We start from the raw sequence: 92,085 nt of genomic DNA on the forward strand, positions 1-92,085 counted from the left end.
CACGAGGTAAACACCCGATCCCATCCCGAACTCGGCCGTTAAGACCCGTAGCGCTGATGGTACTGCGTCTCAAGACGTGGGAGAGTAAGTCACCGCCAAACCTGACAAAAACTGCGAAATGCTCTCAACGCAATCTCAAAACCATATCCCGATCCCCCAAAACGCATCGGGAGACCCCGACGACCGATAAAACATCGGCGTCACCAACGCGGGGTGGAGCAGCCCGGTAGCTCGTCAGGCTCATAACCTGAAGGTCGTAGGTTCAAATCCTACCCCCGCAACCAAAATCTACATAGATATTGACGAATGATCGCAGCGGTAAGAGGTGGTTCGGGGGCTCTGAACAGGTATCGGGCGTTTCTTAAGTGGTTTTCCGCCTCGGTTATGTGTAAGCGTTGCATATGACCCCCTCAATACACCCTGCACAGCAGATATCCTCTGTGCAAATATGCCCGAAAACAAAGGGCACTATCCTTGGAACAGCACCCACAATCTTTCGAGGCTTTCGGCTTTACCATCGAAGTTCACGCCGGCGGTCGGCGGGTCTGGCCGCCAAGCTTCAAGCGCTACATCGCCAGAAAGATGGACAGCGGCGAGTTGACAGTCGCTCAGATTATGGAGGCCTGTAAAGCCTCCAAGTCACTCGTCTACAAGTGGCGGGCCGATGTGAAAGATTCAAAAAATGTCCGCTCCGTGGCCGTCCGCCAAGAGAAGATGTTTTCCGAAGTTCTCATCAAAGAAGCCGCATCCGGAAGTGGTAACGCCGAATGGGATGGTCGCATCCATCTAATTGGGCGCGGAAGCTCTCTGACGCTGCCGATAACATACCCCGTAGAGGATCTGGTCAAGATTATCCTAGCGCTGGAGGGTCACGCATGATCTCGCCGGCCGGCAACTTCAGGATCTATCTGGCTTCGCGTCCTGTGGATTTTCGCAAGGGTATGGACGGGCTTGCAGCGATCGTGCAGTCCGAATTCGATCTTGATCCTTTCTCCGGCGCAATCTTCATCTTTAGAGCCAAACGCACCGATCGGCTCAAGATTGTAGTCTGGGATGGAACCGGCCTCATCCTCGTCTACAAGCGCATAGAAGGCGCGGGATTTGTCTGGCCAAAGATCAGCGATAGCACCATCTCCCTAACGCGTTCACAATTCGAAGCTTTGTTCGAAGGGTTGGACTGGACGAAAGTGCGGAGCCGGATGCAGCGGAAGCCATCTGCCGCCTGAAGTGGCCGTGCATGCTCAGTGTGGCGAACGACCAGTTTTGCCCCTTTCAACGCATTCTGCATGTTGTTCCAGCGGTAGCTTTCAGGTCCCGTTTGCTGCCCCGGGCTCACTCGGCAGCGTCGCGCGGTCGAGGCGTCATTTCCGTTGCAACCAGAGCGGTAAAAGCCCTTGCCAATTCACTGCCATCGTCGGCCATGCGAATATGGGTGAGTGGTAGCTCCGGGAGATTGTAATGCGCAGGCGCTTCGACCAGATTTCGATCCGCCAACGACAGCGGTAGCGCAGCAATGGCGAGATCGGCCCGAATAGCGGCAACCTGACCCATCGACGTGTCGCTGGAATAAGCAACCCTGTAGGTTCGGTTGGCTGTTTGTAATGCTTTCAGGGCCGCATCACGCCACGCGCATCCGATCTCTGCCACCGCGAGGGGAAGCAACTCTTGCTCAACCGCACGCCCACCATCCAGAATAAGCCATTTCAGCGGCTCTGAAAAAAGGTCGCGCGCAGGGATTGCCGATGGGCCGACATCGTTGAACAGGGCCAGACTGAAGGAACCATCCGTGATGCCCTTCTGTACCGCATCGCTTGTCCCCAGCCGGACATCGACCTGAATGTTCGGGTGAACCTCTGCCAAACGCCGTAAAAAACCCGGCACAAGGGACACGCCAAGGTCATGTGGCGCGGCCAGAGAGAGGCGACCCGCCAATGGCGACTTTCGAAAGATTGCGAGGGTTTCGTCGTTTAGGCCTAGAAGACGGCGAGCCTGTCCCAGCAACGTCTCGCCTTGACTCGTCAGCGCGACATTGCGCGCATCCCGGTCCAGCAACCGAGCGCCCAAAAGCTCTTCCAGCTTCGCGATCTGGAGGCTAACAGCCGAAGGTGACTTATGCACCCGCGCCGCCGCGCGCCGAAACGACCCGGTTTCACAGATCGCAACAAAGCTGCGCAGAGCCTCCAGATTGAGGGTCCGGTTGGTCAGATCCGTCCAGTCAACAATATCGCATGTTTCGTTTTTCTGCACCATAGGATGAAGTTATATCGATTTCTTCAACGCTATCCAATGTCTATTCTCCAACTAGTATGGAGAGGGAGACAGCATGTCGATCAGTTCGCGAAATATTCTGCCGGGCCTTGGTTGGGCCATCGTTGCGATCGTTGTTTGGTCGGGATCTCTGGTGATGCTGCGGCTCGGCGTCACCACAAGCCTGAACGCCTATGATCTGACAATGTTGCGGTTTGGGGTAGCGGGCGTGCTTCTCGCTCCTGTCGCCTTACGGCGCGGCGGAGCGGGAACCGACCGATTGGGTTTGATTGGCCTTGGCGCAATTATCTGCGCGTTCGGGGCACCCTACGTGTTGCTGATCGCTTTCGCCATGAAAACTGCCCCCGCTGCGGCTGCAGGCGCCCTTAATCCGGGTGTCATGGCGATTGCGTCTGTCTTGCTAGGCCGGTTGATTCTTGGCGACCGGGTTGGTGTTGTACGCTTTCTCGGGTTGGCCTTGACGGCAGTGGGAATTGTTCTGTTCGCTTGGGCCGGTGGCGTGATCACGACCTGCCACCTGATCCTGATCGGCACAGGCGTCATGTGGGCCAGCTATGCGCTGATCGTCCGCCGCGCCGCCATCCCGGCACTGAATGCGACGGCAATCGTTGCGGTAGGGTCGGCGATTTTCTATCTGCCTGTCTATCTTATAGTTTTGCCAAAACAGATACTCGCAGCACCATTTACGGACATTTTATTGCAAGCCGGATTTCAGGGCGTGCTTGTCAGTGTCGCCGCCATCTATGCTTTCAACCGTTCCGCGGAACTCTTGGGGCCAGTGGCGGGGGCGACTCTTCCGGCCCTCATTCCGGTGGTGGCACTCGGTCTCGGCGTCTTGGTTCTTGGAGAAACAGCGGGTGCGGGCGAATTTGCGTCGGCAATTCTAGTTAGTGTGGGTCTGGCGCTGATACTCGTCGGAAAGCCAGTGGCGCATTGGGTATTAAGCCATATTCCAAGCGGCCTGATTGGAAACTGGACGTTTCCAGGCCGAAGAGGCAGCCGTTGACACCTGTGCAACGAATGTCCGCTCAACTAACCTTCGAACATTGTTCAGCATGGCGGTCAACTCAGTGTTTGTCAGGCAATCTTTTTGGCAGTGTCCTCGCATTGGTCCGAGGACGCGCTATTTAGTCGCGTGAAGTTTTGCAGCGCTGGTGTAAAGGTAATTGTTAAGTCTTCGGTCGCAGAAGAAGCGAAAGCACCATGGCCCCAATAAATAGCAACCCAAAACCGAATAATGCGGCGGCGGCGTAGAACCAGTAGGCGGACGTGCGAGCGATTGTGCTTCCGGCACTTACAGGCTCTTCATATCCTATAGCAGGATCGAGCAGACCTATCTGCTGCTGCACGTTCAACATTTGATCATATGCTGCAAAGGATGCAATCAAACATATGATGCCCAAGATCGCCAAAATGACAGAGGGCGAAACTCGCGGATAACGCGGCGGCCGGGCACTGCGCGGCGTTCGGTCCAGGCTATCCAAGGCAGCATCGATCAATTCATCGCGACTGCCAGCCTTGTGGCGAGAAAACATAGTGGAGCCGATCAAATCGCCACTACGCTCAGGCTTACTTTGAGGTAAGGTCATAGCTCTCCAACATACTATCAACTAAAAAATGCTCAGCCGCTCGCCTTTCACCAAAGCGAACACTCTGCAAGATGTGCGCGGTGTAAATCTGGGAGACAAGTCGCCATCTTTCTTCGACAGAAAGAACAATTCGGCGCTCTTCCGCTCGCCGCTCCAGAGCAATCCCGATATTTCTTATCTCGGCCAAAATATCGGCCTTGTGACGCATGCCGACGTCAGATTCGTCGCCATACATCATCCAGATGGGATCAACTGCATACTGCTCAAGCAGGGTCGCCAAAACTGAGATGGGGATGTCGCGATCACCACGGACATAATTCTGCAGGCTTGTCCGGCTAATGCCCAAAATTTCGCAGAATTTTCCTTGTGACACGCCCTCCATCCGTCGGACGCGCTCAAGCCGATGTCCAATTGTATCGCTAATCTCGTGTTCGGCTGACGTTCTATTCACATTATAGCTCTTTACAGATGAACACAAACGTGCTCATTTTTTTACCAATGATAATCGAATCAGTGAAATCAGGGTATACTCTCGCAGAATGGAACAGAATCCAACTCAGTTTTGCTTGGAAACGCCGCAGCAACTTGCTGACAGGGTTCAGGTACCTGTTGCAAGCATCAGGCAGCTTATTCGCAGCGGACGGTTGGATCATATTTATCTCTCCCCTGGTCGCAGGAACCCCAAAATACCGCGAGGTGCTTGGGAAAGGTACCTAGAAAGATTCATGATTCGGGCCGCAAGTACACCGCTGGACCAAACGCATAATGTCGAAAATTCATCGAAGGAGGACAGCCATGACATAGACCGCAATTCGTAACGTCATGGTCTGAAAAGGCTGAGGCCCTCGGGACTGGCATCCCAAAGGCCTCGGAAAATCTCTCGGTAGAGGATTTCCTTATTCATCCCACGACAACGCCAAGAAGTCAACGAAAACGCGCACGGGTGACCGTGCGCGACCACTAGGCCTATGTCACTGGCCCATAGGGATGAAAATCATGGAGTATATACAGAAGGCCTGCGCTCAGCTCGCAGGGTATTGGGACTGCGAGATTTCGCGGATCGCGTCGGAAATTTCCAGCGCGGACATTCGCCGCGAGGCGGAACACCGGAAAACCCTTGTAACTATGGAAGCCTCACTCTCGAACCTCAGCGTCAAACTGAAGGTTGAAGTTGCGCACAGACGACGTATGGAGGCACAGAACCGAAAACTCCGCGATATGCTTTTCGGTCCATCGAGCGAGAAAACTGACAAGGACGGCAGAAGGCCGGACGAGCCCAATAGCGGCGCTGAGATCCCAAAGCCAGACAAGCCCAGGCCAAAAGCCGGAGGTGCTGCAGCGGCGCCACCAGAGGCTCCCAAAAAGCGCGGTATGCTGGGCCGCCAGAAGGTAGAAATTCCTCCACATATACCTCGTGAAGTTCGCGTTTTTGAACCGGAAAAAGGAGTCGGTTGCGGCTGCGGCTTCGAACCGCGTAAGGTCGGCGAGCAAATCATCGAACGGCTTACCTACGAACCCGCCAAAGTCTACGTAGTTGAAGAACACTACCCAAAATACGCGTGCCGTTGTTGCGGTAAGTTTGTGCAGGCAAGAGTGCTCAAACAGGCCTTCGACTATACTCGTTTCGATGACTCGCTGATTGCCGGACTTCTGGTCGGGAAGTTCGCAGATTTTATACCAAACTATCGGCAAGAAGAGATCTCCAAACGTTCCGGGATCAAGTTGCCAAGATCAACCATGAGTCGTCTGACGACGCAGGCTGTCGATGCCCTGCTTCCCGTGTTCTACGCTCTGGAGGCTGATCTCAAGTCTTCATCGAAGCTGTTGATGGATGAAACAGTCATGCCGCAGTTACTGCCGGGAAATGGGCGAACTAAAACCTGCTTTGCATGGGCGCTTTGCCGCGATGATCGCCGCTGGCTTGGTAACGCGCCGCCCGGCGTTGTATTTAATTTCAGGCAGTCTCGCGGTGGTGAACATGCCGAAGATATCCTGCGTGGATATCGCGGTATCCTTCAAGTTGACGGCTATGCCGGATATAATCGGCTGGCAAAGTTGGATCGCGAAGGTGTCCCTCTGACCCTCGCATATTGCTGGGCCCACGTTCGCCGCAAATTCCTTGATGTCCACAAGGCGACAAAGTCAGAAAAAGCTCAGGAGATTATTGATCTGATCAATCAGATGTATGAGATTGAGAGGCGGTTAAAGGGCCAGCCTGCAGATTTGCGCTTGACTGTTCGCCGGGCAGAGACAGCGCCCAAAATCATGCAAATCAGACATCTACTTGAAGGCTTATCTGGGCAGATCGCGATGAAATCGACGCTGGGGGAGGCGATTATGTACACGCTGAAGCTTTTCGACGGCCTCACAGTGTTCCTTACCGATGGCCGCGTCGAGATCGACAGTAATCCCGTCGAGAACACCATCCGGCCTATCGCGATGTTGAGAAAGAATGCGCTCTTTGCCGGGTCTCCGGTCGGCGGTCGCAACTGGGCGGTTATGGCAAGTCTTATGGCGACCTGCCGAATGAATGGTGTCGAACCCTATGCCTACCTGAACTGGGTCTTCGATCAGATGGCCAACGGCTTGCCGCGGTCGCAGTACAATAAGCTGCTACCGTGGAACTGTCCGAAGGGTCGGCACGGGATCGAATAGCGCTTCATATCAGTTAGAATGCCTTCAGCCCGCCTAGCACGCGCCGGGCGGGGTCGCCGGGCGGTTGATTTCAGCAACTCGACTGACGCAACCCGGCCGCGGATGCATCGTCGGGCCCAAAATATTCGACAGAAGCTTTAGTGCTATAATCGTGTGCCATGCGATACCGATCATAAATCTCTACCGGCCTGTCGGTTAGTGCTTGCTATTTTTCTTGTTGTTAGCGACAAGAAAATATGGTGCTGACAACGATTCAGTTTACGCAGGAGCAGGCGCGCGATATCACACAGGTGTCGCCGGGCTGTTTGCGCGCTTGGCGTAAGGCTGTGCGATATTTGGCTGACAAGCCAGGTAAAGCGGCGCGCTTCACCTTCGCGGACTTAGTGGGACTTGCTATCACTGGTGAGCTCACCAACGCCTTTGGAGTACGGATCAGCGACATTGGAAGCAGCGTAGATAAGTTGTTTCGCGAGCTCGCCGAGGCGCGACCGGCCCATCTGGAAGGCCTTGTCGCGTTGATTGGCCCTGCATCGGCGCACCTCCTGACTATCGGCGATTTTCCGACGCGGCGGATAAAGGAGCCCACGCTAGTGGTGCCTTGCGATCCCATCATAAACCAGATCAGTGCGCGTATGATGCCCGCGACGCCTGCTTTGGGACAGAGTGCACTTCCTTTCCCCCCGCAGATAATCAAGGCCGGAAAATGAGCGAAAAGAATCTCAGGTGTCCGGCATCATCTGCGCAGGGGTCCCAGCAGCAGCTGGTCAGCGCCTCCTACAGTCGTTTGCCTCCAACCATAGTGGTGGGCTTACAATGACTGGGTTCGTCAATATCGATTTTGTCAAAGAACTTCGGCGATTTGGTGCGGACGACGCGGCCTTACACCTCCTTGACCATGACGAGCCTGCGCTCCTTCCTTATGCGACCTTGTTGTCAGCTCGGAATGGCGAGGACGAGGATTTAAAGGCGGTAGGTGGTGTCTATGAGTGGCAAGGTGCGCCGCTTGTCTTTCTAGTTGCAGCCGACCAATTGGGCGAGGGCGACACCAGACTGCAGCGCATCCGGCGCGTTCTCGCGATGCGCGGTGATGCGCCCTATCTCGGCGTCGTTGGGCACGGGCGCCTCGATATCTATCATATCGGCCTCGACGGTAGGCGCCCTGCAGAGGTACGCGTTGATATCGGGGTGCCGGCAGGCCAGGAAATCGCAACGATGGCGCATCTGGCAAATGCCCGGCCTGGCGTGTCGGCGGGCAATCGACAGTGGATTTCACAGGTAGTTCTGAAGCTGCTCGGCGGATCGATAGACACCCTAAAGACAACCTGCGGCGTCGATGATGACGATGCGATATCGCTGGTCGGGCGTGCTCTCTTCACGCGCTTTCTTGGCGATCGTAACCTGCTGGGATCGTTTTGTACCGACAGTAGCGCAGTAGGGGAACTGTTCGACGATGCCGCAAGAGCGGCTAGAACGTCAAAATGGCTCGACGAAACCTTCAACGGCGATTTTTTACCGACTTCTCATGGAATATGGGATCGCCTGCCTCAAGACGCTTTCAAGACGCTGGGAGACATCCTGAGGCGTGCGCCCGGGGGCCAGTTGGCTTTAGGCTGGGAAGAACGCTGGGATAATCTCGATTTTGCCCATATTCCGGTCGGGGTGCTAAGTCAGGCCTATGAGCACTATCTTCACAAACACGCACCGGGTCGGCAGCGACGGGAAGGCGGTTTCTACACACCGCGACCGATCGCGGACCTAATGGTTCGTGGAGGACTTAATGCGGTGGCACGTAAAACGCCAGTTCACACAGCCCGCATTCTCGATCCCGCTGCGGGCGCCGGCGTATGCCTGATTACTGGGTTCCGTCAGCTGGTGGCAGAGAGCTGGCGTGCGTCAGGTCGCCGTCCCGGCACACGCGAACTGCGCCGCATCCTTTACGACCAGATTACAGGCTTCGACATCAACGAGGCTGCGCTTCGATTCGCGGCACTCGGTCTCTATCTTATGTCGATCGAACTCGACGCGCACCCTGAACCTGTCGGGAAGCTCAAGTTTGAGAATCTCCGTGGGCGTGTACTCCTTAAGATGAGCGGAGACGGGCAAGAGAGCTCGCTGGGAAGTCTTGGGCCTGCCGTTGGTGCTGAACATATCGGTCGATATGATCTCGTCGTCGGCAATCCGCCTTGGGCAACGAATACCCACCTCCCTGAATGGGGGAAAGTGCGGGCGCTCATCCATCGTATTGCCGCCGAGCGTCTTTCGGCGGATTATCCGCCGCCACCGATCCCAAATGAGGCTCTTGATCTGCCTTTTGTGTGGCGTGCAATGGAATGGGCGAAGCCACTTGGCCAGATCGCTTTCGCGCTTCATGCCCGGCTTCTGTTCCAGCAGAGCGATGGCATGCCATCAGCGCGACGGGCATTGTTTTCCGCAATTAACGTCGCAGGTGTGGTCAATGGCGTGGAACTTCGCCAGACGCGGGTATGGCCGGAGATCTCAGCGCCATTTTGCATTCTTTACGCCAGCAATCAGGTGCCTCCACAAGGTGCTGGCTGCCGTCTCGTCAGCCCGCGAATGGAAGGTGCGCTCAATCAAGCAGGCGCCATGCGGATCGATGCAACCAATGCTGAACTAATCACTACGCAAGAGATCGTCGAAACACCTGAAATTTTCAAGTTGCTCTTCAAGGGAACGCGAGCAGATATACAGGTTTACGAACGTTTGAAGGCTCACGTTCCCGAGCGCCTCGGCGAATATTGGCGTGACATTTTCGGGGTCGAATCGGGCAAGGCGCGCTTTACCGGCAACGGTTATCAGAGACTCGGTAAAAGCAGCCGCATCAGAAAACATGGTGATGGCTTGCCTGGCGTTCCAGCCGACTATCTGCAGGGTCGCCGGGAAGTCACCCTTGCAGAGATGCACAATATATTAGTCGATGAGAAAACACTTCCCTACTTCAATGAAGCTCGGATTCATGATCGACGACCCGCGACGCAATTCGATGGTCCGCTCGTCGTAGTGGGGGAATCGCCCCCCACATCTTTCGGACGTATCAGAACTGCCGTCGTACAAGGCGGGGCGGTTTTCAGTAAGAGTTTGAATGGTTACAGCACACCGACGCAAACGGATGGTTTGCTAGTACGGTACTTGAGCCTCGTCATCAGCAGTAAGATCGCACTGTGGCAGGTATTGATCACCAGCGGCAAGTTTGGATTCGAGCGCGAAACAGTCGAAAAGGCAACAATCGACCGCCTCTTTATCCCGACCTTAGAATCGCTATCTGATCATGACCGGAGAGAGGTATTGCGCCTCTTCCAACTGGTCCAAAATGGAGCGCGAGATGCGTGGGAGGAAGTTGACAGCTGGTGCGCCAGAATTTTCCATTTGCGCGAGCGTGACTTGCAAGTTGTGACAGATACGCTGCAGTTCAATCTGCCATTTGCTGAAAATCGTCGGCTGGCACAGTCTCGGGTGAAAGACGACGCAGTGCACCAGTTTTGCAAAGTATTGGGCAGCGAATTGTCCCTGTGGGGACAAAGGCTGGGCCGAAGCATAGAAGTACTTCCGGCGGCTAAACTCGACACTTCGCCGTGGCGAGGTGTTCGTATCAGCTCAAACGCGGCGCATACGAAACGGCAAGTGGTACCACATATGGATTGGACCAAATTTCTGCCTCTCGCAGACCATTTCGCAGCGACTGAAGTCATATTTAACGAAGGGGATGGCTGTCTTTGGTTGGGGCGACTCGACCAAGCACGCTACTGGTCAGAAACTCAGGCCAAACTTGTCGCACAATACGTGGCCTGGGAACATATGGATGTGTTGAAGGGGCGGGCAAGCGCGTGACATCCGGTTCTTCAGTGCCACGCCTCGAACAGATTGATGAACTGACGCGCGGCATCAAATTGCCTTTGGCCGCATTGCATGAAGAACATTTGTCATTAATCGCGGAAGTTGTTGCGCAGGCTTGGGATGATCTTTCTCGCACACAACTTGGCACGTTGGCAGTGGGTTCCGAAGCAGAAATCAACGCGCTGCTGGAAGCGCGCCTGAGTCACCTGATCGATGAGAATCCCTTATGGGAGCAGCTAGTGCGCTCTGTGGTTCGCGGCAAGGAGACGATTAGTTTTAATGGGGCGAAGCTCGAAAATCGGCCTGACCTTTCTATTTTCTTGTCGGGTCGATCTCCGGCGTTTCCTTTGGCTGTGGAATGCAAGCTCATTGATGCATCAAATGGTAAATCTGGAACACTCTACTGCAAGAACGGCCTATGCCGCTTTTTGGCCGGTGAATACGCTTGGACAGGTCGTGACGCCTTTATGCTCGCCTATGTTCGCGACCAATCAACGTTTGAGTCTTGCTTGTTACCGATTCTCGCTGCCGGTCGGACGACAAACCCAGACCCTTTTGCGGTGAGAGACTGGCCGGTGGCGAGGCGCCATAAAGAATTGGACCTAACGACGACCAAGCACGATCGCGCTTTTCGCTATCTGAACAGAGCAACGCCAGCTGATGAGCCCGGACCCATCGCAATCTGGCATCTTTGGCTTGTAACGCCCGTTGATCGCCATATGCGCGATCTTGGCGCGTAGCGCCAAGATAGGTCCCTACATTCCCGAAAGGAATACTGGTTTTCCGGGTTCAGATGCAACGCTTACGGTTATGTGGCTGCCGTTTTCGGTGTTGGCTGGTTGAAGTAGGCCTGATCTGAGGTTCGCCCGTCAAGCGACGAAGGTGGGCGCCGAGTGTTGTAAAAGTTGAGATATCGGTCAATCCCGGGGCGGGCGGCGGGGACGCTGGCATAGCCGTGCAGGTAAATCTCTTCGTATTTGACGGTTCGCCAGAAGCGTTCGACGAAGACATTGTCGCGCCAGGCGCCCTTGCCGTCCATGCTGATCCTGATGCCGCTGGTGTCCAGCACCTTGATGAACTCGGTCGAGGTGAACGGGCTGCCCTGATCTGTATTGAATATCTCGGGCGCACCATAGCGGGCCAGAGCCTCGTCGACAGCCTCGATGCAGAACTCCGCTTCCAGCGTGTGATCGACACGCGCCAGGCCAGAACGCGACGGGAGAACCAGTCGACCACGACCGCGAGGTAAATGAAGCCCCGCGCCATAGGGGCGTAAGTGATGCCCATCGCCCAGACCTGATTAGGTCGGGTGATGGGCAGATTGCGCAGCAGATAGGGGGAGATCTTGCGCCCCAGCGCTGTCTTTGAGGTGTTGGGCTTGCGATAGCATCGCCTCGATGCTCATCCGCTTCATCAGCGTGGCGACGTGCAGCCGCCCGACCGTGAAGCCTTCCTGAACCAGCAGGCCGCGCAGCATCCGGCTGCCGGCGAAGGGGACCTCAATGTGCAGCCGGTCGATCCGATGCATCAGCTGCAGATCGGCATCCGGCACCGGACGCGGTTTGTAATAGACCGCGCCTCGACTGATCCCCAGCACATTGGCCTGGCGGCTGACGCTGAGTTTCGCAGCAGGGGCGATCATTTTCTTGCGCTCGGCAACAGATCGGCCTTGCCGAGCGCGACCGATAAAAAATCGTTCTCTAGCGTCAGTTCGCCGATCTTCGCATGCAGGGTCTTCACGTCAACCGCAGGCTCCGGATCGGCTTTCGGGCCTTTGCCGCAAACCCCGTCGCGCCCTCCAAAAGCTGGTCACGCCATTGCCTGATCTGGTTCGGGCGGACGTCGAAATCCTGCGACAGCGCGATCAGGGTCTTTCCCTTGATCGCGGCCATCGCCACTTTTGCCTTGAATGACAGGCTGTGATTCCGGCGCGGACGTCTTGCCATGGTCTTCTCCTCGCTCGCGGCATCATGCCTCCATTACGCGAAAAATCCACTTATCCGAACTGTTCAGATCCCCCAAACCACCTCTGTAGCCGCTGACCTTCCTGGCTGAAGGCGTGGATCAAACCCTGCGCGGCAGGATCTCGTCTGACAGCTCATCTCGGATAATCTGCGCCACTGCGGCGATGACGGGCTCTGGTTCGGTGGGACGCTTGGCCAGATATAGGTCTGAATGCAGTTCGTTGGGGTGAATGTCTATTTTGCGGAACGCAACATTCGGCAGGGCAATCGCGCTGCTTGAGCGCGGCACCAGCGCAGCGCCTATTCCCTCATTTACCAGACCCAACACAGTGTGTTGCTGCGCAACGGTGTAAAGCTCACGGGGTACGATACCACGCGCTTTGAGGCACCCGTTAATAACTTCGGCGAGAAATCCGCCGCGCGCCGACGAGTAGCCGATGAAGTCGTGATTATGCAGATTTTCGACCCTTATGTGATCGTGAGAAAGCAGTGGGTCTCCCTTGTGTATTGCCAATACAAAGGGTTCGGACCAAATTTTTTCCATGGGGAGCTGGTTGCTCTCTCGCGGCAGACGGATAATCCCGAGATCAAGCCCACCGGAGCCCAAGGCCTCGATGGCCTCGAAGGTCATCACTTCGCTAAGGATAATCGTAACGTCGGGAAGTTCTGCGCGAATGCGGCGTGTAATGCGCGGAATGACCTCGATGGATGCAGAAGGGACGAACCCGATATCAACCGAACCCGCTGCTCCCAGCGCCGCTTGCCGTGCTGTCAAAACCGCACTTTCCGTACGGGTCAGGATGTCTGAAGCATCTTGCAAAAGCCGCTTTCCCGCCGCCGTTAATCTGACCGAGCGGTTGGTGCGATCAAAGAGCGGTGTTCCCAGCTTGTGTTCCAACAGCGCGATATGCCGGGACAACGGTGGCTGAGTCATATTGAGCCGCTTCGCCGCACGACGAAAATTCAACTCTTCTGCGACGGCAACAAAGTAACGCAATTGGTTGAGTTCGATCATGTGGCTGCTCATAGGAAAGGAATAAGTCTGAACGCCGGGGGTAGCAAGCATGTGCTGTTAGGCGCTAGCAAGAGCGTAGGGCTGCTCTTTGCAGCAGAAATGTTATATCCGAATGTGAAATGGCCCCAAATGAGGTGGAAAATGTTTGACGCGCGCGCTCTGACCGGCATGACCATTATGGGCGCGGTTGCGATCAGCGCTGCCGTTGATGCAACGATCGTACGGCTTCTCGCAGGTGATGTGCATCCTTTCATGATGGCTTTTACGCGTGTCACCTTTGGTGTCGTTGGTATTTTGCCGCTGATTATAAGCCGTCCGAGCGTTCTGCGGAGTCAGGCAAGGTTTGCGCATATCCTTCGGGCGGCGCTGAAGCTGGGCTCTCTGGTTGCACTTTTCGCTGCGCTTCAATCTGCGCCGATTGCGACGGTCACAGCCATTACCTTCGCCGCGCCGCTTTTCGTTACGCTTGGTGCGTGGCTCTTTCTTTCAGAGCGGCCGGGAAAAATACGTATTGCCGGGCTCTTCACGGGCTTTGCCGGCATTTTGGTCATACTCGCGCCAGCTATGGGCCTTGGAACTGGGCAGGCCTTTATGCTCGCGCTTCTGTCAGCATTCCTGACCAGTGCGATCCAGTTGATGCTTAAGACAATGGGGCGCGTTGATAGCGCGGATACGCTTGTTGTCTGGAACCTCATCATTTCCATCCCGCTGGCGCTGATCCCGGCTTTGTTATTCTGGTCGACGCCAACGCTCGCGCAATGGGCGCTGTTGGCTTTTCAGGGAATCTTGGGGGCCTATACACAGTTTGGCGTTACGCGGGCACTTCAGCTTGCCGATGCGTCGCTTGTCGCGCCGATTGATTTTCTCAAATTGCCTTTCGTGACGATAGCGGGCTGGGTCTTCTTTTCGCAAATTCCGCGAATCGAAAGCTGGATCGGTGCGGCGCTGATCTTGCTTTCGATCCTGTTTTTGGCGGCAAGTTCCCGCCTGAGAGGCGCTTCCGAGGGCGCATCGCTCTCCGACAAAGGCTTATGATACCGCGCTGCGGGTGAATGATACTCATATTGTATCATAGTGCATTAATCTTGGATAGACTCGCAGGACCTAATGCGTAACATTGTTAACGATCTAAAAAGAATGTCGCAACAAATGGCACAGATCACCTGACTTCCCCGCGGCAGCGGCGATCGCGGACACGAATTTACTTCGCCGCAATTTATGGGAGGAATTACAATGCGCTACATGAAATCCGCTTTCAGCGGGGTGGCAGCCCTTTGTCTGTCGACGCCGCTGATGGCCGCCGATACCGACGTGACCATCGTTCTAAACGAAGAGCTGGAGAATATCGAGCCCTGTATGGCGGCCCAATCCAATATTGGCCGCGTTATCCTGCAGAATATTTCCGAAACGGTCACCGAACTGAATGTCGATAATGGCGAGGTGATGCCGCGTCTCGCGACCAGCTGGGAAGATCAAGGCGACGGTGTATGGCGCTTTAATCTGCGTGAGGATGTGCAGTTCTCGGATGGATCGGATTTCACCGCCGAGGATGTAAAACACTCCATTGAGCGCACATTGTCCCCGGAACTGACCTGTGAAACTGGTGCGAAATATTTCGGCGGCATGACGATCACCCCGACCGTGGTGGACGATCATACGATTGATATCGCATCCGATCCTGCACAGCCCATTCTGCCGCTTTTGATGTCGACCATGACGGTTGTGCCTTCCGAGACTCCCGTTGAGTTCACGCGAGAGCCAATTGGGACGGGGCCATACATGCTGTCGAGCTGGGAGCCCGGTCAATCTATCGTTCTGGACCGCAATGACGGCTATTGGGGTGAGCAGCCCTCCGTGACCAAAGCCACCTATGTCTTTCGCGCAGACGATGCTGTGCGCGCCGCTATGGTCGAGACTGGCGAAGCCGATATTGCGCCGCTGATCAGTCAAACCAACGCAACCAATCCCGATACGGATTTCTCTTACCCGAACTCTGAAACGACCTATCTGCGGTTGGACCATGCTGTCGCTCCCCTTGATGATGTGCGCGTTCGCCGCGCGCTCAATCTTGCGGTCGATCGCGAGGCGTTTCTGGGAACGCTCGTTCCGGAAACGGCTGAACTGGCCACCCATATCACCGTGCCGACGACGCTTGGCGCTGGCGAAGAGCTTGAGGTTCCACCTTACGACCCTGATCAGGCGCGCGCTCTGATTGAAGAGGCAAAAGCCGACGGCGTACCGGTGGACACCGAGATCATGATGATTGGCCGCCGCGGGAACTTCCCGAATGTGACGGAGGTGATGGAAGTTCTTCAGCAGATGTTTAATGATGTGGGGCTGAATACGGACCTTCAGATGGTCGATGTTGCGGAATGGGTGAAATACTACTCCAAGCCCTTCGCATCCGGATCCGAGCCTTCAATTGTCGGCGCAATGCACGACAATAACCGCGGCGATCCTGTCTTCTCGATGTATTTCAAATATGCTTGCGACGGACTTCAGTCGGGCACATGCGATGAAACGCTGGAGCAGCAAATCGCGGATGCAACGGCGACAGCGGGTGAAGGTCGCGCGGAAGCCTGGCAGACCGCATTCCAGCGCGCTCATGAGATCAGCGCTGATGTGATGCTGTTCCACATGGTCGGCTACAGCCGCGTCTCGCCGCGCATCGACTTCAAGCCGACGATTGCGACCAATTCCGAACTGCAATTGTCGCAGATCAAGTTCAACGACTGATCCTTTACAGGGGGCGCCGATAGGTTGGCGCCCCTTCAAACTCTGGCTTCCAATGGAGTGGAACAATGCAGAAGTTTCTTGCGAAACGCGCTGTGTCCAGCGCCATCTCCCTGATCTTACTTATTATCGCGGTGTTCTTTCTCTCTCGGCTCACGGGTGATCCCACAGATCTTTACCTTCCGCTTGATGCCAGCCAGGAAGCGCGCGACCAATTCCGGCAAATTCACGGGCTCGATGATCCTCTGATTATTCAGTTTGGCCGCTATGTGCAAGATCTTGTCCGGCTCGATTTTGGGGACTCTATCCGCCGCGCCGAGCCTGCCCTGCCTCTTGTTCTCGAAGCCTTTACCTGGACGCTGCGTCTCGCTCTCATCACCATGTCGCTGGTGACCGTTTCGGCCATTACGATCGGATCGCTCGCGGCTTTTCGCGTTGGCGGCATTTTCGACCGGATTGCGACGTTCTTCTCCCTGCTCGGAGCCTCTGCGCCGGATTTCTGGATCGCGATCGTGGCGATTGTAGTCTTTGCCGTCGGTCTCGGTTGGGTGCCCACGTCAGGAACCGGGGGCTTCGAATACTGGATCTTGCCGATCGCTGTCCTCTTCATTCGTCCCTTCGGCCTCATTCTTCAGGTCGTCCGTGGCTCTATGATCAACGCGCTCGGCTCTGCTTATGTGAAGACAGCAAGGGCCAAGGGCGTGTCGCCCCGAAAGGCCATTTTCGTTCACGCTCTTCGCAACGGAATGCTACCGGTCATCACCGTGATTGGCGATCAGGCGGCGGCACTGCTCAACGGCGCGGTGGTGATCGAGACAATCTTCGGCTTTCCTGGAATTGGAAAGCTGATGATTGACTCGATCCTGAATCGCGACTTCACCGTAGTGCTGGCAGCCATCATGGTCACGGCGCTGGCGATCTTCATCATGAATATTCTAATCGACATCGCCTACGCGATCCTCGATCCGCGCATCCGTTACTGAGGAGAGCGTCATGTCAGATATAAACACTCCCACCAACGAAGCCAAGCCAGAACCCGGAAAGTTCCGCACCATGCTGGGACTTCTGCTGGCTGACAAGACCGCAACCATTGCTGCGCTCTTTCTTCTGGTGATTATCCTCTTCGCCATCCTGGGGCCGCTGCTTCTCGAAGAGGTTGCGACCCGGCAAAATCTGCGCGGGCGGAATGCACCGCCGTTTCAGACCGATCTGGGCTTTCTGATGTTCCTCGGGGGCGATCAGCTCGGCCGCCCGCTTCTGGCGCGGATTATTGTGGCGGCTGGTAACACGATGGCTGTCGCCACCGGGGCGGTGATTGCCTCGATGCTGATCGGCTCTGCCCTTGGCCTTATGGCGGGCTATTCGCGGGGCCGGATCGGCGACCTGATCCCCCGTCTTGCGGATGTGATCATGTCTTTCCCGTCACTGCTTCTGGCCGTGATCGTGCTTTATATGCTTGAGCCATCCGTCGGGAATATTGTGATTGTACTCGCGATTACGCGGATCCCCGTCTATCTGCGCACGACGCGCGCCGAAGTTCTCGAAGTGCGCGAGCGCATGTTCGTGCAGGCGGCAACTGTGATGGGTGCCTCACATAAACGGATCATTTTCCGGCATATCCTGCCTGTGATTCTTCCGACGCTGCTGACCATCGCCACCCTCGATTTTGCCTTTGTCATGCTGGCGGAAAGCTCGCTCTCATTCCTCGGTATCGGCATTCAGCCCCCCGAAATCACATGGGGCCTGATGGTCTCGCAAGGCCGCCCATATCTAACGACCGCCTGGTGGCTGTCCTTCTGGCCGGGTCTTGCAATCATCCTGACCACAATGTCGCTCAACCTGCTCTCGAACTGGATGAGGATCGCACTTGATCCGACACAGCGCTGGCGCCTTGAAATCGGAGGAAAGAAAAATGGCTGAACCCCTTCTTGAAGTTCGCGACCTCTCCGTCACCTTTCAGACGGTCCGCGGTCCGGTCCATGCGGTCCAGAACATAAGCTGGCAGGTCAATCGTGGTGAAGTGCTTGCCATTCTGGGCGAATCCGGTTCCGGAAAATCCGTGTCCGCCTCCGCAGTGATGGATTTGATTGACTGCCCGCCGGGCGAAATCACCAGTGGCGAGATTTTCTATGAAGGCCGCGACCTTCTGAAAATGTCGCACAGCGCGCGCCGCGCCATTAACGGCAAGAAGATCGCGATGATCTTTCAGGACCCGCTATCGCACCTCAACCCGGTATACACCGTTGGCTGGCAGATTGAGGAAACCATGGTCATTCATGGCATTTCCTCTAAGGAGGCCAAGGCGGAGACGCTGAGCCTTCTGGCAAAGGTCGGCATTCCGGACCCCGAAATTGCCGCGAAGAAATACCCGCACCAGTTCTCTGGCGGCCAGCGCCAGCGCCTGATGATCGCAATGGCCCTCGCTCTGAAACCGGACGTGCTGATCGCGGATGAACCGACGACGGCTCTCGACGTGACGGTTCAGGCCCAAATTCTGGAGCTTCTTGAGGAGCTGCAAAAAGAGACTGGCATGGCGCTTTTGATCATCACGCATGATCTTGGTGTCGTCGCGGAGATTGCCCATCGTGTGGTGGTCATGAATCGCGGTGTGATTGTGGAGCAGGGAACTGCTCGCGAGATTTACGCCAATCCGCAGCATGAATACACCAAGCGTCTGATTGCCTGTGCGCCAGGTCAAGGTGATATCCATGAGCAGCCCCTCGATACCGAGCCACTGCTTCAGGTGCGCGATGCGCGTAAGCTCTACGGCGCGTTTGAGGCCTTGAGCGGTGTCAGTTTCGATCTGCGTGAAGGGGAAACCCTCGCGATTGTGGGTGAAAGCGGCTCAGGTAAATCGACAACCGCGCGTATCCTTCTTCGGCTTGAAGAGGCGTCCGGTGGCACTGCGTTTTATCGAGGGCAGGATCTTTTCTCGCTCTCGCCCCAAGAGATGTTCAAGCTGCGCCGCGATATACAGATGGTGTTCCAGGATCCAACGCAAAGTCTCAATCCGCGGATGACGGTCTATGAGCTGATTTCCGAGGCATGGGCCATTCACCGGGAGATTCTGCCCAAGTCCCGTTGGAAAGAGCGCGTCAATGAACTGTTGGAAGAGGTTGGTCTTAGCCCGGAACACGCGCATCGCTATCCCCATCAATTCTCAGGCGGGCAGCGTCAGCGGATCGCCATTGCCCGCGCGCTTGCACTGGAGCCGCGTGTCATCGTTTGTGATGAAGCGGTTTCTGCTCTTGATGTTCAGGTGCAGGGGCAAGTCATCGCGCTCCTGGATCGCCTGAAGGCCGAGTTTGGCCTTAGCTACATATTTATCGCCCATGACCTGCCGGTCGTGCGCGATTTCGCCGACCGTGTGATCGTCATGAAGGGCGGCCGCATCGTCGAGCAAGGGCCGGTGCGGCAGATATTCGACGCACCTCAAGAACCTTACACGCAGAATTTGCTGGCCGCCTCGCTTGATCCGGATCCGGAGATTCAGGCCCGTCGCCGCGCGGAACGTCTGGCCGAGGAGACCGTTTAATGACCAAGCCCGATATCATGATGCTCTACCCTCAGCGCCCGGTTGCCATGGCCGAACTTGAGAAATCCTACAGGGTTCATCGTTGGGATGAGTCCGATGACAAAGCCACTTTTCTCGCCGAGCACGGCCCCAAATGCCGTGCGATTGTCTCAAACGGGCATGCGCCGGTGAACCGGAATATTCTCAATGCGATGCCCAATTTGGAGATCGTGGCCTGTTCATCGGCGGGTTTTGAAACCTTCGATCTTGCTGCATTGGCGCAGCGCGGTGTTGCGCTGACCAATACCTCGCAGGCGCTCTGTGATGATGTGGCTGATACCGCCATTATGTTGATGCTGGCCGCGCGCCGGTCACTGGTGAGGGCGGACAATTACATCCGCTCGGGCGAGTGGGCGAAGAAGGGTCCGTTTCCGCTACAGCGCAGCCTGAAAGGACGCAAACTCGGCGTTGTCGGGATGGGCACGATTGGGCAGGCGATAGCGACACGGGGCGAAGCGATGGGCCTTGAGATCAGCTATTGGAACCGCCGGGAAAAGGATGTGCGTTGGCGCTTTGTTCCCGATCTGCTAGATCTTGCGCGTGAAAGCGATAATCTGATCGTCATCGTGGCGGGCGGCGAGGGCACACGCAATCTGATCTCGGAAGAGGTGATGTCCGCACTCGGCCCGGACGGGCTGCTGGTCAATGTCGCACGGGGCTCTGTCGTAGATGAGGGCGCGCTCATTGAGACGCTGTCTTCTGGTCGCTTGGGCCATGCCGCGCTGGATGTGTACGCCAACGAGCCGAACCCGGATCCCAGATTAACGGCGCTCCCTAACACAACGCTGTTCCCTCATCACGCCTCGGGCACCATCGAGACCCGCGATGCTATGGCGATGCTTGTCGTTGAGAATTTGGCGGCGTTCTACAATGGCGAGCCGCTGATCACTCCCGTTGATCTCTCGGTCTACATTCCCAAGCCGGTCGAGGCCTGAGATGCTAAGATATTTTCTCTGGTCATATACGGTCACAGCGGCGGGCCTCGTCGGTGCCTTCGCTCTGGGCTGGAATTATTCTGGAACGCTTGAGGGAGGTCTGAGCTTTCTGCTCGTCGGAACGGTTCTTGCGGTTCTTGAAATTTCGCTCAGCTTCGACAATGCCATCGTCAATGCCAACAAGCTCAATCAGATGACGCCGATTTGGCGTCGACGCTTTCTGACATGGGGTATTCTCATTGCTGTCTTCGGGATGAGGATCGTTTTCCCGCTCCTGATTGTCGTTGTCGCCGCCGGTATCGGCCCGATCGAAGCCATTCGTCTCGCCGCGACAGACCCTGATCGCTATGCTGAAATCGTCGGCTCTGCACATCTTTCCATCGCGGCCTTTGGCGGCGCGTTCCTGATGATGGTTGCGCTAAGTTATTTCATCAATGAGGGCAAAGATGTTCATTGGATCGCCACCATCGAGCGCCAATTGCAAAAGTTCGGTTCTGTGCGCGGCACTGAGATTGCGTTGGTTCTGGCGGTCATCATCGGCTTTTCATCGGCGCTCGATACCGCTGATCGCGCGACCTTTCTTTATGCGGCGGTCTTCGGTCTCGTCACCTTCATGGCTGTTGACCTCCTGGGACATGTACTCGACCGTTCAGATGCCGCCGAAACAGTCGCTAAAGGAGGCCTGGGAGCCTTTCTTTATCTTGAAGTCCTCGATGCCTCATTCAGCTTTGACGGCGTGATCGGTGCTTTCGCGCTGACCCAGAACCTGTTCCTGATCGCGATCGGTCTCGGGATCGGGGCGATGTATGTGCGCTCAATGACCATCATGCTCGTCGAAAAAGGCGCGCTGACCCAGTTCCGCTATCTCGAAAACGGCGCATTCTGGTCGATCTTCGTGCTCTCGGTGATCATGTTCGCGCAGGCACTATTCCACATCCCGGAGGCCATTACGGGTCTTCTGGGCGCAGGGTTCATCGGCTTGGCACTCCTGTCATCACTTCGCCACAACCGGATCGTGGATAGTCGCGACTAAAGAGTAGGCGGCAGGGCGCAGAACGACTCTACGCCCATGTCCTCAACAAAAACACCATGCCGGAGGAGGCACATTTGACCAACGCTCAGCTTCATCATGACGAGATCACAGGGATCCGTCTCAGCCATCTTCTTGTGCCGATTGCCAAGCCTGTATCCGATGCAAAAGTGGCAACGGGGCTTCAGTCGCCGCTGGGTGCAGTGGATCTTCTGCTGGTCGAAATCGCGTCCAACGGAGGTCATGTCGGCTTCGGCTTTTCCTACACGTTGCGGGCGGGCGGCACGGCACTGATGGCGCTGGCGCGTGAAATTGCGCCCTTGCTCGAAGGGCAGGATCCAAACCGGATTTCCTGGCTCTGGAGCCTTCTGGCCTGGCGCACGAACTCGCTGGGTGAAGGCGGCGCCGCGGCCCAATGCATCGCGGCTTTTGATGCGGCCTTATGGGATATGAAGGCTAAACGGGCCAACCTCCCCTTGGCTCATCTTCTTGGTGCGCGCCGAGAAGCGGTTCCTGTCTACAATACGTCCGGTCAATATCTTCAGGCCACGATCCCGGAGATGCGCGAGGGCGCTGAAGCGGCGATTGAAAGCGGTATCGGCGGGATCAAGATGAAGGTCGGCCAGCCGGATGCTGCCGAAGATATGCGCCGCATCGCCGCGTTGCGTGACATCACCGAAGGACGTGCCGCCCTGATGATTGATGCCAATCAACAATGGTCGCGTTCCGCTGCGGGCAGCTTTTGCCGCGCTGTCGACGATTTCGGGCTTACCTTCATAGAAGAGCCGCTTGCGGCGCGAGATCATGAGGGCCATGGCGCATTGGCCGCGAAGCTGGTTACGCCGGTCGCAACAGGCGAGATGCTGACTTCCGTTGCCGAGCATCGTGCGCTCATTAGTGCAGGCGGTGCCGGGTTTTGCCAGGTCGATGCGCCGCGCATTGGTGGCATCACACCCTTCCTGAAAGTCATGGCGATGGCGGAGGAAGCCCGTATCGGCCTCGCACCGCATTTCGTTATGGAGCAGCATATCCAACTCGCGGCCGCGTTCGATGGCCCCGTCTGGGTCGAGCATTTCGACTGGTTCGAGCCACTCTTCGAAGAGCGTCTGGAAATCCGCGACGGCCAGATGTGGCTCCCGCGCAGGCCCGGTTTTGGTCTCACGCTTTCGGATGCCGCACGCCGCATGGCGCAGGATGACGTCACACTGGGGCGAATGCCTGACGCGTAAGCCCTACCAAATATAAAGAAAGGAACTCCCAATGATTGATAACAAGGATCTTCAGGAACGCATCCGCGAGGGCTTGCTCTCCTTTCCCGTAACGCCGTTCGATGAGAACGATGCGTTCGCGCCCGCGCCGTTTTCCGAGCATTTGGAATGGCTTTCGGAATTCCCCGTTGCGGGGCTTATCGTTGCGGGCGGCACGGGTGAGCTCTTCTCCCTTACACCATCGGAAGTTTTCGAGGTGGTGCGCGTTGCCAAAGCTGCTCAGCCCGGCCAGCCCATTATTGCGGGATGCGGCTATGGCACAAAACTTGCCTGCGAGATGGCCCAGGGTATCGAAGCTGCGGGGGGAGACGGGATTCTGCTCCTGCCGCATTATCTGACCGAAGCTCCGCAAGATGGTATCGCCGCCCGTATTCGTGCCGTCTGCAAATCGACCAAGATGAGTGTGATCGTTTATAATCGCGGCCAGGCTCGCGTGACAGCGGACACGCTTGCGCAACTGGCGGAGGAGTGCCCCAATCTGATCGGCTTCAAGGATGGCACAGGCGACATCGACACCGTGCGCCGCGTCACGCTGCGCATGGGCGACCGGCTGAGCTATATCGGCGGCATGCCCACGCATGAGCTGTTCGCGCAGGCCTATCGCGGCGCGGGGATGCCGACCTATTCCTCGGCGGTGTTCAACTTCGTGCCGAACATCGCGCTCGAATTTCATGGGGCTTTTGTCTCGGGTGATGATGCGACATGCGAGCGTCTCCTACAGGAGTTTTACTACCCCTTCGCGAAGATCCGCGATCGGAAAACCGGCTATGCTGTGTCGGCGATCAAGGCCGGGGTACGATTGCGCGGGATAAAGGCCGGCTCCGTCCGTGCGCCCTTAACCGATCTGACGGAAGAGGAAATGAACATGATGAAAGCTTTGGTCGAGGGGCGATCATAATGCCCAAGGTTGCATTGCTTGAGTTTTTCGACCCTGAAATTCGGGAAAAACTTCAGGATCTGGCTGGGCATGATCTGGAGTTGATCTTTTGCGAGAGCAATGACGACGCGGATCGCGCGAATGCGCTCCGCGATGCCGAATATGCTTTGGTGCGATCTATCCCCATGCCCGCCGCTTTGCTGGATGCGGCACCGAAACTGAAGATGATACATCAATGGGGCACCGGGACAGATGGTATTCCCATAAAGGAAGCCATCGCGCGCGGGCTGACCATTGCGCGCTCGCCCGGCGTCAATGCGCCAACGGTGGCGGATTTAACCGTGGCGCTGATGCTGGCATGTCTGCGGCGCGTGGTTGTTGGCGACGCTCGGATCCGCGAAGGGAAATGGGCCGAGCCAGACCTTTACGAGATCGGGCGCGATCTTGCGGGCGCACGTGTCGGGCTGGTGGGTTATGGCGCAATTGCGCGCGAGGTGGAGAAGCGCCTGCGCGGTTTTGACTGCGAGGTGCTCCATTCGCGCGCCTCTGGCGGTCCCAATTCAACGCCCTTTGAAGAGATGATCGGGCAGGTGGATATCCTGTCGCTTCATGCGCCCGCGACGCCTACAACGCGGCATCTGATCAATAAAGACACGCTAGGGCGCATGCCGCGCGGTTCGGTTCTCATCAACACCGCAAGGGGTGAGTTGGTGGATGAAGTGGCACTTGTTGATGCGCTGAAAAGCGGCCATCTCGCATCTGCCGGGCTTGATGCGTATTCAGTGGAGCCGTTGCCGGATTCTTCGCTCCTCAGAGATGCCCCGAATACGGTTCTCTCAGCGCATTCGGGCGGGCGCACCCGGCAAAATTTCGATCGGCTCGTGCGGCATTGGGCAGGCAATATTCGCGCGCATAACGAGGGGAACACAATCGCTGAGGAATGTCTGGTGAGTATTTGAGCGGGCTAAGGGGCCGCGCGTCTTACCTTCACTTTTTACCGAGAAAAGGTTTTCAAAAGAAACCAATTTCCATAGCTGCGCAAGAAGCTAGCAAGTTTATAAATACTTGATTTCGGTGGTGTCAGGCCCCCGCAACCAAAGCCGAAAAATGACAACTGAGGGGGCGTGAAAATGGGCCATTAACCCCTATTGTCGTCCCCTCTCCGCGTAGTGTAATCGTTTTGGGTATGCGTATTTTGACGGATCAACGCATTCGGATCCGAACCCGATACGCCCCAAGCGATTGCTACAGAACGGAAAGCCTCACATGGACAGCACAGCACAATTCGGTCTCATCGGTCTTGGAACAATGGGCGCGGCGTTGGCGCTTAATATTGCTGAGAAGGGCTACCCGATTGCCGTGTTTAACCGCACGGCGTCGGTGACGGATGATTTCGTGGGCGAGGCGGGCGATCTGGCGGAGCGGCTGGTGCCGACCAAATCGCTGGAGGAGCTTGTTGCGGCCATCACGCCGCCGCGGGCGATTATCCTCATGGTGCCGGCGGGCGAGATCGTGGATCAGCAGATCGCGGCGCTCAAACCCTTGCTCGAAGAGGGCGATCTCATAATCGACGCGGGCAATGCGAATTATGCCGATACCGAGCGGCGGAACGCCGACGCGGATCACGAGGCCTATGATTTCATGGGGATCGGTGTCTCGGGCGGTGAAGAGGGCGCGCGGCATGGGCCGTCGATCATGGTTGGTGGCGACGCGGCGCAGTGGGATCGCGTCGGCGAAATGCTTCAGGCGATTTCGGCTAAATATGATGGCGAGCCCTGTGCGGAACTGATGGGGCCGGGCGGAGCCGGACATTTCGTGAAGATGGTCCACAACGGGATCGAATATGCCGATATGCAAATGATCGCAGAGACTTACGGTCTCATGCGCGATGGTATGGGCTTTGAGGTGGATCGCATTGCGGAGACCTTTGAGCGCTGGAACAAGGGCGCGCTCGCCTCCTATCTTATCGAGATTTCCGGCAAGGTCGCGCGGGCCGAGGACCCGATCGCGGGTGGGCCGATGTTGAACGCTATTCTCGATGCGGCGGGTCAGAAAGGCACCGGGCGCTGGACGGCGATCGAGGCGCAGAAACTTGCGGTCGCGATCCCGGTGATAGAGGCGGCGGTGGTTGCGCGGAACCTCTCGGCGCAGGTCGATGGGCGTAAAAAAGCTGCGGATGTGTTTGGCGCGGTGCCGGGGACACTCAAGGACGCGATTGACCCCGAGACGCTGGAAACCGCTCTGATTGCTGGGAAAATTCTCTGCTACGCGCAGGGTTTCGACATGCTGGCCAAGGCGTCGAAAGAGTTTGACTGGAAGCTGCCCATGCCCGTGATTGCGCAAATCTGGCGTGCGGGCTGTATCATTCGCTCCGAAATGCTGAACGATATGGCGAACGCGCTGGAGGCCAATCCGGGCGAGAGCCTGATTTTTGCCGAGCCCTTCACGCAGATGCTGAAGGATGGCGAGGCCGCGCTGCGCAAGACGGTGATCGCGGCGACGGAGGCGGGGATCGCGGTCCCGGCGCTCGCCTCGGGGCTGTCGTGGTTCGACATGATGCGCACGCCGCGCGGCACGGCGAATATGATCCAGGCGCAGCGGGATTTCTTCGGCGCGCATGGATTTGTCCGGCTTGACGGGAAGGACGCGCCGCACGGCCCTTGGGGCGACGATTAACCTTTCTCCGCTGATCCAGACCAAGACCGCGCCGGTGACGAGCTGGCGCGGTTTTTTCATGCGCTATGTCATAAGCGGGCCGCGACACGCTTGACCGATTAACCTTTAAAGTTCTATTTTTGTTCTCATGAAGAGAACCCTCCAGCAAAAGCTCGCGATTCTCGCCGATGCCGCGAAATATGATGCGTCTTGTGCGTCCTCCGGCACGACGCGGCGCGACAGCCGGAAAGGCGGGATCGGGAGCGCGGGCGGCTCTGGGATCTGTCACGCCTACACGCCGGACGGGCGCTGCGTAAGCCTGCTCAAGATCCTGATGACCAATTTCTGCATCTTCGATTGCGCCTACTGTATTAACCGTGTTTCGAGCCAGGTGGAACGCGCGCGTTTCACGCCGGAAGAGGTGGTGGACCTCACGCTCAGCTTCTATCGCCGCAACTATATTGAGGGGCTGTTTCTCTCCTCCGGCATCATCCGGAGCCCCGATGACACCATGGCGGATATGGTGCGGATCGCGCGGATGCTGCGGCTGGATCACGGCTTCAAGGGCTATATCCACCTCAAGACGATCCCCGAGGCGAGCAAGGAATTGATAGACGAGGCAGGGCTTTACGCCGACCGGCTCTCGATCAATATCGAGCTGCCGAGGGACGACAGTATCCGCCAGCTTGCGCCACAGAAAAAGCCGGAAACGATCCGCGCGGCGATGGCGGATGTGCGCCTCGCGCGGGAGGCGAGCCGGGAGAAAACCTATCGCGGCAAACGTCCGGCGCGGTTCTCTCCCGCCGGGCAATCGACGCAGATGATCGTCGGCGCAGATCAGGCGAATGACGGGCATATATTAACCACGGCGTCGCGGCTCTATACGGGCTATCAGCTCAAGCGCGTTTACTATTCCGCCTTCAGCCCGATCCCGGACAGCTCGACCGCGCTGCCGCTCATCAAACCGCCGCTGATGCGCGAGCATCGGCTTTATCAGGCGGATTGGTTGATGCGGTTTTACGGCTTCGATGCGGGGGAAATCACCGGGGTCACGCCGTCGGGCAATCTCGATCTGGAGATTGATCCGAAACTCGCCTGGGCGCTCGCCAATCGCGCGCTCTTCCCGGTGGATGTCAACCGCGCGGACCGGCAGATGCTGCTCCGCGTGCCGGGGTTTGGGACGAAAACGGTGAGCCGGATTATCGCGGCGCGGCGGTCGGGAACCGTGCGCTATCAAGATCTTATCCGCATCGGCGCGCTGGTGAAAAAGGCGCAGCCCTTCATTTCGCTGCCCGACTGGTCGCCCGCGGCGCTCACTGACAGCGCGGGTCTGCGTGCCCGTTTTGCGCCGCCGCCGGAACAGCTTTCGCTGCTATGATTTACCACGCGGCGCTCCCGCAACTTGGCGCGGCTGCGGCGTGGCGGGGCATGGCGCGCAACCTTGCGAGCCACCGCATTGCGGCGGAGGACATCGCTTGGCGGCGCCATGATGAGCCGGCGGGGCTCTTGGCCGAAGACCCGCCGCCGCGAACGCCGGGGCCCTATGAGGTGTCGGCCAGCAAGCCGTTGATCCGGCTTCTGGAAACGGCCATTTGCCATACCGCACCGGAAGCGCCGGGCCTCTGCTATCAGGCGCTTCTGCGCCATCAGAGCGAGCCGCGCGCCATCGCCAATCCGGCGGACCCGCTCACGCACCACTTGGAGGCGCTGGCGAAATCCATTCGGCGCGACATTCACAAAATGCACGCTTTTGTCCGCTTTCGCGAGATGCCGACAGAGGGGCCGCGCCTGCGTTTTGCGGCGTGGTTTGAGCCGCAGCATTTCATCACGGAACGGGGCACGCCGTTTTTCGCGCGGCGTTTTGGCGACATGGATTGGCTGATCGCGACCCCTGAAGCGACGGCGATTTTCGAAGGGGGCAAGCTGCGTTTCGCGCCGCCGCCCGAAACGCGGCCCGATCTGCCGGAGGATGCGAGCGAGGCGCTGTGGGGCACCTATTTTCAGAACATTTTCAACCCGGCGCGGATCAAGATTTCCGCGATGACATCGGAGATGCCTCGGAAATATTGGAAGAATTTGCCGGAGACGCGGCTCATCCCGCAGATGCTGTCCGATGCGGAAGGGCGGGTTGCTGCGATGCGCGCGGCGATGCCGAAAGATGTCTCACCTGTGGCGCAGCGGATCCTCGACCGCAACGCGCCCGCGCCGTTGCCCGAGATGCCGGAGACGCTGGACGAGGCGCGCAGCGCGGCGATGGCCTGCACCCGCTGCGGCCTTTGTGAAGCGGCGACCCAAACGGTTTGGGGCGAGGGCGATCCCGACGCGCGGCTCATGATCGTAGGCGAGCAGCCGGGCGATCACGAGGACCTCAAAGGTCGCCCTTTTGTTGGTCCGGCGGGCGATGTTCTGCGAACAGAGATGGCGGCGGCGGGTATCGGCCGGGTGTGGCTCACCAATGCGGTGAAACATTTCAAATTCACGCCGCGCGGGAAGCGGCGGCTCCATCAGCGCCCGGACCGGAACGAGATCGAACATTGCCGCTGGTGGCTCGATCTAGAGCGACGGTTTATCCAGCCAGATCTGACGGTTGCGTTTGGCGCGTCCGCCGCTTTCGCGCTGACCGGGCGCAGCGCCGCCATGCGGGACCGGCGCGGGACCATCGAGAAAGCCCGTGATGGCGGGGCGGTGCTGCTGAGTTGGCATCCGAGCTATATTTTGCGGCTGGAGGGGGCAGCGGCAGCAGACGCCCGCGCGGAATTGCGCGAGGATCTCAAGCAAGCTGTCGCTGCGCTTGGTTAACCAGTTAAATCTGCCGCATCGCCGCTTGCGCGACCAGCGGGCCCGTCGCCACGCCGCCGGGCGCACCGCCAGCGGGCTCATCCGTGATCGCCAGCGTCGCATTGACCATCATCGGCTGCAATTCCTCGTTAATCGGCATCGCCGCCTGCCCGCCATGGGGCATCACGCCGAGCGAGATCGGGGCCTGATCGCCCTGGATCAGCCACAACTCGAAATCGCGGCCTTCGGCGGGCGGCGTCCCGGCCATGGAGACGCGCATCTCGCCATTCTCCTCATTGTAAAGCGCGGTCAGGCGGACGCTTTCATCCTCGGAGACCATATCCGACACCCACATATCGCGGGTTTCCGGGGTCTCGGTGACCGGGCCGTTAAAGAGCATGAACGCCAGCGCAAGTGTCGCGAAACTCGTGGCGAGCGCCAGCCACATCCAGCGGCCCGCGACGGCGCGCTGCGGCTGCGCGGGTTCAAAGAGCCGGCGCTCGATCCCGCTCCACACGGCGGGGCGCGGCGCAATCGGCGTCACCTCGTCGGCCAGCGGATCGAAATGCGACTCCCAGCGGGCGACTTCGCGGGCCAATTGCGGCTCTCGCAAAATCCGCAGATGGAACGCGTCGCGCTCCTCGCGGGGCAGGGTGCCGAGGACATATTCGCCAGCCGTGGCGATGTCTTTGGGATCAAGCGGCGCGTCGGTCATCGTGTCAGACACTCCCGCAGTTTGAGCAAGCTGCGGCGCAGCCAGCTTCGCATGGTGTTGAGCGGCACCGAGAAGCGTTCCGCCAGCTCGATATAGCTCTCCCCTTCCACATAAGCGAGGCGCACCGCATCGGCGCGGCTCTGGTCAAGCTCTTCGAGACATTGATCAATCCGCCGCCCTTCTGAGCGTAGAACGGCGCTTTCCTCCGGGGTCAGCCCGCCATCGGGCAGCACCTCAGCCACATCAAGATCCCCGCCACCGGGCTTGCGCGCGCGCAGCCGGTCGATGGCGTGATTGCGCGCCACCGTGTTCAGCCAAGCCTGCGGGCTCGCCGTGTCGGGCAAGTAACGGTCGGCACTGTGCCAGATCTTGATAAAGACTTCCTGCAACGCATCCTCTGCTTCTGCTTTGTCCTTTAAGATACGCAGGCAGATGGCGAAAAGTTTCGGCGCGGCCTGCTGGTACAGCTCTTCGAACGCCCTTCGGTCACGGAGCGCGACACGCCCGAGAAGGTCGGTCATCTGCATGGCGGATGGCGGCATGACGCGGGCTCCCGTTGCTTCGCGTTAACCATGCCGCAGCGTTGTTTGGTGTGCAAGCCGCTGGCGGGTCTTGTGTTTGGCCACGTTAAATATTCACGAAAACGTGAGGCATGCAACTACACAGGTTTTGGTTTCGTTTTTCTTATTATCAAAGGGTTAGAGGGCTGTGGCGCGATGAATAAATTGATAGGAGCCTGTGATCCGCGCCGACAGGATGTGGCGACGCGTGATCTGTGGTCTTCGCTGGTATTGTGTGGCGATAGCCTCCATCATCAAAAATATTAACCAAGGGCAGGGGTACTGATTGGAACAGGGCGGCAAAAAGAAGATCGCGATCATCGGCAGCGGCATTTCGGGGCTGGGGGCGGCATGGCTGCTCGATCCGCATCATGATGTCACGATCTTTGAGGCGGATCCGCGTGCCGGCGGCCACGCGCGGACGGTCCGGGCCGAAGGCGTTGATGTCGATACCGGATTTATCGTCTGCAACCGCCGGACCTATCCGCTTTTCATCCCCATGCTCGAACATCTCGGCGTCCCGTTGGAGCCGAGCGATATGTCTTTCTCCGCCAGTTTCGGCGGCGGGCGATATGAATACGGCACCTTCTCGACCCGCGCGATGTTCGCCCAGCCGATGTGCCTGATCGACAAAGGTCATTGGCGGCTTATTCGCGACATCATGCGGTTCTTCCGCCACGCGCCCGCGCATCACGCGTATGAGGGCAGCATCGGCGATCTCATCACCTCGCTGCGGCTTGGCACGGAGTTTCGCGACCGGTTCCTGCTGCCGATCTCGGGCGCGATCTGGTCCACCCCGACGGCGGATATGATGCGCTTCCCTGCGGGGGCCTTTGTGCGGTTCTTTGACAATCACGGGTTGCTGTCGGTCAACGGCCAGCCGCAATGGCTGACGGTGAGCGGCGGGTCGAAAACCTATGTGGATGCCATTCTGGCGCGGCTTTCCGGGGATATGCTTCTGAACTGCCCCGTCCATGAAGTGCGGCGCGAGGCGGCGGGCGTTCAGGTCACCAGCCCGCGCGGCACGGAGCGTTTCGACGAAGTGATTTTCGCGACCCACGCTCCGCAGGCGCTCGGTATGCTCGCAAGCCCGGACAGCGACGAGCAGGCGATCCTTGGCGCGATGCGCACGCAGCCGAACCGGATGGTGCTCCATTCCGACCCGCGCCTGATGCCGCGTCGCCGCTCCGCCTGGGCGAGTTGGAATTACGTGACCAAGGGCGAGATGCCCGCGACAGATCGCCCGATCAGCCTGTCTTATTGGATGAACCGCCTGCAAAATTTGCAAACGCCGCGGCCGCTGATCGTGACGCTGAACCCGGAGATCGAGCCGAAGCGGATCCATGACGAGGCGAGTTTCGCGCATCCGCAATTCGACGCGGCTGCGATTGCGGCTCAGGCGCGGCTCCATGAGATCCAGGGGCGCGGCGGGGTGCATTATGCGGGGGCTTGGACCCGTTACGGGTTTCACGAGGACGGGCTCCTCTCGGCGCTGCGCGTCGCGCAGTCCATGGGCGTCGCGTGGCCGCTCGGGCCGGACCCGTGGGCGCTGCCCGAACAGGCGGCGGCATGACGACGGACCTCTGGGACGGCGCCTTGATCGACGCCGCCATCTGGCACGCCCGCGCGGGCGATGTGGCACGGGAATTCCGCTACGGGGCGCTGTACGTCGCGCTGCCAATCGCGGCGCTGGAGGCGGGCCGCTTGCCGATCTGCCCTGACCAGCGCGGCCTCTGGCGCCTGCGCCGCCGCGACTACGGCCAGCGCGATGGCAGCCCACTCGACACCTTCATCAACACCGAACTCGCCAAAGCGGACCTTGCGCATTGCGACACCACGCTCGTGACCATGCCGCGCGGCGTCCTCCACGGCTTCAACCCCGTCAGCTTCTGGCTCGCCCGCGATGATGAGGGTCCGCGCGCCGTGCTGGCCGAAGTCTCCAACACCTTCGGGGAGTCCCATCTCTATCTCTGCCGCCACCCGGACAACCGCGTGATTGACCGCACCGACCGGCTGACCGGCGAGAAGCTGTTCCACGTCTCGCCCTTCCTGCCACGCGAGGGCCGCTATGTGTTCCGCTTCGATGCCGGGCCGGGGCGCTTCGGCGCGTGGGTGGACTGGTATGGGGAAGGCGACACCCTCAAGCTGCAAACCTCAATGACCGGCAAGGCGCGGGCGCTCACCCCGGCCAGCCTGCGCCGCGCCGCGCTCCGCCGTCCGCTGCAACCCTTGCGCGTGACCGGTCTTATCCATTGGCAGGCCGCGAAACTTTTCTCTCGCGGCGTCAAATACCGCACGAAGCCACCGCAGCTGGGTACGACCAGCTCCGAAGCCACGCAATCAGGGAGACCGCATGTTTGAGCAGAGCATCCGTTCGAAATTTCTTCGCACGCTGGAGGGGGTGCGCTTTGGCGCTTTGCATCTGACAACGCCCGAAGGCGCGGCCTATGATTTCGCGGGGCGCGAGCCGGGGCCGTCGGCGGTGCTGCATATCCATGACTGGCGCATGGTCCCGGCGCTCGCCGCCAAGGGGGACATTGGCTTTACCGAGGCTTACCGCGATGGCTGGTGCGATACGCCGGACCTTACCGCGCTGCTCACCTTCGGGCTTATGAATGAGGACACGCTCGACAGCTATATTTACGGCAAACCCCTGCAAGCCTTCGCGATCCGCCTGCTCTATCTGCTCAACCGCAACACCAAGGCGGGGTCCCGGCGCAATATCTCGGCGCATTACGACCTTGGCAACGCGTTCTACCGGCTGTGGCTCGATGAGACGATGACCTATTCCTCGGCGCTCTTCGACGGGGCGGAGGATCTCGCCACGGCGCAGCGGCAGAAATATGATCGGATTTTGGACGGGCTGGAGAGCCAGTCCGGGCGGCTTTTGGAAATCGGTTGTGGCTGGGGCGGGTTTGCCGAGCGCGCGCTGGAGCGCGGCGATTTCGCGCCCAAGGGGCTGACGCTCTCGACTGAGCAAGCCGCCTTCGCCCGCAATCGTCTGGGGCCGGGCGCGGAGATCGCCCTTCAGGATTACCGTGACGAGAAAGGCCGTTACGATCACATCGTCTCCATCGAAATGTTCGAGGCGGTGGGCGAGAATTTCTGGCCGGTCTATTTCGGCAAACTTTCCGAAGTGCTGTCCAAACAGGGGCGCGCGATGATCCAGACCATCACCGTCGCCGACCGCTATTTCGACCGTTACCGCAAGGGCGGGGACATGATCCGCAGCTTCATTTTCCCCGGCGGGATGCTCCCGTCACCCGCGCGGTTTCAGGAAGAAGCGGCAAAGGCGGGGCTGCGGGTCGAGGACGCGTTCGGCTTCGGCGCAGATTACGCCCGCACGCTGACCGCATGGCTCGACCGCTTCGACGAACGCCGCGCCGAAGTGTTGGAGATGGGGTTTGACGAGGCGTTCATCCGCGTCTGGCGCTTCTATCTCGCGGCCTGCGCGGCGGCCTTCACCGTCGAGCGCACCGATGTCGTGCAATACCGCCTCGCCCATGCCTGAGACGGCGCTCTCCCGGCGCGACCTCGCCGCCTATGGCGTGCTCGGCTTGCCGCTGGCCTTTGGCGGGCTGCCGCTCTACATCCACGCGCCGGATTTCTTTGCCGCCGAACGGGGCGTGCCGCTGGCCGCGCTCGGGATGGCGCTCTTTTGGCTGCGTCTGCTCGATGCGGTGCTCGACCCCATTGCCGGCTGGGCGGGCGACCGCTGGGCAAGCGCGCGGATGCGGCTGATGGGCTTCGGCGCGGTCCTGCTCGGCCTCGGCGTCATTGCGCTTTTCGCGCCGCCCGCGCTGCCGCTGCTCCTGTGGTTCACTCTCGCCATGGCGCTCGCAAGCCTCGGGCACAGCCTGATTTCCGTCAATCTTATGACCATTGGCGGTCTTTGGCGGCGCGACAAAGGGGAGAAAGCGCGGATCAGCGCCATGCGCGAAGGCTTCGGGCTGGCGGGGCTGATCCTCGCTGTCGTCCTTCCGTCGGCGCTTGCGCCCGTCATGGGCCGCGAAGCTGCGCTGCTGACCCTCGCCGCTCTGCTGACCGTGCTGCTGATCGTCACCCTCCCGATCTTCCGCCGCTGGCTGGCCGAAGCGCGGCTCGAAGTCACCGCCCCGCCGGATGCCTCCCCCAACTGGCGCGCCCTCATGCCCTTCTACGCCGTCGCGGCGCTGGTCCTGCTCTCCGCGGCCTTCCCGGCGGCGTTGATCCTCATGCTCGTACGCGATCTTCTGGGCGCGGAAGACCTCGCCGGGATCTTCCTGCTCGCCTATTTCGCCGCCGCGCTCCCTGGAGCCGGCCTCTCGGGAAAACTCGCCGGGCGCTACGGCGCGGTGCCGGTCTGGGGCGGCGCGCTGGTCCTCTCCATCCTCGGCTTCGCCTTCGCGCTGACCCTCGGGCCGGGCGACCTATTCGCCTTCGGCATCATCTGCGTCGCCACCGGCTTTTGCTTCGGCGCGGACCTCGTGCTGCCGCCCGCCATCCTTTCGGATCGGATCGAGGCGACCGCCACCGAAGCCGCCGCCACCCGCGCCTATGCCGCCCTCGGCTTTCTCACCAAAGCCGCGCTGGCGCTGGCGGGCGCGATTGCCTTGCCGCTGTTGCAATTTGCCGGGTTCACCCCCGCGGAGGCCAACGACGCGGACGCGCTCCGGGCGCTCTTGCTGCTCTATGCCGGACTGCCCCTTATCCTGCGCGGTCTTGCGGTGATAAGCCTCGTCATCTTCCACAAAAGGAGTGCCTTATGAGTGAGCGAATTTGGATCGTCGGCGCGTCTGACGGGATCGGCGCGGAGCTCGCCCGCGCCTGGGCCGCGAAGGGTGCGAAACTGGTACTGTCGGCCCGCTCCGAGGACAAGCTGACCGCGCTGGCCGAAGAGATCGGCGGCGCGGAAGTCGTGCCATGCGATGTGGCGGACCTTGCCAGTCTCAAGGCGGCGGGCGAGACGATCAAGGCGGGCGGGCCGCTCGACCGCGCCATCACCCTCGCGGCGCTCTACGATCCGGGCAAAATCATGGAGATCGACCCCGAAAAGGCCGCGCAGATCGGGATGGTCAACCTCACCGGCGCGTTCAACTTTGCCCGCGTCGCGGCGGAGTGCCTGAAAGAGGGCGGGCAACTGGCGCTGACCGGTTCCGTCGCGGGCTATATCGGCCTGCCGCAAGGGCAGTTCTATTCAGCGACCAAAGCGGGCGTGATCAATTTCGCCGAGTCGCTCCGGGTGGAGCTTGCGCCGAAAATCGACGTGCGCCTCATCAGCCCCGGCTTTGTGGACACCCGCCTGACGGAGAAAAACGAATTCGACATGCCTGCGCTGATGCAGCCTGAAGATGCGGCGGCGGCGATTGTCAAAGGGCTCGACAAGGGCGGGTTCGAGGTCCATTTCCCGCTCCGCCTGACCCTCGCGCTGAAACTGCTGCGCGCGCTGCCCTATCCGCTGGCGCTGCGCCTCACGAAAAGGCTTGTTACATGACCCGTTTTCTGCCGCATCTCGTCCTCCTCTTCGCGGTGCTTTTCGCCCTCTCGCCGCTCGCGAGCGACAGTTTCAACGGCTACACGGCCGACCAGTTTCCGGTGGCGAATGACCGCTGGCCGGTGCAGCCCGCGGGCTGGGCCTTCTCGATTTGGGGCGTGATCTATCTCTGGCTGATCGCCGGGAGCGCGTGGGGCCTCGTGAAAGCACGCGACGATGCGGATTGGCAGGCCATGCGCGGCCCGCTCGCCATCAGCCTCTTCATCGGCATCTTCTGGCTCGCGGCCGCGAATGCCTCGCCCTTCCTCGCCACCATCATGATTATCGCCATGGCGGTCACGGCAATCATGGCGTTTTTGCGCGCTGGGGCGGGGGACCGCGTCTGGCAGGTCGCGCCGGTCGGGCTCTATGCGGGCTGGCTCACCGCCGCGACGGGCGTGTCGATTGCCATCATCTTCAGCGGCTACGGCCTCTTGCCCCCACAAGCCGCCGCATGGCTGCTCATCCTCGCGGTGCTGGCCGCCTCGCTTTGGGTTCAGACGCGCAGGCCCACCGGGATCACCTATCCCATTGCCGTTGGCTGGGCGCTCGTCGGCGTCGTCGCGGCGAATTGGGGGACCGCGACCGCCAGCGTGGCCATCCTCGCCGCGCTTGGCGTGGTGGCACTTGCCGTCAACGGGTTGCGGTTGCGGCGATGACCCGGCGTCTGGTCCTCATCCTCGGCGATCAACTCTCGCGCAATCTCTCGTCGCTCAAAGGTGGGGAGAAGGCGAAAGACGTGATCCTCATGGCCGAGGTCGCCGCCGAAGCGGATTATGCGGACCACCACAAGCAAAAGCTGGCGCTGGTTTTCGCCGCGATGCGCCATTTCGCTGAAGAGTTGCGCGAAGCGGGTTGGACGGTGGATTACCGCACGCTCGACGAGGAGGTGCCGGACCTCGCGACCGCCGCCGCCGAGGCGATCAAGGCCCACGAGCCGGAAATGCTGATCGTCACCGAGCCGGGTGAATATCGGCTTTGGGACGAGATGCAGGACTGGGAGGCGCGGCTGGGCATCCCGGTTCTCCTCCGCGAAGATGAGCGGTTCCTCTGCTCCCATCAGGACTTCGCCAACTGGGCCGAGGGCCGTAAGTCCCTATTGATGGAGCATTTTTACCGGGAGATGCGCAAGCGGACCGGGCTTCTCATGGATGGCGACAAGCCCGAGGGCGAGAAGTGGAATTACGACGCCGAGAACCGCAAGCCCGCCAAGGATGATCTCTTTCTGCCTGCGCCGCCTAAGGGCGCAGACGATGAGATCACCGCCGCCGTGCTGGACATGGTTGAGGCCCGTTTCCCGGACCATTACGGCAAGCTGCGCCCGTTTCACTGGCAGGTCACGCGGGAGGGCGCGGAGGCGGCGCGGGACCGGTTCCTCAAGGACGCCTTGCCGGATTTCGGGCGCTATCAGGATGCGATGCTGACGGGCAAGCCGTGGATGTATCACTCTGTTTTATCGGCCTATATCAACCTCGGCCTTCTTGATCCGCTGGATCTGTGCGAGCGAGCGGAGGCGGAGTATCGCGCGGGGCGGGCGCCCTTAAATGCAGTTGAGGGGTTCATCCGCCAGATCATCGGCTGGCGCGAATATGTGCGTGGGATTTACTGGCTGAAAATGCCGGATTACGCGGAGGTCAATGAACTCGGCGCGGATCGCCCCTTGCCGGATTTCTACTGGACCGGCGAGACGGAGATGCATTGCCTGTCGCAAGCCATCGGCCAGACCATCGAGACGGCCTATGCTCACCACATCCAGCGCCTGATGATCACCGGCACCTACGCGCTCTTGATCGGGGCGGACCCGCAGGCGCTGCATCGCTGGTATCTGGGCGTTTATGCGGATGCGTATGAGTGGGTGGAATTGCCCAATACCATCGGCATGTCGCAACACGCGGATGGCGGCTTGCTGGCGACCAAGCCCTATGCGGCGAGTGCGAGTTACGTCGACCGCATGTCCGACTATTGCGGCGATTGTGTCTATGATCCGAAGGCGAAAACGGGTGAGGGGGCCTGCCCGTGGAACGCGCTTTACTGGGATTTCATCGCCCGCCATCAGGACCGGTTCGAGAACAATCATCGGATGCGGATGATGGTCGCGAGTTGGCGGAAGAAAGACGAAGCGGATCAGAAGGCGCTCCGCACGGCGGCGGCGGCGCATATGGACGGGCTGACCCCTTATTCCGGCTGATCCTTGCCGCGGGAGCGGTTCCGGCGGCAGCGTTCGGAGCAGTATTTCACCGCGTCCCAATCCTTCGCGAATTTGCGCCGCCACGCGAAGGGCCGCCCGCAGGTGGCGCAGATTTTGCTTGGCAGATCGCCCTTGCGGCGCATTTTCACCATTCGACGCGCTTGCCCTTCCAGTCCCAAAAGCTGCCAGTGTCCTCGGGGGTGAGCTTGTCGATCACGCCAAGCAGCGCCTCGGCGGATTTCTCGGGCGTGATGGTCGGGTAATTCGCGGCATATTTCGCCGTGAGCGGCGTCTCCACCGTTCCGGGATGGAGCGCGACCACAATCGCCTCCTTGTTCTGCCGGGCGATCTCAATGGAGGCAGTGCGCAGGATCTGGTTCTGCGCGGCCTTGGCGGCGCGATAGCTGATCCAGCCGCCAAGCCCGTTATCGCCAATCGAGCCGACGCGGGCCGATAGCGAGGCAAACACCGCCTTGCGATCTTCGCGCAGCAGCGGACTGAAGGCGCGGAGCAGCAGCGCGACGCCAATCGCGTTGAGCGCGAATTGCTGGGCCATCGCCTCCGCCTCAATCGCGCGGATGGTTTTCTCCGGTTCATGCCCGTCGATGACAAGCGCGCCGGTAGCGTTGAAAATCAGATCGAAACGGGCATCGCCGAGAGCCTCTGCCGCTTTGTTCACGCTCGCCTGATCGGTGAGGTCCAGCCCATCGTTGCGCGATAGGCGCGTGACCGCGACGCCCCGTTCCTCAAGCAACGCCGCCACCGCCGACCCGATCCCGCCGGTCGCCCCGACGACAAGGGCGGTCAGGTCAGCCATTTCGTCACCATAACCCCGGCCCAAGCCGAAAAGCCCGTCAGGAACCCGCCCCAAATCGTGTCCGTCGCGACCTGCTGCAAGGACCAGTCGCGCAGGGTGGCGTAGTTGGTGAACTCGTAAGTGCCGTAACACATCAGCCCGATCAGCGCGCCATTGACGAGCGCGGCGCTGGCGCTGTCCTTGGCGAGCGCGGGCAGGGAGGCGAAGTAAAGCACGCCGACGATATAGGCCGCGTAGAAGAGCGCGGCCGGGCCCATGCGGAACGGGTCCGCCAGAAGATCGCCCACATGACGCTCAAAGACCGGGCGGATGAGTTTCGAGATGCCGACCACGTCGATGGCCAGAAAGATAATCAGCGTGGACAGATAGAGGACCAGAATCTGCATGTTTCTCTCCTTGGGTTCGCGTCTTGGTAACGGGGGGTGCCGGGATAAAGTTGCAGGCGGCAGTCGAAGTTATGAACGCAAGCCTAGGCGCAAAGGGGCGGGCGGAACAAGTGGCGCGGCGGGGCACTGGGCGTGCGAACCTTCGCCTTAAATTGCGCACGTCTCGCCGCGCGCCTCTGTTCATTCGCCAATGAATGGTTATCTCTGGCGGCAACGAGCAAAGGATAGATCTGATGCATTACAGTATGCTTGACCTCGCGCCGATCCTTGAGGGCGCGGAGATTGCGACCTCGCTGCGCAATTCGATTGATCTGGCCAAAACCGCCGAGGCGGCGGGCTATCACCGCTTCTGGCTGGCGGAACATCACAGCATCCCGAGCGTGGCGAGCGCCGCGACCTCGGTGCTGATCGGGCAGGTCGCCGCCGCAACCTCGCGCATCCGCGTGGGCGCGGGCGGGATCATGCTGCCGAACCACGCGCCGCTGGTGATTGCGGAGCAGTTCGGCACGCTCGCCTCGCTCTTCCCGAACCGGATCGACCTTGGCCTTGGCCGGGCGCCGGGCGGGGATATGGCCGTGATGCGCGCGCTGCGGCGTAAGTTTGACGGGCCGGACAGCTATCCCGAAGATGTGGTGGAGTTGATGCATTATCTCGGCCCGCACCGCCCTGATGCCGCTGTGCGTGCGTTGCCGGGGGAGGGGACGGAGGTGCCGATCTGGGTGCTTGGCTCGTCTCTTTACGGCGCGCAGATGGCCGCGCATTTCGGGCTGCCTTATGCGTTTGCCTCCCACTTCGCACCGGGCGCGCTGGAGGAGGCGATCCGCGTCTATCGCAGCAACTATCGGCCCTCGCCGCAGAACGAAAAGCCGCATCTCATGCTCGCGGCCAATGTGTTTGCGGCAGAGACGGATGCGGAGGCGGAGCGCCTCAGCACCTCGATGCAACTGGCCTTCGCGCGGTTGCGGTCCGGCAATCCGGGGCCGCTGCAACCGCCGGTGGAGGATGTGGCGGAGTACATCCCGGCCCCGGTGCGCGCGGGCGTCGCGGAGGCCATGCGCGTCTCGGCGATTGGCGGGCCGGAGCGGCTGCGCAGCCAGCTTTCGGAGCTGATCGCGACCTATCAGCCGGATGAGATCATTCTGACAAGCCAGATCTACGATCACGAGGCGCGCAAAACCTCGATCACCATGGCCGCAGAGGCGATGCGCGAGATCGCTTGACGGCAAGGCAGCGCCCCGTTCACACGGGGGCGCGGCCTCCCCATCCCACCGGATTAGCGGCAATCAGCCGCATTGCGCCGCTGGCGCATTCTCTTTCCCAACTTGCTGATTTATAGGGAGCCAAATCGCATTGGAAATGGTAACAATGCGTCTCAATTCAGCGGGTTTAAAGAGATATGGCGACGCTACTGCATTACTACGCCCATCCGGGGGATCGGTTTTCAAAAGCCAACCGGGCGCTGCAATCGGCCTCCGCGCGCGTGCAGGGCATCACGCGGGTTGATCTTTATGGAGAGTATCCGCGCGGCGAGATCAATCTTGACGCAGAGCAAGAGCGCCTGCGCGATCACGACGTCATTCTGCTGCAATTTCCGCTGTTCTGGTATGCCGCGCCCGCGCTGATGAAAGACTGGTTCGACCGGGTGTGGGAGCATGGGTTTGCTTATGGTGACGGCGGGGACGCGCTGCGTGGCAAGTGGCTGATGCTGGCTGTCACGGCGGGCGAGCCAGCGGAGGGCTACAGCGCCGAAGGCGTCCAGCGCCACAGTCTGCGGACGTTCCTCACGCCTTACGAGCAAACCGCACGGGTCGCCCAAATGCGTTTCGCCGCGCCTTACGTCTTCCACGACGCGCTGACCGGCACGCCGCATCCCCATGCGGAGGGCTTTGCGCGCCTGCTGACCGCCATCCGCGACGACCGTTATGATTTCGCGCGCGCCGAAGCCGCCGAGATCATCACCCATGACAGCCTGCCCATCACAGAGGAGACCACAGCATGAGCACCGATTTTATGCTTCTCGCGGTGATTTTTCTGGGGGCGGGTGTGCTCTCGGTCCCGATTGCCTCGCGTCTCGGTCTCGGCTCGGTCCTTGGCTATCTGCTCGCCGGGGTGGCGATCAGCCCGCTTCTCGCCGCGCTCAATGTGGATGTGGAGGCGATCCAGCATTTCGCCGAATTTGGCGTCGTGATGATGCTGTTTCTCGTCGGGCTGGAGCTGGAGCCGAAAATGCTCTGGGAGATGCGCGCACGGCTTCTGGGCCTTGGCGGGCTTCAGGTCGCCGGAACCGCGCTCGCGGTGATGGGCATCGCGATGCTGCTCGGCCAACCCTGGACCATTGCGCTCGCGATCGGTCTTGTGCTGTCGCTCTCCTCCACCGCGATCGTGCTTCAGACGCTGAATGAAAAGGGACTGATGCATTCCGATGGCGGGCAGTCGAGCTTTTCGGTGCTGCTCTTTCAGGATATCGCCGTCATCCCGATGCTGGCGCTGATCCCGCTGCTGGCCATGCCGGAACTCGCCGAAGTAGCCACGCAAGCGGCGGATCATGCGGGCGAAGAGGGCGGCTATGGCGACAGCCTCAGCCTCGTGGACGGTCTGGCAGGCTGGCAAGCGGCGCTCGTCACCATCGCCGCCATTGGCGCGGTGGTCGGGGGCGGTATTTACCTCACCCGCCCGGTCTTCCGTTTCATCGCCATGGCCGAGCTGCGCGAGCTCTTCGTTGCAACCGCGCTGCTTTTCGTGGTCGGCATTGCTCTGCTGATGACCCTTGTGGGCCTGTCGCCCGCGCTTGGCACCTTCATCGCGGGCGTGGTTCTGGCCAACAGCGAATATCGCCACGAGCTTGAGAGCGATATCAACCCGTTCCGTGGGCTGCTTCTGGGCCTCTTTTTCATCACCATCGGCGCGGCGATCAATTTCGACCTGCTGTTCGACAATCTCGGAGTGATCCTCGGCATGACCTTCGGCCTCGTTTTGCTCAAGGCCGCGATCCTTCTGGTGCTGGCGTCGATCTTCAAACTGCGCGGCGCGGATCGCTGGCTCTTCGGCCTCAGCCTCGCGCAGGCGGGGGAATTCGGCTTCGTGCTGCTGTCCTTTACCGTCGCCAATTACGTGCTGCCGCAGGAGATTGCCGACCGGCTTCTGCTGGTCGTCGCCCTCACCATGATGCTGACGCCGCTGCTGTTCATCCTCTATGAACGCGTAATCCTGCCGCGGTTCACCCAAAGCGAGGACCGCGAGGCGGACGAGATCCATGAGCAGGGTCAGGTCATCATCGCGGGCATCGGGCGTTTCGGCGGTGTGGTGAACCGGATGATGCTATCGGCGGGCTATGAGACCACGGTTCTCGACCACTCCGCCGCGCAGCTCGACGTGCTGCGCTCCTACAATATCCGCGCCTTTTACGGCGATGCGACGCGGCCCGACCTGCTGGTCGCTGCCGGGATTGCCGATGCGAAGATCCTCGTTGTTGCGATTGACGACAAGGAAGCGATCACGGAGATGGTGCGCTACGCCACGGCGAATTTCCCGAACTTGCATGTGATCGCCCGCGCGCGGGACCGGCACCATGTCTATGACCTCTGGCATGCGGGCTGCCGCGACATTATTCGTGAGAGTTTCGACAGCGCGGTGCGCACCGGTCGTTCGGCCTATGAAGCGCTTGGGATGCACCCGTTCGAGGCCGAGCAAATGGCGCAAGCCTATGTGAAGGACGACAAGGCGATCTTGCGCGAGATGGCCGACCTTTATGATCCCACCATCCCGCATAGCGAAAACCATAGCTATCGCGCGCGGATACTGGAGCTGAATGCCGAGCGGGAAGAGAACCTGCGCCAACGCGGCTTTGGCATGATGTTCCACCCGGATCGTGAATGGGCGCGCCCGCCTGCGGGCAAGGACAAGCCCGAAGAGGCTTAGAACTTAATCCTCGTCCGCTGCGCTGTGGCGGGCGAGGAAATCTGCGATCAGATCGGCAGCCCGGTCGCGGGCCGCGATGTCATAGGTCAGCGTGGAAAAGAGCGCGCGGTCCTGTTGGTCGAACCCGTGGCCGACTTCGGGGATCACCACGGTTTCGATGTCAGCGCCAAGCGCCGTGAGCCGGTCCGCGAGGGCGAGACAAGCGGGCGTGCTGATGATCTCGTCATTCTCGGCAAGGATCATGAGGAGGGGCGGCGCGCCGCTCCAGTCGCCCTCATCCGCGCCGTTCAGCAGCCCGCAATAAGGGTAAAGCAGCACCGCCGCGTCGATCCGCGCGAGCATCGTCGCGGGCGCGGCGGGCCAGTCATCGAGACCCGGCGGCACTTCGTCTCGCATAAGTTGGCCAAGAAATTCCAGCACCGTCCAGCCCCCATGCGACGCGCCGAGGAGTTGCATGTCCTCACGTTCCGTCAGCGCCATGGCGACGGCGAGATCCCCCGCACGCTCCGCGCCCGGCAAGACCTGGCCGACACAGGCAAGCCGCCACGCTTCCAGCTGGTCGAGCCCGCGCGGTGTGTGGCTGTCGAGGATCAGCGCCGCGCCGCCGGTCGCGGTCAACTGACCGGCCCAGTAGGCCATATTGTCGCGCACCCCGTCACAGCCCGAGAGCAGGATGCTATTCACGCCGCCGACGCCGCCCTCGGGCACAACGCGCCAGAACGGTGCGAGCCGCACCTCGCGCTCAGCCGCACTGTCGATCCATGTCGGCACCGCGGCCGCATGGCGCGCGGTGTTGAGCGCGAAAATCACGCACAGCGCGGCAAGGATCATCAGCGCCCAGAAGAGCGATTTTGGAAAACGGCGTTTCATCCGGCCCTAGCTAGGGCGAAACGCGCTGCAAAGCCATGGGTTTTGCGGTCGCATCGCTCGCGATCTTGCCCGCGCCGCGCTTTTCCCGCTGACAGCGCCCGCGCCGATCTTTAGACAGCGGGCCATGGATTACGATGCGATCATCTTAGGTGCAGGCGGCGCGGGCCTCTTGGCAGCGGCCACGGCGGGACAAGCCGGCGCGCGAGTCTTGGTGATCGACCACGCCGCGAAGGCAGGCAAGAAGATCCTGATCTCCGGCGGCGGGCGCTGCAATTTCACCAATATGCACACCGAACCCGGCTGCTATCTCTCCGAAAACCCGCATTTCGCCAAATCCGCGCTCAGCCGCTACACGCAATGGGATTTCCTCGCGCTGGTCGAAAAGTACGGGATTGCGTGGCACGAGAAAACCCTCGGCCAGCTCTTTTGCGACGGCTCCGCTCGGCAGATCGTCGCGATGCTGCTCTACGAATGCGCCAAGGGCGGCGTGGAGGTTCGGCTCTCCACCCAGATCGGCGAGATCGCGCATCGCGATGGCTGGTTTCACGCGGCAGGCGTGCGTGCCCGCCAATTGGTGATCGCCACAGGCGGGCCATCCATCCCGAAAATGGGCGCGACCGGCGTGGCCTATGACATCGCCCGCCAGTTCGGTTTGGAAGTGGTGCCGCCGCGTCCGGCGCTCGTCCCGCTGACACTCGGCGATCAGGATCAGGCCTTTCGCGAGATTTCCGGCGTGTCCTGCCCCGTCACCGCGCGGGTCGAGGCCGCCAGTTTCGCGGAGGCCGCGCTCTTCACGCATCGCGGGCTGTCCGGTCCCGCGATCCTGCAAGTGTCCTCCTACTGGTCGCCCGGCGAGGCGGTGAAGCTGGACCTTCTGCCAAACGCCGCCGACGCCCTCCGCACCGCCCGCAAAACCATGCCGCGCGCGAGCCTGAAAACCGCGCTCGCCGAACACCTGCCCAAACGCCTCGCGGACCTCCTCGCCGCGCGGATCGCCCTCTCAACCGAGCTCGGCAACGCCCCCGACACCGAACTCGACCGCGCCGCCGAAACACTGCGCGCGCTGACCTTCCACCCAACCGGCACCGAAGGCTACGCCAAGGCCGAAGTCACCGCGGGCGGCATTTCCACGGCAGAGCTCTCCTCCCGCACCATGGTGTCCAAAACGGTCCCAGGGCTCTACGCCATCGGCGAAGCGGTGGACGTGACCGGCTGGCTCGGCGGCTACAATTTCCAATGGGCCTGGGCGTCTGGGGTGGCTGCGGGGCAGGCGGTTGCAGAGGGGCGGTGAGGCGGTTGTGCGCCACCGAGAAAAGGTAATTCTTTCACAACCGCTTATATGCGTTACGTCGCATATGCGTAGATTTTTTTATTCAAATGTTATGAAGTCCACAGTCTCCAGCCCGCGTTTTTTTTAATATGGGCGCAAGCCGCAAGACGTTTCTGCGGTGTTCCAAACCCATATTTACTGGAGATTTAAAGTGTTACCTTCCAATGCAATTCGTTTGGCGCTGCCGATCGCTCTGATCGGTCTCGCGCAATCCATGCCTTCGTTCGCGCAGGATAGCCCATTTGCGGGCGGTGCGCGGACCGAGACCGCCTCGCGCGCGTTGCAATTCGGCGATCCGAGTTATAGCGCGAGTGATGTGGTCCTCGGAGCGGACGAGGTGTCCGCCGCCGCTTCCGAAGGAGATGATGGCGATTCTGGGCTGGCGCAGGATCTGAGTCGCGCGCTTTCTGACCAGCTACCAGAGGGCGTCTCGCTTATCGCTGGCGAGGCGGATCTGAAAGCGCTGTCCTTGGGGCAGCGCGAGGCCTCTGTCTCGCCGATCCAATCCGAAGAGATGGACACCGAACAGGCCGCCGAAATGGGCGAGACCATGGATCGTGCGCAAGCCGAGAACCTTGGCGCGGAAGCGCAGCCAAGCCCGCAGACCAAGCTGGTCGTGCACTTCCCGGTGGCGATGGAAAATATCCCCGTGTCGAAATACGCGGATGTCACGGCCTTCGTCGGTCAGGATGGTCGCGTGGATGTGGTTCGTCAGCGTAACTTGCCAAATTCGCTCGACGCTGCGACCGCGTCCGTTGCGCCGGATGCAGCCGTGGAGGCCGCGATCAGCGATGCCGGGGGCTGGGCCGCCGAGGCGGAGACCGACGGCCCGACGCTTGAAGTCTGGGTCAGCCCGGAAGGCGAGGGCCGTCTGAGCTATCGAATCGAATTCACCGATAACGGTGAGGAGCCACAGGCGCGCCGCTACTGGGTCGCGGCGAATGGCGATGCGGAGGTGATTTATTGGGAAAGCATGATCCATCACCAGCATGGTGGACACGCGCGCGGGACCGTTTGGGATGGGCCCGGCGTGGCAAGTGGTGACACCAATGTCGAGCCGCTCGGCGCGATGACCGTCAGCCGCGCCTTGATTGGCCGTGGAAATACGACAACGACGGATCAGAACGGCTTCTACGCCTTCACGACCGGGTCGGGCCGAACCACGGTGAAAAGCTCACTTTCGGGGCCACATTCCGAGATTGAGACCATGGCTGGCACGCTCCTGTCGCGCGATGCGACGGGCGATACGAGCGTTGATCTCGACATGAACTTCAATGCCGGGGCGATTGAGGATCTGGCTCAGACGACCGCGTTCTTCTGGACCAACCGCGCCTATGATCTGGCGAAAGAGATTCTTGATCCCGGCGATCTGCCGAAATTGCCGACCATCGTGAACCGTCCGGGCCAGTGCAACGCCTTCTGGAATGGCAGTTCGATCAATTTCTACCGCGCGGGTGGCAATTGTCCGAACATGGCCTACGACAGCGTCGTGCTGCATGAGTATGGCCACGGGGTGGACGCGCGCAAAGGCGGGATCATCAATGGCGGCTATTCGGAAGGGTTCGGCGATGCGATGTCGATCATCGGGACACGTAAATCCTGTGTCGGCGCAGATTTCTATGGTCCCGGAACCTGTCTTCGGGACGCCAAGGATCTGATCATGTGGCCGTTTAGCCCGGGCGAGGGTGTGCACACGCAAGGGCGCCGCTATGCGGGCTTTGTGTGGGAACTGACGCAGCAGCTCAAAAACACCTATGCCGAGGACACAGCCTTTGAACTCAGCGCGCAGCTCGTCATGGGCGCGGCCAATGCCAACCCTTCGGATATTCCCGACGCGGTGCGCTTGAGCTTCATCATCGACGATGATGATGGCGATCTGACGAACGGCACGCCGCATTTCAAACAGCTCGCCGCCGCCGCGGATTCGCGCAACCTGCCGCGTCCTGCCGACCCCATCGTGGGTAGCGGCAAGATGGGCTTCGCCTGGGCGCATGATCCGACGAGTGCCAGCTACACGCCATCTGTCACCTATGCACATAACTCCTCGGGCGGCGCGATTACCGCAACCCGTTCGGGGCCGGGGAGCTACAGCATCATATTCCGAGGCTTGGGCGGCAATGGCCGGGCCGGGGGCAATGTGCAGGTCACAGGTTACGGCTCATCGCGAAATGACTGCAAGGTCTCAAGCTGGAGCTCCTACGGCGCGGATTTCAGCGCTGCGGTGCGCTGTATCTCGCCAAGCGGCGCGCTGGTGGATGATCGCTACACGATCCTCGTTACCTGGCCCTGATCGCGGTGATTGACCCGAAACTCTCACCTGGATCCCGGCAAACATGCCGGGGTCCAGCTCCGATATAAAGGACGCAGATCATGTTCTATTCCCCATTTTTTCAAACCTTTACCGCCGCCACTCTGTTTTGGGCGGGCATGGCAAGTGCCCAAGACGGTGCGCTTTGGATTGTGACGGATGACGATGCCGCGCAATCTTTTGTCTCCTCGCTCGTGGGCGATGGTGAGCCGTCAGCGGAGGCAGGTTTTGCCGTCACTGAAACCGTCAATGGCCTGAGCATCGCGCGGCTTGATCCGTCGCTTGAGAGCCCGTTTCACACACTGATCCACGACGAATTCAACCGCTGTGGCGGATATACGGTGCATGAGTCGCTGGAGGCCGCGCGCGCTGAAGCTGAGAATCCATTTTACGACGCCGAGTATTTGGGCCGTAGCAATGTGGTTAACCCGGTCATCGACCAAGGTCCCGCAGTCTCCGCGGCGCTGGCGGAAATCGACCCGGCGGCCATCGTTTCGACCATTCAGATGCTCGAAGCGAAAGGCACACGCCATTATCTCTCCGCGACGGGTGAACAGGCGGCGGAGGATGTCCGGGCGCTCTGGGCGTCGCTTGGGGCGGGGCGCTCTGATGTCAGTGTTGCGCGCTACCCGCATCCGGGCTGGCCGCAAGATTCTGTCATTGCGACCATTCGCGGCAACGAGGCGCACGACGAGATCGTCGTGATCGGCGGGCATCTCGACTCGATCAACCCATCCAATCTGAGTGATGCGCCCGGCGCGGATGACGACGCCTCTGGCGTCGCGGTTGTCACCGAAGTGCTGCGCGCGCTGATCGAGTCAGACTTTAAACCGCGCCGGACTCTGCAGTTTATGGCTTACGCGGCAGAAGAAGTCGGGTTACGCGGCTCGCGCGCCATCGCCGAAGCCTATGCGAATGACCCGCGAAAAGAGGTGATCGCGGCGTTGCAGATGGACATGACCGGCTATCAGGGCTCCAGCGAGGATCTCTATTTCATCACTGACTATGTATCGGCCGATCTCACGGATTTTCTGAAAGCGCTGGTCCAGACCTATAATGGCCCCGGCCCGCATGAAATTACCTATGGCGAGACCTCCTGCGGCTATGCCTGCTCCGATCACGCGGCATGGACGGGTGAGGGTATTCCCGCGGCGTTTCCTTTTGAAGCGTTGTTTAACGATTTCAACCCGGCGATCCATTCCAGCAACGACACGCTCACCCAAATAGACGGTACCGGCGCGAAGCAGGCGAAATTCGCGAAGCTTGGCGTCGAATTTATGATCGAGGTCGCAAAATCCGCCGGAACCGCATTGCCTGAGGTCGGGCGGCGCATGGGCTTTGCTTGGGCCGATCAGCCGAGTTCAGCGCTCTACACGCCGAGCGCCACCTATGCCTACAACGGCGCAGGCGGTGCGATCACCGCAAGCCGCAGCGGGCCGGGCGTCTATACAATGCATTTCGCCGGGCTTGGCGGCAACGGCGTCGCAGGCGCGCATATTCAGGTGAGTGGATATGGCGCCTCGCGCGATGATTGCAAAATCGCCGGATGGTCATCCAATGGAAGCGATTTGGTTGCCAGCGTGCGCTGTGTTTCCCCCAGCGGCATACCCGTTGATGCGCGCTACAGCATCTACGCGACATGGCCCTGAAACCTCCGCCCTCACACAGCATTTTGAGTGAGGGCGCGGGCATCGCCATGCTAAGCTTGCATCAAACAATTATGGAACGAGAACAATGCTGCGTATTTACGCTTTTCTGGCCGGAGTTGTGTTGGGAGGTGCTGCCATGACGTGTGAGATGACGCTAAAGGCACCTTTGACGGTCACAACCGCTCAAGAGGGCTTCGCAGGAGTCACTGGCACGATTTATAAAGTGCAGCCCGACGGGCAGTATGAGGTCGCCGACTTTGTCGGTGAGCAGGAGGATCCACCGCGCGCGCAGGGCCAGCTTTCCGAAGAGGACATGCAGCGACTGGCGGAGGTGCTTGATGCTGATTTGGCGACTGGCACCGAAGAGGCACCGCCCATCAACCAGAGCTTCATTGTAGTTGATTACGGGTCGCAAAGCTGGACAGTATCGCTCGCGCCCGGTGCTGCGGTGGAGGAGTGCGACGATGAAAGCGAAGCGGGTTGCGATGTTCAAGGCGTCGCATCAGCACTCCGCGGGATGATTGAAAATAAAAATTAGATCTCCTAAAGGCCAAATTTCCTGTCATCTTAGATGAGTTTTCTTGATCATCTTTCGCGACAGACTGATACAATTTTATTTTCGATAATCGCGAGCGTTGGTTAACAGAAGTCATTGCTGCGAAATCGGCTGGCGACGCCTCAGCTTGACATAGCCGCAGCCAGCAACCTGCCAACGCCGTCATTTTGAATGTTGTTGTGTGCTGCTGTTTTTCCATCAATTTTCTTAACGACATTATCGGCAAGGTAATTATTCACTCGCCCCGCAACGGGAAGGCGCTTGGAATTGGTAGGGAAATCAGGATGGGCAATTGCATTCACGAATTGCGCGCCGTTTGCACCCATTGCGCCATAACGGTCATCCGCGTCGCCGAACTCTGACGCACCATCGCCTGAGAATCTGGAGGCAAATGGATACAGAATTTTACATGCTAAGTCGTTATGGGTGTGGGTGATTGCAATGGCTCCTTGGACTCGTCGGTTTTGAAGCGCATTTGCAAACGCGCCCTTTCCGGACGGCGAATTGTTGGCCAAGCCGTAATGTGAGTATGCGGCTTGTAGGAGCGTCAGGCTTTGGAGCTTCAAGGTGCTCGTAGCCGCCGCGCTGGCTGTGACCAGTCGAGCCCCGAAGCTATGCCCAGCTAAATGAACTCGGATATCTTGCAGAAAGTTTTGTCTATCGAGATGGCGGCCAAGAGAGATGCCGATATCACCTGATCGCCGTTTCATCGCATAGTAGCTGAAATTGTTTAAGAACCTTGCAAGGCTTGCCGTGAGACCAAGAAAAACTCGAGCAATTGCATCTAAGTCTGATGCTCCGCCTTCGTTAGTTATCATGGGGCTACGGCAGACATGCAGCAATACTCTCGGATCCCGTGTAATTTCATTCGCGATAAGTTCTATTTCATCGTTGAGTTGAGGGTCGCTTTCAGTGGAGAGCTCACGCAGGTGTTCGGCTAAACCGTCCGCAAGCGCCTTTAAATTACCTTGGTCCGTACCGTCTTTTTCGACCTGTCGAAATAAATTGCGGAGGCTTTTATTTTCCTCGCCCGGTAAAGATTGACGAAGGATTTTTTCGAATGTTTCTGTGTCGAGGTCTTGATGCCCGCCGCTAGGGGGCGCGTCGGTAGCGCCTGCGAAGGCATCGCGGATAGCCTCGCCGTCGAAATCGACTGGAAACGCCAAGGCGGGCCAAGAAACACCTGCCAAAACAAAGGTTTTATCTTTGGGAATATAACCCTTCGTGTGACGCCACACTTCGCTGTAAATTCTGGCAGCCTGCTTTTTGGTGGTTTTCCATCCGTGAGAAATGATCAGTAGATCGGTCGCTTGGGATTTCTGGATGGCTTTGTGCAACGCTCTCAAAGATTCTTGTACATCGAGCAGTTGGTGTCTCTTGTCAAAATTCAGCCAAACGAATGGTGCATCATCGATCTTGGGCATTGATCTTATTCTCCCTAAATGGACTGCATGGCACGCATCAGGTCAGCGAGACCGGCACCTTGAAAATCGTGGACACGGCCTAAGTCGGTTGCGCTTTCCATGAGGATACTCTTGACCCTTTCGGGCTGTCCTATGAATTCGCGACGTACCGACAGAAGCGCTGCGATCATTCCTGACACATGAGGCGCGGCCATACTCGTCCCTGAGCGCTCTTTGAAACTCGCGATGCGCTTGGTTTTTCCTGGATCGCAGGAGACGATCCGCTCACCTGGCGCGAGTAAGTCGGGCTTCAACCTCCCGTCTATTGTCGGTCCTTTGGCTGAGAAATACGAGACGCCGTACTCATGGGGGCGATCGCGATGCGTGGAACCCACAGTAATCGCAAGTTCGGCGTTGCCTGGATCACCTATAGTCGAGGTGCTGGCGCTCGAATGGATGGCTCCGCCCTCACCAGAGATATATCCAAAGCCCGCATTCCCAGCTGAAATCACCACGACAACCCCAGAACGGACCAAGCGATTTACTTCTTTGCAAACTGGGCTGTGGCCCGCTGCGAACCACGTTTCTTGAAAGTCATAACTTAAGCTGAGGTTCAGTCCATGTATCCGTATATTTCGACCATACTCATTGATGCGCTGTATGTAACCGATAGCGGACATAACGCTACTAATGCCGTTTTTGTCACGTGGATGCTTCAAAACTTTTAGGCTGATAATTCTTGTCCACGGCGCAATGCCTTGAATAATATCTGGAGCTTTTGTTCGCGAGACCTCTTCGGATTTAACGCCGTCAGCACTCACGTCATAGATTATTTCAATTTGGTCAATCAGCGGATTGCCGTTTTCGTCCTTGGCGTTGCAGTCCGTTTCACCGGCGATGATGCCGGCGACATGTGTGCCGTGGCCATGGATGTCGATGAGCGCCGTGTCACCGGACGTTTCTTCGCTCTCATCTTTTTTTTCGGTAAAGTCACAATGCGTTAATCCGGGTGGAGGTTCGAGAGTTTTGTATCTCCGAAAATGAGGATGTGTTGCATCAATTCCAGTATCGGCAACCGCCCACACTATACCCTCACCCTGAGCGCCGAATGCGATGCGTGCTGCGTCGCATTTTATCGTTTTATAGGACCTGTAAACATCAATCTGAAAAGGCTGATCCAGCCATATCTTGTAAATGGGGCCGTTACGGTCCTGTCGGCAGTTCTTGGCGATGCGCTTAATGGAGCTTCTTGATAGGCTTCCGAAGAGATAGCCTTCTGTGAAAGAAGAGCTCACAAGATTTAGAACGTCTCTTTTGCCGAAGCTGATATCCTTGTACGGGCCCTGCAGATCAGCAAGTGTAAGCAGCTCAGCTACGAAGCCAAGTTTTTGGTCTGGGATATTGGTTGCGTTGATGAGATAGCTTGCAACCAGCGCCGCGCGTGCAGTACGCGCTCCGCCGGGAAAGTTGTTGTTCATCTCTATCATAACGGCGAAGCCGCCCTTAGGTGATTTGCGTGGTTTCGTTTGCGTCATCGCCTCATACAAGTCGCGGGCAACGCAACTATGACGCAAGATGAAATTGGGGTCGGGGATGCTGACCGGTTCTTTGCTCTGCATATTACGTATCCCTACCGATTAAATAATCTCTGACGCGATCTGGTGCGAGCGTAAAAAGAGATTTGCGATTATTTTCGAGTGCATAGTTAAACGTCTTTGTTTACGGGGGCGCTAGGCGCTTGCGTGTCGTAGCTTTTTTCTTCGGCACTCGCGGTCAGCCTAAGACTGGCGTCTTGCCTCAAAATATTCAGATCTCTAACGCTCCCTTTACCGTCCGCTTCAGCTTTCAAGATGCCGTAGCCCGTTTTTGCGAGACCATCTAAAAATGGTGCGATAACTGTTCTGCGCTGTTCGGATGACACACCTTGGAATGCATCTGTTTCGAAGTCGGTGATCAAGTGTCGATAGGATTCTTTTTCATCAGTTGAATTTTGCCAATAAACGTCATGAATATTGGTCATCATGTCCTCAATAGATGGGAGTATGCTCAGCGCGCGGCGAATCCGGTGATTTTTGAAACCCAATTGATCTTTTGAGGAAAATTCCGAAACCAGCATGTCGCCTGCTTCCCGCCCAAGATCTTGGAGTTCTTCGATAGTTTGCTCGTCCATGTTGAAGTTTAGTCCGCCTGTGCCGCTTTCCAACCTGATCTCAACGATACGTTCTGCATAGCCTGGCAAATGGGATTGCAGGGTGTCTCGCCAGTCTTTTGCTGTATTGAAAATCGCAAATAGAAAATCGCTGATGCTTTTGATTGAACCCGTGCGGAGTCGTTGTATGTCTTCAAATGTCTTCGGCAGGTAGACGTTCGTTTTTCCATGAATTCTTTCATCAAATGTGGTTAGCTTGATTCCAAATGTTGGTCGCCGCGGCAGGGGGGAGTCAAAGAAATGAACAGGGAAATTCGAACTGATGCCACCGTCCGAAAATAGCAGACGCGTCATCGGTGCAGCGTCCTCGGAGCTTAATTTTGCGTCTACATCTTCGCGCCAGATCGGCACTGCGCTGATGAGGCCTGGGAAGCTAAGACTCATCCGCGCCAAAAGGATGACAGGGAATTTGTCGCCACCTGGCAAAGCATAAAGGTCTTCAGGATCAGCTTGGTGCAGGACTTGTCTCTTATTTTGGTCTGCACAAAGATACTCCACGAGCGGATCTTGGAAAAGGCGCTGCATTTCGGACCGGCATACAAAAAACTCACCGTCTCTGAGCGGCAAGCGATAAGGACGTTGTGTCGACAGGTCTGTCGTCATTGTCGCGAGCGTAATGCCAGAGGCTTTTAAATCTCCCACTGTGAGCGGCGTGGAACTATCGCGGCCCGCGATCATCTGAATTTTTGTAAACATCCAGTCGGTTAAAGCGGGCTCGCCGCTTTGATGGCCCGGCTGCGTCTTCCCAGAACAGAGACCGAAATCAGCTGCGGGAAGTCTTTCAGAAAAGACCTTTCTTAGCTCTGCGCCGATCGCGAATGCAATGAAGGCGAGAGCTGCTGCTAAGAAGAAGAGCACGAAGCCCCAAGCACCATGATAGGCCGAAAAGCCAGCAGGTATTAGTCCCAATAGAGCAGCTTTTATCGTCTCAAACTTATATGTTTTAAGAAACACGCCGATTGACAGACCGACACCTTTAGCGAAAGTTTCTTGGACGATTGCGAATGGTTTGGATAGCTCTGGCGATGGTTGAAACATATGTTCAAGGTTCCGGCTAAGCTCTTCCGCAATGTCGTCTATCTGATTAAATCCTATGTCGCCTCCGCCATTCTGCCGTCGATACTCAGCGGCAGACGCAATCGCTGCGGCGATGGCTCCCGCGGAAGTGCCGCCGATGCCTCTAAGGCGATATCGCTCCTTGATCCGCGTAATCGCGTAGGGGTAAACGACGCCGGAAGTGACGCCCCCCTTCATAATGAGATCACACTCGTGCAGTTCGGATGCTTCGGACATAATTTTTGCCCCGAATTAATAGAATTTTGATTTTATATTATTTACATTACCATAATTTATTGAAAAATACACTGGGTTAGTGTGGTTCATAAATAATATTTTCTTATGAATATCAATCATTTATTCCTGAGACGACGCGTTTCTGGCAGCGCAGCAGGAATATCCCGACATGAAAAAAGATTTCAGGATCTGCGATTGTCGTGAAGCAACGGGAAATCTTGTGATCACCTGAAAACTCCATCCGACGCTTTCTGAAGATTAAGCATGCTAGCAACTACGCTGTATTCAAGCGGGTGCGCACAAGTATTGCTAGTCGACGAAAGACTTTATAGTTGCTGCCACCTGGACGTAAGTAAGCTCGTTAATAGTTTCCCTCCGTCAAGCGGTCCAAGATGGCCACCATTCCGAACGCTTTGACGGGAGGGGCCCGTGGGCTCAATTTTGCATCTTCGACTTTTTGGAACCTGCGCGATGTGGCTGGAAGGTCAGCGCGCGGTTGAGATCCGAGGGGCGAAGCATCGGGCGCTTTTTGCGTTGCTGGCCACCGCGCCTATGGGGCGACGGAGCCGGGTTTTTCTGCAAAATATGCTGTGGGGTGCGCGCGAATATGACAGCGGGCATCAAAACCTGCGGCGGGCGCTGAGCGATCTGCGCAAGCAGCTTGGCGACGACTTTGACGACATCCTGACAAGCGACAATGAGCATCTTCAGCTTCGGCTGGAGAATTGCGTTCTTGTGCCGAGTGAGGGCGCGTTTTTGCAGGATCTCAACATCAGGATACCAGGGTTTGCTGCGTGGCTTGAGAAGATGCGCCGTGAGCCGGAGCAGCTCGCCGCGCTCGGGCGGCTCGCGTCTGAACCACGCGGCGATGCGCCTCGGATCACGGCTTTGTCTTTCCACAATGGCAAAGGGCTCGATGAGCTTGGCGACTGGATCGCCGAGGAGCTGTGCCGCGATCTTGCGCGAAGTGGCAAGCTCACGGTGATCTCGCCGCTCTCGTCGCGTCAGGCCGCCGGCGATATGGTGAATCTCAAAGATGTGCGCACGCGCCTCGGCGTTGATTTTCTGCTCGCGGGATCGGTGCGGTCTTTGCTGGGCGAAACGCGCGTGGATATCGACTTCATCGATATGGTGTCCGGCGCGATCATCTGGTCCCGCACGATGCGGTTTCAAGGGCGTCCGACGCTGGACCAGATTGCGCAAGGGCTGGGGCTTATATCCCATGCTGTGTTGCGGTCGATGCCGGCGCGCGCGGGAGGCTCGGTTCGATCCGTTCACGGGCAAACGCGACTGATCTCCGCGCGACACCCTCTCGCCAGCGGCTTCTGAGCAGGCCCAATTCCCCACCTCCTATTGTTGAAACACGATCTTCGTCGGTCGTCCACTGTCTCACGTCTTTCTCCTTGATGCCATGCAGCACAAACAGAAACGGCGCCCCAAGAAAGGGACGCCGATCCGCGTTTTCGAGATGGCTTCAGACAAAGATGATGTCGTTGTTCTCGATATAGAAAACACCATCGAGATGGATATCGTGATTGTTGAAAGTGATCACCGTATCCCACTGACTGCCCGCGCTGTCCCAAGTGACCGACTGCGAGAAATCATTGGCATCATCCACCCCGGAGCTTTTCCAGATGCGCAGCTTGTCCGTGCCTTCCACAAAGTCATAGATGCGGTCGTCATCGCCGCTGTTGAAGCGGTAGAACTCGAACTGATCGGCGCCTGACCCCCCGAGCATCCGGTCGTCACCGAGACCGTCGTAGATCCGGTCATTGCCACTGCCGCCGTTCAAATAGTCGTTGCCGGTATATCCGTTGAGGTAGTCATCGCCACTTCCGCCATAGACGTTGTCATTGCCGGCATTTCCGTAGAGATAGTCGTTGTCGGCCATGCCAGAGACGTAGTCGTCTCCGTCGCCGCCGGTCAAACTATCCGCACCATTATAGCCATAAAGTTTATCATCGCCCTTGCCGCCATTCACGTAGTCGTTGCCGCTAAAGGCATAGACAGTGTCGTTGCCGTCATTGGTGTAGATGACATTGCGATCATCCGTCCCGCGGATCGTGTCGCCGCCGCTGCCAGACCGGACATTCTCGAAATTCACGAAGCTTTCGCCTGTGTAGTTGGTTGTCCCGGTAGAAAGGTTGATCTGGTAGGCGAAGCTCCAATGCGTTGTGTCGAGCATGTCGATGCCAGCACCGCCATCGAGCAGTTCATTCGAACCGTTGGCTGAATAGATGGTGTCATTGCCATCTTGGCCATAATATTTGCCCAAGCCGCTCGAATGGATCGTATCATTGCCCGCGCCGCCATAGGCGGTATCTGTGCCGCCGCCGCCATAGATGGCGTCGTTATCATTTCCGCCGCTGAGATAGTCGTTGCCGCTGCCTCCATGCAGGTAATCATTTCCATCATGGCCGTAGAGCCGGTCGTTATCCGCATGTCCGTAAAGCCGGTCTGCGCCGTCGGAGCCAGAAAGGGTATCATTCCCGGTCGAGCCTGACAGATAATCGTCGCCGGCACTGCCGTAGAGATAGTCATTCCCGCCGTAGCCATAGATCCGGTCGTTGCCGTCTCCGCCGTTGACATAGTCGTTTCCACCATAGGCATAGACCGTGTCGTCGCCGCCATTGGTGTAGATGACATTGCGCTCTTCGGTGCCGCGAATGGTGTCGTTGCCATTGCCGCTGCGGACATTCTCGAAATTGACAAAGCTCTCGCCTGTGTAATTGGTCATGCCTGTCTTGAGGTTGATCTCATAAGCGGCGTTCCAATGGGTTGTGTCGAGCATGTCGATGCCGTCCCCACCGTCGAGCGTCTCATCCGTGCCGGATGCGGCATGGATCGTGTCATTGTCGTCCTGTCCGTAATATGTCCCGGCACCACTCGAATGGATCACGTCATTGCCGCTCCCGCCATAGGCAAGGTTTTTACCACTGTGCCCGTAGAGCGTGTCGTTCCCGTCTCCTGCTGAAAGGATGTCATCGCCATTGCCGCCATTGAGATAGTCGTTGCCATCGTGGCCGTAGAGGCTATCATTGCCGTCACCGCCATAGAGCGTGTCGTTCCCGTTTCCTCCGGAAAGATAGTCGTTGCCGGTATGTCCAATGAGACGGTCATCGCCGTCTGCACCCACGAGCGTGTCATTTCCCGCGTGACCGTAAAGACGGTCATTCCCGGCGCCGCCATTCACGTAATCATTCCCGCCATAAGCGTAGACCACGTCATTGCCGCCATTGGTGTAGATAACATTGCGATCATTTGTGCCTCGGATCGTGTCATCGCCGTTGCCGGAACGCAGGTTCTCGAAATTCACAAAACTTTCGCCCGTGTAATTGGTTGCGCCAGTGGCAAGGTTGATCTGATAGGCGGCGTTCCAATGCGTTGTGTCGAGCATATCCACGCCGTTTCCGCCGTCGAGAAGCTCAGTCGAACCGGCGGCGGCAAAGATCGTGTCATTGCCGTCCTGGCCGTAATACCGACCGTAACCACTCGAATAAATCACGTCATTGCCGGTCCCGCCATAAGCGATATTGGTCCCGCTATTGCCGTAGATGATGTCACGCCCGCCGTTTCCGTAGAGATAATCATTGCCGCTCCCGCCATAGAGGCGATCGTTCCCGGTGCCGCCAAAAAGTCGATCATTTCCGGTCCCGCCATAGAGCCAATCCGCGCCAGCCAGACCATAAAGGCGGTCATGTCCGCCGCGGCCTTCTATCCGGTCGGCTGCGGCCGTACCCGTCAGTATGTTGTTCAAGCTGTTTCCGTAAATATTCGCCATTTTCCCGTCCTTCCAAATTTCTAGGTTTTCGCCCCGTTCTCTTGCCCGCGTCAGCGCTGACATATGGGGATGACGTCAAAATAGCGGTTGGCGGCAGGGCACCGTGCGTGAAAACGGTGTGAATATGGTATGAGAGGCATATTACACTTACGGGATGTGGGCTGGCGGGACGGGTAGATTTAGGTGGCTCCCGCTTTATCGGCAGCCAAAATTCCGGTACGCTTTAGCTTATGCGAAGCAGTCGGGATCAATGCTTTCGTATGAAGGGCATTCAGTGTCGAGCAAGTTTCTCAGCACTCACTAAGCGATGTGGCGTTCGCTTGAGTGGATCGCTTATCGTATCACAGTGCGAAACGCGGAGCGCGAAATATACCTAAAGTATTAAAAGTATTTAATAAATTAATACAATTATAAATATTTATATTTTAGGCAAAATCAACGAGATAATTTAAAGTTTACATAAGATAATTGGCGTATTGCCATATGAAAATTAAATATTAGTACACTTATTTCTTGACCATCGAGGTCCCGGTTTGCCACTGCCTCCGTGGGCGCTAGGTCTTGGGTGGGAACTCTACGTTGCAATAAGCATCACATTTACTTCGTTTAACCAACTGAAATGGTGATGATTATTCGGTATAAAACCGCGAAAGATGTTTGGCTGAAATACCTTCGAATTTTATTCGATTTATTAGTAGGTATGGAGAACGCAATGGCTGGAACTTACAAAAACGGTATCTACAGCTACGAGTACCATAGCGCCATTTCGGGTCGGTTCTTGATTGATCGCGACGACAACAATCAGGAATCCAGGGGCGATGGCAACGTCGTGAACGCCTCGGTGCAGCTTTGGGGTAAGATTGGTGCAAGCTGGGTCAAGGTGAGGGAAACCACGACCGACGCGAACGGTCATTACAGCTTCACCGACTTGCCGGACGATCCCGATTACCGTGTCCGTTTCATCAACAAAACGGGTATGGATTTCGCAAAATCAGATGTGGGCGACTATCACAGCACAGCGACATCAACCAGAAGGTGGGCCGCTTTGATGGGCAGGTGAACAACATCACCATCCGCGGCGGCAACAGGGTCGCGGATGTGCATGCGGGGTTGAAGGCGTCGGACATGGAGAAACTCTCCAAACCCGTTCTCTTCGCCAGCAATGGCGCGGAGGCGCATATCGCGCCGAAAGTGCAGAATTTTACGGCGCATGAGAATGACCAGCTGGTTCGCACGCTCTCCAAGGACCTGATCGTCAACGGATCTTTCGACGCTCATGCCAATGCCAGAAAGCTCGGTTATTGGCGGTATGAGAAGGGCATCCACGGTTGGAGCACCGCGGCCAACGGTAAAGAGGTGATGATCCACACCCGCAATTACGAAACCGGCAACCGCAACGGCAATGCGATTGTCGAGTTGGATCATCGTGCGGGTCAGGTCGAGGGCATCAAGCAGGTCGCGAATGTGCCCGAGGCTGGCACCTATCAGATCTCTTTCGACTACGGGATGCGCGACACGAAGGGCAAGCATTGGTATTCCGATGCCTATAGCAACGCGGTCGCCGTGCGGATCGACGGTAAACTGGTGCATCTCGCGGGGGACGGCGTCTACTGCTGTGATCCCTGAAAACGTCCTCGTTTATGGATAGAGTTTTCCGTTAGATTTTCCCTTGGCTGGGAGAGGAGCGGATGGCGATGAAAGCATCCAAATTCACGGACGCGCAGAAGGCGTTCATTATCAAGCAAAGCGAAGAAGGAACACCTGTTGCTGAGATTTGCCGGAAGGCTGGGATCAGCCAGGCGACATACTTCAATTGGAAGAAGAAGTATGCTGGGATGTTGCCGCCTGACATGAAGAATCTGCGTGAGTTGGAAGACGAGAACAGGCGGCTGAAGAAGATCGTAGCAGACTTGTCGTTGGACAAGGAGATGCTTCAGGACGTCATCAAGCGAAAGCTCTGAGGCCTGCTCGCAAAAGAGCGCTGGTTGATGAGATCAGAACCGACTGGCGCGTGTCGATCCGGAGGGCCTGTGGTCTTATCCGGTTCGATCCGCGGACATACCGGTACAAGTTTCGTCGGCGCGACCAGGCCGCGTTGGAACAGCGGATCAAGGGGATTTGTGAGACACGTGTTCGGTTTGGCTATCGGCGCGTCCATGTGCTTCTGCGCCGGGAGGGTTGGGAGATTAATGCGAAGAAGACGTATCGTGTTTACAAGGAGTTGGGTATGCAACTCAGGAACAAGACCCCGAAACGGCGTGTGAAGGCAAAGCTTCGCGAAGACCGCAATGAAGCCGTGAATCCGAATGATGTTTGGGCAATGGACTTCGTGCATGATCAGCTTGCCACAGGTCGCAAGATACGCATTCTGACGGTCGTCGACACATTCTCCCGCTACGTTCCTGTGCTGGATGCCCGGTTCAGCTACAAAGGCGAAGACGTCGTTTCGACCTTGGATCGAATCTGCCGTCAGACCGGTTATCCCAAGACGATCAGAGTTGATAATGGCAGCGAATTTGTCTCTCGGGACATGGATCTTTGGGCCTACCAGCGGGGTGTCACCACGCTGGACTTCTCAAGGCCGGGAAAGCCAACTGACAATGCCTACATCGAGGCGTTCAACAGCAAACTCCGATCCGAATGCCTGAACGCACATTGGTTCATGGGCCTTGAAGATACGGCCGAAAAGTTGGAGGCTTGGCGTAGAGACTACAACGAAGAAAGACCGCACAGCGCCATTGGGAACAAGGTTCCAGCAGCGCTCATGAAATTGCCAGACGCATCCAGCCCGTCTGTGTGATCAAAGGGCGGAAAATCTAGCCCCGAGCGGGGACACTTCCGGTAGCACAGCAATACCATCGGAAGCTACTACCCGTGGACGTCCGACAAGTGGGTGCAGTCCGCCAAGGTCACCGCCGCTGGCAGCTACACCTACGACCTCGCCCTCCTCGGTATCGCCAGCCTCGGACTAGTGCGACGGAAAGAAGCCGCGTAAGAGCAAACCCATTGAGCAGACGAAAAGGCCGCCAGTTTGGCGGTCTCTTTTCTGTGATATATTTTGCCGTTTTCCCGATGAATGAGCGCTGAGTTTAAGTGGCGCCTTTCGCAAAAAGTGAGCGCCTTCGCACAGCGCAATAACTAACTCTTATGACGCAGCCGTGCAGCGAACAGCGCTTTCTGGGCCGATTATAGTTCTTATCTCATCGACCTTGAGCCAAGCTTTTTTCTTGCTTCGCATCGTATGGCCCCGCCAAGCAAGCCGGCTGAAATCTCGCAAAGTTTAGGTTCCATACCCTATGACAGTTCATACACTCAAAACTCACACCAAGTAATAACGCTGCAATCACGCTTCATTCACGTCGCGAATGTATATAGGTGAAGCTTTTATTTCAGTGAAACCGATTCAAATAGGGCTTGGATAAGATGGAAAGCAAAGAAAATTTCGACACATTTAGCAAGAAGGCGGGTCTCTACGTCACTAAGGCCTCCGTCTGGTTTGTTGTTCTGTTATTTGGTCTAACGGTAGCGCAATTGGCTATATGGTACTTTATACAGTTCCAAATGGGTAAGTATACCTCGTCTGTGTTTGCTAATTCATGCCAGGATACCGAATGCGCAATTATTGCACTTGAAGCCATTGTGCAACAAACGCGCGGTGTTCGGGCGCTGGATCTGGTGGCGTCGCGTCACGTCATAACGCTCGTGGCGATCACGGTGTCACTTGCTGTTAGCGTTCTCGGAGCTGTACTCATCTTTGACCGCATTGAAACGGCAACAAGTGGGAGCGTGAATGTTCTGAGAAAAAAGGAGGGTGGTTCAGAGGCTAACGAAGATTCAGATAGCGTTCCGGAGAACAAATCTGGACGGGGAACGGTCGAGATTACGCCCACGCGGTTTTACATAGAATCTAGCTTTCCGGGTTTGATGATGTGTGGATTGGCAACATTTATCATTTTCGCAGCACTTAACTATTCTCACAAAACTGCAAACACTCAACTCATCCGAGATGTCCCGGTCTTTCTCTCTGATAAAAATCATTGCCGGAATATTGTCGGGCGCGTGGCGGGGATCACATCTGAGAATTCAGGTGGTAGTCAAAGTGACCTGACCCTTAAGAACGAAGACGAATTCAAACGTCTTTTCCAGCGCTGCGTTTTAACCGAGATGAGCATTATCCCTTCGGCATTTTCTGTTGATCGAGACGGAGATCTACCAGCCAACGAAGCGATCTTCGGGGAGGGGGAATAACAAATGCGATTAATTCTTATAATAAGTCTGATGCTTATCTACGCGTTTCCTTCGTGGGCGCTTAATGCCGAGGACTCGAGAACATGGATATCTCAATGTCTCGTCAAAGAGAGCGAGGGATATTCTTCGCTCGCATGCCAAGGCTTCCGCGCGGGCGTCGATTTTCAATTGCCCATGGTCTATGATCTCGACATACTCCCAGATATTTATAGCGCAGTATTTTCTACCAACAATCCGCAGCGGGATAGTCCGCAATGATTCAGTTTTTCGGAGATCAAGCAGCTCGAATGTATCTTCAATCAATAAACAGATATGAGCCCAGTCGCCCAATTTTCAGCGATAGGGCTCATTCTCGTACTACTAACGCTCACCGACGTCTGATTTTTTTAAACGCTTCGCCATCTGGTTGGTAAATACCTTGGCCAATCCGTGCCTGAGCGTACTCGGCAACCTCTCCTGTCCACGCTTTGCTATCACGTCCGCCATGCGGCGTGCCGAGCCAGTCATCTCGTTTCACATGACCAGGGCGCATTTGTGTGTCTTGGTTGACGAGCGTCTCCGGGAGAACAACCGAGCCATCTTTCGCCAACATCTCGCGGAGTTCTTTGCGAGCATCTTTACCCCTCGCCATAAGCTCACCGATTTTCCGAGCAAGAAGAGGTGCGGCCGCTGACGTGCCAGAAATTACGCCGCCACGCCCACCGATATTTCCCGCCGCCTTTAAGCCGGGCAATGCGGAGGAGCTCTCAGACGGTGCCGCAATGACGAGTTGTGAGGCCGCGCGACGGGCATCTGTAACCGACGGATCGTAAGAAGCGGAATAGGGTGCAACACGACCATCTGACAGGCGCCAACCTGCGGCTATCACCGATTCTGTAGCGGTAACTTTTGCCGATGCGGTGAAAGCACGCTGCTCGTATTCTTCTTGTCGGTTGGGGTATCTGAATCTCGGGAAAGCCGTGCTTGCGGGAAAGCCAACCGGATCGTCGTCACGTTGTAGCCAGCCGTCGAACTGGGTCTCGTCGTCTGCCATAACTTTTAATACCCATAAGCCCGATGGTGCGGTGGGCGCGCCTCCCCCCCGGCTCGCCGTTGCCGCGAGCATCAGTGAGACCCGGTGCCGGTCCATATCGACACCGAAGGCTGGATTGTTCTCAAAGGCAACGCGACCAATCACGCCTTTTTCAGGTAATGCAAGGTCGCTGTGTTCACCCAAAGAGAGCTTTATCTCCTCCTCCTCCGGCCAACGTAATCCACCGGGCCCCTCCAGCGTAAACGCGACCTCTTTGCTTCTGTATTCGGGTGGCCAGTCAAACCAAACTTCGAGAAAACTCGGTTTGGTTCGCGATGGCGGAATTTCTACAGCAAAGCTGGCCACGGTGCCACTTTGTCGCCAGCTACGCCGTTCCAAGTGGCTATTTCCAATTGGAAGAACGAGTTCAGTCGGCGCTGTTTTCCGGCGATCCACCAATTGCTGGTTAATCACTTGCTCAATAAAACTCGAGCCGTCATGAGGACCAGCAGTCATTCCGTAGCTAAAATTAATAACTAGCGGTCGGGACCCGCCGCCCATTTTCTTTGCTGTGTCGATAATGAAGTGCAGTGCGTTTGAAATAAAGAAGCCGAGGGCGAGACCTGCCGAGTCCCAGAAAACACGGGCAGGAAGTTGGACGCCGATGATGGGTATCTCGTCTGATGTGACATCCCCTAAGATCTTTCGGTCTGGATCATAACCCGAAAAGAGATCCAACACGGCCCCCCCATGTGAGGCACTTATCGCTCCCGTCGGTTGACCCGTTTCTCGCCTCACGTCATGTCCGAAGCTACGACGAATATCTGCGGCATCTTGCTGGAGAATGTCGTTGATTTCATGACGATACCAAACTCTTCCCATTCGGTAGTCATAGGTTTCCGGCCCAGCTGGTCCATCCTGATGCCAAATTGCCGCAAAGCGCGTTTTGCCATCAGATTGCCTTAGGCGGTGGTGTATCGGCAGGATCGTATCATCGATCACCGCATGGATGACTTTCGCGGATGATAGCGTTTTGGATAAATCGGATGGCATTGTTGCTGGCTCGATATTCGAAGATGGGACTTCGCGCTCGGTGAGCGGCAAGGGGACAATCAGTAAACCCTCCGGGCGTGTTTCGACCTGCTCGCCGCCAACAATATCAGTTTGTGCACTCATTTGTATAAAGGCTTGAGGCTCGGTCGGCACTCGGAAGGCTTGCAATTCCTTTGGGTTAAAGAGGTAAAGAGCACGATCTTCCGTCTCCACGACCGGAGCCACAGGCACCTCTTTATCCGACGTTCTTGGCGTCAGAATGCCGAAATACTCTACTGCGATGCTGCTTTGCACTTGAGTATATGAGCGTTTTCGAGGGATGAGATAGCGGCCGCCTGCAGTGGGGTTGAGCATCCATGTTGCAATGGCGTCCCTAGAAATGATTGGATCACGCATCACGCACCCCCTTTCGACTTAAGTCTCCACTCGGAAGTGGCTTTGTTCCAAAGAATCGGCAGATAGTCTGCGGCATCAACTGCAACTGGATCCTTATCTTCCGGCGATTTGGAGGCATCAGCTTTAGTCTTTTCGGTGTTCGCTGACCCAGCAGTGTCAGCCTCGTAACTGCCTGCCGGGAAAGTGAACTCAATAGGTTTATCAAGCCGTTCTGTGCCCATAATATCGTTCACATTCAAGCTCATGGCATAAACTTCTAATGGAGCGTTTTTGCTGTGAGTGTGTTTTGCGACTGCGGCGAAGAGTTCGCCAAGCTGGGCGCCAATATGCGCACCGACGATACAATCAATCGGGTAGTGAACGCCTGCAACCACCCGGTTCTCTGTAATCCGCGCGGCTTGTTGGCGCAGTGCGTGTCGGATGGTGGCGACACGTTCCTCCTGTGCGGTGTGCAGAAGATGTGGCACCATATGTGCAACCACATAGGCTTCCACAGCATGAGCCGCGGGAAAAGAAGGATGCCCAGGTGTCGGGATCATTGGGTTTACCAGGCCGTTCATTTCGTCGGGGCGAAACAGGCGAAAATACTGTTTAAATCGCATCGCAACGCTTGCTGCGAGATTTTGTGACAGAGAGATCAGCTCCAAGGTGTATTTATGTCGCTCTGGATGTAGGCCAAGGATCGTCCCGAAATAGGGTGTCGGGAAGCCAAGTTGGGTGTGAATTTCGTTGAAGCGGTCGTTCCGCATGGAGGCATAGTCCATCACCACCTGAAGCTGATGTTTCATCTTGTCATTAAAAGAATCTGCGGTATTCCATACGATGGATATCAGTTTTTCCTTGCCGCCTACGTCAAGCCTAATGGGGAGATCTTTTCCGCCTTTTCGGCTTTTCCCATTTACTCTGAACATGCCTAGAAGCTCGTCCATGACCACGACATGACGTACCCACGGCGATGAGTTGAGAAAAGTCGCTTCCTGCTGCTCTTTTGAGTCGTCTGGCGGGTCAACATCATGAATCTTGTCCCACCACTGATAAGAAATATCCTGATGTGCCGTCATGATCCCCGCGGATAGGCCGGCCGAATAAGGTGTCACGCCGCCATAGACGGGCATTCCCATCTCCATGCCAGATGTTAAGGCTGCGGCGGTTCCGCCTGTTCCGCCGGTGCCACCCGTACCTCCGGTTCCTCCCGTGCCTCCGGTTCCGCCCGTTCCTCCAAGATAGCTAAGATAAGACATCGTAATATTCCCTTCATGAATTAGCGCGGCAGTTGCGCGCGGCTGAGCATATCCACCCAATGCGCACCAACTTCGGTCGCGCAGGCGGGATGTGTTTTGGCGTAGGCCGTCACTGAGAAATTGGGGTCGATCTTGAGATAATCTTTCGCCGCTTTACGTGCTTCTTCGAGCCGTCCAAGCGATGCGAGCGAGATAATCTTCAGGCGATGTGTCGAAACGTAGTATGGGTTCAGTTCAAGAGAACTTAGCGCCAGTTCAAGCGCTTTTCCCTCGTTCCCATCGGTCAGATGTGCGGTGCCTGTCAGCGCATCAATATAGTATTTCTGTGGATCGAGCGGCGAGAGCTGCCCCGCTTTTTCCGTCAACCTTACCGCCTCGGCGCTGTTGCCCTTATAAGCTTGCATTGCACCGTTGAGGAGGGCTCCCAATGGTTCGTTTGGAGCCCAAATTTTCGCAGTCGCATAGGCCTGAGCCGCAAGTTCGAAGTCTTGGAGGATGTGGCTATAATTCATCGCAATCGTGGCACGGGCGATTGCGCATCCGGGGTCTCGATCAATTGCTTCGTTGGCAAGATTTCGCGACAGGGAGGATTGCGCCAACCTATCACTATGAAAACCGTTCTGAACGGACATCCAGTGCCAGTAGCCTAACCACGCCGTCGGAAGGGGATGCTTAGGGCAAATTTCTCTCGCGCGCTCAAGATAGAGCTGCGCTTTGGTAAAACTTTTAGGACGGTGGGTGTGAAGATTGCTTATTGCCCCAATGAGCAGCCGGAATGCAGGTGTCGTCAAGAGCGGACGGCTGTCAAGATCTGTGGAGATTTGACTGAGAATAGTTCGCTGTGCGCGGCTTGAGATGCCGAAAAGTACGTCAGATTCTCCGAGCATGATCGCTTGGTTGTTCTCAACGAAGCTATCCGTCCAAAGGAGATCACCCTTCCGCGCATCGTGCAGGGAGACGATCAGCTTTGATTTTGCATCCTGCATGATCAGCGAGCCAGAGATCAGGTAATCGCATCCCAGTTGCTGGCGAATGACCGAGAAGCGGTGTGCATGTCCCCCCATCTTTCGCGTTGAAAGGTGGGATACGACACTCATCAGCGGAGACTTGGAAAGAGCACGTGTAAGTTCCTCGGCCAAGATATCCGCAAAAACATTTTGCGAGGGCTCAAAGCTACGAAGTTGAAAGGGCAACACGGCGACACGCGGCAGAAGATCATTAGGCGCAACATCCGCACGAATTGCGACAACTTCCGCTCCAGTATCGGCCGGCAGGCTGGGCGAAGCGGGACGATTACGCATCGCCGTCAGCCACTCTTCAAAGGCCTCCGCACCAGCGATATCAATGCCCTCCAGAAACAGCTCTTCTACGTCGGGCGGTACGAGCTGAACATGACGGAGGTTTAGGCACACGCGCTCTCTGTTCGCGCTAATCACTTCTTCTTGCGTGTTGAGGAGGCTGCGAAGGCGCGTGAGTACTCCCCGAAGAGATGTAGCTGCATGATCTGCATCGCTGTTTTCCCATAGCATTGCCTTGAGAAAAGCTCTTGTTCTGGTTCCATTTTTCTCTGTCGCGAGTAAGGCTATTAGAGCCTGAGCTATTGATCCAATTTTAATTAAATCGCCGTTAATCGCTTCAATTTGAAATGGTCCGTAGAGATATATATTATACATGATACACCTATTCGAATATTCATAATATATACTATTTTTCTGATCTCATCATCTGCCCTTGTTACGATTTAACGATGGATTAACGATCCCGAGACGGCACCGGCACGGTAACGCCTCATCCTTGCGAGTGTTCAACGCAAAGGAGGCGAAAATGAACAATACTTACTTTAGTCAGTGGTTCCTTACCTTAAGGGGGTACAATCCGGGTCCACTTGATGGAGATTTAGGCCCGAAGACACGAGCCGCTTTGATGGCCTTTCAATCAGAGAACGGTTTGCCGGTGAACGGCTTAATTACTGCGGCGATCGTCGACATTGTCCGAAAACAACTACGGCAAGATCTCTGGCCAAGTTGGGTCGTCAACGCGATGCAGTATATCGGCGTCGAAGAAGTCATCGGCTCTGCGAACAATCCCACAATTATGAAGTGGGCGGAAGATTTGAATATTCGCTATGATGGCGATGATGTGCCTTGGTGTGGCTTGTTTGTGGCCGCAATGCTGCGATCTGAATCTCCCGACGCCCCACTTCCGAAGCTTGTTCTACGCGCCCGCGCCTACCTTGATGTAAACAAAGTGATTGATCCCTCTAACGCGAAGATCGGTGATATGGTGATTTTCTGGCGTGAATCTATGGAAAGTGGAAAAGGTCACGTCGGTTTCTACATGGGAAAGGCAAAGGACCAAATTTTTGTCCTTGGTGGGAACCAGAGAGATTCCGTGTCTATCCAACTCTACAGCGCGACAAGACTGCTCGGTGTCCGGCGTCCGAAAGTGAAACAGCCAGAGGCTGCATACGCCTAAAAGAAGCGCCACCTTGAACGCCCTGTATCCGCCTGCTGGCACGAAGCGCCCGTGGGCGGTTGCTCGGTTTAGGGCATCAAAATTTATGCGCAGTCTGGCAGGCTGTTAAATATGCGTTTCAGTCTGATGTTTTCCAGCTACGATAGGCTCGTTGCTTCTGTTGGCTCTCAGCGCTTGCTCTCGCATCAGCTACTTTAAATATCCGGCAGAAGTGGATAATTTTTATTTCAAGACATCGGCGATCGCGATGATTTTGCTGCAAATCCTGAGGATGGGATCGCGCTGGACGAGGTATTTTCCTATGAAATCCGCGTGGCTTCGGCGGAGATGGATGGCGCGTTGCGGCCGATGCTCTATCTCACCATCACCCACGACGATGGCCGTGTGATTGAGGCCGAGCCTTTTGACATGAGCGACAGCGGCTATTCCCACGGCGCGGATTTCATGTACTTTAAGGCCGGAGCCTATTCGCAGAACGATACCAGCACATGGCCGGAGCGCGATTTCGATCAGGTGACGTTTTACGCGCTGGATGTGGCGCATGACTGAATTGATGTTTTGGCGCGAGGCGGCGCATCAGGAAGGAAGATCAGAGTGCATTTTGTGGCGATTGGGGAGTGCATGGCGGAGCTGTCCGCTGCTGAGACAGCGGGTGACTACCGCCTCGGCTATGCGGGCGATACCTTCAACACCGCGTGGTATCTGCGCCAGATCAGCGACATGGAGGTGTCCTATCTAAGCGCCGTCGGCACGGATGAGATTTCCGGCAAGATGTTGGCGGTGATGGACGAGGCGGGGATCGGGACGGACCATGTTGCACGTCTGCCGGACCGCACGGTCGGGCTCTACATGATCTCGCTGAAAGACGGGGAGCGTAGCTTTACCTATTGGCGCGAGAGCGCGGCGGCGCGCCGCCTTGCGGAGGATCCGGCGGCGCTGTCAGCGGCGTTCGAGGGAGCAGACATTCTCTATTTCTCCGGCATCACGCTGGCCATTATCGGCGCGCAGGGCCGCGCCAATCTGCTTGCGGCTCTGGCTGCGGCGCACGAGAGCGGGAAGCGCGTGGCGTTCGATCCCAATCTGCGCCCGCGTCTGTGGGAAAGTGTGGGCGAGATGACCGCCGCCGTGATGGAGGGCGCAAGGGTCTCGGACATCGTGCTGCCGTCCTTCGAGGATGAGGCCGAGTATTTCGGCGACGTTGATCCGCAAGCCACCGCAGCGCGCTACGCAAATGAGGGCGCGGATCTCATCATCGTAAAAAACGGCCCGGCGGAGGTGCTCTACCAACACGGCGACGAGAGCGGCGTCGTGAACGTCCCGCCTGTCGCCAAGGTCGTGGACACCACCGCTGCTGGCGACAGCTTCAACGCCGGCTTCTTCGCCGCGTTGGATCAGAACAAGCCGATCCCCGACTGCATCCTGAACGGCGCACATGTCGCAGGGCAGGTGATCGGCGGGCGGGGAGCGCTGGTGAAGGTGACGCGTTAACCGAAAACCCGTTTATGGCGCGAAGGATTTGGCCATCCTGCCAAGGGCTGGATAATCCTGCATCGTTATTAAGAGACCGAAAAGATCCGTTGCAGTGACGTCCGCGTCGTATTTTGGGAGAACGTGAAGATGGTGCCTGCGCCGCTGCATGTCTTCGCGGCGCATGATCTTCGCAAGCGCTCCAAGCGCAGTCTTGAGGTGGAACCGAGCGCAGCAAGTGCATTTTTTTGGCAGGTTATGTCTCGGGCAGAACTATCTAGTCCGTCTTAAAACCGGGCCAATAAGATAGCCTCATCACCGTGCTGAGCAAAATTTAACCCTCTCCCGCTTTCCCAAGTCTCTTATGCAGCCTCTGCGCGGCTCCGCTCCGCAAGGCCGGATCTTGACCATCCTGCAGTGCGTCGAGCATCTCCAGCCGCGCCTCCTCCGCGGCGGCCTTCGCAGCGTCATAGCCAAGCCGGGCAACCGAAAAGCGGCGCGTGATGGCCCGCCGTTGGCGCTTTGCTGTGGAGGCAGCGCCTTCCTCTACCGGCAGTTCAATCCGAGCGACCCATGCCGCCGAGCGCCCTTTCGACGGCTTGGCGTAATGCACGCCCGTCATCTCGGAACTATGCGGCCCTTGCGGTTTCTTGCGCTGCACCTGCCGCATCTCGGCCTTGGTGAGCGGCGGAATCACTTCCAGCACGGCGTCGCGATAGGCGCGGGCGACATAGAGCGCGGCCTCGTGCCCGCCATAGGTGGTATCGGCAAAGCTGGCCTGGATCATTCGCCCGCCACGCGAGAGCTGAACAAGCCAAGCCTTGCCGTCCACGCCGCCCGAGGACTTGCGAGAGATGCCATAGCGGTCGCTCGGCAGCGGGCTGCGGCGGCGGGATTTGGAGGCGGGTGATGGCTCGCTATCCTGCGGCTTTTCGGGTGTTTTATCACTCATATCATGGCGCCCCCTTAAACATCGCATGCCACTCCATCACTCTTAATCCCAAATATATTCATATCTTTGCCGGGAAGAGTAGAAGGATGATGACGATAAGGCATGTTCCCAGCAGGCCCGCAGTCACTGGATGGTCGCGGCGCCCTACGCTGAGAGCCGCGCGCGCCGGGAGCGCGGGATAGTGCCGCGCGCTCTATCCGGCGCAGCGAAATCCGATATGGGACGTCGAGGAGCGTGCTTCTTCGACGGAGAGCGCTGTGCGGCGGTAGCGCTGGCAGTAGCTGGGCGCGCAAAGGTGGGAGCCGCCTTTGACCACGAGCATTTCGCCAGCTTGGATCTCGCGTTTCGGGGTGCAGCACATTTCACGGCTCAGGCGTGTTTCGGAGCGGGTGGTGGTCCATTCCCAGACATTGCCGAGCATGTTGTAGGTGCCGTAGCCGCTGCTGCCGAGGCTGCCGACCGGGAGCGTGAAGGGGCCGGCGTTGTGGACGATATTCTGGTAGGGAAAATCGCCCCACCATGTGTTCATACGCAGTCGTCCTTCGGGTGCGATATGGTCGCCCCATGGATAGAGCGTTTCAACCCCGCCGCGCGCGGCGAATTCCCATTCTTTTTCCGTGGGAAGACGGAGTCCGGCCCAGTCGCAATAGGCGCGGGCGTCGATGGCGGAGATATGGGTGACGGGGTGGTCCATGCGTCCGTCAAGCGTGCTTCCCGGACCTTCGGGTTGGTGCCAGCATGCGCCTTCGACGAAGCGCCACCACGCATGGAAATCGGAGAGCGGGACGGGCCCCGAGGTGGGATGAAAGACCAGTGAGCCGGGCGCGAGCAGATGGGGCGGCGTGTCCGGCGGCGCAAGCTCGGGGGGGAGCGGTTGCTCTGCGGTCGTCAGATAGCCGGTGGCGGACACAAAACCGGCGAAATCCGCCGCGCTGACGGCGTGAGCCGCGATGTGAAAGGGCGCGACCTCCACCTCTCGGCGCGGCGCTTCTTCGGGATAGAAATCATCGGATCCCATGGCAAAACGCCCGCCGGGAATGGCAATCATGTCATCCCTGACGTCGCTGTTGGCCATGGTATTCCTCAGTAATTCCCGGTCCGCTCAATCCCTGCATCGCTGGTCGCCATCACTGCGTCAAGATGTTGCTTCAAGAGGCGGATTTGCTCTTTCTCGAAGCCCGGTTTGTCCCAAAGCGACTCAAACTCGCCCGGATCTTCCTGCAAATCGAAAATCTCGGCCTTGCCCGCCTTATGATACATGCAGGTCTTGTAGCGGCCATCGAACACCATTGTGCCATGGCTTTGATAGGGCATCCCGGCGAGGGCCTCGTTGAACTCGCAGACGACATGTGGCTTATGGCGCGCCGTCTCGCCGCGCAGCAGATGAACGAGCGATTTGCCCTGTATATTGTAAGGGATCTCGACGCCCGCGATCTCCAGCAAGGTCGGCGCAATGTCGACCAATTCGACCAGCGCGTCGCTGCGGCTGCCGGGATTGGTCACGCCGGGCCATTTGACGATCAGCGGCACGTGGACCAGCCCTTCGAAGAAGCGGCAGCCCTTATAGAGCATCCCGTGGTCGCCCATCATCTCGCCATGGTCCGAGGTGAAAATGACGATGGTGTTCTCCGCCTGACCCGTGCGCTCCAGCGCCTCCAGAACGGCGCCGACGCGGTCGTCGATCATCTCGATCATCGCGTAATAACAGGCCTTTACATAGCGCGCGTCATAGGTGTCGGGCGGGAAATCGAAGAGGTTGCGCTGATCGAGCGGGATGTTCGACTGGTCGATATCCTCGGCGGGATCATACTGGCGAACATCCTGAATTTTCTTCCATTGCTGGTCGATTTCCCAGAATTCTTCCTGTCGGGCCGCGTCGCTTTCGCGGTAGAGCGGCAGGGGCATATCCTCAAGGTCATACCGGTCGAGGAACTCCTCCGGTGGGAAGAAGGGCGGATGCGGATCGACCGCGTTCAGGTTCATGAACCAAGGCGCGTCGTGCTTCTTTTCGATAAAGGCGGTGGCGCGCTCACCCCACCATGTCGCCTGCTGCATCTCCATCGGGAAGCCGGGACCATAGTCGCGGGGCGAGTTTTGCAGCAGTTCGGGATAGAGCTTCAGCGGATCCGCGACGCCGTGTTTTTCCTTCAGCCAGTCGTCATAGGCGCGCCCGATGGGCCAGCAATCGCAGAGCTCGGCGTGGTCATAGCCGTCTTCGGGGATCAACTCGATCCGGTCCTCAGAGCGTGATAGATGGTGCTTGCCCAGAAGGCAGGTCGTGTAATCGGTAGAGTCCTTCAGAATCCGCGGCAGGATGCGTTCGGCCTCTGGAAAGTGATCATTGCCGTTGCGGTGAACGTGATGCGAGGCCGGATAGCGCCCGGTCATGAAGGACGCGCGGCTCGGCGTGCAGATCGGGGCCTGACAATAAGCGTTCATGAAGGACATGCCTTCTTCGGCGAGACGGTCGAGATTGGGTGTGTGGATCGCCTCATTGCCATGCGCGCGGATCGTGTCGTAGCGCTGCTGGTCGGTGGTGATCCAAAGAATATACGGCGTCGTCGTCATCTGGCGTCCGTAAAAAGGCAATATGAAAGTGGATAGGGGGCCGGCGCGAAGGAGCCAGCCCCGGATCATCGGCTGTTCTCTGTTCTTAGCGAACCGAGTTCACAACATCCATGAAACGTTTGACGCGGTCGCCATCCACGGCGTTCCAGGTGTCGCCGTCGATCTTGAAATGGGTGCCGATGATGCAGCCCGAGGCGACCGACAGCACATCCTTGATGTTGTCGATATTCACGCCGGTATTGGCAAAGACCGGAACGAGATCGCCAACTGCTTCTGCAACCTTGCGCAGGTCCGAGCCGTCCGCCGGCTGGCCGGTGATCGGGCCGGAGACGAGGATCGCATCGGCGAGCGAGGAGAAGATGGCCGATTTCGCGCGCAGCTCAATGGGGCGCTGGTCCAGCGAATGGGCAAATTCGGCGTTGATGTTGAAGAACAGTTTCAGGTCCTTCTGGCCGAGATTGCGCTTGAGACGCGCCGGTGTGGCGGCGTCGGGCGCCCAGACACCCATATCCGAGGCGAAAACGCCCGTGAAAATCTCACGGACCCATTTTGCGCCGGTGGCATTGGCGACGGCGACCGAAGCGGTCGGATCCCAGAGATAGTTGACGCCGAAGGGCACTTTCAGATGCGGTTTACACGCGGTGATGACAGCGGTGTAGGCGGCGATGGATTCCGGGGTCCCTTTCAGCAGGTAAGGCCGGTCGTTTTCATTGCCGAACATGATGGCATCGACGCCGCCATCCTGAAGCTTTTCGATATCCGAAATGGCATTTTCGATCAGCTTGTCCATGCCGCCATCTGCGTCATAGAGCGGCGTGCCGGGAAGGGCGCCGATATGACACATCGAAATGACGGCTTTGTCGGTGTTGAGGAAGTCGAACATAAGCAGAGGCTCCAATTTGTGCGTTTATGTTGATATGAAGCGGAATTTGCGCGCATTTCGATCATATGTCAACATAAAAATAGCGAACAGCGGTATAAAATTACAAAAATAAGCCTGTTTTGGTGATTTGTGTTTGCATTGGTGTTGTCTTTCGTTTAGATATGAGTGGATGGAAGGCCTCGGTGTCGTCAAATGGCGGTGCCAGGGTGGTCCAACGAACTTTCTGGGAGGAAAACGTGACTAAGGTAAAAACATCAGCACAGGACGTTTTGATGGCGCGCCGCCAGTTTTTGGGCGCGGTGGCTGCTGCTGCGGCCGCGGGCGCGGGTCTCTATCCGCGCGGCGCGTTCGCACAGGATGGTGCGTGGGCGCTGCGACCCGAATCAGATGTCGACACGATCAATTTCGTCGTCTGGCAGTTCGGCAATATCTATGACGACATCGCCGCCAAGTTTGAGGCGGATTGGGGCATCCCGGTCGAGAAGATCATCGAGCCGAATATCGATCCGCAGATCGCCAAGCTGACATCCATGTATGCGGCGGGCGAGGATATCGACGTTCTGGTTTCGCCGCTGCAGACGATGGCCAGCTATATCGACCAAGGCATCGCGGCGCCGCTCGACGGTCTGCCGGGGCTGGATGAGTATGTCAGCGATTTCACGCCGCTTGCGAAAAGCATCGCGACGCGGGACGATCAGGTCTGGGGCCTTCCCTATCTCTCGATCGCCTGGAATTTCATCTACAATGATGAGCTGCTCGAAAAAGCCGGATTTGGCGGCAAGCCCTTCACGAGCTGGGAAGAGCTGACCGAGCAATGTCTCAAGGCAAAGGCGGATGGCGTCTCGAATTATCCGCTGCTCTGGGTTGCGGGAGCGGCCTTCGATCCGCTGCCGGGCACATGGTTCGCACAGGTCGCCAATCGCGGCGGGCGCATCTTTGCCCCGGATATGACGCCGGAACTCGGGCCGGGCTCCATCGCCCGCGAGGCCCTGCAATATTTCCAGGACAGTTTCATCAAGCACGAGATCGCCGATCCCGATTCGCTGAACCTGAAATTCCTGCCCGCCGTGAAAGTGTTCAACACCGGCAATCACCTCTATCTGGGCGCACTCCACAACTATTACATGAATGTGGTGAACGACCCGGCGCAGTCGCCGATCGCGGGCAAGGGGCGTATCCATCCGCTGCCGGGCGATGGCAAGACGCTGGCCGTGACATGGTATTACATGCTCTCCGAAGCGACGCGCGACCGTGAATGGGCGTGGAAACTGCTGCAATATCTCGGCGGTAAGACGCAGGACGGCGTTTATACGCAGGCGCTCGCGCTGGCAAAAAGCTCCATGCTGGCACCGGGCTATACCTCGGCCATGAACAGCGCCGAGCTTCGCGATGTCTGGTCCGAGCGTGTCGATGTCGATGCAATGCTGAATATTTTCGATAAGGCGGTTCCCTATACCGAGGTTGTCCCGGCGGTGAACGAGCCGTGGTATCCTCAGTGGAATGAAATGCTGAATGTCGAATTGACGGCCTGTTTGCGCGGCCAGATCACCCCCGATGAGGCTTGCGACAACATGGTCGCCAATATCGACAGGGCGAAACGCTAAGGGCTTTGCTTGCGCCCTCTGGTTGAGGGCGCAGACACCCCTGGCGCCCTAACTGGAGTATAAGATGAGCATTCAGAACACCGACGCGCCGGAGCGTCGGAGCCTTAGTCGCTTTTTCAAGAAAGAAGCCTCGCCGGGACGTCTCGCCCTCGGCATGAACCTGCCCTCGATGATCATTTTTGCGATCATTCTGGCCTATCCGATCTTCTTCGCGGGCTATCTGTCCTTCCACGATGTGGGCGTGCGCGAGCTGCGCAGCGGCGAATATCCCTGGGCGGGCCTGGGCAACTACGCAGAGCTTTTCAACGACCCGGTGTTCTGGAAGGCGATGCGCACGACGATCCTTTTCGTGCTGGTCTCTGTCATCCTTGAGGTCGTGATCGGTCTCGCCATTGCGCTGGTCATCAGCAACAGCAATGTGCGGCTCTCGAAAGTCACGAAATTCCTGATCCTCGTGCCTTGGGCCGTGCCGCCCATCGTCAACGGGTTCCTCTGGTCCTTCATCTTCAACACGCAATTCGGCTATCTGAACCGGGTGCTCTACAATCTCGGGTTCATCGACCAATATGTGAACTGGCTCGGCAACACCGAAACCGCCTTTATGGCCGTGGTGATTTCCTATGTCTGGCGCACAACGCCCTTCAACATCCTGCTCTATCATGCAGCGCTTCAGGGCATTCCCGACCATCTCTACGAGGCGGCGGAACTCGACGGCGCGAGCGCGTGGCGCAAATTCTGGCACATCACCCTGCCACTGCTGCGCCCGGTTCTGGCGGTCACGCTGATCCTGCGCACGACCTTCGCCTTCATGGTGTTCGACGAGATTTTCGCGATCACGCAGGGCGGGCCGGGTGACGATACCTGGGTGGCCGCGTGGTATACCTACAAGACCGCGTTCCAGCCGCCCTTTGATATCGGTGTCGGTGCCGCCTCCGCCTATGTGCTGGCGCTCATCGTCGGCCTGATCGCGATCTTCTACATCAAATTCGTCTACAAGAAGGTGGAGTACTGATCATGCGTAAAAAAATGACGCTTCGTACCCGCATCCTGATGAACCTGGCCAATGTCGCCTGCATCGCTTTCCTGATCCTGCCGCTGGTGCCTGTCATCCTCGGCGCGTTCCAGAGCGAACGTGGCTTGCAGGCGGATGTTCATGCGCTGCTGCCGGTGGAATACACGCTGGACAATTTCCGGCTGATCCTCTCGGGCGGCGCGGACAAGGGCACGCTCTTTCAGGATATCAGCTATCTGCCGAACTCCGTCACATGGTTCCCGAATGCATTCTTGAACTCGGTGATCGTGGGCGCGCTCGTGACCGTTGGTGTGCTTGTCCTCGCCAGCCTCACGGCCTTCACCGTAACCCGGCTGGATGTGCGCTGGACCGGCTGGCTGATGCAGATCAACATGGTCAGCCGCATGGTGCCGCTGATCGTGCTGATGGTGCCGCTCTTCGTGGTGCTGCGCGGCTTTGGCCTGCTGAACACCCTCTCCGGGGTGATCATCACCGAAATCGGCTTGTTGCTGCCATACGCGATCATCATCCTCGTGCCCTATTTCCAACAGCTTCCCAAGGAGCTTGAGGAGTCGGCGCGGCTCGATGGCTGCACGCGCTTCATGGCCTTCATGCGGATCCTGCTGCCGCTCTGCAAACCCGCCCTCGCGGCGAGCGGCGTGATTATGTTCATCATCTCATGGCATGAGTTGCTGATCCCGCTGATCATCGTCTCGAAACCCGAGGTGATGACAGTCCCGGTCGTTCTCGCAGGGCTCGTCTCGGATCACTTCGTGTTCTTCACCGTGATGATGGCGATCTGCCTGATCGGCCTTCTGCCGACCCTCGCGCTGGTCCTGCTGCTCCAGAAATATCTTGTCAAAGGCCTGACGGCCGGTGCCGTGAAAGGATAATCCGATGGCAAATGTGCAAATTCAGAACCTGAAGAAATCCTACGGGGCCTTGCAGGTGATCCATGACATCGATGTCGAGATCGACGAGGGCGAGTTTGTCGCGCTGGTCGGGCCTTCGGGCTGCGGAAAGTCCACGCTGCTGCGGATGATTGCGGGGCTGGAAGAGGTCACGGCGGGCGAGATCCTGCTCAACGACAAGGTCATCAACGACGTCGCCCCCAAGGACCGCGATATCGCCATGGTGTTCCAGAGCTATGCGCTCTATCCGCATATGACGGTGGAGCAGAATATGGGCTTCGCGCTGAAACTGGCCAAGGTGTCGGCGACCGAGATCAAGGCGCGCGTGGCCGAGGCGGCGGCGACACTGAACCTGACCGAATATCTGGACCGCTTTCCGCGCCAGCTTTCGGGCGGTCAGCGTCAGCGCGTCGCCATGGGCCGCTCGATCGTGCGCAGCCCTTCGGTGTTTCTCTTCGATGAGCCGCTCTCAAATCTCGATGCCAAGCTGCGTGTGCGGATGCGGACGGAAATCAAGGCGCTGCATCAGCGCCTTGGCGCCACCTCGATCTATGTGACCCATGATCAGATCGAAGCGATGACCATGGCCGACAAGATCGTGGTCATGCGCGCGGGTCATATCGAGCAGGTCGGCGCGCCGCTGGATCTCTATGACAACCCCGCAAATGTGTTTGTCGCGACCTTCATCGGCTCGCCCGCGATCAACCTGCTGACCGGCACCTATAATGGCGGCGTGGTGGATCTGGGCGAGGGCGTCAGAATGGCGGCCCCGGCGGTCGCGGCGAGCGGCGGGCGGGCCTGTCTCTTTGGCATCCGCCCCGAGCATCTTGAGCTGTCCGACGCGCCAGATGCGGTGGATTTCACCGTTGACGTGATCGAGCCGACGGGCAGCGAAACGATCCTCACCGGACGGATCGCAGGTCAGGAAGTGCAGATGACACAGCGCGAGCGGGCCAATCTCCAGCCGGGGCAGGTGCTGCGTGTCCGCCCCGCTGACGGTCAGGTGCGTCTCTTCGACGCCGAAACCGAGGCGCGTCTGCGATGACCGGGCAAGCGCTATGCTGGATGGACGCCGCCGATCTGGCCGGGGAGATCCGCGCCAAGCGGCTCTCCCCGGTCGAGGTCACGCAAGCCTTTATCGACAGGATCGAAGACGTCGATCCTTCGGTAAATGCCTTCTGCATCCCGATGTTCGAGATCGCGATGGAGAAGGCGCGGGCCGCAGAAGCCGCGCAGATGGCGGGCGATTTCTGGGGGCCGCTTCATGGCGTGCCCTATGCGATCAAGGACTCTGACGACTATGCCGGGCAGAAAACGACGCTCGGGAGCCTCGTCCACAAGGACCGCATCGCCACGCAGCATTCGCCGATCATCGCGCGGATGGAAGGCGCGGGCGCGATCCCGCTCGGCAAGACGACAACGCCGGATATGGCTTGGATTGGCCTGACCTATTCGCAGCTTTACGGCGAGACGAAGAACCCGTGGGACCTGACCCGCAATCCCGGCGGCAGTTCCGGCGGCTCCGCCGTCGCGGTCGCGACCGGCATGGCGCCCTTGGCCACCGGCACGGATGGCGCGGGTTCGGTGCGGATCCCGGCGTCCTTCTGCGGCATTTTCGGGCTCAAGCCGTCGCATGGGCGCATCCCGCTCATGCTGCCGAACGTCAATCAGCACACCCATTACGGCCCGCTGACGCGCACGGTTCGCGATGCGGCGCTGATGATGGATGTCTGCGCCGGTCCCGACCCTCGGGATCTCTACTCGCTCGAAGGCGGCTCGCCCGGCTATCTCGACAATCTCGACAAGCCTCTGGCCGGCAAACGCATCGCCTGGAGCCCCACTCTCGGGTTCGTCGATAAGCTCGACCCGGAGGTTCGGCGCATCTGCGAAATGGCGGCGCTGCGCTTCGAGGATCTCGGCGCGATTGTCGAAGAGGCGCGGATCGACCTCTCCGGCTCGATGGAGATCGCCAAGCGCAACTGGTGCGCGATCATGTCGGCGCTGGTGCTGAATGTGAATGCGGATCACGTGGATACATTCGATCCCGCTCTGGTCGCTTGCGCCCGCGAGGCGGAGGCGCATACAGCGGGGCAGTTCCTGCACGACAAGATCCGGATGTTCCCCATCTATCAGCGGCTTGTCGATTATTTCGAGATGTATGATTTTATCCTGACGCCAACCGTCGCCTGCTTACCGCTGAAAAATGACCAGCTGGTGCCGGATGGCTATCCCGCAACCGATTGGGACTGGATGGAGTGGGCTCCCTATAGCTCGCCTTTCAACCTGTTCCACAACCCGGCGTCGTCGGTGAACGCAGGTTTCAGCGCAGAAGGCCTGCCGGTTGGCCTACAGATCGTCGGACCCCGTTTCGGTGATTTGCAGGTGCTGCAAGCCTCGCATCACTTCGAGCGCGCCTTCAGCCCGGACTTCAAGCGGCCGCCCCTCATGCAGGCCGAACTTTCCGCCGCGATCTGACATGCGGCAAAGCAAAGGATCCCACCAAAAATGACGGATTACGTAATCGGTATCGATGTCGGCACCACCTCGACCATCGGTATCCTTATCGCCCTGCCTGACAAGGTTTTGGCACAGGTGTCGCGCCCGGTGACGCTCTCCTCGCCGCAGCAAGGCTGGGCTGAGGAAAACCCGGAGGACTGGTGGCAGAACACCTGCGAGATCATTCCTGATCTGCTGGAGAGCGGCGGCGTTTCTGCCGCTGACGTGAAGGGCATTGGCGTGGCCGGGATGCTGCCCGCCGTGATCCTGCTCGATGAGGCGGGCAATGTGCTGCGCCCCTCGATCCAGCAAAGTGACGGGCGCTCGGGCGCGGAGGTCGCGGAGCTCGCCGCAGAGGTTGAGGAAGCCGATTTTCTCGCCCGTGCAGGCAACGGCATCAACCAGCAGCTTCTGGCGACGAAACTGCGCTGGATCGAAAAGCATGAGCCGGACGTGTTCGCGAAGATTGCGACCGTGCTGGGCTCCTATGACTACATCAACTTCCGTCTCACCGGCGAACTTGCGGTTGAGCAGAACTGGGCGCTGGAGGCGGGCTTCGTCAATCTCGCGACCCATGAGCTGGACGACGAGCTGATCGCGCTCGCGCATATCCCGCGCAGCGCCATCCCCGTCAAACGCGCCTCCCATGAGGTGATGGGCCATGTCAGCGCGGAAGCCGCTGCGGCGACCGGGCTGCCGGAGGGTATTCCCGTGATCGGCGGTGCGGCCGATCATATCGCCTCGGGCTATGCCGCCGGTGTCACGCGGCCCGGAGACATTTTGCTCAAATTCGGCGGCGCGGCGGATGTGCTCGTGGCGAGCGACACGCCCCAGCCGGATGCGCGTATGTTCCTCGACTATCATCTGGTGCCGGGCATGTTCATGCCCAATGGTTGCATGGCCTCGGGCGGCTCGGCGCTGAACTGGTTTGTCGCCAAGATCGCGCAGGGGGAAGCGGCGCAGGCGGAGGCGGCGGGCCTGTCGCTCCATCAGCATCTCGATGGCATTGCGGCTCAAACGCCGGCAGGCGCGGATGGTGTGCAGATCATCCCCTATTTTCTTGGGGAGAAAACCCCGATCCATGATGCGGAGGCGCGCGGCGTGATCCACGGCCTCAGCCTCAATCACGATCTGCGGCATATGTGGCGCGCTTTGCTGGAGGGGTTTGCCTATGCCTTCCGTCACCATGTCGAGGTGTTCCGCGAGATGGGTCATCCGTCGACACGGTTTCTGGCCTCGGATGGCGGGTCGAAATCGCGGTTCTGGATGCAGATTTGTGCGGATGTTTTGCAACAGCCGGTGCAGCTTCTTCACGGGCATCCGGGCTCCTGCCTTGGTGCCGCTTACATGGCGGCGGTCGGTGCTGGGCTGACCGATGATTTCTCCGGCGTCTCGAACTTCATCAGCCATGGCGATCTGATCGAACCGGATCCGGCGAAGGCGGCGCTTTATGAAGAAGGCTATCACCGCTTCCGCACCACATATGAGGCCATGGTGAACGCGCGCGAGGTGAGAGCATGATGCGCGCCGTGATTTGGGACATCGACGGCACCCTCGTTGACAGTGAGCCGCTCCATCTTCGCGCTCTTTTGCATGTCTGCGATCAATATGGCGCAGATATTTCGGAGCTTCCGTCGGACCATTTTGTCGGTGTGAACGTGCAGCATGTCTGGCGCGCGCTTGAGGACCGGTTCCCGGAGACCCTGTCTTTTGAGAAATGGCTCGCAGAGCTGAACGCCTATTACAGCGCGCACGCCCATGAGCTTCAACCCATTGCGCATGCGGTTGAAACCGTGCGCCGCCTTGATGAAATGGGCATTTTGCAAGGGGCCGCTTCGAATTCCAACCGTCTCGTTGTCGACGCCAATCTGCGCGCCTTGGGCCTTAGCGATATTCTGTCCCTCTCCGTGAGCCTCGACGATGTCGTGCGCGGAAAGCCCGACCCCGAGCCCTATCTGCGCGCGATGCTGAAGATGCGCGTCCTTCCCTCGGCAACCTTTGCGGTGGAGGATAGCGCGACGGGGGCGGAAAGTGCGCGGCGGGCCGGGATGCATGTCGTTGCGCTTGGCGCGGATCTGCCGCAGGCGGATCATGTCATCGAAAACCTCGCGGCGCTGCCCGATCTGGTTTCAACGGCTGAACAGCGCGTGCTTGTCACATAATGTTCTCTTCGTGATAAGTTTGGTTGCCTTTTGTCGCTGATTAACCGAGATTAGTGTATGAGGTGACGAGGCAGTTGACATCATGAACGCGAATGACGGCAGAAAGCTCCCGGCGACTCTGAGGCGGAAGGAAATCCTTTCGGCTCTGGAGCGCGATGGCCATGTGACCATCGTGGATATCGCGGAACAATTGCGCGTGTCGGACATGACCGTGCGCCGTGATCTCGAATTGCTGGCCGACGAAAATCTTCTGGTGCGCACACATGGTGGCGCGCATCTTCCCGAGATTTTTCAGGAGCGGCCGCTGGAGCGTCACGAGCCAAGTGCGGCGACGCGCGCGAGCATCCACCGCAATGAGAAGCAGAAAATCGCGGCGGCGGCGCTTCAGTATATCGAACCGCACACGACCATCGCCGTCGATATCGGCACCACGATGCAGGAATTGGCGGCGTTGATTGAGGATGCTTCTGTTCGTGTCGTCTCGACCTCGCTCCGGGTGCAGCAGGATCTGGCGGAACGGCAGATGACGGTTTTCGTGCCCTGCGGGAAGCTGGGTGGGCCAGAGCCGTCCATAAGCGGCGCGCAAACGATTGCCTATCTGCAAAACTTCCATTTCGACACGGTGTTTCTCGGCGTTGCGGGGATCACGCTCGACGGAACTTTCGATTATTCCATTGAGGATGCGGAGATCAAAAAGGCCCTGATCCAACGCTCATCGAAACGGATCCTTCTCGCGGACAGCTCGAAATTCGGCGCCGTCTCCGCCGTCCGCGTGACGGGCTTCGAGGTGATCGACATTCTCATTACCGATGCCGACCCGCCGGGCCCGCTGAAAACGCGGCTGGAAGCGGCATGCACCGAAATCATCGTCATTCCCTCCTGATCGCGCTGATTTTTTGCGGATTTTGCCGGGCGTTTCGCGCAACCGGTCCATGAAGTTCACGGAATTTGCGAAAACAACATTTTCCAACATAAAAAGTTGTATTTCGATTTATAATGTGCGATTATGTTTAAGACATAGGAGCACATATGACAAAAACAGTCTTGATCACCGGGGCGGCCAACGGAATCGGCCTTGCCTCTGCCCGCGCTTTTTCCGCCAGCGGCTACAATCTCGTCCTTACAGATTTGAACAAAGATCTCTGCCGGGAACGCGCCCAAGAACTTGGCGGCAATGTGCTGACCTTTGGCGTCGACGTCCGGGACAAGGGCAGCATTCAGGCAGCCTTCGATGCCGGTGGCGAGGAATTCGGCGGCATTGATACCGTCCACGCCAATGCGGGCGTGTCGTCCATGAAGCCTGCGCTGGATCTCTCCGAGGACGATTGGGATTTTAACTTTGATATCAATGCGAAGGGCGTCTTCCTGACCAATCAGGTCGCCGTGCAGCATTTCCTCGATCGCGGCCTCAAAGGCGTCATCGTGAACACGGCGTCTCTGGCGGCCAAGGTCGGCGCGCCTTTGCTGGCCCACTATTCCGCATCGAAATTTGCGGTGATCGGCTGGACGCAGGCACTCGCGCGCGAACATGCGAAAGATGGCATCCGCGTCAACGCCGTCTGCCCCGGCTTCGTGCGCACGCCGATGCAGGATCGCGAGATTGAGTGGGAGGCGAAGCTTCTCGGCACAACGCCTGACAAGGTGCTGCAATCCTATATCGACCAAACGCCGCTTGGCCGGTTGGAGACGCCGGAAGACGTCGCCGATGTGGTCGTTTTCCTCGCCTCCGACGGGGCGCGCTTCATGACCGGGCAGGGCGTGAATGTCACCGGCGGCGTCTACATGACCTGACCCTCATTGCGCGCTGCGTGACCGTGGCGCGCGTTTATCTTATTGGAATCTATAATGAATAAAATGTCCTCGCCAGACATCCACAGCGATTGGACCGCGAAAAACGCAACCATGCAGGAGTTCAGCGCGGCGGAGATGGGCGCGATTGCGCATCTCTATCGCGGCGAGGTCTATCGCAGCACGATCTGGCGGAGTCGCCTGGATACCACGACCAATTGGACGGTGGTGTTGACGGGCGTTTCCCTGACCGTCGTGTTCGGCTCGTTCAGCGCATCGCCGCTCCCGCTCATTCTCGTCGGGCCGCTGGTCGCCGTCTTCCTGCTGCTCGAAGCGCGGCGCTATCGTTATTTCAACGTCTGGCGCGCACGGGCGAGATTGCTCGAAACCGATTTCTATGCGCCGATGCTGCGCGGGCATCACGGCATTATGGACGGCCGCTGGAATACCCTTCTGGCCGATGATTACGATACACCGCGCTTTCATATCAGCTACTTACGTGCCGTCGGGCGGCGTTTGCGGAAGAACTATATCTGGGTCTTCATGATGCAGGCGCTGACCTATTCGGGGAAGATTTTCATCCACCCGACACCCGCGATGTCCATGGCGGACATTTTCGAGCATGCGCGCATCGGCCCGGTGTCAGGGCAGGTTGTCATCGCCGCAGGCATCGTCTTCCACGTCTTCTGGATCATGCTCGCGCTGGTGACCTATATGATGGAACGCCGCGTGCGGCGCCGTCGTCAGACCCTGATTACGATTTCATAACTTTGGCGCCGTGCCTTCGGCGCTCGCAGTCATGACGTGTGAATATCAAGGCGAAGCCGTGATCGTATCTGTTTGTTTAAGTTGACCCATGGGTGCATATGCGGCTCTTTTGCAGCCGCATAAAGTGCTGGCATTTATTCAAATAATATATATTTCAGATGTTCGCCCACATGGCCCGAGAGCGCTATTTCACCTAAATTATATGGATTATGGGCCTTTCTGCGACGCCTGAAATGGCTCGCTGCCCTGCTTGCCGCGTATCGAGAAACCCCTCTTATCGATGCTGTTCCGCGCTTAACATAAAAGAACACAAACGAAATATTTTGTTTGATAATGTTGCTGTCCGTGTTATTTAATGTGGACAAATGTTGCGTGGGAGATGACCTCCGCATGCATCACAGCAGAATCTGGGAGGAAAATGATGGGTTACACATTGCAGTCGGGGCTGAGCCGGCGCGCGTTTAACATGTTGGGCGCTATGAGTGTCGCCGTGGCGTTTGGCGGCACGGCGTTCGCGCAGGATTTGAAGGGTGACGGCGAGGTCATCGTCGCGCATTGGGGCGGGATCGACGGCGCTGCCGTGGAGTCGCTCCTGCCGCAATTTACCGAAGAAACCGGCATCAATGTGGTCGGCGTCGAGGTGGGCGATGCGGATTACGGCCCCAAGCTGGTGCTTCAGCAACGCACGGGCAATGCCGAATGGGATGTCGCGCTCGGGATGCTCGTTGACCACTTTTCGGCCGTGGATCAGGAGGGCATGTTTGCGCCGCTCGATACGTCCAGATGGGCACCGGAGGTTGTGACCGCCTATCAGGACGCGGATCTTTTGGGTGAAAACTGGGCCGCTGGCCCCTCCGAAGGGCTGTGGCTGCTCTACGGTCCGGCGCTGGAGGATAATCCGCCGACCTCTTGGGCAGATTTCTTTGACCTTGAGAAATATCCTGGCAATCGCGCGATGTCTGCGGGCGGTGCCGGAATCCTCGCCAATATCCAATATGCGTTGATTGCCGATGGCGTTTCGCCTGACGAGCTCTATCCGCTGGATGTGGACCGTGCCTTGGCAAAACTCTCGACGATCCGTGACAATCTCGTGCTTTGGGAAGCCTCGCCAAAAGGGATCGAAGCGCTTGTTGCCGGTGATGTGGTGATGGATTGGGCGTTCGGGCCGTCTGTCTTCCGCGCGCTCGATGCCGGGCAGCCGATTCATATGGCCATCGAGGGGCTGCAAACCGCTGTCGACCGGACCCGTGATGCGGTGCTGGCCAACGGGGCCAATCAGGAAAATGCACAGATCTTCCTGACATGGTGGAAAAAGCCGGAGACTCAGGCCGCCTATGCGGAGGCGACCAAGGGCGGATTGATCGTGCCGATTGAGACCGTGATCGAGAAGGTTGATCCGGCCTTGCAAGGCAGCCTGCCGTTCTCATCGCAATATGGCGAAGACGCGTTCTTCTTCCTTGACGATCCCTGGTATAACGAAATCGATCCGAACACCGGCAAAACCAATCTGGACGGTGTGATCGCGGCCTTCACCGCATGGCGGATCGGTCTCTGATCCGCAGCATCCGGCACGGGGCGCAAACGCTGTCCCGTGCCACTGGTTTCCTAAAATAAACTCGGGTGTCAGATGAATTTTCGCGGCTTTCTTCCGGTTCTTCCGCTGGTCGTCTTTATCGCGATCGCCTCGCTTTTGCCGATCCTCTATTTCCTTGTGAGCGCGTTTCAGACGCCCACCGGAGAGTTTACCCTTCGCGAAATTCAGAATGTGTTCAGCCAGCCCGCCTATCTGGCGTCGATCTGGAACACGATCAAGATCGCGTTTTTTGTGGATCTGCTCATTCTGTTTCTCGCCTATCCGGTCGCGCTCACGATCCACCTTTCCGAAGGCTGGCGGCGGACGGTGTTGCTCATCTGCGTTCTCTTGCCCTTTTTCACCTCGGTTCTGGTGCGCACCTATGCATGGTCGGTGGTGCTTGGCCTTGAGGGTCCGGTCAATGGCGCGCTTGTGGCAACGGGTATTCTGGACGAGCCCTATCTGCTCGGGCACTCGACCATCGGGACGGTTATCGGCCTTGTGCATATTCTCATGCCCCCGGCTGTGCTGGCGATCTACACCATCATGGGGCGGATCGACTCCGATCTGATGATCACTGCCAAAAGTCTCGGCGCCGGAAACCTGCGCGCCTTCTTTACGGTGTTCTTCCCCCTCAGCATGCCGGGCGTCGTTCTCGGCGGGCTTCTCACCTTCGTGATGGCGCTCGGGGCCTTCGTGATCCCGCAGCTTCTGGGCGGTGTCGGCAATCTGATGTTCGGGCAGATTATCGTGTTGATCGCCACCGTCTCGCTCGACTGGAATTTCGCCTCCGCCATGTCGCTGGTCTTTCTGATCCTGCTGGCGATCCCGATTTATGGGCTGGTCCGGGGCGGACAGTTTGGCGATGTGTCAGGCGAGGGACGGGGGGCTGCGCCATCGCGTCTTGGGGTGCTGGTATCCTCCGTCTTTGCCCCCATCGGAGCGCTTTTTGAAAAGCTCCTTGCCCCTGTTTTGGCTTGGCTCGACCGCGTGCCGAGACATGTCAGCGCAGGGTTGCGGCTCGCTATCGCCCTTGCGGTTGTCGTCTTTCTGATCGTTCCCGAGGCCCTGATCGTGGTCTTGTCCTTCGGCGATCCTGACTACCTCTCCTGGCCGCCGACACAGCTTAACGGCGAGGGCTATGCCCTGTTCTTCCAGCAGGAACCTTGGGTGCGGGCGCTGCGTCAGAGCTTCCAGTTCGGCGTTGTCACGATGATTGTGTCCGTCCTGATCGGTTCGGCGGCGGCGTATGGCATCGTGCGCGGGCGCTTCCCCGGCAAATCGCTGATCATCTCGCTCGCCCTCGTCCCGCTGATCTTGCCCGAGATCGTGCCCGCCATCGCCTATTATATCGCCGCCTCCGCCTTCGGTGTGTCTGGAACGGCCGCGGCGATTGTGGCGGGGCAGGGTGTGACGGCAACCGCATTGGTGCTTTTGGTGATGTCGGCGGTGTTCCGGTCGCTGAAAGTCGATATCGAATACGCGGCGCGCGCTTGCGGCGCGGGCCCGGTTCGCGGCTTTTTCGACGTTGTCGTGCCGATTGTCTGGCCGAGCCTGATTGTCGCCTCCCTGTTCAGCTTCCTGAACGCGTTCGACAATCTGCTGATCCCGCTCTTCATGGGCGGACGCTACCAGACCCTGCCGGTCTATATGTGGCTCCAGATGCGCGAGGCGACCAGCCCGATGATTACGGTCGTCGCCTCCATCATGATCCTTGTTGTCATCCTCTTCGGCCTGCTGGCGAATTTCGCGCAGCAGCTTCAGGCGCGCCGTCTGGCGCAGCAGTAACACAGATAGAAGGAGACCCCTCATGAGCGATGGTGTTGAAATTGTTGGCCTGAGCAAACGCTATGGTGATTTCGTTGCGCTGAACGATGTGAATATGTCGATCCGCAATGGCGAATTTATCACCCTGCTCGGGCCGTCGGGAAGCGGCAAGACGACCCTTTTGCAGATGTTGGCGGGGCTCACGACGCCGAGCGAAGGCGATATTCGGATTGGCGGCAAAAGTGTCGTGGCGCTCCCCATCGAGAAACGCGAAATCGGGCTGGTGTTCCAGAGCTATGCGCTTTTCCCCCATATGACTGTGGCGGGGAATGTCGGCTATCCGCTGAAGATGCGCGGTGTGCCGCGGGATGAAATCGCCCATCGTGTGAACGAAGTGCTGGAGCTGGTCGAGCTCACGAATTTTGCCAAGCGCCGGCCCTCGGAGCTTTCGGGTGGGCAGCAGCAGCGAACGGCGATTGCGCGGGCGCTGGTCTTCGAGCCGTCTGTCATGCTGCTCGATGAGCCCCTGTCCGCGCTTGACCGGCGCTTGCGCGAGCATATGAAATTCGAGTTGCGCCGCCTGCATGACATGATCGGCACGACGACGATTTTTGTCACCCACGATCAGGACGAGGCCCTCGCCCTGTCGGATCGCATCGCGGTGCTCGACGGCGGCAAACTCCAGCAATTCGGCACCGCCGACGAGATCTATCGCCAGCCGAAAACACGCTTCATCGCCGAATTCATGGGCGAGACGAATATCATCGACACCACCGTCAAACGGGGGGACACGGGCCTCTATGCCGAGGACGAAAAAGGGCGCCGCGTCGCCATCGGTGAGCCGGAGGGGATGAGTGCAGGGATGAAAGTGGCGCTCGGCATCCGTGCAGAGCAAATTTCGCTGAGGCCCGGCGATCTGACGGAGGATGGCTGGACAGGGACGATAAAGAACAAGTTTTTCCTTGGAAATTCGTATCGTTATATCGTTGACTGCGCCCCCCATTCCTTCGTCGCGCAGGTGTCCGCGCCCTATGCGGATGAAGCGCTGTCGGCCGGCGATGCGGTTGCGCTCAGCTGGCACCCGGCATCGCTGCAATTGCTGCCGGCGTGACTTCGAAAGGATTGTTCGGGGGCTGAAGTGTTCAGGATGGCTCCGCGTCGACGGCCGGATGCAAAGTTTAGGTGCCGCTTTCTAATAGGCGGAACGCAGAAACCTCTAGAATTCACCAGTCTATCCCGCCGCTCAATTGCCAATTTGAGGACAACTTCTGTCCAAAAAGGTCAAATAGCGTGTCAATTCACAAGCGGTGTGGATCGCCATCCTATTTGTCCGCAGACTGCTTTGGATTTCAATCACTTAGAAGTCGCGGTTGCGGTCAATATGACCATGTTTGCCAAGCGTTTTGTCTCTGACATCACGTTGTTGGGTGTTGACCTTCTAGGAGCCAGTGGAGACATCTTGCCATTGAGGCGGCAACAGCGCGCGTTGATCTATGCTGATTAGCCTGAATGGATAGCATAAAGAGCCTTAACTTCTTCGCCTGCTATAGAGCTGTGTCTTGCGGCTCTGAACGCCAACGTTCCTCGCCTTTTGGCCTCTCGCTCAGCCTCTTATGGAGCCTCTGCGCGGCTCCGCTTCTAAGCGCCGGATCTTGACCATCCTGCAGCGCGTCGAGCATCTCCAATCGCGCTTCTTCTGCGGCGGCTTTCGCGGCGTCATAGCCAAGCCGGGCGACTGAAAAGCGGCGCGTGATGGCTCGCCGCTGGCGCTTGGCGGTGGATGTCGTACCTTCCTCTGCAGGCAGCTCGATCCGCGCCACCCAAGCCGCGGAGCGCCCTTTCGACGGCTTGGCGTAATGCACACCGGTTATCTCGGAACTATGAGAACCTTCCGCCTTTCTGCGCTGCACCTGCCGCATCTCGGCCTTCGTGAGCGGCGGGATCACCTCCAGAACCGCGTCGCGATAGGCGCGGGCGACATAGAGCGCGACCTCGCGCCCACCATAGGTGCCATCGGTAAAGCTGGCCTGGATCATGCGCCCGCCGCGCGAAAGCTTAACGATCCAGGCCTTCCCGTCCACGCCTCTCGCGGATTTGCGAGAGATGCCATAGCGGTCGCTGGGCAGCGGGCTTCGGTGGCGGGATTTCGATGTGGGAAGCAACGCGCCATCTTGCGCTTTTTCGGGTGTCTTTTTGCTCATATGCTCGCGCTCCCTGCGACATCGCATGCCACTCCGTCTTATTTTCCCTACCCAATACATGTTCATGTTATTTATGTGAAGAGTAACAAGCCTGCGATTTGAAGGGAATAGCGGTGTTCGCGCCGACATATTCTTATTTTTTGATGTAAAATGATGCCCCCTGCGACATTTTTTCGGCTGACAGCGGTTAAGAATTCGGTAATGTCTGGCTGAGTGCGAATCTTGAGCTGCTGGAGTTGTCGGTTATGTCCTTGTCCTCTGTGATCCAGGCGATGCGTATTTTGCGGATCGAGACACCGCTGGGGGCGGATGCGCTTTTGGCGCAGAAGCTGCAGTTTCGTGAGGCGATTTCGGAGCTCTTCGAGGGGCGGATGTCGGTGCGCTCGAAGTCTCCGGATCTGAAGCCGCAGGATCTCTTGGGCAAGTCGGTGGATGTTTCTATCGAGCTTGGCGATGGCCAGCGGCGGACATGGAACGCGCTGGTCACGGATCTGACGGCTGGGCCGCGCCAGAGCCGGGGGCTGCGCCATTACGAGATCGTACTGCGGCCGGATCTGTGGCTCTTGTCGCAAACCTCGGATTGCCGGATCTGGATGGACAAATCGGCGCTCGATGTGGCTGAAGAGCTGATGAGCGAGCACGGGATTGCCAAACCGATCACGGGCGGGGTGGTCGATCCGGTGCCGACGCAGCATTATTCGGTGCAGTGGAACGAGACGGATCTCGATTATCTGACGCGGCGTCTGGAAGAGGACGGGCTCTACTATTGGTGGTCGCACCAGGAGGGCCAGCATCAGATGCATATCGCGTCGCATGCGGC

General features: G+C 58.3%; 78 protein-coding genes, 1 tRNA gene, 1 rRNA gene and 1 pseudogene. 58 read left to right on the forward strand and 23 right to left on the reverse strand.

Going from position 1 to position 92,085, the window contains the following annotated elements; translation table 11 throughout:
* The 4 genes from rrf to tnpB all read left to right on the forward strand — a co-directional run.
* Positions 1-101 (forward strand): 5S ribosomal RNA (gene rrf, locus ACMA5I_RS14970); the annotation flags it as partial.
* 106 nt (positions 102-207) lie between these two features.
* Positions 208-284: transfer RNA gene (locus ACMA5I_RS14975), tRNA-Met, on the forward strand.
* A 190-nt stretch (positions 285-474) separates the two neighbouring features.
* Complete coding sequence (locus ACMA5I_RS14980) at positions 475-879, forward strand: transposase (RefSeq protein WP_525887089.1); 405 nt, start codon at positions 475-477, stop codon at positions 877-879.
* Positions 876-1,226 (forward strand): IS66 family insertion sequence element accessory protein TnpB, encoded by a 351-nt coding sequence (gene tnpB, locus ACMA5I_RS14985; RefSeq protein WP_525887090.1) that lies wholly within the window; start codon positions 876-878, stop codon positions 1,224-1,226. Before ACMA5I_RS14980 ends, tnpB begins: the two co-directional genes overlap by 4 nt.
* Before the next feature lie 106 nt (positions 1,227-1,332).
* Here the strand turns inward: tnpB and ACMA5I_RS14990 are convergent, their stop codons facing one another.
* On the reverse strand, positions 1,333-2,250 hold the full coding sequence (locus ACMA5I_RS14990; RefSeq protein WP_525887091.1) for a LysR family transcriptional regulator: 918 nt from the start codon (positions 2,248-2,250) through the stop codon (positions 1,333-1,335).
* 73 nt (positions 2,251-2,323) lie between these two features.
* On the opposite strand from ACMA5I_RS14990, the gene ACMA5I_RS14995 reads away from it, so the two are divergent.
* Positions 2,324-3,274, forward strand: a complete 951-nt coding sequence (locus tag ACMA5I_RS14995; protein WP_525887092.1) for an EamA family transporter — start codon at positions 2,324-2,326, stop codon at positions 3,272-3,274.
* A 163-nt stretch (positions 3,275-3,437) separates the two neighbouring features.
* Here ACMA5I_RS14995 and ACMA5I_RS15000 read toward each other — a convergent pair whose 3' ends face one another.
* Both ACMA5I_RS15000 and ACMA5I_RS15005 read right to left on the reverse strand, forming a co-directional pair.
* Positions 3,438-3,857, reverse strand: a complete 420-nt coding sequence (locus tag ACMA5I_RS15000; RefSeq protein ID WP_525887093.1) for a hypothetical protein — start codon at positions 3,855-3,857, stop codon at positions 3,438-3,440.
* Entirely contained in the window at positions 3,838-4,308 is a 471-nt protein-coding gene (locus ACMA5I_RS15005) for a helix-turn-helix domain-containing protein (RefSeq protein WP_525887094.1), read from the reverse strand. The genes ACMA5I_RS15000 and ACMA5I_RS15005 overlap by 20 nt, the downstream gene beginning before the upstream one ends.
* 536 nt (positions 4,309-4,844) lie before the next feature.
* Between ACMA5I_RS15005 and tnpC the strand changes: the two genes are divergently transcribed.
* The 4 genes from tnpC to ACMA5I_RS15025 all read left to right on the forward strand — a co-directional run bounded on the left by tnpC (position 4,845) and on the right by ACMA5I_RS15025 (position 11,104).
* Complete coding sequence (gene tnpC, locus ACMA5I_RS15010; RefSeq protein ID WP_525887095.1) at positions 4,845-6,512, forward strand: IS66 family transposase; 1,668 nt, start codon at positions 4,845-4,847, stop codon at positions 6,510-6,512.
* A gap of 236 nt (positions 6,513-6,748) precedes the next feature.
* Complete coding sequence (locus ACMA5I_RS15015) at positions 6,749-7,219, forward strand: hypothetical protein (RefSeq protein ID WP_525887096.1); 471 nt, start codon at positions 6,749-6,751, stop codon at positions 7,217-7,219.
* 106 nt (positions 7,220-7,325) lie between these two features.
* On the forward strand, positions 7,326-10,358 hold the full coding sequence (locus tag ACMA5I_RS15020) for an HsdM family class I SAM-dependent methyltransferase (RefSeq protein ID WP_525887097.1): 3,033 nt from the start codon (positions 7,326-7,328) through the stop codon (positions 10,356-10,358).
* Positions 10,355-11,104 carry a hypothetical protein gene (locus ACMA5I_RS15025; RefSeq protein WP_525887098.1) on the forward strand — a complete coding sequence of 250 codons (750 nt, stop codon included), beginning with the start codon at positions 10,355-10,357 and terminating at the stop codon, positions 11,102-11,104. Before ACMA5I_RS15020 ends, ACMA5I_RS15025 begins: the two co-directional genes overlap by 4 nt.
* A gap of 68 nt (positions 11,105-11,172) precedes the next feature.
* Here ACMA5I_RS15025 and ACMA5I_RS15030 read toward each other — a convergent pair.
* Both ACMA5I_RS15030 and ACMA5I_RS15035 read right to left on the reverse strand, forming a co-directional pair.
* Positions 11,173-12,310, reverse strand: a pseudogene (locus ACMA5I_RS15030) (IS3 family transposase).
* Positions 12,311-12,428: 118 nt separating this feature from the next.
* Positions 12,429-13,355: a LysR family transcriptional regulator gene (locus tag ACMA5I_RS15035; RefSeq protein ID WP_525887099.1), complete on the reverse strand. Its 927-nt coding sequence runs from the start codon at positions 13,353-13,355 to the stop codon at positions 12,429-12,431.
* A 129-nt stretch (positions 13,356-13,484) separates the two neighbouring features.
* Between ACMA5I_RS15035 and ACMA5I_RS15040 the strand changes: the two genes are divergently transcribed.
* From ACMA5I_RS15040 to ACMA5I_RS15100, 13 genes are all read left to right on the forward strand, one after another.
* The gene (locus ACMA5I_RS15040; RefSeq protein WP_525887100.1) at positions 13,485-14,378 is read left to right on the forward strand and encodes an EamA family transporter; all 894 of its coding nucleotides are present in this window, start codon (positions 13,485-13,487) and stop codon (positions 14,376-14,378) included.
* Between the two features lie 198 nt (positions 14,379-14,576).
* A complete protein-coding gene (locus ACMA5I_RS15045) occupies positions 14,577-16,079 on the forward strand; it encodes an ABC transporter substrate-binding protein (protein WP_525887101.1) in 1,503 nt (500 codons plus the stop codon).
* A 65-nt stretch (positions 16,080-16,144) separates the two neighbouring features.
* Complete coding sequence (locus tag ACMA5I_RS15050; protein WP_525887102.1) at positions 16,145-17,059, forward strand: ABC transporter permease; 915 nt, start codon at positions 16,145-16,147, stop codon at positions 17,057-17,059.
* A gap of 10 nt (positions 17,060-17,069) precedes the next feature.
* A complete protein-coding gene (locus ACMA5I_RS15055; protein ID WP_525887103.1) occupies positions 17,070-17,996 on the forward strand; it encodes an ABC transporter permease in 927 nt (308 codons plus the stop codon).
* The gene (locus ACMA5I_RS15060; protein WP_525887104.1) at positions 17,989-19,611 is read left to right on the forward strand and encodes an ABC transporter ATP-binding protein; all 1,623 of its coding nucleotides are present in this window, start codon (positions 17,989-17,991) and stop codon (positions 19,609-19,611) included. Before ACMA5I_RS15055 ends, ACMA5I_RS15060 begins: the two co-directional genes overlap by 8 nt.
* The gene (locus ACMA5I_RS15065; RefSeq protein WP_525887105.1) at positions 19,611-20,585 is read left to right on the forward strand and encodes a 2-hydroxyacid dehydrogenase; all 975 of its coding nucleotides are present in this window, start codon (positions 19,611-19,613) and stop codon (positions 20,583-20,585) included. Before ACMA5I_RS15060 ends, ACMA5I_RS15065 begins: the two co-directional genes overlap by 1 nt.
* Position 20,586: 1 nt before the next feature.
* Entirely contained in the window at positions 20,587-21,618 is a 1,032-nt protein-coding gene (locus ACMA5I_RS15070) for a DUF475 domain-containing protein (RefSeq protein ID WP_525887106.1), read from the forward strand.
* 56 nt (positions 21,619-21,674) lie between these two features.
* Complete coding sequence (locus tag ACMA5I_RS15075) at positions 21,675-22,844, forward strand: L-talarate/galactarate dehydratase (protein ID WP_525887107.1); 1,170 nt, start codon at positions 21,675-21,677, stop codon at positions 22,842-22,844.
* A 34-nt stretch (positions 22,845-22,878) separates the two neighbouring features.
* Positions 22,879-23,781, forward strand: coding sequence for a 5-dehydro-4-deoxyglucarate dehydratase (locus tag ACMA5I_RS15080; protein WP_525887164.1), 903 nt, complete (start codon positions 22,879-22,881; stop codon positions 23,779-23,781).
* Positions 23,781-24,719 (forward strand): NAD(P)-dependent oxidoreductase, encoded by a 939-nt coding sequence (locus ACMA5I_RS15085; protein WP_525887108.1) that lies wholly within the window; start codon positions 23,781-23,783, stop codon positions 24,717-24,719. The genes ACMA5I_RS15080 and ACMA5I_RS15085 overlap by 1 nt, the downstream gene beginning before the upstream one ends.
* A gap of 307 nt (positions 24,720-25,026) precedes the next feature.
* Complete coding sequence (gene gnd, locus ACMA5I_RS15090) at positions 25,027-26,436, forward strand: NADP-dependent phosphogluconate dehydrogenase (RefSeq protein WP_525887109.1); 1,410 nt, start codon at positions 25,027-25,029, stop codon at positions 26,434-26,436.
* A 127-nt stretch (positions 26,437-26,563) separates the two neighbouring features.
* Entirely contained in the window at positions 26,564-27,793 is a 1,230-nt protein-coding gene (locus tag ACMA5I_RS15095) for a putative DNA modification/repair radical SAM protein (RefSeq protein ID WP_525887110.1), read from the forward strand.
* On the forward strand, positions 27,790-29,214 hold the full coding sequence (locus ACMA5I_RS15100) for a UdgX family uracil-DNA binding protein (RefSeq protein WP_525887111.1): 1,425 nt from the start codon (positions 27,790-27,792) through the stop codon (positions 29,212-29,214). The genes ACMA5I_RS15095 and ACMA5I_RS15100 overlap by 4 nt, the downstream gene beginning before the upstream one ends.
* 4 nt (positions 29,215-29,218) lie before the next feature.
* Here ACMA5I_RS15100 and ACMA5I_RS15105 read toward each other — a convergent pair whose 3' ends face one another.
* Together ACMA5I_RS15105 and ACMA5I_RS15110 are read right to left on the reverse strand one after the other, a co-directional pair.
* Positions 29,219-29,908 (reverse strand): anti-sigma factor, encoded by a 690-nt coding sequence (locus ACMA5I_RS15105; RefSeq protein WP_525887112.1) that lies wholly within the window; start codon positions 29,906-29,908, stop codon positions 29,219-29,221.
* Entirely contained in the window at positions 29,905-30,450 is a 546-nt protein-coding gene (locus ACMA5I_RS15110; RefSeq protein ID WP_525887113.1) for an RNA polymerase sigma factor, read from the reverse strand. Before ACMA5I_RS15110 ends, ACMA5I_RS15105 begins: the two co-directional genes overlap by 4 nt.
* Before the next feature lie 304 nt (positions 30,451-30,754).
* On the opposite strand from ACMA5I_RS15110, the gene ACMA5I_RS15115 reads away from it, so the two are divergent.
* Genes ACMA5I_RS15115 through ACMA5I_RS15145 form a run of 7 tightly spaced genes read left to right on the forward strand, consistent with a single transcriptional unit; the run spans position 30,755 to position 38,168 of the window.
* Entirely contained in the window at positions 30,755-32,041 is a 1,287-nt protein-coding gene (locus ACMA5I_RS15115; RefSeq protein WP_525887114.1) for an NAD(P)/FAD-dependent oxidoreductase, read from the forward strand.
* A complete protein-coding gene (locus ACMA5I_RS15120) occupies positions 32,038-32,829 on the forward strand; it encodes a DUF1365 domain-containing protein (RefSeq protein WP_525887115.1) in 792 nt (263 codons plus the stop codon). The genes ACMA5I_RS15115 and ACMA5I_RS15120 overlap by 4 nt, the downstream gene beginning before the upstream one ends.
* Complete coding sequence (locus ACMA5I_RS15125; RefSeq protein WP_525887116.1) at positions 32,822-33,979, forward strand: class I SAM-dependent methyltransferase; 1,158 nt, start codon at positions 32,822-32,824, stop codon at positions 33,977-33,979. Before ACMA5I_RS15120 ends, ACMA5I_RS15125 begins: the two co-directional genes overlap by 8 nt.
* A complete protein-coding gene (locus ACMA5I_RS15130) occupies positions 33,948-35,216 on the forward strand; it encodes an MFS transporter (RefSeq protein WP_525887117.1) in 1,269 nt (422 codons plus the stop codon). Before ACMA5I_RS15125 ends, ACMA5I_RS15130 begins: the two co-directional genes overlap by 32 nt.
* Positions 35,213-35,941, forward strand: a complete 729-nt coding sequence (locus ACMA5I_RS15135; protein WP_525887118.1) for an SDR family NAD(P)-dependent oxidoreductase — start codon at positions 35,213-35,215, stop codon at positions 35,939-35,941. The genes ACMA5I_RS15130 and ACMA5I_RS15135 overlap by 4 nt, the downstream gene beginning before the upstream one ends.
* Positions 35,938-36,639: a TspO-related membrane protein gene (locus ACMA5I_RS15140; RefSeq protein WP_525887119.1), complete on the forward strand. Its 702-nt coding sequence runs from the start codon at positions 35,938-35,940 to the stop codon at positions 36,637-36,639. Before ACMA5I_RS15135 ends, ACMA5I_RS15140 begins: the two co-directional genes overlap by 4 nt.
* On the forward strand, positions 36,636-38,168 hold the full coding sequence (locus ACMA5I_RS15145) for a cryptochrome/photolyase family protein (RefSeq protein ID WP_525887120.1): 1,533 nt from the start codon (positions 36,636-36,638) through the stop codon (positions 38,166-38,168). Before ACMA5I_RS15140 ends, ACMA5I_RS15145 begins: the two co-directional genes overlap by 4 nt.
* Here the strand turns inward: ACMA5I_RS15145 and ACMA5I_RS15150 are convergent.
* The 3 genes from ACMA5I_RS15150 to ACMA5I_RS15160 are packed head-to-tail and all read right to left on the reverse strand — an operon-like array spanning position 38,156 to position 39,371.
* Entirely contained in the window at positions 38,156-38,320 is a 165-nt protein-coding gene (locus ACMA5I_RS15150) for a DUF2256 domain-containing protein (RefSeq protein WP_525887121.1), read from the reverse strand. The two genes, ACMA5I_RS15145 and ACMA5I_RS15150, sit on opposite strands and share 13 nt — an antisense overlap.
* Positions 38,314-38,985: an SDR family NAD(P)-dependent oxidoreductase gene (locus ACMA5I_RS15155; RefSeq protein ID WP_525887122.1), complete on the reverse strand. Its 672-nt coding sequence runs from the start codon at positions 38,983-38,985 to the stop codon at positions 38,314-38,316. Before ACMA5I_RS15155 ends, ACMA5I_RS15150 begins: the two co-directional genes overlap by 7 nt.
* On the reverse strand, positions 38,973-39,371 hold the full coding sequence (locus tag ACMA5I_RS15160; protein WP_525887123.1) for a DUF2177 family protein: 399 nt from the start codon (positions 39,369-39,371) through the stop codon (positions 38,973-38,975). Before ACMA5I_RS15160 ends, ACMA5I_RS15155 begins: the two co-directional genes overlap by 13 nt.
* Before the next feature lie 233 nt (positions 39,372-39,604).
* Between ACMA5I_RS15160 and ACMA5I_RS15165 the strand changes: the two genes are divergently transcribed.
* The 3 genes from ACMA5I_RS15165 (at position 39,605) to ACMA5I_RS15175 (ending at position 43,289) form a co-directional block, all read left to right on the forward strand.
* Positions 39,605-40,591 carry an LLM class flavin-dependent oxidoreductase gene (locus tag ACMA5I_RS15165; protein WP_525887124.1) on the forward strand — a complete coding sequence of 329 codons (987 nt, stop codon included), beginning with the start codon at positions 39,605-39,607 and terminating at the stop codon, positions 40,589-40,591.
* 176 nt (positions 40,592-40,767) lie between these two features.
* Positions 40,768-41,370, forward strand: a complete 603-nt coding sequence (locus tag ACMA5I_RS15170; RefSeq protein ID WP_525887125.1) for an NAD(P)H-dependent oxidoreductase — start codon at positions 40,768-40,770, stop codon at positions 41,368-41,370.
* Complete coding sequence (locus tag ACMA5I_RS15175) at positions 41,367-43,289, forward strand: cation:proton antiporter domain-containing protein (RefSeq protein WP_525887126.1); 1,923 nt, start codon at positions 41,367-41,369, stop codon at positions 43,287-43,289. Before ACMA5I_RS15170 ends, ACMA5I_RS15175 begins: the two co-directional genes overlap by 4 nt.
* Positions 43,290-43,292: 3 nt before the next feature.
* Here the strand turns inward: ACMA5I_RS15175 and ACMA5I_RS15180 are convergent, their stop codons facing one another.
* Positions 43,293-44,159 (reverse strand): dienelactone hydrolase family protein, encoded by an 867-nt coding sequence (locus tag ACMA5I_RS15180; RefSeq protein WP_525887127.1) that lies wholly within the window; start codon positions 44,157-44,159, stop codon positions 43,293-43,295.
* 124 nt (positions 44,160-44,283) lie between these two features.
* Between ACMA5I_RS15180 and ACMA5I_RS15185 the strand changes: the two genes are divergently transcribed.
* The 4 genes from ACMA5I_RS15185 (at position 44,284) to ACMA5I_RS15200 (ending at position 49,984) form a co-directional block, all read left to right on the forward strand.
* A complete protein-coding gene (locus ACMA5I_RS15185; protein ID WP_525887128.1) occupies positions 44,284-45,450 on the forward strand; it encodes a BaiN/RdsA family NAD(P)/FAD-dependent oxidoreductase in 1,167 nt (388 codons plus the stop codon).
* A 253-nt stretch (positions 45,451-45,703) separates the two neighbouring features.
* On the forward strand, positions 45,704-47,779 hold the full coding sequence (locus ACMA5I_RS15190; protein WP_525887129.1) for a hypothetical protein: 2,076 nt from the start codon (positions 45,704-45,706) through the stop codon (positions 47,777-47,779).
* A 137-nt stretch (positions 47,780-47,916) separates the two neighbouring features.
* On the forward strand, positions 47,917-49,446 hold the full coding sequence (locus ACMA5I_RS15195; protein WP_525887130.1) for a M20/M25/M40 family metallo-hydrolase: 1,530 nt from the start codon (positions 47,917-47,919) through the stop codon (positions 49,444-49,446).
* A gap of 85 nt (positions 49,447-49,531) precedes the next feature.
* Complete coding sequence (locus ACMA5I_RS15200) at positions 49,532-49,984, forward strand: hypothetical protein (protein WP_525887131.1); 453 nt, start codon at positions 49,532-49,534, stop codon at positions 49,982-49,984.
* Positions 49,985-50,124: 140 nt separating this feature from the next.
* Here ACMA5I_RS15200 and ACMA5I_RS15205 read toward each other — a convergent pair whose 3' ends face one another.
* The 3 genes from ACMA5I_RS15205 to ACMA5I_RS15215 form a co-directional block, all read right to left on the reverse strand.
* A complete protein-coding gene (locus ACMA5I_RS15205; RefSeq protein WP_525887132.1) occupies positions 50,125-51,426 on the reverse strand; it encodes a hypothetical protein in 1,302 nt (433 codons plus the stop codon).
* A gap of 14 nt (positions 51,427-51,440) precedes the next feature.
* Positions 51,441-53,024, reverse strand: a complete 1,584-nt coding sequence (locus tag ACMA5I_RS15210; RefSeq protein WP_525887133.1) for a S8 family peptidase — start codon at positions 53,022-53,024, stop codon at positions 51,441-51,443.
* Positions 53,025-53,110: 86 nt separating this feature from the next.
* Positions 53,111-54,907, reverse strand: a complete 1,797-nt coding sequence (locus tag ACMA5I_RS15215; protein WP_525887134.1) for a patatin-like phospholipase domain-containing protein — start codon at positions 54,905-54,907, stop codon at positions 53,111-53,113.
* 585 nt (positions 54,908-55,492) lie between these two features.
* Between ACMA5I_RS15215 and ACMA5I_RS15220 the strand changes: the two genes are divergently transcribed.
* Entirely contained in the window at positions 55,493-56,236 is a 744-nt protein-coding gene (locus tag ACMA5I_RS15220) for a hypothetical protein (RefSeq protein WP_525887135.1), read from the forward strand.
* A gap of 145 nt (positions 56,237-56,381) precedes the next feature.
* On the opposite strand, the gene ACMA5I_RS15225 is transcribed toward ACMA5I_RS15220, so the two are convergent.
* Positions 56,382-58,688, reverse strand: coding sequence for a calcium-binding protein (locus ACMA5I_RS15225; protein ID WP_525887136.1), 2,307 nt, complete (start codon positions 58,686-58,688; stop codon positions 56,382-56,384).
* 712 nt (positions 58,689-59,400) lie between these two features.
* On the opposite strand from ACMA5I_RS15225, the gene ACMA5I_RS15230 reads away from it, so the two are divergent.
* The 4 genes from ACMA5I_RS15230 (at position 59,401) to ACMA5I_RS15245 (ending at position 62,936) form a co-directional block, all read left to right on the forward strand.
* Positions 59,401-59,748 (forward strand): SdrD B-like domain-containing protein, encoded by a 348-nt coding sequence (locus ACMA5I_RS15230; protein WP_525887137.1) that lies wholly within the window; start codon positions 59,401-59,403, stop codon positions 59,746-59,748.
* The gene (locus tag ACMA5I_RS15235) at positions 59,724-60,314 is read left to right on the forward strand and encodes a hypothetical protein (protein ID WP_525887138.1); all 591 of its coding nucleotides are present in this window, start codon (positions 59,724-59,726) and stop codon (positions 60,312-60,314) included. The genes ACMA5I_RS15230 and ACMA5I_RS15235 overlap by 25 nt, the downstream gene beginning before the upstream one ends.
* 68 nt (positions 60,315-60,382) lie before the next feature.
* Positions 60,383-61,488 (forward strand): IS3 family transposase gene (locus ACMA5I_RS15240; RefSeq protein WP_525887165.1). Its coding sequence is split into 2 segments (ribosomal slippage): positions 60,383-60,644 and positions 60,644-61,488, totalling 1,107 coding nucleotides; the frame shifts between segments, so codons are not numbered across the junction.
* A 623-nt stretch (positions 61,489-62,111) separates the two neighbouring features.
* Positions 62,112-62,936 carry a hypothetical protein gene (locus ACMA5I_RS15245; protein ID WP_525887139.1) on the forward strand — a complete coding sequence of 275 codons (825 nt, stop codon included), beginning with the start codon at positions 62,112-62,114 and terminating at the stop codon, positions 62,934-62,936.
* A 367-nt stretch (positions 62,937-63,303) separates the two neighbouring features.
* On the opposite strand, the gene ACMA5I_RS15250 is transcribed toward ACMA5I_RS15245, so the two are convergent.
* The 3 genes from ACMA5I_RS15250 to ACMA5I_RS15260 are packed head-to-tail and all read right to left on the reverse strand — an operon-like array spanning position 63,304 to position 68,311.
* On the reverse strand, positions 63,304-65,397 hold the full coding sequence (locus ACMA5I_RS15250) for a S8/S53 family peptidase (protein ID WP_525887140.1): 2,094 nt from the start codon (positions 65,395-65,397) through the stop codon (positions 63,304-63,306).
* Positions 65,397-66,638 carry a phosphatase PAP2 family protein gene (locus ACMA5I_RS15255; protein ID WP_525887141.1) on the reverse strand — a complete coding sequence of 414 codons (1,242 nt, stop codon included), beginning with the start codon at positions 66,636-66,638 and terminating at the stop codon, positions 65,397-65,399. Before ACMA5I_RS15255 ends, ACMA5I_RS15250 begins: the two co-directional genes overlap by 1 nt.
* A 20-nt stretch (positions 66,639-66,658) precedes the next feature.
* Positions 66,659-68,311, reverse strand: a complete 1,653-nt coding sequence (locus tag ACMA5I_RS15260; RefSeq protein ID WP_525887142.1) for a hypothetical protein — start codon at positions 68,309-68,311, stop codon at positions 66,659-66,661.
* Between the two features lie 151 nt (positions 68,312-68,462).
* On the opposite strand from ACMA5I_RS15260, the gene ACMA5I_RS15265 reads away from it, so the two are divergent.
* From ACMA5I_RS15265 to ACMA5I_RS15275, 3 genes are all read left to right on the forward strand, one after another.
* Positions 68,463-69,113, forward strand: coding sequence for an NlpC/P60 family protein (locus tag ACMA5I_RS15265; protein WP_525887143.1), 651 nt, complete (start codon positions 68,463-68,465; stop codon positions 69,111-69,113).
* A gap of 234 nt (positions 69,114-69,347) precedes the next feature.
* Positions 69,348-69,662 carry a polysaccharide lyase family 7 protein gene (locus tag ACMA5I_RS15270; protein WP_525887166.1) on the forward strand — a complete coding sequence of 105 codons (315 nt, stop codon included), beginning with the start codon at positions 69,348-69,350 and terminating at the stop codon, positions 69,660-69,662.
* Between the two features lie 45 nt (positions 69,663-69,707).
* On the forward strand, positions 69,708-70,601 hold the full coding sequence (locus ACMA5I_RS15275; protein ID WP_525887144.1) for a sugar kinase: 894 nt from the start codon (positions 69,708-69,710) through the stop codon (positions 70,599-70,601).
* 313 nt (positions 70,602-70,914) lie between these two features.
* Here ACMA5I_RS15275 and ACMA5I_RS15280 read toward each other — a convergent pair whose 3' ends face one another.
* The 4 genes from ACMA5I_RS15280 to ACMA5I_RS15295 all read right to left on the reverse strand — a co-directional run bounded on the left by ACMA5I_RS15280 (position 70,915) and on the right by ACMA5I_RS15295 (position 74,983).
* Positions 70,915-71,532: a hypothetical protein gene (locus tag ACMA5I_RS15280; RefSeq protein ID WP_525887145.1), complete on the reverse strand. Its 618-nt coding sequence runs from the start codon at positions 71,530-71,532 to the stop codon at positions 70,915-70,917.
* 193 nt (positions 71,533-71,725) lie between these two features.
* A complete protein-coding gene (locus ACMA5I_RS15285) occupies positions 71,726-72,607 on the reverse strand; it encodes a formylglycine-generating enzyme family protein (RefSeq protein ID WP_525887146.1) in 882 nt (293 codons plus the stop codon).
* Between the two features lie 8 nt (positions 72,608-72,615).
* On the reverse strand, positions 72,616-74,100 hold the full coding sequence (locus tag ACMA5I_RS15290) for a sulfatase family protein (RefSeq protein ID WP_525887147.1): 1,485 nt from the start codon (positions 74,098-74,100) through the stop codon (positions 72,616-72,618).
* Between the two features lie 85 nt (positions 74,101-74,185).
* Positions 74,186-74,983: a BtpA/SgcQ family protein gene (locus tag ACMA5I_RS15295; RefSeq protein ID WP_525887148.1), complete on the reverse strand. Its 798-nt coding sequence runs from the start codon at positions 74,981-74,983 to the stop codon at positions 74,186-74,188.
* Between the two features lie 236 nt (positions 74,984-75,219).
* Here ACMA5I_RS15295 and ACMA5I_RS15300 point away from each other — a divergent pair, with 236 nt between their 5' ends.
* The 13 genes from ACMA5I_RS15300 to ACMA5I_RS15360 all read left to right on the forward strand — a co-directional run bounded on the left by ACMA5I_RS15300 (position 75,220) and on the right by ACMA5I_RS15360 (position 90,175).
* Entirely contained in the window at positions 75,220-76,587 is a 1,368-nt protein-coding gene (locus ACMA5I_RS15300; protein WP_525887149.1) for an extracellular solute-binding protein, read from the forward strand.
* Between the two features lie 64 nt (positions 76,588-76,651).
* Entirely contained in the window at positions 76,652-77,599 is a 948-nt protein-coding gene (locus ACMA5I_RS15305) for a carbohydrate ABC transporter permease (RefSeq protein WP_525887150.1), read from the forward strand.
* A 2-nt stretch (positions 77,600-77,601) separates the two neighbouring features.
* The gene (locus tag ACMA5I_RS15310; RefSeq protein ID WP_525887151.1) at positions 77,602-78,492 is read left to right on the forward strand and encodes a carbohydrate ABC transporter permease; all 891 of its coding nucleotides are present in this window, start codon (positions 77,602-77,604) and stop codon (positions 78,490-78,492) included.
* Between the two features lie 4 nt (positions 78,493-78,496).
* The gene (locus tag ACMA5I_RS15315; protein ID WP_525887152.1) at positions 78,497-79,555 is read left to right on the forward strand and encodes an ABC transporter ATP-binding protein; all 1,059 of its coding nucleotides are present in this window, start codon (positions 78,497-78,499) and stop codon (positions 79,553-79,555) included.
* Complete coding sequence (locus ACMA5I_RS15320) at positions 79,552-80,985, forward strand: amidase (RefSeq protein ID WP_525887153.1); 1,434 nt, start codon at positions 79,552-79,554, stop codon at positions 80,983-80,985. The genes ACMA5I_RS15315 and ACMA5I_RS15320 overlap by 4 nt, the downstream gene beginning before the upstream one ends.
* 30 nt (positions 80,986-81,015) lie before the next feature.
* Positions 81,016-82,527 carry an FGGY-family carbohydrate kinase gene (locus ACMA5I_RS15325; protein ID WP_525887154.1) on the forward strand — a complete coding sequence of 504 codons (1,512 nt, stop codon included), beginning with the start codon at positions 81,016-81,018 and terminating at the stop codon, positions 82,525-82,527.
* Entirely contained in the window at positions 82,527-83,168 is a 642-nt protein-coding gene (locus ACMA5I_RS15330) for an HAD family hydrolase (protein ID WP_525887155.1), read from the forward strand. The genes ACMA5I_RS15325 and ACMA5I_RS15330 overlap by 1 nt, the downstream gene beginning before the upstream one ends.
* 82 nt (positions 83,169-83,250) lie before the next feature.
* Positions 83,251-84,051: a DeoR/GlpR family DNA-binding transcription regulator gene (locus tag ACMA5I_RS15335; protein ID WP_525887156.1), complete on the forward strand. Its 801-nt coding sequence runs from the start codon at positions 83,251-83,253 to the stop codon at positions 84,049-84,051.
* 146 nt (positions 84,052-84,197) lie between these two features.
* Positions 84,198-84,959 (forward strand): SDR family NAD(P)-dependent oxidoreductase, encoded by a 762-nt coding sequence (locus ACMA5I_RS15340; RefSeq protein WP_525887157.1) that lies wholly within the window; start codon positions 84,198-84,200, stop codon positions 84,957-84,959.
* A gap of 54 nt (positions 84,960-85,013) precedes the next feature.
* A complete protein-coding gene (locus tag ACMA5I_RS15345; RefSeq protein WP_525887158.1) occupies positions 85,014-85,724 on the forward strand; it encodes a DUF2270 domain-containing protein in 711 nt (236 codons plus the stop codon).
* A gap of 421 nt (positions 85,725-86,145) precedes the next feature.
* Positions 86,146-87,279: an ABC transporter substrate-binding protein gene (locus ACMA5I_RS15350; RefSeq protein ID WP_525887159.1), complete on the forward strand. Its 1,134-nt coding sequence runs from the start codon at positions 86,146-86,148 to the stop codon at positions 87,277-87,279.
* A 72-nt stretch (positions 87,280-87,351) separates the two neighbouring features.
* On the forward strand, positions 87,352-89,085 hold the full coding sequence (locus ACMA5I_RS15355; RefSeq protein ID WP_525887160.1) for an ABC transporter permease subunit: 1,734 nt from the start codon (positions 87,352-87,354) through the stop codon (positions 89,083-89,085).
* Positions 89,086-89,107: 22 nt separating this feature from the next.
* On the forward strand, positions 89,108-90,175 hold the full coding sequence (locus ACMA5I_RS15360; protein ID WP_525887161.1) for an ABC transporter ATP-binding protein: 1,068 nt from the start codon (positions 89,108-89,110) through the stop codon (positions 90,173-90,175).
* Between the two features lie 433 nt (positions 90,176-90,608).
* On the opposite strand, the gene ACMA5I_RS15365 is transcribed toward ACMA5I_RS15360, so the two are convergent.
* The gene (locus tag ACMA5I_RS15365; RefSeq protein WP_525887162.1) at positions 90,609-91,265 is read right to left on the reverse strand and encodes a hypothetical protein; all 657 of its coding nucleotides are present in this window, start codon (positions 91,263-91,265) and stop codon (positions 90,609-90,611) included.
* 245 nt (positions 91,266-91,510) lie between these two features.
* Between ACMA5I_RS15365 and ACMA5I_RS15370 the strand changes: the two genes are divergently transcribed.
* Positions 91,511-92,085, forward strand: a 575-nt coding sequence (locus ACMA5I_RS15370; RefSeq protein ID WP_525887163.1) for a contractile injection system protein, VgrG/Pvc8 family, incomplete at its 3' end; no start/stop codon positions are given.

This window comes from Jujubicoccus corallicola (assembly GCF_047345645.1).
GTDB lineage: Bacteria > Pseudomonadota > Alphaproteobacteria > Rhodobacterales > Rhodobacteraceae > JBLEFH01.

Excerpts from the sequence above, each read along its gene's own strand:
- tnpB (WP_525887090.1), top strand. The coding sequence starts at position 876 with ATGATCTCGCCGGCCGGCAACTTCAGGATCTATCTGGCTTCGCGTCCT.
- ACMA5I_RS14990 (WP_525887091.1), bottom strand. The coding sequence starts at position 2,250 with ATGGTGCAGAAAAACGAAACATGCGATATTGTTGACTGGACGGATCTG.
- ACMA5I_RS14995 (WP_525887092.1), top strand. The coding sequence starts at position 2,324 with ATGTCGATCAGTTCGCGAAATATTCTGCCGGGCCTTGGTTGGGCCATC.
- ACMA5I_RS15000 (WP_525887093.1), bottom strand. The coding sequence starts at position 3,857 with ATGACCTTACCTCAAAGTAAGCCTGAGCGTAGTGGCGATTTGATCGGC.
- tnpC (WP_525887095.1), top strand. The coding sequence starts at position 4,845 with ATGAAAATCATGGAGTATATACAGAAGGCCTGCGCTCAGCTCGCAGGG.
- ACMA5I_RS15015 (WP_525887096.1), top strand. The coding sequence starts at position 6,749 with ATGGTGCTGACAACGATTCAGTTTACGCAGGAGCAGGCGCGCGATATC.
- ACMA5I_RS15020 (WP_525887097.1), top strand. The coding sequence starts at position 7,326 with ATGACTGGGTTCGTCAATATCGATTTTGTCAAAGAACTTCGGCGATTT.
- ACMA5I_RS15035 (WP_525887099.1), bottom strand. The coding sequence starts at position 13,355 with ATGAGCAGCCACATGATCGAACTCAACCAATTGCGTTACTTTGTTGCC.
- ACMA5I_RS15040 (WP_525887100.1), top strand. The coding sequence starts at position 13,485 with ATGTTTGACGCGCGCGCTCTGACCGGCATGACCATTATGGGCGCGGTT.
- ACMA5I_RS15045 (WP_525887101.1), top strand. The coding sequence starts at position 14,577 with ATGCGCTACATGAAATCCGCTTTCAGCGGGGTGGCAGCCCTTTGTCTG.
- ACMA5I_RS15050 (WP_525887102.1), top strand. The coding sequence starts at position 16,145 with ATGCAGAAGTTTCTTGCGAAACGCGCTGTGTCCAGCGCCATCTCCCTG.
- ACMA5I_RS15055 (WP_525887103.1), top strand. The coding sequence starts at position 17,070 with ATGTCAGATATAAACACTCCCACCAACGAAGCCAAGCCAGAACCCGGA.
- ACMA5I_RS15060 (WP_525887104.1), top strand. The coding sequence starts at position 17,989 with ATGGCTGAACCCCTTCTTGAAGTTCGCGACCTCTCCGTCACCTTTCAG.
- ACMA5I_RS15065 (WP_525887105.1), top strand. The coding sequence starts at position 19,611 with ATGACCAAGCCCGATATCATGATGCTCTACCCTCAGCGCCCGGTTGCC.
- ACMA5I_RS15070 (WP_525887106.1), top strand. The coding sequence starts at position 20,587 with ATGCTAAGATATTTTCTCTGGTCATATACGGTCACAGCGGCGGGCCTC.
- ACMA5I_RS15075 (WP_525887107.1), top strand. The coding sequence starts at position 21,675 with ATGCCGGAGGAGGCACATTTGACCAACGCTCAGCTTCATCATGACGAG.
- ACMA5I_RS15085 (WP_525887108.1), top strand. The coding sequence starts at position 23,781 with ATGCCCAAGGTTGCATTGCTTGAGTTTTTCGACCCTGAAATTCGGGAA.
- gnd (WP_525887109.1), top strand. The coding sequence starts at position 25,027 with ATGGACAGCACAGCACAATTCGGTCTCATCGGTCTTGGAACAATGGGC.
- ACMA5I_RS15095 (WP_525887110.1), top strand. The coding sequence starts at position 26,564 with ATGAAGAGAACCCTCCAGCAAAAGCTCGCGATTCTCGCCGATGCCGCG.
- ACMA5I_RS15100 (WP_525887111.1), top strand. The coding sequence starts at position 27,790 with ATGATTTACCACGCGGCGCTCCCGCAACTTGGCGCGGCTGCGGCGTGG.
- ACMA5I_RS15105 (WP_525887112.1), bottom strand. The coding sequence starts at position 29,908 with ATGACCGACGCGCCGCTTGATCCCAAAGACATCGCCACGGCTGGCGAA.
- ACMA5I_RS15110 (WP_525887113.1), bottom strand. The coding sequence starts at position 30,450 with ATGCCGCCATCCGCCATGCAGATGACCGACCTTCTCGGGCGTGTCGCG.
- ACMA5I_RS15120 (WP_525887115.1), top strand. The coding sequence starts at position 32,038 with ATGACGACGGACCTCTGGGACGGCGCCTTGATCGACGCCGCCATCTGG.
- ACMA5I_RS15125 (WP_525887116.1), top strand. The coding sequence starts at position 32,822 with ATGTTTGAGCAGAGCATCCGTTCGAAATTTCTTCGCACGCTGGAGGGG.
- ACMA5I_RS15130 (WP_525887117.1), top strand. The coding sequence starts at position 33,948 with ATGTCGTGCAATACCGCCTCGCCCATGCCTGAGACGGCGCTCTCCCGG.
- ACMA5I_RS15135 (WP_525887118.1), top strand. The coding sequence starts at position 35,213 with ATGAGTGAGCGAATTTGGATCGTCGGCGCGTCTGACGGGATCGGCGCG.
- ACMA5I_RS15140 (WP_525887119.1), top strand. The coding sequence starts at position 35,938 with ATGACCCGTTTTCTGCCGCATCTCGTCCTCCTCTTCGCGGTGCTTTTC.
- ACMA5I_RS15145 (WP_525887120.1), top strand. The coding sequence starts at position 36,636 with ATGACCCGGCGTCTGGTCCTCATCCTCGGCGATCAACTCTCGCGCAAT.
- ACMA5I_RS15150 (WP_525887121.1), bottom strand. The coding sequence starts at position 38,320 with ATGGTGAAAATGCGCCGCAAGGGCGATCTGCCAAGCAAAATCTGCGCC.
- ACMA5I_RS15155 (WP_525887122.1), bottom strand. The coding sequence starts at position 38,985 with ATGGCTGACCTGACCGCCCTTGTCGTCGGGGCGACCGGCGGGATCGGG.
- ACMA5I_RS15160 (WP_525887123.1), bottom strand. The coding sequence starts at position 39,371 with ATGCAGATTCTGGTCCTCTATCTGTCCACGCTGATTATCTTTCTGGCC.
- ACMA5I_RS15165 (WP_525887124.1), top strand. The coding sequence starts at position 39,605 with ATGCATTACAGTATGCTTGACCTCGCGCCGATCCTTGAGGGCGCGGAG.
- ACMA5I_RS15170 (WP_525887125.1), top strand. The coding sequence starts at position 40,768 with ATGGCGACGCTACTGCATTACTACGCCCATCCGGGGGATCGGTTTTCA.
- ACMA5I_RS15175 (WP_525887126.1), top strand. The coding sequence starts at position 41,367 with ATGAGCACCGATTTTATGCTTCTCGCGGTGATTTTTCTGGGGGCGGGT.
- ACMA5I_RS15180 (WP_525887127.1), bottom strand. The coding sequence starts at position 44,159 with ATGAAACGCCGTTTTCCAAAATCGCTCTTCTGGGCGCTGATGATCCTT.
- ACMA5I_RS15185 (WP_525887128.1), top strand. The coding sequence starts at position 44,284 with ATGGATTACGATGCGATCATCTTAGGTGCAGGCGGCGCGGGCCTCTTG.
- ACMA5I_RS15190 (WP_525887129.1), top strand. The coding sequence starts at position 45,704 with ATGCCTTCGTTCGCGCAGGATAGCCCATTTGCGGGCGGTGCGCGGACC.
- ACMA5I_RS15195 (WP_525887130.1), top strand. The coding sequence starts at position 47,917 with ATGGCAAGTGCCCAAGACGGTGCGCTTTGGATTGTGACGGATGACGAT.
- ACMA5I_RS15200 (WP_525887131.1), top strand. The coding sequence starts at position 49,532 with ATGCTGCGTATTTACGCTTTTCTGGCCGGAGTTGTGTTGGGAGGTGCT.
- ACMA5I_RS15205 (WP_525887132.1), bottom strand. The coding sequence starts at position 51,426 with ATGCCCAAGATCGATGATGCACCATTCGTTTGGCTGAATTTTGACAAG.
- ACMA5I_RS15210 (WP_525887133.1), bottom strand. The coding sequence starts at position 53,024 with ATGCAGAGCAAAGAACCGGTCAGCATCCCCGACCCCAATTTCATCTTG.
- ACMA5I_RS15215 (WP_525887134.1), bottom strand. The coding sequence starts at position 54,907 with ATGTCCGAAGCATCCGAACTGCACGAGTGTGATCTCATTATGAAGGGG.
- ACMA5I_RS15220 (WP_525887135.1), top strand. The coding sequence starts at position 55,493 with ATGCTGTGGGGTGCGCGCGAATATGACAGCGGGCATCAAAACCTGCGG.
- ACMA5I_RS15225 (WP_525887136.1), bottom strand. The coding sequence starts at position 58,688 with ATGGCGAATATTTACGGAAACAGCTTGAACAACATACTGACGGGTACG.
- ACMA5I_RS15230 (WP_525887137.1), top strand. The coding sequence starts at position 59,401 with ATGGCTGGAACTTACAAAAACGGTATCTACAGCTACGAGTACCATAGC.
- ACMA5I_RS15245 (WP_525887139.1), top strand. The coding sequence starts at position 62,112 with ATGGAAAGCAAAGAAAATTTCGACACATTTAGCAAGAAGGCGGGTCTC.
- ACMA5I_RS15250 (WP_525887140.1), bottom strand. The coding sequence starts at position 65,397 with ATGCGTGATCCAATCATTTCTAGGGACGCCATTGCAACATGGATGCTC.
- ACMA5I_RS15255 (WP_525887141.1), bottom strand. The coding sequence starts at position 66,638 with ATGTCTTATCTTAGCTATCTTGGAGGAACGGGCGGAACCGGAGGCACG.
- ACMA5I_RS15260 (WP_525887142.1), bottom strand. The coding sequence starts at position 68,311 with ATGTATAATATATATCTCTACGGACCATTTCAAATTGAAGCGATTAAC.
- ACMA5I_RS15265 (WP_525887143.1), top strand. The coding sequence starts at position 68,463 with ATGAACAATACTTACTTTAGTCAGTGGTTCCTTACCTTAAGGGGGTAC.
- ACMA5I_RS15280 (WP_525887145.1), bottom strand. The coding sequence starts at position 71,532 with ATGAGTGATAAAACACCCGAAAAGCCGCAGGATAGCGAGCCATCACCC.
- ACMA5I_RS15285 (WP_525887146.1), bottom strand. The coding sequence starts at position 72,607 with ATGGCCAACAGCGACGTCAGGGATGACATGATTGCCATTCCCGGCGGG.
- ACMA5I_RS15290 (WP_525887147.1), bottom strand. The coding sequence starts at position 74,100 with ATGACGACGACGCCGTATATTCTTTGGATCACCACCGACCAGCAGCGC.
- ACMA5I_RS15295 (WP_525887148.1), bottom strand. The coding sequence starts at position 74,983 with ATGTTCGACTTCCTCAACACCGACAAAGCCGTCATTTCGATGTGTCAT.
- ACMA5I_RS15305 (WP_525887150.1), top strand. The coding sequence starts at position 76,652 with ATGAGCATTCAGAACACCGACGCGCCGGAGCGTCGGAGCCTTAGTCGC.
- ACMA5I_RS15310 (WP_525887151.1), top strand. The coding sequence starts at position 77,602 with ATGCGTAAAAAAATGACGCTTCGTACCCGCATCCTGATGAACCTGGCC.
- ACMA5I_RS15315 (WP_525887152.1), top strand. The coding sequence starts at position 78,497 with ATGGCAAATGTGCAAATTCAGAACCTGAAGAAATCCTACGGGGCCTTG.
- ACMA5I_RS15320 (WP_525887153.1), top strand. The coding sequence starts at position 79,552 with ATGACCGGGCAAGCGCTATGCTGGATGGACGCCGCCGATCTGGCCGGG.
- ACMA5I_RS15325 (WP_525887154.1), top strand. The coding sequence starts at position 81,016 with ATGACGGATTACGTAATCGGTATCGATGTCGGCACCACCTCGACCATC.
- ACMA5I_RS15330 (WP_525887155.1), top strand. The coding sequence starts at position 82,527 with ATGCGCGCCGTGATTTGGGACATCGACGGCACCCTCGTTGACAGTGAG.
- ACMA5I_RS15335 (WP_525887156.1), top strand. The coding sequence starts at position 83,251 with ATGAACGCGAATGACGGCAGAAAGCTCCCGGCGACTCTGAGGCGGAAG.
- ACMA5I_RS15340 (WP_525887157.1), top strand. The coding sequence starts at position 84,198 with ATGACAAAAACAGTCTTGATCACCGGGGCGGCCAACGGAATCGGCCTT.
- ACMA5I_RS15345 (WP_525887158.1), top strand. The coding sequence starts at position 85,014 with ATGAATAAAATGTCCTCGCCAGACATCCACAGCGATTGGACCGCGAAA.
- ACMA5I_RS15350 (WP_525887159.1), top strand. The coding sequence starts at position 86,146 with ATGGGTTACACATTGCAGTCGGGGCTGAGCCGGCGCGCGTTTAACATG.
- ACMA5I_RS15355 (WP_525887160.1), top strand. The coding sequence starts at position 87,352 with ATGAATTTTCGCGGCTTTCTTCCGGTTCTTCCGCTGGTCGTCTTTATC.
- ACMA5I_RS15360 (WP_525887161.1), top strand. The coding sequence starts at position 89,108 with ATGAGCGATGGTGTTGAAATTGTTGGCCTGAGCAAACGCTATGGTGAT.
- ACMA5I_RS15365 (WP_525887162.1), bottom strand. The coding sequence starts at position 91,265 with ATGAGCAAAAAGACACCCGAAAAAGCGCAAGATGGCGCGTTGCTTCCC.